Origin of the sequence: Flavobacterium omnivorum, from assembly GCF_900099915.1 — a bacterium.
GTDB classification, from domain to species: Bacteria; Bacteroidota; Bacteroidia; order Flavobacteriales; family Flavobacteriaceae; genus Flavobacterium; species Flavobacterium omnivorum.
Genome location: NZ_FNDB01000004.1, coordinates 57,672 through 173,014, shown reverse-complemented (window position 1 = coordinate 173,014; position 115,343 = coordinate 57,672). Strand labels below are relative to the sequence as shown.

The following is a 115,343-nucleotide window of genomic DNA, read 5'->3' as shown; positions in this document are numbered from 1 at the left end:
AAAACTTTAATGTTTTAAAAAATCTAAAAAATAACAGAAACGATACATGAGTAATACACTAACGGCAAAAAAGGAAAGTATGATTAGCTATTTAAAAGAAACATTTAATGATGTAGGTAATGTTACATTATTTGCTTTGCGTTTTTTTAAAGAAGTAATTAAACCTCCTTATGAGATGAAAGAATTCATCAAACAGTGTTATGTAATAGGCTATAAATCATTGCCATTAGTGACCATCACCGGTTTTATAATGGGATTAGTGCTTACACTACAATCAAGACCTACTCTCGCGAAGTTTGGCGCTGAATCTTGGTTACCAAGTATGGTGGCACTCTCGCTAATTAGAGAAATAGCGCCCGTAATAACCGCTTTGATTTGTGCCGGTAAAGTTTCTTCGGGTATTGGTGCTGAATTAGGATCCATGAAAGTAACAGAACAAATTGACGCCATGGAGGTTTCCGCTATTAACCCTTATAAGTATTTAGTGGTTACCAGAATTTTGGCTACAACATTAATGATTCCCTTACTAGTAATTTATGCAGATGGTATCGGTGTTATAGGCGGATATATTGGAATCAATATTCATAGTGACGTGAATTTTCATCGGTATTTAGCTCAAGTATTAGAATCAATTACCTTTTTAGATATTTTTCCGGCAACGATGAAAACTTTTTTCTTTGGTTTTTTCATAGGAATGATCGGATGCTTTAAAGGTTTTAATGCGGCTAATGGAACAGAGAGCGTTGGTAAAGCTGCTAACTCAGCTGTGGTGACTGCCTCATTGACCATCTTCATTATAGACATGTTGGCCGTTCAAATAACCGATCTATTTTTCTAAAATGATACAAGAAAAAACAAATCTGGAACTTAACACTCCTGTTACAGGGAACGATCCAGTAATAGAAATAAAAGAACTGTATAAATCTTTTGGTACAAATGAGGTTTTAAAAGGAGTTAATCTTACCGTTAATAAAGGAGAAAACCTTGTTGTTTTAGGAAAATCTGGCTCTGGAAAATCAATTACCATAAAATGTATCGTTGGATTGATGGATATTGACAGAGGAGAAATAAAAGTGTTTGGATCTGACATTACAAAGATGGATAATTCAGAGCTAAACAAAATAAGGGTTCGAATTGGATTTTTATTTCAAAATGCTGCCTTATATGATTCTATGAGTGTTCGCGAGAATCTTGGATTTACTTTAAAGCGACATGCTAAAGATTTATCTGCAGAGGAAGTTGAAAATCAAATTAAGGAAATTCTAGAAAGTGTTGGACTGAGTGAGGCCATTGATAAAATGCCCTCAGAATTGTCTGGAGGGATGCGCAAAAGAATTGGTCTGGCAAGAACACTTATTTTAAAACCTGAAATTATATTGTACGACGAGCCTACAACGGGACTCGACACAATCACTTCAAGAGAAATTAGTGAATTGGTGCTCGAAATTCAGAAAAAATATAAAACTTCATCTATCATAATAACCCATGATATGGCCTGTGCAAAACACACCAGCGACCGATTGATGATTTTAAAAGACGGTGTCATCCATGCCGAAGGAACTTATGATGAATTAGAAAAAAGTGACGATGAATGGGTTCGTTCTTTTTTCATATAACCAATAAAAATGTAAAAATGATTAAAGAATCTGGATACCAATGGAAATTGGGAATGTTTGTAGTTATAGGCTTAGTCCTATTTGTAGGGACCATTTATTTTGTTGGAAAACAAAAAAATCTCTTTGGGTCTACCTTTGAATTGTATTCAAAATTTAATTCTGTCAATGGACTAGAGGTTGGAAATAATGTCCGTCTGTCTGGAATTAATATTGGAACAGTAGAAGAAATTGAATTTCTAACCGATACTTCGGTGGTCATTAAATTAATCATAAAAGAGGAGGTCCGTAAATACATCAAAAAAGATGCTGTTGCTAGTATCAGCTCTGATGGTTTGATGGGAGATAAGGTATTGATCATTTCCTCTGGCAAAAAATCGAATATTATTGTTGAGAATAATGATAAAATAGCTTCTAAGCAAGCGATAGAAATGGATGACTTAATGGTTAGCGTTAAAAAAAGTGTTGATAATGCTGGTGTAATCACTGCTGAACTGGCTCAATTCAGTTCGAGTATGAACAATGGAAATGGTGCCTTATCTAGATTGGTTTCTGATGAGCAATTTGGAAACAGCATAAAAAATATGGTCTCTAATCTGGAGAACAGCTCTTGCGAATTTAAGCGATTTACGGTGAACATGAATAACGGAAAAGGCGCATTATCCAAACTGGTTAGTGACGAAAAAATGGGAAAAGTTATTGATTCCTCCCTCACTAATGTTAAAACTGCTACCAAAGGATTAAATGAAGTTATCGAAGCCGCAAAACACAATTTTCTATTAAGAGGCTACTTCAATAAAAAGAAAAAAGAAGAAGAAAAAAAGCAAGATGAGATTTCAGACCTGGAAGAAGCTGAAATGAAAAAAGAATTAAAAATAGGAGTTGAAAATGATACTCTATAATAAATCCTATTCTATATTTTTAAGAATTTAAAAGGTTTACGATAGGGAAAATTCCAAAAACGGGTACCTGATTATACCTTCTAAATATTTATATTGCTTATTCTAACAGTACTCAGACATATCAAAATAATATATTATGAAAACAGAAAAAGAGCTTAACCAAGCAATTCTTGAAATTACCTTAAAAATACAAAATGAAAACCCCGAATTAAATAAATATTTGTCAGAGTTGCCGGTGACCATACCCGACATAAATAATCCACAAATAAATTGTAAAGTACTTCAAGATTATTATGACTCCTTACAAAACATTCTTAAAAAATATAAAGAAGGCCAGCAATAACCTTTCTTTTATATCTAAATATACTCAAATGAGAAGGAAGAGAGCGGCACCTTATTTAGATTGTTTTACTGTTTTTCAAGATGAAAATTACTTGACTATCCGATACTAGCACCGTTCTTGTGTTAGCTGTGGATAGTCATTTTTTTTATAATCTGTGAATAAAACAACTAATCCCTAAAGTTATGTAACTGAATCAGAAATTAAAAATACCAACTTTGTATCGTAAAAATTATTTTACATGTAACACAGGAAAGATGGATTCAATAGAGCAAGAGGGAAATTGGGAAGAACAAAAAGAGAGACTGAAAGAGAAATTTGCCGCTTTAACCAATGATAAATCTCTTTTTTCGGAGGAGAAAAAAGAGGAAATGTTAAACAAATACAAATCTAAATTGGGAAAAACTAGAGAAGAATTACTTAATATATTCGAAAGTCTTTAAGCAAAATCAATCTTGCTGATTAGTATTGCTTCCTTCAATCCAAAATAAAAATTTTGTTAAACAAAAATAATTTTTAGTATCTTTAATTATCATAAACCACTTATTTTAAGCGCTTTATATTTTATAACAAAAAAAATACATATAATTCAAAAATAATCTAAAATCTAAGATCATGAAAAAAACATTTTTAAATCTAGCCCTTACAACATTTATTGCCACAACTGTATTAGTTGGATGTCAGGACTCCACAAAAAAAGAAGCTGCTGCACAAGACAATGTAGAAAATGCAAGAGAAGATCTTGACGATGCCAAAGAAGAATTGTCAGACGCAAGAAAAACAGCAACGGAACAAGAATGGAATGCCTTTAAAGAAAGCACAAACGCTACCATTGCACAAAATGAAATTCGTATTGCTGAAATGAAAGCAGATTTGAAAAAAAGAGGTAAATCGATGGATGAAGCTTATGCAAAAAAAATTGAAGATTTAGAAGAAAAAAACAGAGAGATTAAAACCAAAGTCGAAATGTACAAAAACGATACTAGTAGTGACTGGAAATCATTTAAAGAAGAGTACAACCGCGATATGGATGAACTAGGTCAAGCATTCAAAAACTTGACTGTTGACAATAAATAGAAAATCAAAAAAGGCAAGTGTAGTAACTTGCCTTTTTTATACAATTACTTGATTAATAGCGATTTTAAAAAATTTAAACTAGAATTTATATCCCATAAAGTGTGAATAATGTAAATTTATTTAAAAGTAATGTAACAACTTACTTACACAAGATGTGGATATTTGTAGTATACAAAAACAATAAAAAAATATACAATGAAAAATTCAAAAAATTTAATTTTCGCTTCAACAGTTTTAGGTCTAATGTCTTTCACAGGGATGCAAGCTCAAGAAAAAATAGCCTCTTATGGTTTCAAAGGTGGACTTAACTTTTCCAACCTTTATACAGATACTGTTGACGATAATAATGTACTTACTGGTTTCAATGCAGGTCTGTATGCTAAGTTCCCTATTACAAACAGCATCGCTATTCAGCCAGAGATTAGTTACACTACAAAAGGTGCTGAATTAGTGTATAACAATGCTATTGTTCAAGGAACTGCAAAATTTAATGTCAACTATATTGAAGTCCCTGTATTATTAGTGGCTAATATCACTGAAAATTTTAATGTACATGTTGGCCCTTATGCTGCTTATATGGTTAGCGGAAAAACAACAAATGATTCTAATTTTTCTTCTTCTCAAAGAGAATTAGACACGGATGATTTTAACAAGTTTGATGCTGGTATTTCTGGAGGTGTTGGAATTGATTTGGATGCAGTAAACTTTGGAGTTCGTTACAATTATGGACTAACAAAAATAGGAAAAGATGATTCCTCTAGTAATTTTATTTCATCTGATGCAAAAAACAGCGTATTAAACGTTTATGTAGGATTGAGACTAAACTAATAATTAAATACTAATCACTAAAAACTAGAAATCATGAGTAACCTTCTTTACACCATCGCAGTAATTTTAGTAATATTCTGGGCAATTGGATTCTTTGCTTACAGTGCTGGATCTATTATTCATATTCTTCTTGTTATTGCAGTAATAGCAATATTATTTAGACTAATATCAGGCAGAAAAATCTAAGGCAACGTTGCAAATTATCATCTAATCATTAAAATAAAAAAACATGGGAAATCTTCTTTATACAATAGCAGTAATTTTAGTAATCTTTTGGGCAATTGGCTTTTTCGCATTCAGCCTAGGATCTATTATTCATGTACTACTTGTTATTGCCGTAATCGCAATACTTTTCAGACTGATATCAGGTAGAAGTATTTAATCAAATTAAAATTTAAAATAATAATAAAATAAGTAATTATGAAAGCAGATAAAATAATATTAGGAGTTTTAGGCGGAGTAGCTGTAGGAGCATTGTTAGGAGTATTATTTGCGCCTGAAAAAGGAGACAAAACTAGAAGAAAAATCATGGATAAAAGCAATGATTATGCTGACGAATTAAAAGACAAACTAGATACATTGTTAGGAACAATTACTAATAAATATGAGAAAATCTGGCAAGAAGGGGAAGCTTTAGTATCGGAAGGAAAATCAAAATTGTATGATGCTAAACATGATGGTGAAGCATTACTTGCTGAAGAAAAATCAAGATTTCAAGATGCAAAAAATGATATGAAAAATACAAATATCTAATCAGATATTAAAATTTCGCTATTTAGCACCTTAAAAATTTCATTATGGAAAACAACGCATCAACAATAGAAATGCTTTTTGAAAGAGCGGAAGATTATACCAGAACAACAGTAGAATTAGCTAAACTAAATGCAGTTGACAAAACTGCTGATGTAATGTCATCTTTATTATCTCGATTAACCGTTTCTATTGTTTTTGTACTGTTTGCCTTCCTTGCAAACATTGGTTTATCCTTATGGATTGGTGAATTACTTGGAAAAGTATATTATGGTTTTTTTATAGTATCTAGCGTTTATCTCATAGTTGCAATTGTTCTTTACCTCTTCAAAGATCAATGGCTTAAAATGCCAATCAGTAATTTTATTATTGTTAAAATGCTTAAAAAAAGTTAATATGAAAAAGCCAAACGAGACAGCAACTCTTAAAGAAGCGATTGCATTACTGAAACTAAAACAAGCCGAAGATTTATTACAGCTAAAAGATCAGTATTATCATACTTATGAAAGTTTAAAACCTGTAAATTTGATTAAAAATGCATTTGGTCAAATGGCCACTACGTCTGAATTTAAAGGCAACATACTGAGCAATGTTATCGGAATAACTACAGGTTATTTAACTAAAAAAGTTTTATTAGGATCCACTCAAAATCCAATAAAAAGAATTTTAGGAACACTATTACAATTTGTAATTACCAATGTGGTTACCAAACATTCTGAAAAAGTAAAAGAAAACGATTTACAAAACAGTTAATATCCTTTTACAGGCAATAGATATTAAGGAAATTTAATTTTTGTTTTTACAATTAATCTTTCGCACTCGCATTTCAAATTCAGAACTTTTACACTACCTTTGAAAGTTTCTTCGTTTATAAACTTTAATTTGAAAGTCGGATGGTCAAAAGAATCAATAATAAAGACTCAGAAATTAAAAACGATTTATTTGTTATTGCTAATAACGAAAAAATTAATGTAGCTGTAAAATTAATTCTCGCTATCGAAAAAATTTCTTTTCAAAACCAAGAAAAACAGGAACTTACAGCAAAACTTATTATTGCTGAAAAAGAAATAGCCCATCAAAACAAAGAAAAAGATAAACGGGCCTCAGAACTTCTGATAGCAAACAAAGAACTCGCTTTCCAAAATCTAGAAAAGGAAAAGCGTGCAACCGAATTAATTATCGCTAATAAAAAGCTAATAACTCAAAATTTAGAAAAAGAAAAACGAGCAGCAGAACTAATTTTAGCTAACAAAAATCTTGTATTTCAAAACCAAGAAAAAGAAAAACGAGCAGCAGAATTAATTATTGCTAATAAAGAACTAGCTTTTCAAAATCAAGAAAAAGAAAAACGAGCGGCAGAACTGATTATTGCTAATAAAAATCTTGAATACCAAAATCAAGAAAAGGAAAAGCGTGCCATAGAACTTTTGAATGCTATTTCTGAACTCAATATCGCTGAAGAATATCAAAAAGAATACATAATTGGTTTAGAAAAACTCATGTTCATGACTTCACATAAACTGAGGCAGCCGGTGACTAATATTCTAGGAATATCTTTTCTACTCGACCAGTCGTCCAATTCTAAAGAAGAAATTAAAGACTATCTAGAATACATAAAGCAATCAGCCATAACGCTTGATACTTATACTACAGAACTTACCTTTTTTATTCATGCTTTAAAAGAAAAGGAAAAAAATTGTTTATAACAGTTATTATAAATTTTTGATAATAACTTAAAATCAAGAGCGTACTTAGAGCTACTTTCCATTTTACCTTTGATTATAATCAAAAATTAGTTTCTGTATTGTTGTTTTAAATATACTTCTAATTGAAAGCATTGCGCCCCTTATTATTTTCAAATAAAGTTGAAACAATACACTTTTTAGCATCCCACTTTACCTTCTAAAAACTTTTTATTACTATAGATTTGAAGTTTATAAAATTGGAGCATCTGTAATAAAAATTAATTTTACTCGCCATCCAATTTGTAATGTGCAAAATCAAAATAGTATTGCCTTTGATTTTTAAATGATTTATTTTACAAACGAATTATAAGTACCAGAATTTATTTTCATTTCCTTATTTGTACTAACTTCTCTGTTAAAAATATTGAAAATAACATACTATTAACACGCGTAAGAAGTCAAAATACTGATTATTAATATTTTAATTTTTATTTTAACAAAAAAATAAGTGAATCTTACAACTTATAACTTTAAAAGTATAAGAGATTTAGTCTTTGATAAACGCACCTTTGGAGAATTAAATACTTAATCCCCAAAATTACTCAAAATGAAAACAAAAAATTTACTATTCACATTTGCAATACTATTTATTGCATTAATTTCTGGATGCGCAAGCGATGATTTTCAGGAAACAATTGGTGTATGTCCAGTTGTAGAATCGACAAGCCCTTTAAATGGAGCGTTAGGCGTTCAATTCAGTCCAGCTATTACTGTTACTTTCAATGAAGAAATGAACCCAGCAACACTTAATGAAACTTCTTTTACAGTTACAGGAACTGCAAGAGTAGCAGGAACTATCTCCTACAGCGGAAAAACTGCCTCGTTCACTCCTACAAGTCCATTAGCACCTAATACAACTTATACGGTTAAAGTTTCTACTGCTGCTAAAGATGTTATGGGCAATGCTTTGCAAGAAGATTACGTATGGACATTCAAAACTGGAGTTCCCCCAACCGTTATTTTAACAGATCCACTTAATGCAGCAACGGGAGTTAATCTAAATAAAACGATCACAGCTAATTTTAGCATAGCAATGAATGCTTTGACTATCAATGGAACTACTTTTACTTTAAAACAAGGTAGTACAGTTATTCCAGGAGTAGTTACTTATTCCGGCATTACAGCTTTTTTTAATCCAGCTTTGCCACTTGAATCTGGAACTACTTATACTGCAACAATTACCACTGGTGCACAAAACACGGCAGGTATTGCTCTGGCAAACAACTATGTTTGGACCTTTACTACTGTAAATGCAGCAATCAGAACTCCAGCTCCTGGAGCGGCTAGCGGTTTGTTTTTTGGAGTTTTTGGCGGTAACGCAGGAATCACGAATCAAGGAATTTATACAGTAATCAATACCACTGCTAGCGGAAGAATTGGTACCACTGCCGCTCCTACATTAATAACTGGTTTTAGAGACGGTCAAACGAATATCCCTTACACAGTTACTGGAACGAACGAAGGACTCGTAAAAGGTGGAATATATTCTGCAGGACCTGAGGCTTCTCAAGGATTGCTTGATGCTACTGCTGCTTATTTAAGTATTTCTCCAGCTTCAAAACCAGGAGGAGTTGATCCTGGAGCAGGTGAACTAGGAGGATTAACTTTAGCTCCTGGATTATATAAAGCTGCCGCAGGTACTTTTAAAATAACGAATGGTGATTTAACTTTAGATGCCAAAGGAGATGCTAATGCAGTTTGGATATTTCAAACAGAATCAGCTTTAACAGTCGGAGATTCAGCCCCAAGTAGTGTGAAATTCTTAAATGGTGTAGGAAATCCTAAAAATGTTTACTGGTATGTAGGTAGTACAGCAGTAATCAACTATGCAGGTGGTGGCGTTATGGTGGGAACTATTATCGCTAATTCTGGAGTAACATTATCCTCGCCAGCAAACAACACCAATACTACTGTACAAACGGTATTAAATGGTAGAGCGATTTCTTTGATATCTTCTGTTACTATGGTTAATACAATTGTTAACGTACCTGAATAAATTTTTGGCCCCATTGGGTTTACAGTAAAATAATTTGATCCCGTCTAAGGGCGGGATTTATTTCTAAAATGAAACAAAAAATAAAAAACATGAACAATACAACTAATTTAAAAAAGGGATCTCGCCAAGCTTGGTCACCTAATACCTTACCCATCAAAAGCCTTATAGTAGCTTCATTGACTTGGATAAGTGTTCAAACTCCCGCATTGGCACAACAAACACAAGAGGTAAAGTACGCTAAACCTTCTTGGTTCTTTGGTGTTGCTGGTGGAGCTAATTTCAACTTTTACCGAGGATCAACAAATCAGTTAAATGCAAGCTTTACACCTCCTGCAACATTTCATGATGGCGATGGTGTTGGATTGTTTATTGCGCCACTTTTAGAATATCGCCCTGCTGACTCTAGATGGGGAGTAATGCTACAAGCAGGTTATGATAGCCGTAAAGGTGCTTTTGACCAAGTACAAACTGCTTGTGATTGTCCTGCTGACTTATCTACTGATTTAAGTTACATTACTGTAGAACCAAGCGTGCGTTTTGCTCCATTTAAATCTAATTTCTATCTTTATGGAGGTCCTCGTTTGGCTTTCAACTTAGATAAATCATTTACATACAAATTAGGTATTAATCCAGCATTTCCAAATCAAGCAGCAACTCCTGATGTAACGGGCGAGTTTAGTGAAATTGAAGAAACTATCTTATCAATGCAAATTGGTGCAGGATATGATATTCCATTATCTTCAGACAGCAATAAGACTCAATTTGTATTGTCTCCGTTTGTTTCTTTCCAACCTTATTTTGGTCAAAATCCACGTGCAACCGAAACTTGGAATATTACAACCATAAGAGCTGGTGTAGCACTTAAATTTGGACAAGGACAAAATATCCAACAAGCTACGGATATGGTTCAAGACCGTGAGGTTGATTTTACTGTAAATTCTCCAAGCAATGTTCCTGGAGAAAATAGAATGACTGAAATTTTCCCACTTAGAAACTACGTTTTCTTTAACGAAGATTCGAATGAAATTCCAAACCGTTATGTTTTATTAACGAAAGATCAGGTGAAAGACTTTAAAGAAGATCAGGTGGAAGTATTTACTCCAAAAACCTTATCAGATCGCTCTAAACGTCAAATGACTGTATACTACAATGTATTGAACATCTTAGGGGATCGCATGCAAAAAAATCCTTCAGCTACTATTTCTTTAGTAGGTTCTTCTAAAAAAGGAAATTCAGATGGACTTGCAATGGCTGAATCGGTTAAAACGTATTTAGTTAATGTATTTTCCATTGATGCATCTAGAATTGCAACTAAAGGTCAAGACAAGCCAAATATTCCATCTGAACAACCAGGCGCAACACTAGAATTAGTATTGTTACGTGAAGGAGATCGTAGAGTTTCTATCGAAAGTAACTCTCCTGATTTATTAATGGAATTTCAAAGTGGTACTGATGCACAATTGAAACCAGTACAAATTGTTGCCTTGCAAGAAGCACCTATCGAAAGCTACGTATCTTTTAATAATAAAGGAGCTGGTGAAGCATTGTCTTCTTGGTCATTACAATTGACAGACGAACAAGGAAAAGTACAATCTTTTGGACCCTACATGGAGGATGAAGTTAAGATTCCTGGAAAATCAATTTTAGGTAGTCGCCCAGAAGGAGATTACAACGTAAAAATGATTGGTCAAACCAAAAGTGGTAAAATTGTAGAAAAAGAAACACCAATACATGTGGTGCTTTGGACTCCTGCAAAAACAGAAGAAGGAATGAGATACAGTATTCTTTATGAATTCAACAAAGCAGTAGCTATTAAAATGTATGAAAAATACCTTACTGATATTGTAACTCCTAAAATTCCTGTTGGTGCAAAAGTTATGATTCATGGTCATACTGATATTATTGGTGGTGAAGCATATAACCTAAATTTATCTGCCTCTCGTGCAAATGATGTGAAAACGATTATCGAAAAAGCATTGGCAAAATCAGGAAGAAACGATGTTAAATTTGAAGTTAACGGATTTGGAGAAGATGAAAATAAATCTCCTTTTGAAAATAAAACTCCAGAGGAACGTTTTTATAATCGTACCGTAATTATTGACATTATTCCTGCTACAAGATAATATTGTTATAGGGAGAATAAACTTTTATAAATGCAAAAAAGGGATAGAAACTTAAAAGTCTATCCTTTTTTTTGGTCTCAATTGAAATCATAAAGTCAGTACAATCTTTTAATCATGAACTAATTCCAACCACAGTATTTCATCATATAAAAAATAACGGAACTTGGTTTCTGTCAATTTAGATTTGAAACACTAAAATTGGTCAAAAAAATTTAGTATTTTTACTATTCACTTTATTTAAAAGGATGTCTTCAAACGAGAAAATCATTATCAAGTTCTATACTGCTTTTGCAAATGCTGATGCAGTGACAATGTGTGAATGTTACGATTCAAACATTCAGTTTCGAGATCCTGCGTTTGGTTTATTAAAAGGAAATGACGTATTCCAAATGTGGAAAATGCTTATGGAGAAAAGTAAAGGCACTATAAAAATTGAATACTCAGATGTAAAAGCCAACGAATATATCGGTACGGCCCATTGGATTGCCACTTACAATTTTAGCAAAACCAATAGAAAAGTAATCAATCGCATTCAGTCGCAATTTCAATTTAAAGACGGTTTGATTATAAAACACACGGATGATTTTGACATCTGGAATTGGTCTAAGCAGGCTTTTGGATTTACAGGACAGCTTTTGGGTTGGACCGGATTTTTTCAAAAAAAAATACAACAACAAGCATTGGCATCATTACAAAAGTATAAAGAAACTAAACATGTTAACTGATATTTTAAAAGTTCTTTTCAACAACCATTTCAACAAGCTTAAAATTGAAATTGAATTATACAAAAATGAAAGTACGATTTCGAAAACCCAAAAAGGAATCGCTAATTCCGGTGGTAATCTTTGTTTGCATTTAATAGGAAATCTAAATACTTATATTTCTGCTGCATTAGGGAAAACAAACTATAGTAGAAATCGAGCGCTTGAATTTTCCCTTAAAGATATTCCAAGATCAATATTATTAACAAAAATTGAAGAAACACGTGTTGCAATAGAAAATACGTTGGATAGTTTATCGCAACAGGATTTAAAAATGGAATTTCCGCTTCTGGTATTCGAAGAAAAAACAACTACTGAATCTATGCTAATTCATTTGACCACGCACCTCGCCTATCATTTGGGTCAAATCAATTACCATAGGCGATTAGTAGAAGCTTAAATAATTCTTTAGTACTGGAACGAAGAATATGATTTAACAACTATTACATACTTTGGTTATGATGCAATCTTCTAAAACACCGGTACTATTTCAAACAAGCAGAAACTATTCTGTTTTAGAAATCCTCCAGATTATAGTACTGGCTTCTTTAGTTTTATATTTTGGTAAAACACTTTTCATTCCTTTAAGTTTTTCATTACTCATGAGTTTTATTCTATATCCTATCTGTAAATGGATGCAAGGAAAAGGACTTGATAAAGGAATAGCCATATTTATATCGATTTTAGGAGTAACACTTTTAGTAGGGGCTGTGCTTTATTTATTATTTGCGCAGTTTACAGAATTTCTAAAGGAATGGCAATCTTTAAGAGTTAAATTAGCAGAAACAATAAAGGAATTGAGTCTGTTACTTTTGGAACGATTCAATATTAGTCTAGAAAAACAATCCGACTTCATTGGTAACATGCTCAATAATTCGGGTTCACAGGTATTTTCAATCCTACGAAGTACTGCTTATTCCTTATCTGAATCCGTATTTTTTTTATTGATGATTCCTATTTTTTCCGCGTTACTATTGTACCACAGACACTTGTTGTCAAATGCATTGTACCAACTTTTTCCTGCGGAGCAAAAAAATACCGTTCATGAAATTTTGATCGAAACTATCCATGAATATTATAATTTCATCAAAGGAATGCTATTGGTCTATTTACTAGTAGGATTGTTAAACAGCATTGGCCTATGGATTATTGGAATACCAAATCCATTTCTCTTTGGATTTATTGCTTCAATCCTAACTTTTATACCATACGTAGGAATCATGATATCGGCCCTGTTGCCTATTGCCGTTTCTTGGATAACTTACAATTCGGTTTGGTATCCTCTAGCTGTAATTGTGGTTTTTTCCATTGTACAATTACTGGAAGCCTACATTATATTTCCTTTTGCAGTGGGAAGCCGTTTAAAAATAAACACACTTGTTATTATAATTGTGGTAATAGTAGGCGGTATTTTATGGGGTGCTGCAGGAATGATACTGTTTATTCCATTCACAAGCATCATAAAATTAATTGCAGACCGCACACCTAGCTTAAAGACCTTATCAGTATTACTGGGAGATGGAGAAGTACGGAAACTGTCTGAAGAGCCTATTTCAAAAGATTAAAATCAAACCCCCACTCTACTTCTTTTATATACCATAATTGTCCTTCAGAAACTAATAAAGGACAATCAAAATTATTCGTATAAAGTCCGCCAGTTCCTAACCCTTGTGGCATCAAATTGCCTTGCAAATAGGTCCATTGTGCAATAGCGTTAAGTCCAATATTACTCTCTAAAGCAGAGGTAACCCACCACTCTATTTTGTGCTTTTCGGCCAATGAAATCCATTCTTGCGTGCCTCGAAAACCACCTACAAAACTTGGCTTCAAAATGATATACTGCGGCTTGATTTTTTCTAGTAACTGCTCTTTTTCATCTAAAGTAAACACACCGATTAACTCCTCGTCTAAAGCAATAGGAAAAGGAGTGATATTACATAAATCTGCCATCCTGTCAGTCTGATTTTTTTGTATCGGTTGCTCTATGCTATGTAATTTAAATTCAGATAGTTGAATTAGTTTGTGTAAAGCTAAGTCTGAACTAAAAGCACCATTAGCATCTACCCGAATTTCGACTTGCTCAGGAGTAAAATGTTCTCGTATAAACCGTAATAATTGTAGTTCTTTAGCGAAATCTATCGCTCCAATTTTAAGTTTTATACAGGTAAAGCCCTGCGCTAATTTTTCCTCAATTTGCTGCTTCATAAACGACTCCTCACCCATCCAAACTAAACCGTTTATTACCATCGATTTTGTACCATTTGTAAAGTCCGAAGGAAAGAGCAAAAAAGGAGTCTCACTCACCAAAGATTGGAACGCCATTTCAACTCCAAACTGTATCGAAGGAAACGCTAATAACGCTTCCCAAAGCTGTTCTTTTCCTAGATGAATATTATCGCAAGTCCATTGTAATTTTTCTTCATAATCCGATCGATCATCAATACTCAATCCGCGAAGGATGCCGCATTCCCCTATTCCATTTTTTCCGTCTTTTTCTAAGACAATAAACCAAGTTTCTTTTTCGGTCATAACGCCACGGGAAGTTCCTGACGGGCGTTTGAAATCCAGAAGGTATTTGTGGTAGGTTGCTTTCATATTTTTTTTTAACCGCAGAGAGCGTTAAATGTTTTCAAAAGGCTAAAGACCTTTTTATATACAGTTCTAAACTATTCTCAAACTTATAATTAACTAGTTTCTATTCAATTTATTCTATAATAAATTTTTCATAGTTCTTCCTTATGTATTCAATTTGAAGCTTTTGCATGCCATTTAAATTATAAAAAAAATCATCAAATTTATCAAAATCAGGATTTCGTTTGTTTAAAAAATCTAAGTTCTGATTTTTAAAAACAATTATTGCTTTTTCAATTAACTCTTTATAATCATCTGCTCCGATTCTTTTTAATCCACTCAAAACAAATTCACTATATTCTAAATCGTAGTTTAAAAAAAACTGATCAAATCCACCATTTTCAACTTCAAATTGCAAAACGCAAATAGCTAAAAATTCCTTCATTGCTATATTAGCAATAGTTAAGTTTTCTCCAAATGTTTCAAATTCTAACTCAGTAGCTTTTTGATAAATCAAAGAGACTAAATTCTCATCAGATGCTTTTTGCAAATCAAAAATTGAATATTTTAATTTCTGCTCCATATTTGAATTAATCAATCAACTTCAAAACTTTTTCAAAGTTATTGGAAACTATTCCCACTTTTTTGAAAGATGCAAAATCTTGTTTTATTTTTTGAGTCCAACTCAAACTATCTGTAACATTTTGAGATTGATATTCTTTATAAATGGCTTTTGCCGAAGCATAATTATCATTCAATAAATAGGCGTGCGCCAAATTCATTTGAATCAATAACTCTGTATTATCAATTTTTTCACCTTCTTTCAAGAATTTAATCGCTTGTCCGTACTGCTTCGTTAACACATAACTATTTCCTATAGCGTTGTAATCCATGGCAGTTGCTTTTCCATCATTGATAATAGTTGTTAGTTTCTGAATAGCATCGCCTTGCTTTCCTTGTTTTGCCAGTAAAGTGGCTTGCTTACGCAAATCGTCATACACACTTTTAGAAAGACTGCTTTCACCAAAACAACTGTTTCCAAAATCCTTGAACGCTTTAGCGCGCTCTACCGCCAATAATTTCTGAAATTCCTTGTACTTGTACTTGGATTGGATTTTGTCGAGGATACAAACGCAAAAATCATCTGAATTGGTCATTTTTTGAGCCAGATTAGAAGTTTTGCATTGATCGATGATTGCTTTTCTGTTTTCAACAGTCCAGCCGCGACTGAGTTTGTTATCCACCCACGGCACCACTTCGAGAATGATTTTTTGATTCATGATCCAGTTCTTGCTTTCGAAACCAAACCATAAATTTCCAGTATTCAATTTCATAAAAGCTGATTTATCTGCAGAAAGCAGTTTAGCATCTTTACTAACGGGTGTATCTTGAACCAAACATGCATCGTCTGTTTTTCCGTTTTCTTTGTATTTTGTAGTTAAGTCGGCGCTAGAGAAAACAGCATACTTGCATTTGTCATCTCCTGATATTTTAGACAAAATAAAAACGGCTCCTGCCGAACCTTGACTAATTCCTGTAGGGTCTGGAATGGCTTTTAAAACGGAAACTAAACTGCCCGCCATTTGCTGATTTTTGTCCAAAAGTGTTATTCTGTAAACGACTTCAGTAGTTCCCTCAGGGAAATCTTGGGTTTTTATAATGATTCTGTCTCTGGCAGAAACTGTTATTTCTTCGGTTGTAGCGCGGGTTTTATCCCAATAACCGTCTTTTTGAGAAAAACTTGTCTTAAAAGCGAGTACAGTTACTAGCAGAAAAATTCCTTTTATACTATTCATATTCTTGATTAACGTAATTTCATAACCCTGATAGCAGCGGTATCCTTTCCTTGTCTCCTCTGTTCTCTTGAGACAAGAGGAGACAAGGAAAGATACGAGCGAATAGCAGGAAATAGCTCCAAATACAACTAAGGTCGGGGACTAGCTTGTTTTATAATTCGATTGAACTCCCTATTTCCAGCAACATCAAATCTTTTCCTTTATTGAAAAATTTACGAATGGATTCCTCGTGGTCGATTTCGATATAACCGAAAGTATCATAGTGATACCCCAGGATTTTATCACAATCCAAGAAATCGGAAGCAATAATGGCATCGTCAACATCCATGGTGAAATTATCGCCTATTGGCAAAATCGCCAAGTCCAGTTTAGTGCGCATCGGAATGAGTTTCATGTCCATATTCAGCGCCGTATCGCCAGCAATGTAGATGTTTTTATGCTCGCCTTCGATGACAAAACCACCAGGATTTCCCCCGTAACTGCCATCAGGAAACGAACTAGAATGAATGGCATTAACAAATTTTAATTTTCCAAAATCAAAATTCCAACTCCCACCGTGATTCATCGGATGCGACTGAAATCCTTTAGCAGCATAATAACCTGCAATTTCAGCATTGGAAACAATTACGGCGTTGCTTCTTTTTGCAATAGCCTCAACATCCAGAATATGGTCGCCGTGCGCATGCGTTAAAAGAATATAATCGGCTTTTAATGTTTCTAGGTCAACATGTGCCGCTTTTGGATTAGCAGAAATATAAGGATCTACAAGAAGATGTTTGTCACCCACCGCTATTCCTAAAGATGCATGGCCATAAAATGTTATTTTCATGTTTTTTTATTTAAAATCAAATCCCCAATGCTAGCTGCGATTTGGGATTCGAAACTGGATGTATACTTGTTGTAAAAATTATTATTTTTTAATGATTTTTAAGATTGAAACTAGGCTGCTCGTTATCTTCCGCCCATCAATGTATTAACAATCAAATCCGAAAAAAAGAAAATCATGCACAAAGCGAGCAATACCGAAAGTGCAAAAGTACTCAATGCTAGTTTTTTTAATTCGGGATCTAATTCCCTAGGGGTTTGATTTTTATAAACAGTAATCAAATGTTTAGTTAAAGGGATATAAGCCAATAAAAACAAGTATTGATCAAAGTAAAAATCATCAAGGATAGCAAAAACAATTACTAAAACCATAGCTATTACAATCAGACTGTAATGGTATATTTTAGCTTTAGCACCACCAATTTTTACTACAATGGTATTTTTATTTGATTTTCTATCAGATGCTTCGTCTCGCATATTATTCAAATTCAAAACACCAACACTCAATAACCCAATAGCAACAGCAGGCAAAACCAACAACGCATCCAATTGTTTTGAGTATAAAAAATTCACTCCTAAAGTACTCACCAATCCGAAAAATACAAATACAAAGAGGTCTCCAAATCCTCGATACCCATAGGCTGTATTTCCAACTGTATAACGAATAGCAGATATAATGGAAAGAATTCCCAAAACCAAATAAAATAGCGAAAACCATAAGTTGGTATCGGTAAAAGCATAATAAATCAGTAAAATCGCTGACAGTAACGTCAATGCAGATGTAATTATAATCGCGCGTTTCATCGCTTGTGGAGTAATCACACCGCTTTGAATTGCCCGTTTTGGTCCTACACGATGTTCATTATCTGTTCCTTTAATGCCGTCACCATAATCATTGGCAAAATTAGATAGTATTTGCAATCCTAATGTGGTCAATATAGCAAAGCCAAACAATCGCCAGTTAAAAACTTCTGTTGGTGTTAAAATACTATCTGTTGGGTGTGCCAAAGCATACATACTTCCAACTATTATTCCAGAAACCGATAAAGGTAATGTGCGTAAACGTGCTGCTTCAATCCAATGTTTCATATTTTTTTATTTAAAAATTTAAAGTCTACAACCTAAGATTTGTTGTGCAAACAACTTTAAACCTTAAACTTTAAACCATTTTATTTTACATCCAATTGCTATCAGAGGTTTCAATTTCGTACAACCAGCGGTTTACCTGTTGTTTAATTATTGAATAATTCCCTAGCTGAAAAGCAATCGTGCCTCCTGCAGTATGCAGTGTTATCGAACCTATATTTAGCCTTTTGTGCCAAAAAAGTTGCGAAGTAGTAATCGCTTGAATTTTGCTAGGTTCAATAATAGCATCGCTTACATCCCAAGCGCCACTTTGCTTTATTATAAAATTCTCATTTATGAATAATCGGTTATTTATAAATTTAAAGTACTGAATCAGCCCAATAGAAAGGATAGCAATAGGAACCAAATAACTATATTCAAATACAGATGGGACAAAGCAATACCCAATTATCATAAAAACAAACAAAGGTAATCCAATTGTAAGGAAAACGGAAAAAATAAGTTTACGAAAATTTGGCTTGAGTATCAATCCTTTTTCAGGAATTTTATGAAACAATAGCTTTAAAACAGCGTCACGTTCCGACTCGCTGCAACCAGGGATTTCTATCGCTGATTTTCTTTCTTCATTTTCTCCACTAGTGGCTTGTTTGATTTTTAGTTCAAGAATGCCCATTTTCTTCTGGAAATAATTTCTGGTAACAGTCGTTATCTGAACTTTTTCAGGTTTAATAATGGTACTTTTTGTGTTCAAAAGTCCAAAAGACAATAACAAAGAACCTTTCTGTCTGGCTATGTTATAATCGTAATACTTAAACACAGTCCGCATCACATTTAGAATCAAAACTGCTATAAACAAGACAATTACGCCTAGTAAAATGGTTTGTGATACTAAGTTCTGATCTATAAAAGTCCCTAGTTTCTCTTTATAAATGGTATTCTCGTCTCCAAAATTTTGAAAATTCTCATAAATTGTACTAAAGAAAATAATAAGTAAAGCGATGGTTTTTTGATAATTAGAAGTAATTCCAACTTTTAGCAAACTCAAAAAACTAATTTTTATAAAAGGATGCGCTACTTCAAAGAGTTTTTGTTCCGTTTCCTCCAATGATATAGCTTCATTTTTGCTAATACTCTTTTGCCCTTCATTTTCTAACAAACGAGATTTTAAATCCAAAGCCAATTGATGCGAAATGGCTTTGATAATCCCTTCCTTCTTGTTGGTTCCAGCAGTATCCACGTCCAATTCATATACACCAATCAGCTTTTGAATAAAAGACTGATTAATATTTACTTGCTGAATTTTATGCAGCTGAATTGCAGTTTTGGTTTTATTAAAAACACCTTCTGTAATAACAAATTCTTGGTTTTCTGAATCTAATAAAAAAGTAAAATTTAGATATTTCAAATAAGAAACAACTCCGATACTTGCGAATAGAAGAAGCATTCCCACTACTAAATACACTTTGTTAATTTCATCAAATTTAAAAGCCCAAATTAAGATAATAGGCCATAACGCTCTACCATATTGCTGAAGCGTGTAAAAAAACATAACCCAAATCCCAACTATGGATTGCCTTTGTGGTTGACTAAAATCGGATCCCATTACAATTGCTTTTTAATTTTACCCATCAACAATTGTTTAATATTCTCGGCTTGCTCTTTCTCTATTCCAGGAATTTCAATATCACTGGAACTTCCCCCAGCAGTAAAAATTTCAATTTTGGCAAGACCAAAATAACGTGATACTAATCCTTCATGTAATGCCACATGTTGCACTCTATTATATGGAATTACGATTGTATTGGTTGCAATAATTCCATGTCGGAATAAAACATCATGATTTCTAAAAGCAAATCCTTTTTTCTTAAATCCAATAATAGAAAATACAATAATCAAACTTGAAATAATAGGAAGCAAAACACCTAAAATCATCCAAATTCTTCCCGGAAATAATTCCGGTTTCAAGATAAAGACTAGTGAAGGAAGTAAAATAAGGATGCTAATCACGATCAATAAATTAATCAACACCACTTTAAAATATTTAGGATGTAAATTCGTAAAAGTAACTTCCTCAAATTTTGGAAGATGGCTGGTATCGATTGTGTCGTTTGTAAAATTTTCCATTTATAAAATTTAGTTTTAAGCGCAAAGTCTATAGTTTAAAGTTACTTTTCAAAACAACTTTAAACTTTAAACATCAAACTTTTTATGGCAACCATTTTTTCTCGAAATTCGGTTTTCTTTTCTCCAAAAATGCATTTCTACCCTCTTTAGCTTCTTCGGTCATATAAGCTAGACGAGTGGCTTCACCGGCAAATACTTGCTGTCCCACCATTCCATCGTCAGTAAGATTCATAGCAAATTTCAACATTTTGATAGCCATTGGTGATTTTTGCAAAATTTCCTGCGCCCATTCGTAAGCCGTATCTTCTAATTCAGCATGCGGAATCACAGCATTTACCATTCCCATATCCATAGCATCTTGAGCAGAATAATTGCGTCCCAAGAAGAAAATCTCGCGTGCTTTTTTTTGTCCCACCATTTTAGCCAAATAAGCCGAACCGTATCCACCATCAAAACTAGTTACATCGGCATCCGTTTGTTTGAAAATCGCATGTTCTTTACTCGCTAAAGTCAAATCGCACACCACATGCAAACTGTGTCCACCACCTACAGCCCAACCTGGAACTACAGCGATAACTACTTTTGGCATGAATCGAATTAAACGTTGCACTTCTAAAATGTTCAAACGATGCTGTCCATCATCGCCCACATATCCTTGATGACCGCGTGCGTTTTGATCGCCACCGCTGCAAAAAGAATAGATACCATCTTTAGACGATGGTCCTTCAGCAGACAATAAAACGACACCAATAGAAGTATCCTCTTGTGCATCGTAAAAAGCATTATACAATTCAGCAGTAGTTTTTGGACGAAAGGCATTGCGCACATCTGGTCTGTTGAAAGCTATTCTGGCAACGCCATTGCATTTTTTATAAGTGATATCTTCGTATTCTTTAGCAGTGATCCAATCCATTGTAAATGATTTAAATTATTTCAGTGTAAAAATAAATCATTTTTTACATTCTATCTATTCTATTTGCATAAGGTTATGGTAATCCTTCTCTGATGAAAGGTTACGAAATGTTAAAAAACAGGGAGTAAAAAGTATTTTAACAGGTGCTCATTCAAATTATTTCTATATTTAAGATAAGCTAATCAGACGAATACACAGTATTCAACTTGATTAATTATTAATTCTTCACTGATTTATTAACCTAAAAAAAAGAATGTATTGAATGCAATTAAAAATGTTGTCGCTCCTTTTTCTACGGTAATATCTTATTATACTATTATAAAAGCCCTGTTAAACGAGTTAATGAACAAAACATTTGCCCCAACAGTAAAAAATAAAAAGTAACACCTACGGTTAAATTAAAGATTTATTTTTCTTGTCCTTGCGAAAGTGAGACATTAATAAAAATAATTTAGAAAATCATCTTCCAATATATATAAAACCAAAGGTTTATCGTGAACTTATTTCTTAACTCTTACGCAAGTTTTTGTACATTTAAAAGACAAATAACTCTTTAAAGTACTTTGCGCTTAAGCTAATATTTTAAAAATAGTATCTTGAATACTATCGATTTACAGGCGAATAAAGCGACTTTAAACTTAAATTTATTTTGATGATGTTAGAATTTAATATTCTAAAACAGCATTAAAAAGAGAAAGACTAACCGTTTCCGATTAGTCTTTCTTTTTTTTTATTCGTTAACCAAATATATTCCGTCTTCCTTGATTTCTATTAATTTTTCTCGATACAAAGCACCAATTGCTTTTTTGAAGGTTTTTTTACTCATCTTCAAAACAGTTTTGATATCCTCAGGATGTGAATTATCAGTCAAACGCAAAAATCCTCTACTCGCTCTCAGCTCATCCAGAATTTTATCGGCATTTGGCTCAATACTTTCGTAGCCTTGGATTTGTAACGCTACATCTATTTTGTTATCGGGACGTATTGTTTTTATATAGCCTCGCATGCGATCTCCCGTGCGAATCGCATCATCATAAACTTCATCTTTGTACATCAAACCTTTGTACTTTTCGTTGATGATAACGTTAATTCCTAATTCAGTGATATGAGAAACAATTAAATCTACCTCTTCCCCTTTTTCAACCGTTAGGTGATCATTTTTTAAAAACTGATTCAATTTACTAGAAGCCACCAAGCGATTGGTTTTTTCGTCCATATAAAGATACACCAAGTAACGTTTCCCTTTTTCCATCGGACGTGCCTGCTCTTTGAATGGAACCAAAATATCCTTTTCCATTCCCCAATCCATAAAAGCCCCAATTTGATTGGTATAATTCACACGCAAAAGTGCAAATTCATTCAATAAGATATACGGTTCTAAAGTTGTAGCAACGGGTCTTTCTTCGTGGTCTAAATACACAAAAACAATCAACTCCTCGCCTATTTCAAATTCGTTGGGAACGTATTTGTTAGGCAACAGAATGTCATGAATTCCTTCTGGATCTTGCTGTGGATTTCCCAAAAACAAACCCACTTTGGTATCGCGTAATATGGTAAGCGTATTGTATTTTCCTATTTCAATCATTTTCTTTCAATTTCTAAAGTGCAAAGGTACGAACTTTGAAAATAGTAAATTAAGAAACCGTCCACAAAAAAACAAACCCCAAATTTGATGGCTATTTTCTTTTTTAGGAGCACAACCTGTCGTTGTTTCATCACGAGTTGTCCCGCTATCCGCAGTATCCACGCCCAAAAGCGTGGGATACTTGCTTCTATCGGGGCTAGATTAGAGCGTTTTGTTTTTCAGAATTTCGAACATTATTGGAGTAAACAAATCTAAAAACCCAATTTCACTTACACTTTGTTTTTCTTTTTCACTAACTTTGAGGAAACTAAAAAAACCTATTAATGAAACCATCCTCAATTCTCTGTTTGTTCCTACTAGTATTCATTTCCCATACCAATTTCGCACAAACCACAGTCGATGATCCCGAAATAAAAAAAATGGTTGCCGAAGTAAAATCGGAAAACATGGAAGCTACAGTCCGCAAACTCGTCTCTTTTGGGACCAGACATACCTTAAGCGACACAAAAAGTAACACTCGCGGTATTGGAGCGGCACAACGCTGGGTAAAATCAGAATTTGATAAATATGCTTTGGCATCAAATGGAAGACTAACTTCAGTCATTGATTTTTTCACTATCAAAGCCGACGGAAGACGCATTGCCACAGACAGCCAGTTGGGTAATGTGATGGCAACCTTAAAAGGAACTGATCCTAAAGATGATCGTGTATTGATTATAAGCGGCCATTTAGATTCCCGTGCTTCAGATGTTATGGATGCCAAATCAGATGCACCAGGTGCTAATGACGATGCTTCCGGAGTTGCAGCGATGATGGAACTTGCCCGAATAATGAGTCAAAGAGAATTTCCTTTTACGCTGATTTTTGTGGCGGTTGTTGGTGAAGAGCAAGGATTGTACGGAGCCAAACATTTAGCGGATGTTGCCAAAGATGGAAAATGGAATGTAATTGCGATGATCAATAATGATATGATTGGAAACAGTTTATCCAGCGGAACTTTATTGAGAGACAATACTAAAGTTCGCGTTTTCAGTGAGACAATTCCATTCTTAGAAACCGAAGCAGAATCAAAAATGCGTAAATCAACCAATCGTGATAACGACAGTCCATCGAGACAATTAGCCCGATATATCAAAACAGTTACCAATCAATATGTAGAACAATTAGACATTAATTTAGTGTATCGCAACGACCGTTTTTTACGTGGTGGCGACCATACGCCTTTCAGTCAAAATGGCTTTACAGCGATTCGTTTTTGTGAAATGAATGAAAACTACGATCACCAACATCAAAATGTACGAAAAGAAAACAATATCCAATATGGTGATCTCGCTGAATTTATGGACTTTGAATACATGAAGAAGGTAACCTGTTCTAATTTAGCCACTTTCAGTAACTTAGCTTGGTCTCCAAAAGCTCCAACAAATGTTGGAATTGAAGTAAAAGATCTTACTAATTTCTCCACTTTAGTATGGACCGCTCCTGAAGGAAAATCAGTTTATGGTTATAATATCCTTATTAGAGAGACATCTTCTCAGCATTGGGAAAAAGCAATTTTTGTAAAAGACACTAAAGCTGAAATTCCGTATTCTAAAGACAATTTTTTCTTCGCTGTTCAAGCTGTAGATGCATTAGGACATTCCAGTTTACCGGTTTTCCCACTACCTATTCGTTAAATAGTAGAAGATTTAAAACCATTCAGCCATTTATAAAATTGAGTTTTTCTTGTTGAATCATATTTTCTGAGTGGTTCAATATAACATCAAACAAAAAAGCGTTTGCCGAGGCAAACGCTTTTTTTATGGGTACCATTTACAAATTAACTGTTAATTGTAAACGCTTTCTTTTTTGAAGTGAACAGCCAGTAAATAATAAATTACAACTCTGTATTTATTCCTGTTAGAACGACCGTATTTTTCCATAACGGCATCTATAGCAGCATCTAATTCTGGACCATCTGTAAGTCCTAATTTCTTAATCAGAAAATTGTGTTTTACTGTATCCAATTCGGATTTCTGACTTCCGGCTACGGTTGCTGAATCATCATTATAGATTGACGGACCGCAACCAATAGTTACTTTTATCAACAAATCCATATCTGGATTTAAGCCACATTTGTCTTTCAAATCGGTGGCATATTTTACAATTAATTCATCTCTTGCACTCATAAATAAAAGTTTACTGTTTGATTAATAGAGCTTTACATATCCAAATTTAAACAATAATTCCTCTCCTTTTGCGAATTTAAAAAAATATTAGCCTAATTCTTTAAAATATTGCAGCAAAATGCTGTCATTTTTTAATGTGGGTGTGAAAATTTCCAAAATACTTGGTTTTTCATTTTTAGCATATAAAGAGGTCAAACTTCTGGATAAACTAGCTTCATCGCTGGCAATACTATATTCAAAACCATACATTTTTGCCAAATGTTCCGCCGTTAAACAATGAGAAGTTTCAAAAAATGTATTAAAAACAGGGCTTTCTTCATGCCCTGGTAAAATTCTAAAAATACCACCACCTCCGTTATTAATCAAAATAATTTTGAAATTTTTTGGAATATAATGGTTCCATAATGCGTTACTATCATATAAAAATCCAATATCACCTGTAATGAAAACGGTTTGTTTATCATTGGCTACAGCCGCACCAATTGCAGTAGAAGTACTTCCATCGATTCCGCTGGTTCCGCGATTACAATACACTTCAATTGAAGGATCAATATCTATTAATTGGGCATATCGAATCGCTGAACTATTGCTGATTTGCAATTGACTATTGAGAGGCAAACACTGCATCACTTTATCGAAAACTTTAAAATCCGAAAAAGGAATTTTATCTAAATAAATGTCACTTTTTAGTTTTCGCAATGCTTTTACAGCGTCTAATTGCTCGAAATAATTACTTTGTATTGATTCTGTAAGTGGCATGAAAGTGTCAAAAAATACATTTGGGTCAACTTCAAAATGTTGGGTCAAAGCGCCAAAAGTATCATACGCTCTCCAAGAATCAATATGCCAATGGTGTTTTGGTTTGTATTTCCTTAAAAAAGCTTTGATTCGTTTTGAAACAACCATTCCGCCAAAAGTGACTAAAATTTCCGGACGAAAATTTTCAAAATCTTCATTCGTAAAAGGCGTAATTATCGTGTCAATATTATTGATAAAAGTATCATGATGCAAATTAGAAGTCGTTTCAGTCAACACTACAACCGACTCATCTTTGGCGAAAGCCTCAATTATTTTTTCGCTAATAGCATTCGGATCATTCACGCCAACCAGAATGATCTTTTTGGTGGAATTGTTCCAAATCGTTGCAAATTCCGAAACGTCTTCCATGGAAATCGTCTGAGTCACATTTGCGGAAGCGATAGTATTTACTTTGACTGAAAGTTCCGAAACGGTTTCGTACAAAGGTTCCTCGAAAGGTGCATTAATGTGAACAGGTCCTTTGTGAGTGATAGCTGTATTGATGGCTTCGTTGATTTTTAAATCATTTTCGATTGAAACATCCTCATGCAAATTAGCATTGTATAGTGAATGATTTTCGAAAACATTTTCCTGTCGGATGGTTTGCCCGTCGCCAATATCAATTTTGCTTTGCGGTCTGTCTGCCGAAATCACAATCATAGGAATCTGGCTGTAAAATGCTTCTGCAAAAGCCGGATAATAATTCAATAACGCAGAACCGGAAGTACACACCAAAGCCACTGGTTGCTTGGTTTGTTGCGCTATTCCCAATGCAAAAAAAGCAGCCGAACGCTCGTCAGCAATACTGTAACATTGAAAGGCGGGATTATTTACAAAACCAATTGTAAGCGGGGCATTTCTAGAACCTGGAGAAATAATTATGGTGGTGATTCCTTTATCCAAACAAATTTCAATAATGCTTTGTGCTAAAGGTATTTTGGGGTAAATCATTGTTTTAGTTTCAAATAAACAAAGTTACAAACTTGCAAGGCTTTTTGCTTTATTTTTAGCTCTTTTTTCTTAATTTTGAAGGAAAATAAATGCTTCATGGAAATCAAAATAAGACCGGCTGTTTTTACCGATTTAGATACAATATTGGAAATCATCAATCACCAAATACTGAACAGTACTTCGATTTATGATTATGAGCCACGTGATTTTGAAACCCATAAATTGTGGTTTGAAGACAAGTTAGCCCACGATTTACCTGTAATTGTCGCAGAAACTGAAAACGGAACAATTGGATACGCTACTTATGGTACTTTTCGTCATAAAATAGGTTACCGTTTTACAGTAGAACATTCTGTTTATGTTGCAGAAGAATTTTTAGGAAAAGGAGTTGGTAAATTATTATTGGCTGAATTAATTCAATTGGCAACAAAACAAAAATACCATACAATGATTGGTGTTATTGACTCCGAGAACAAAGGAAGTATAGCTTTTCATCAAAAATTTGGTTTTGAAACCGTTGGTGTTATCAAAGAATCTGGCTATAAATTTGATCGTTGGTTGAGTTCTGTTTTCATGCAATTGATTTTGGATAAAAAATAATTTTCACCACAAATTTTCACAAATTGTTTTTTTGTAATTACAATTGAATGTTTCTATAAGCTAAAGTCTAGTACATTTAAAGTGTATCTTTGCACCTTTATAATTATTATGAGCTTTACTCTTCTTTCATCGCCTTTACAAGGATTTACCGACTTTCGTTTTAGAAACGCACAAAACAAACTTTTTGGCGGAATTGATACTTTTTACTCGCCTTACATTCGCTTAAACGGAAAAATGGTTATCAAACCATCTTACGAACGCGACCTGCTCCCGGAGAATAATCAGGATTTAGAGGTTATTCCACAAGTAATAACAAATGATGCCGATGAATTTTTATTTGTAGCAAAATATGTTCGAGAATTGGGGTATAAAGAGTTAAACTGGAATTTAGGCTGTCCTTATCCTATGGTTACCAAGTCTGGCATGGGTTCCGGCTTAATAAGTAATCCCGAAAAAATTAATAATATCCTCCACAGAGCACATACTGAATCTGACATTATTGTTTCTATGAAAATGCGTTTGGGGTATGAAAACAGTGAAGAAATTCTGGATGTTTTACCTATTTTAGATACGTATCCTATCAAAAATATTGCGATTCATGCTCGTATCGGAAAGCAATTGTATAAAGGTGGCGTAAACTTAGATGCGTTTCAATTATGTGTCGATAACACCAAACACAAACTGTATTATAATGGTGACATAACCTCGGTTGCTAAATTTCATGAAATGCAGCAACGCTTTCCAACTATTGACCATTGGATGATTGGCCGAGGATTAATTTCGGATCCATTTTTACCCAGTATGATAAAAAATAATACTGCAGAGTATCCTGCCAACAAAATTGAATTATTCAGTGCTTTTCATGATACTCTGTATGCTATTTATAGCGAATCACTTTCTGGTTCAACCCATATTTTATTGAAAATGTACCATTTATGGGAATACTTTTCGGCTACATTTTCTAATCCGCATAAAGTTTTAAAGAAAATAAAAAAAGCACAAAGTATTCGAAATTATGAAGCTGCTGTTGCGGAAATTTTCAGAAACGAAAAATTCTAAAGAAAAAAAAATAAACCTTTAAGAAATTAATAAAAATTAAGCTCTGAGTTTCAAAGTAACTTACTTTCTTAATTGTTCAATTTTTAAAAAATATTCGACATTTACTGAAACCATAAAAAAAAGAGATTTTCATTTGACTGAAAATCTCTTTTTTTTTATTTAATAAATAGTCGCAAATTAGTGGTAGAAAATTATGCCTTTAACCAATTTAATACTTCTGGATCTGTTACTAAAGTTTGCGGAGAAATAACTTTTTCTAATTCTCCGTTTTCGTTGATCAGGTATTTTTGGAAATTCCATTCTACTTTCGAATCTTGCAAGCCATTTTTAGCTTTTTGAGTCAAAAACTGATAAATAGCCGCCATATCATCTCCTTTTACAGAAATTTTATCCATCATTGGGAAACTTACTCCATAATTCATTTGGCAGAAAGTAGCGATTTCTTCGTTAGTTCCTGGTTCCTGCGAAGCAAAATTATTAGCTGGAAAACCCACAATTACCAAGCCTTTGTCTTTATATTCTTTATAAGTAGCTTCTAAATCTTTATATTGTGGAGTTAGACCACATTTTGAAGCAGTATTTACTATTATTACTTTTTTGCCTTTTAAAGACGCAAAATCAAAACTCTTTCCTGATAAATCTTCTACTTTGAACTGATAAATGGTTTCTTTTGCTATTGCTGGTGTTTTCATGGTAGTGTCAGATTTTTTAGGTTGCGCCTGATTTTGGCAGCTAAATAATAGTAAAGTGCAGGTTGCTGCAAATACAAGTTTTTTCATAATTGAAATTTTTTGTAAAATTAAAAAAATATTTGTTTTAAAAAAGTGTTTTTTAGTTAAACAGTAGTTAAATAAAAAGAAGCCTGACACTATGAATTGCCAGGCTTCCAAACAAATAAACAACAAATCTTAATGTGGTATTTAAAACGTGTAGCTAATCTTTCCTTTCATGAAGAAAGGCGTTCCTGGAGTAAAATGAATTTCTTCGACACTTTCAGGCTCATTTTGAAGCCTAGATTCAGTGGCAAACTGCGTTTCGTTCCATTCAGTGTCAAATATATTCTCTACTGCTATTCCGAAATTGATATTCTTATATTGATAATTAACATTTAAATCGGAAATAAAATAACCTTTGGCAACTATTGAATTATCTTCATTTGCAGGACGACTTTTCAAGTAACGATACCTGATTCCTCCTGAAAAACCATTCAATTTTTGGAAACTCAATCCACCTGTCGTCGTGAAATCAGGTGCCAATGGAATGTAATCTTGGCCTTTTGGTTCATCAATGCTTCTAGCATACGTATAATTTGCATCAGCATCAAAATACAACCAATCGTTCAACTGATAACGCAATCCTAACTCTGCTCCCATACGTCTTGATTTTCCGCTTGGCTCAATAATTCCCGCATCTCCAACATAAACAAACTCCTGTTCTAAAAATAAATACCATAATGCAGCATTCACAATTAGCTTTGGAAATGGTTTCCAAATGGCACCAATATCCGTTCCTATAGCAGTTGGCACTATCTGTTTTCCATTATTTTGAACAACAACTCGCGCATCGTTAGAGTGAAAACCCATTCCTGATTTTACAAAAAACTGCAAATTGTTATTTTCAGAATAAATTAAATTTAGTTTTGGGGAAAACTTCACTTTTGATTCTGATTGTGTTTTGTAATTCTCCATTAATTTATCTTGATAATTGAATTTGAAATAATCCAATCGAATCGCTGGGTTAATCATCAGTTTTCCAAAATTAAATTCAGAATTCAAATAGGTAAACAAATTAGATTGATCAATATCTCCTAATTTTATATTCTCAAGAACCGTTCTTCTGTTCAAAGTATGTGAAAGCTCCGTATCTGTTGTTGCATCTGCACGAAAACCAGCTCCAAATTGTAGCAAAACGTCAATATCATTTATTTTTGTTTTCTTATTCAATTCCGCATTCATTCCATAGATGTTCCGGTTTTCTTTCTGTTTTATTTGGTCACCATTTATTGGATCATTCAAAAAGAAAGTAAAATTAGAATACAATTCAAATTGATAATTCGAATAAAAAGCATTAGCCTTTAAAAACGTATTTTCATCAATTGGTTTACTCAAACTTGCATTAAAATTGGTTCGAGAAGTACTTCCTCCTTCGGTATCATCAACTGCGCCAAATCTTGAAATCGTCCTATTATCAACCAATCGCTGCGGAATTTGTCCAGAAGCGTCCCATTTGCTGGTAAAGCGAGAAGCCAAGACTGAAAATTTGCTATTATCGTTCAAAATAGCAGAATATTTACCCAATAAATTGACTCTATTAAAATTTTGAGGAGAATCAAATGGACCATCTGTTAGTATATATTCTGTGGCAATGTAGGCACTTTGTGTTTTTTCGTTGCCCAAAAGATTAAAAAGGCCCACCGTTCTCAGCGTATTGAATTGTCCTATTTCGACTCCAATACTACTTTTTTCAATTTTATCTTTAGTTTGGAAGGCAACGTATCCTGCCGTAGCAAAATCCCCTTTGTTGGCATAATACGTGCCCTTTCCAAAATCTATTTTTTCTACCGTTTCTGGAATTACAAAATGCAAATCAGCGTAACCCTGACCATGTGCATGAGATACCACATTTACTGGCATTCCGTCTACCGAAATGGCAATATCTGTTCCGTGATCAATATCAAAACCTCTTAGAAATATTTGCTCTGCTTTTCCGCCACCAGCATGCTGACCAATGAATAATCCTGGTACTTTTCTCAAAATTTCTTGTGAAGAATTTACCGGTGTCGTTTGCAAATCAATTTTAGAAATGACATTCATAGCCGAAAGTTTGGGCTGAATTACAATTTCGTTTAATCTGAAAATATCATCTTCGAGAATAACTGTATCATCCGAAGAAACAATGGTGAAATTTGATTTTTTATATCCTAAAGCCGTTATTTTAATAACATCTCCTAAAAGCGTTTTGTCCAAACTGAACAACCCAAATTCATTCGTGTGAGCATGGCTTTCAGAATTTGTATTCACCAAGTAAGCATTCTCAACAGGATTTCCATCGCGATCCAAGACTTTTCCTTTTTGGATTTGGCCATAGGAAGACAATCCAAAAAGGGTAATCATCACCAAAATAATATTTTTCATACGAAGATAATATTTGCTTTTTATTGGAATATGGAATTCGCATATCTTATTTGGTGTTTGACACCAATTTCAGGTTATGCTCATTTCATACGCTATAATTGGTTTACCTTTTGCTCGAAATTAGGACCTAATTCATACAAACTAGTCAGCAATTCTTCCTTAATAGGTTTCGCTTTAATCGCTAAATTGTTTGATTTATAAATCATTGCCAAGTGGTATTGTACCTTTGGTTCAAATGATTTTCCAACCACATGATTCTGAGCAATTTCTAATGCTTTTTTATTTTCTCCTACATTTAAATAAGACCAAGCCAATAAATCATAGGAATCAGCAGTAGGTCTATGTGCAACTTCAATTTTAGCAATTTCTAATGCTTTTGAAGCCGTTTCTTTATCATCAGCATAAATTAAAGCATTGTATTTGTTGTACATAGCACCATAATTATTTTTCTCCATCATAGAAAAATAAGCATTTCTATTTCTTATTTCATTGGTTTTATCTCCTTTAAATTCGGCAATTTGAGATTTTAACAGATAAAAATCGGGCGTATTATGTGTGGTGGCAATAGCATCAATAATTCTATTTGCTTCGTTAGCATTTCTTTCTTTGGAGAAAACAATCCAAGCAATTCCTTTTAAAGCATAGGAATAATTAGGGTCTAATGCTAATGTTTTTAGAAAACTGTCATACGATTCCTGAATTCTTCCAGCATGACCATAAAAATCTCCTAGGTTAGAATAGGACCAAATTTTAAGTGTTTTATTATCCTCTTTTTCAGCAATATCTCTTGCCTTTTCCATGAAAGTTATTGCTGTATCCAAATCCCCTTTGTGATCATTCCACTTTGCCAGACGAATTAAATAATCAAAACTATTCATGTCTCTTACCGCATTCAAATTTTTAACGGCCTCAGGATAATTACCCAATTCCATTTGAACGTCGAACAATAATTTTTGAGTTTCTTTTTTCCCTTCTCCTATGGCTAATGCTTTACTTGCTAATACCAACGCTTCTTTAAAACGGTGTTGCGAAATATAATTTCTTGCCAAAGATCGAAGTGTTGAAACTCTAGAGTAATCATAAGCTTCATTAGATTTTGTCAATAATTCTTCCGTTTTATATAGGTTTTTAATATTTCCTGTATATTCAAAAAGTGTGTTGTAGTTCGATGCTAGTTGACTTAAATAACTGATTTGATTAGGAGCTACATTGTATTTTTTTTGCCAAAAATCAATTTCTTGATGAGCAAAAGTCAATGATTTATTGTCTTTTAAAATCAAGTATTTGTTATAATCTTCAGCTTTTGTAATTTGTTCTGATTTAGTATCGCAACCGAATAGGAATAGGATTGTGAAAACTAAAAATGATAGTGTTTTTAAAGTTTTCATACTCTAATTGTTTTTTTTCTTTGTTTGTTTGTTTGTTTGTTTAAGAAAAGCAGAACGAATAGTTCTAATGGATGCCCGCTCTGCTTTTTTTTATAAATATTACCAAGCAGAAGCTAGGTACGGGAAAGAAGTCCCAAATGCTTTATCATTTGAATTTACATTATCTTTAGTAAGAGTTGGATTAGATCCACCTGTAGGTCCACCAAAAATCAATAGCAATTCAACATCTATAACGTCATCTGCCAATGCTCTTCCGGTTAATACATTAGTTCCATCAAAGAAAGTGGTTGGTGCAGTTTTAGATACTCCTAATACATCTGTCGCCAAAAGACCTGTTAACTGAGCAGCAGTTTGACCCAAGGCATTTGTAGTATATCCAGAATTCAACGCTAACAATCTAGATTGAAAAATAGATTGGTATTTAGCTCCCATAGCCGAAGGAATAGCAGCATTAAAATCATCTTTAGGCTGTCCTGAAGCAACGAATACCGTATTGATTGCAGGTCGTGCCATTTGATCTTGCTGAACAAAAGTTCCTGAAAAATCAAGACTTACAGTAGCATCGCCGTTAGAATCGTTATTATCACAATTTACTGAAACAACTGCAGCAACTAGCGCGATTGTTATAATTTTGAATTTATTTGTTTTACTCATGATGTTTGTATTTAAGAAATCGTAATTTTCGATTTCATGTTTTTACTTTTTTTAATAAAATTAATTATTGTTTTTTCTTAGTTTCAGCCCAAACATTTATTGTGCTTGATGAACCCAACATTGTTTTTGGAACTTCTACTACAATTGACATTACATTAGTTCCTGCAAATGTGTCTGTACCTGGATTTTTAAATCCTGTAGCTGTTCCTCCTAGAATTGCTTTGAATTGACCTAAATCAAAAAAGAAAGGATCATCTCTTGGTCCTGCAAAAAATTTCATTCCGTTTTGTTCCGCTGTTAAAGCAGTTGCACCATATTGAGAAATAGTAACATTTCCTGAAGCAGCACTCGTTTTAATTGTACTTGTTGTTCCTGTAGTTCCTGGAGCTACTGGTCCAAAGAAATACATCTTGTCATCTCTCTTGATTGCTTGAATCACTAAATCTTCAATATTGTCCCCATTGTTATCGATATTAATTTCTACCATAACATTTTCTTTAAATGTAGCAGCGCCAGTAGCATTAGGACTCAACAAGCCTTGAGTGTTTACTGCAAATACTAAATTACTCGTGTTTTGTCCTTGAAAAGCATATACATCCGTAATATCTCCTGCGTCTCCTGACATTGTTGCGGGAGCATCAATGTGATCCGCTGCTACTAAAATTAAGCCCGAAATCGCCACTAGCGATAGACCTAAAATCATTTTTGTTTTTTTCATTTTGTTTTAAATTAAAAGGTTATTCAGTCATTTACGGGATAGTTTCCGATTTGGTTTTCTAAAACATAAAAAAAAATCAATTTAATTATTAAGTATTTGCAATTCAATACTTTACATACTTAAAAAAAATATAATTATTTTCAATTTATTTTATTTACTGTCTTGAATTCGATAAAATCGAGTATTTTTAAATAAGATTGTATAAGTTTGTACAACAAAAACAATAAGATATGAGTCAAGAAGAGTTATTAGTACTAATTTATAAGAAAGACGAAAGGGCATTTACACATTTATATGATATGTATTCCAAAAGTCTCTTTTCGGTTGTCAATGTTCTTGTAAAGAATAGAGAAGAAGCTGAAGACGTTCTTCAAGAGGTGTTTGTAAAAATCTGGAAAAACATTGATTCCTACCATGAGAGTAAAGGAAGATTCTACACTTGGATTCTCAATATTGCCAGAAACACCTCTATAGATAAACTGCGTTCTAAAAACTTTAATAACAGTCAAAAAAACCTTTCTACTGATAATTTCGTAAATCACTTTGAAGACAGTTCTAAATTGTCTGAAAAAATGGATACTATAGGTTTACAGGAATTTGTAAAAAGGCTGAAACCAAAATGTATTCAAATAATTGATTTACTGTTTTTTAAAGGGTATACCCAACAAGAAGCTTCAGATGAATTGGCAATACCTTTGGGGACAGTAAAAACGCAAAATAGAAACTGTATTAACGATCTACGAAATTATTTGAAAGTATAATGGAAACAAAAGAATATATTGAATCAGGAATTCTGGAACTTTATGTTTACGGTTCACTAAATGAAACCGAAAGCGAGGAGGTTGCCACAATGGCAAAAAACAACCCGGAAATAAATGCTGAAATTATCGCTATTGAGAAATCAATTGTGTCGCTATCATCTAGCTTTTCACCATTTCATTCGGTAGCTACTTTCGAGAAAATTAAAGAGAAATTAGAACTGAAACATGCTGAAGTCATACAATTAGAACCTACTAAAAACAGGTCTCAATACATTGGTTGGGCCGCAGCTGTGTTATTATTGGTAGGTATTGGTTACCAATACAACCAGTTAAATCAGACTTCAACGCAGGTCGCCACTACTGAAATTGAAAAAGCAAAATTAGAGAAAGATTTTAATGTATTAAAATTGAAAAATACGGCAAATGAAACCAGTTTAGCGGTTGTTAGAGATGTTAAAAACACGGTTGTAGCCCTTGGCGGCCAAGCAGTTGCTCCAGAATCTTCGGCTAAAGTGTATTGGAATCAAGACACTAAAGTAGTGTATATTGATGCCGCTGGTTTACCGGACCCACCAGAAGGAATGGTGTATCAAGTTTGGGCATTAAAATTAAGCCCTTTGACTCCAACCAGTATTGGATTGTTAGAAGACTTCAATGTGAACGAACAAAAATTATTTGCGGTGAATAATGCTAATGAAGCTGAAGCATTTGGAATTACACTTGAGCCTAAAGGAGGAAGTCTGACTCCTACAATGGAACAATTATATACTTTAGGAAAAGTATAAAAAAACTCTTTTTCTATAATACTTAAAAAAGGTTCAACTTCACAGTTGAACCTTTTTATATGTAAAATATTTACAACTTATTTCTTGTAATACTTCTTATATTTAGGATAGGAAACGGCTCCAAATAAAGCAATTCCTCCTAATGAATACCAAATCCAGCTCAATGAATGTGCTTCACCGCTAGCATACGAATGCAGTCCTACCAAGTGAAAGTTTACCCCATAATAAGTGAATAAAATGGATATAAAAGCAAACATACTCATCAAATTAAAAATCCATTTACCTCGCAAGGAAGGAACAAATCGAGCATGAATTACAAAAGCATACACCATAATACTGATCAATGCCCAAGTTTCTTTTGGATCCCATCCCCAGTAACGTCCCCAACTTTCATTGGCCCATTGTCCACCAAGGAAGTTTCCTATAGTCAACATAATTAAACCAATTGTTAACGCTAATTCATTGATATAGGTAATTTCCTGAATATTCAAATCCATTTTGGCTTTGTTTTTTTCATTGGTAAATAAAATCAACAATAATGAAACTGCTCCTAAAATAAATCCTAAAGCAAAGGGGCCATAACTAGCCACAATTACTGCAACGTGTATCATTAACCAGTAGGAATTTAGAACAGGTTGCAAATTTGCAATTTCAGGATCAATCCAGTTCATGTAGGCTGCTGCCAAAATCATAGCCGTTACAAATGCGGATGAAGCTACGGTAAGCTTCGATTTTCTATCGAAAGCTAAACCAAAAAACATCGTTGCCCAAGCCACATATATAATCGATTCATACGCATTACTCCAAGGTGCGTGACCGGAAATATACCATCTTGCGATTAATCCAAAGGTGTGTAAGGCAAACAATGCAACAATGACAATGTGCATGAAATTAACCAAGTAATTCAATACTTTTCTTTCCTTGAAGATGTTCATAATGGTAAACAACAACATCAAAATAGACGCGAAAATATACCAATACGGCAATTTTTTAAACACATCATATTTATTATACAAGACTTCCGAAGTGATCTTTTCTTCGCTAGGCATCACTTTGCTACCAAAACGTTTTTGAAAACCATTGATACTTTCCAGTAATTCATCAGCAGTTTTGAAATCATTCGTACTTGAAGCATTCGCTAACGAGCCGAAATACAAAGGCAGTACATTTTTAGTATACGTTGCTTCCATACCTTTGAATCCAGATTCATTGAGTTCTAAGTAGGAAACCCATTTGTTATTTTTATCCTCAGGTATTGGGAAAATCTTTAAGATTCGTCCGCTCAAAGCAGATTCCATCAGATTGACCTTCTTGTCGGTTTCTATAAAATCTTTTTCAAACTGGTTGGGATTAGCAGCTTTGAAGGCTTCTTCTAAATATTTAGTAAGCTTATAATTTCCCTTTTTATCAAAGAAAGAGGCAAAAGGAGCGAATTTTGCCTCTTTATCAATTCCGATAATTTTACGAATACTATCATTCCCACTTTTGATGTAAATAATAGGAATTTCAATCCAGTAACTCGCGTATTGTGTCATGGACAAAAATACCTGGTCGGAATTCATTCCTTTATAAGAATCATCATGACTCACTTTACGCAATAACTCTGATGAAAACGTGTTAATAGGTTTCATTCTTCCACCACCATCTTGGATTACAAGTCTACCAAATTTAGCTGCGTGTCCTTCTGGCACTTTGTATTTTGTTATTAGAGAATTAAGTTCCTCTTGACTTAAAACTTCTTTAATGTGGTTTGAGTGTGTTGCAGGTGCTGCTTCAGCTTCCGTATGCGCATGTCCTTCGTGATCCGCGTGGTCATGTTCCTGTTCTTGTGCGAAACTATTGAAACTGAACATAAAAACTAAAATGGTCAACAATTTAGCTTTCTTAGTTTTAACCACTTCCAGCTTGCGTTTGATATCTGCGAAACGAGAATATTTAGTAAACATAATGGCCATCATGGCAAAATACAACATAAAATAACCGGCATAAGTTAGCGCTGTTCCCCAAAAATCATGATTTACAGATAGAATTGTCCCTTTTTCATCTGGATCAAATCCTGATTGAAAAAAACGATATCCATCATGATCCAAAACGTTATTCATAAATATTCTGGCATCAAAAGGTTCTTTGTCTTGAACGGTAACTTTACTTTCAAACGAGGAATAACTTTTCTCTGTTCCAGGATATTTTTGTGCAATAAAGTCATTTAGTTTTATCTTAAATGGCAAAATATACGCTTTACTTCCATAGAAAAAAGTATAGTCAATGTTTCCAATCTTTACTGTTTTAGAATCCCCTATTTTACCTTTAGAACCTAAAATAGTTACTGTTTTTTCTTGTCCATCGGCTTTGACCTTAAGTACCAATGCATCTTCATGAGTTTTCGCTTTAAAATCATTTTCAGATTCATAATCTACGACGCCCTTAACCGCTGGATCTGGAAATACAAAACGCATTTCGCCAATACTGTATAAAGAGCGCATCATTAGCGGCTGTACATCATCTTTTGTGACTTTGCCTTGCAGTTTATCAGCCATCCTCATAAAGTTCCCTTCAAAAGGGGTTTGGATCGTATAAGCACTTCCTGTGGTAGTAATGTTTATGGCACCATCCGTATATTTATTTAATGAAAATAATACATTATGAATATTTTGCACTTCGCCTTCTTTCAAGAAATGCTCGTGACGACCGCCATCTCCCGCTTCCACTATTTTTAAATATACAATTCCATTTGGATCGGGTTTTATATATTCTTTAGCTCCCATGATGAAGTTTTCATATTCTACTTTAAATGGTGTATCAGCAAATTTTTCGGAAATACTAAAACTATTATTTGTCGCTGGGGAAAGCAATACTTTCTTTTCAAAAACCCTGCGTTTCATTTCGCCCTTATATTCACCATCTACAAAAACAGTTAAAAAGGTTTTATCTGAAAAAATTTGATTTTCAGCTGCGCCTTCGCGAATGGGCATCATTCCTTCATAGCTAATATAACGAGTTACAAACGCACCAGTAATAATAAATATGAAAGATAAATGGAGTAATAAAGTAGCCCATTTTTCTTTTTTTAACAGCTGGTAACGCTTAATATTTCCAATAAAATTGATTAAGAAAAAGACGTGAATGGCTTCAAACCACCATGCATTGTAGATTAAAATTTTTGCGGTATCGGTGTTGTATTTACTTTCGATAAAAGTTCCGGTTGCCATGGCTACTGCGTAAGCAATAAAAAGAAAAGCCATTAATCGAGTTGAAAACAAAAAAGAAAATATTTTTTTATCCATTTTTATGGGATTATGTTTTGTAAAAGTGCCACAAAAGTACTTAAAAATGTTGACTTCTATATTCGGACATTTGTTAATTTAATCCAAAATTAAGTGTGGTAGACAAAGCTAAAAATATTCTCTTTTTTGGGATAATAGCACTGTTTTAGCAACGGAAAATTTGACTAAAACTCTTAATATTTTTTTCCTAATTTTGTCCCATGGTCAAAGTAGTAATTATCGGTTCTGGAAATGTGGCGCAGCACTTGATTGCAGCATTTCAAAACGGTCCAAATTCAGGAACGGAAGTCAAATTGGTGCAGGTCTATTCCAGACAAATCGCAACAGTTTCTCATTTAGTGGAATTGGATAAAATCACAAATGAATGGGAATCCTTAATGGAGGCCGATTTGTATATTATTGCCGTTTCAGATGATGCCATTTCACTGGTTGCCGCTGCGTTTCCCTTCAAAAATAGATTGGTGGTACATACTTCTGGCAGTGTTCCCTTGAACGCATTGAATGATGAAAACCGAAAAGGAGTTTTCTATCCTTTGCAAACATTTACGAAGAACAAACCAGTCGATTTCACTGTTATTCCCATCTGTTTAGAAAGCGAAAATGCAACTGATTTTCAATTACTATCTAAAGTAGCTAAATCAATATCTGATTCTATTTTCGCCATTAACTCCCAGCAACGAAAAGCCTTACATGTTGCAGCCGTATTTGTCAATAATTTCACGAATCATTTGTATCAAATAGGGGAAGAAATTTGTCAGGAGCATCACGTACCGTTTGGTACTTTAAAACCTTTAATTACTGAAACAGCAAATAAAATAATGGTACTTTCGCCGCAGGATGCACAAACAGGCCCTGCAAAACGCAATGATACGGTCACTATTGAAGCCCATCAAGCTTTTTTATCAAATAAAAATCATCTCAATATTTATAAAATACTAACACAATCTATACAGCATAATGGCAAAAAGTTATAAAGAAATAATGAATGACATCACTACTTTTATTTTTGATGTCGATGGCGTTCTTACAGACAGTTCTGTTTTTGTAACTAACGAAGGTGAAATTCTTAGAACTATGAATATTCGTGATGGTTACGCCATGAAAGCGGCGGTAGAAAGTGGGTATAATGTGTGCATTATTTCAGGGGGAAGCAATGAAGGGGTTCGGGTCCGATTGCGGAATCTTGGAATTACAGATATTTATTTGGGTACGCCAGACAAGGTTGAAACGTTTGACGAATATACAGATATTTATCAAATAAATCCAGAACACGTTCTCTACATGGGCGATGATATTCCAGATTATCATGTTATGAAATTAGTGGGTTTATCCACTTGTCCACAAGATGCAAGTCCTGAAATCAAAGCGATTTCAAAATATATTTCGCACAAAAATGGAGGAAAAGGAGCTGCACGCGATGTGATTGAACAAGTGATGAAAGCGCAAGGGAAATGGATGGCTCATTTTGATGGAAAACACGATTAAATTGTAGATTTTTTAATGTTCGATTTAAATAAAACTATTGATTATCCGCGCACAACTCATAAACTTTTTATGAACTTTCTAAAACTTATCCGATACCAAAACTTACTGATGCTGGCTTTTATGCAGCTTATTTTTCGGTATGGATTTTTCAAAATTCAAAACGTTCCTTTGGCATTAACCGATTGGCAGTATTGGCTTTTGGTCTTATCTACGGTTTTGCTTGCTGCCGGTGGCTACATTATCAATAATATTTTTGATCAAGACACTGATAATAATAATAATCCCAATTCCGTAATTGTAGGCAAAAGTATTTCTGAAAATCAAGCATATAATTTATACGGAATTGTTACTGTTGCGGGCGTGCTTATTGGTTTTTACCTTTCGAATATGATACAAAAACCAGGCTTTGCCTCTCTTTTCATTCTGATTGCAGCTGCACTATATTTGTACGCCAGCAGTTTGAAACAAATGATGCTCATTGGTAATATTATTGTCGCCTTATTACTTTCCTTTAGCGTACTTATTATTGGATTTTTTGATTTATATCCTGCTGCAGGAATAGACAAACCGCAACAAATGAGAATCTTTTTTTCTATATTATTGGATTATGCTATATTTGCTTTTATGATTAACTTGCTTAGAGAAATAGTTAAAGACATCGAAGATATACAGGGCGATTACAACCAAGGAATGAACACGTTACCTATTGCAATAGGGAAATCAAAAACTGCAAAAATAGTTTGTGTATTAAGTTTAATTCCGCTCTCCTTTATTCTGTATTATATCAATAAATACCTAATTGAAGTGGTGTTTGTAACGGTTTATTTGTTGGTTTTTGTAGTTGGTCCTCTACTGTTTTTTACCATAAAAATATGGACGGCCACATCTAAAAAAGAATTCCATAACTTGAGTTCACTTTTGAAATTAATCTTGTTTTTTGGAATTTTATCTGTTGTAGTTATTAGTTTAAATATAAAATATAATGCTTAGAAATCAATTAAAAAAATATCGCTTAATTTTAGCATCGGGATCGCCAAGACGCCAACAATTTTTTAAAGATTTAGATTTAGATTTTGAAATCCGACTCAAAGAAATTGAAGAAATTTATCCACCAGAGTTAAACGGACATGAAATCACTACGTATTTGGCCAAATTAAAAGCGAGTGCTTTTGAAGGCGAACTGCAGCCCCACGAAATTCTGATCACTTGTGACACCATAGTTTGGCACAACAATAAAGCTTTGGGTAAACCAAAAAATGAACAAGATGCCTATGAAATCCTAAAATCATTATCGAATGCTACTCATGAAGTCATTACTTCCGTTTGTTTTAAAAACAATCAAAAAGTAGATGTATTGTATGAAATTACAAAAGTCACTTTCAACGAGTTAAGCGATGAATCGATTTGGTTTTACTTAGAAAATTACAAACCGTATGACAAAGCCGGTGCGTATGGCATTCAAGAATGGATTGGGTTTATAGGTGTTGCAAAAATTGAAGGTTCGTATGCTAATGTTATGGGAATGCCAACTGATAAAGTATTTGAATATTTACGTAAATTAGTCTAATTTAAAGAATGGAAATGTCATTTATACACGAATACACAAAGGAATTAATTGCCACTGGAATTTTGGGAATTTTGCTTATTTTTTTAAGAATTGTTGCTACAAAATTAGTTCGTCGTTATGCAAAGACGAACCAAACTTTAGAGCATAGAACGAATTTAGTGATTAAATACCTGCATTTATTGATCAATATTTTAGTGATAATTGCTTTAATAATTATTTGGGGAGTTCAAACTAAAGATCTTATCCTAGCACTATCGTCCATTACCACTGTTGTAGGTGTGGCTTTGTTTGCGCAATGGTCTATTTTAAGCAACATTACAGCGGGTGTAATTTTGTTCTTTTCATTTCCATTTAAAATTGGTGATGTCATCAAAATACACGATAAAGATTTTCCCTTTATGGCTGAAATAGAAGATATTGGTGCTTTTCATGTTTTCTTAAAAACAAGTGATGGAGAATCAATCATATATCCCAACAACCTTCTCTTGCAAAAAGGTATATCTATATTAGAAAAACAATTCAATGATAAAGAATACGTAGATTAATTCATAACTTTATTGCTTACCTAATGATTTAAAGAGTAAACCTATTTAAAATTATTTTTAAAATAAAAACAGATAGAATTTAATTTTGATTATTTACAACAAAAAGCAGATACAAATTGGAAGTCCGATACTATGTTATAGGAGGTTTACTGCTACTTAATAAATCTTTTCTATTGTTTTTCTGAGCAATTTGTAGTCATTATTTACAGCGCTTGTGAAGTCGGAAATGCTATCTCCTTCTTTGTAATCAAGCACGAAAACTAAAGATTAAAAGGTGATAATTATGTAACTATTGACAAAAAATGTATAATACATTGCTTTTGATAAAGCCACATATTTGTCAGTTGAAAGTAGTCCAATATTAGTTCTTTTTAACACAACATCTGGAAGATATGAATGACACCCTAAAAGTTCCCTTTTATGCTAAATTGTCGCTGACTTTGTTGGGATTAATTGCTATTGTATTTATTTTCTATATTGGTCAGAACATCTTGATTCCAGTAATGATGTCCTTTCTATTTGCCATCTTACTGTATCCTATGGTTCAGTTTTTTAAGTTAAAACTTCGATTTCCACATGTGCTGGCAGTAATGATTGCGGTACTATTTTTTGTTTTAATTTTTATTGGTCTTTTTGTATTTCTTTCTTTCCAAGTTAGTGATTTTGCAGATGATTTTGATAAAATTGAAAGAAACATAAACATTCATCTTAGAAATATACAAGGATTTGTAAGAGATAATTTTCACTTAAGTTCCAGAGAACAAAAACAATATATTGATACAGCTACTGAAGACTCCATGGAAAAAGGAAAAGAAATAATTGGTACAACATTAATGTCGTTTACGGACACTTTGGTAAACCTTACTTTGATTCCCATCTATACTTTTTTAATCCTTTTATACAGAACCCATTTTTTGCTGTTTTTATCCAAATTAGTTAAAAAAGAAAACCATGAGCAACTAAAAAACATACTAACCAACATTAGGGTTGCAATCAACAGCTACATTGTAGGATTAATTATTGAAATGATTTTAATTTCAGCAATGACAACTTTTGGTTTTATGCTGATCGGAGTTAAATATGCTATTTTATTGGGAATTGTTACAGGAATTCTAAACCTGATTCCTTATATAGGAATTCTTTTTGCGGGACTATTAAGCATCGTTGCTTCGCTAACTGGTTCACCGGATATATCGATAATTATAGGGGTCATAGTGATTACTATAGTAGTTCAATTAATAGATAATAACATTATTGTGCCAATGATTGTAAGTTCTAAAGTCGAAATAAATGCGTTCGTTTCGATTATAGGAATCATCATTGGTGGAGCAATAGCTGGAATTTCCGGTATGTTCTTAGCACTTCCAATTCTAGCCGTTTTAAAAGTGATTTTTGACCGAGTAGAGTCTCTAGAAGCATGGGGCTATCTAATGGGAGATCATTTACCTAAAACTTACACTTGGCGAAAAATTAAATTACCTCTTTTTGATTCAGAAGCGCCACCTGAAAAAAACACAATTAAGACGGATCTTCCTTTACCCGTGTTTACGGAAACCACCACTGAAAACTCGAGTAATCAAACTGATGGATAATATAAAAAATAGCTTAAAATTTTATTTTATTTTAAATTCTCAATGCAATTGATAATAAATTTTCTTAAGATTGCTGAATCATTTTTTTCAGTTGATGGCCAAACAATGTTAAAAAAAATAAATCTGATTTTGCTTCTTGTATTGTTCAGTTGTTTTCAGACTTCTGTAGCACAAGAAACAGCGACAAAGAAAGATTCATCCGGCGTTTATACAAATATTAAAAATTATTCCAAGAAGAATAAGTTTACACGTTTGATGCATAAGCTAGTATTTAGATCACCAGTGATAAAAAAGGAAGGAATAAAAGAAGTTCAAAAAAAATACGCCCTCTTTGAAGGAAAAATTATTAGAAAAATCTCTATTGTAACTCTTGATCCCTTCGGATATTCTGAAATTGATACTTTAAAAAAACCAAAAAATTGGGCAGAAAGAAACGGGAATAAAATTCACATCAAAACAAACCGGCTCGCCATACTCAATTTATTACTCATCAAAAAAAACACCCCATTTGATTCGTTATTAGTAAGAGAATCCGAGCGTTTAATTAGAACGCAACGTTTTATTAATCGCGTCGATGTTGCACCAAAATTGATTGGCAACAGTTCGGATTCTGTTGACATATCGATTCGGGTTTTAGATTCTTGGAGTCTTGTTCCTAAAGGTTCTCTCTCTGGTTCCAGAGCTAGTTTTGAGCTAAATGACCGCAATTTCTTAGGATCTGGTCATCAGTTTGAAAATAAATTCAGGAATAGATTCAGTGATGGCAAAAGTGCTTACACCGTTTCTTATAGAGTACCCAATATAAAAAATACGTTTATTAATACAAAAGTTAGTTATAACATTGATCTAGAAGGATATTATGGGAAAAGCATCACTATTGATCGCCCATTCTACTCGCCTTTGACAAAATGGGCTGGTGGAATCTATTTAGACCAACAATTTAGAAAAGACACTCTACCCGACTCCAATTTAGTATTTGCTTATCAGAACTTTAAATATAATACCCATGATTTTTGGGCCGGAAGATCTTTTAGAATTTTTAAAGGAAATACGGAAAGGGAGCGAACAACAAATCTGATTACAGCCGGTCGATTTTTGCATCTGCATTATTTGGAAAGCCCAATTTTTGATTATGATCGTAGTGATTTTTATTCTAATGAGAAACTGGCATTAATAGGCATCGGTATTTCATCTCGAAAATTTATCAGAGACCGCTATATTTTCCAAAATGGAATTATTGAAGATGTACCTATCGGAAAAATATATGGCATAACAACGGGTTATCAACATAAAAATAGCGCTGGACGTTATTATTTGGGCGGTCGCGCTGCATTTGGAAATTTCTACAAATGGGGGTTTTTAAGTGCTAATTTTGAATTAGGCACTTTTTTTGAGAAATCAACAACCAAACAAACCGCATTTTCATTTCAGGCCAACTATTTTACGAATTTAATGCAACTTGGAAAATGGAAACTACGTCAGTTCATTAAACCGCAGCTGGTGATTGGTTCCAACCGGGTAGATGCCATTGGAGATCAACTTTCGATTAATGAAAATTACGGCCTAAATGGCTTTAGAATAGCTGAATATGGAACTGAAAAAGCTATACTTACCTTGCAGACGCAATTTTACAGCCCTTGGAATCTTTGGGGTTTCCGACTAAATCCTTATTTTAATTATTCTGTTGCCATGTTAGGAAATGCTAAAAAAGGATTAACGGAAAGTAGGGCCTATTCGAAAATTGGTATTGGACTAATCATAAATAATGATTTTTTAGTGTTTAGCGCCTTTCAAATATCACTCTCCTATTATCCATCCATTCCTGGAAATGGAGAAAACATTTTCAAAACAAATTCTTTTGAGACAACTGATTTTGGTTTTCAAGATTTTGAACTTGCAAAACCTCGGACTGTAATCTATAGATGATCGAAATACAAATCTATTTGTCTCTTATAAAAATTAAAACAGGTAACGCATTACTTTTCAAATCATTAAAAATAGAAATCAAAACTGCAAAGCGTGAATTTTATAATTAAATACCATAATTGTATAAGTTTTTATAAAGTATTATTGTTTACTTTTATACTATAATTATTCATAACTAAAACCAAAAGAAATGAAAAAAGTTACCTTTTATTTAATGATGATGGTATTGTCATTAAGTGTTGTTCCTACTCAAATGTTAGCAGCTGAAAAAAACCCAACAGCAATTGCTAATACTCCAAAAGAAGTGCCAGCAGAAGTTAAAGTATTGCTTAATCGTCTTGACGAAATAAAAGCAATGGACAAATCTTCTTTGAATTCAGCAGAGAAAAAAGAATTACGTAAAGAAGTTCGTGCTATCAAAACTGAATTGAGATCTACAGGAAACGGAGTTTATTTGTCTGTAGGAGCTATCATTATTGTTATTCTTTTGTTGATTCTTTTGTTATAAACAACTTAAAAATAAAAAGTTAAAAAAGGAAACGATTGTTCGTTTCCTTTTTTTTATTACAACGAATCGTATATGTTGTTTTTTATTAATGGCATAGTTGTTGGCTATATTGAATAAGATAGAGATTAAGAAAATAATTATTAAATAAAATTTGAAAAACATGAAAACATTAAAATTAATCGTATTCGCTATAGTTTTTTTAGTAGGTACTAACGCTATACAAGCACAAGTTTCAGTAAACGTAAACATCGGTAGTCCTCCAGCTTGGGGTCCAGTAGGATATTCTGCAGTAGACTACTATTACTTACCTGATGTTGAAGCCTATTATGATATTAGAAATACCCAATTTATTTATTTTGGTAGAGGACAATGGATACGTTCCAGAAACCTTCCCACTCAATATAGAAATTACAATTTATACAATGGATATAAAGTAGTGCTTAATGATTATCATGGCTCAAGACCTTATAGTAACTTTAAAAATCATAAAGTAAAATATTACAAAGGATACAAAGGAAAACCTCAAAAATCAATTGGATCTCATCAAAATCGTAATAGCAAAGTCTACAAAAGCAATGGAAATAAAGGCAATGGAAATAAAGGTGGAAAAGGAAATAATGGTCATGGAAATGGAAAGCATTAATACGGATCGCTATTATTAGTAAAAGAGAGTTTCAATACGGAAACTCTCTTTTTTTTGCAGGACTTAAATCCTTAATTAAATGTTAATTTTTTTGTTTTGGCACAGTTGTTGAAAAAGTTTAGAAAGATATATCAAAAACACATTTCTATACAATTATTTCAGAATTAAATTAAGAAAAGATGAAAGCATTAAAACTAATCGCCTTAGGAATTATCCTATTTGCATCAAGTACAATACACGCACAAGTTTCAGTAAACGTAAATATTGGCAGAGCGCCTTCGTGGGGTCCAGTAGGATATGCCGAAGCAGAATACTATTACCTTCCAGATGTTGAAGCCTACTATGATGTGAGAGCTACACAATTTATTTATTTTGGTAGCGGAAGATGGATACGCTCAAGATACCTTCCTGGTCAATATAGAAACTATGATTTGTACGGTGGTTACAAAGTAGTACTTAATGATTATCATGGTTCTAGACCTTATAACAATTTTAGAAATCATAAAGTAAAATATTATAAAGGATATCATGGTAGAGAACAAAGAAACATAGGATACAACGGTAATCGAAAAGTATATGTTAATGATCGAAGAAATAATTACCGTAGACAATCTGATGACCACAGGGATAATAGACATTACGGAAACGATAGAGAAAAAGGAAATAAGGGACATGGAAAAGGAAATGATCACGGACGCGGGCATGGAAGAGACAGAGACTAATTCCTAATCAACAGTAGTAAAAAATAAAAAGAGAGAAAACTAGAGTTAGTTTTCTCTCTTTTTTTATTAAGCCAAATTTATATTTAAAGAATGTAAAAAACATTTCAGGAAAAAACATTTAATACCTACATTTGAAGCTATTGCAAATTAAATTAAAAAAAATGCAAAAAAAAAACCTTTTAGCTCTTATAGCATTGCTTTTTTGTTATCAAATAACGATTGCACAAAATCCAAAAAAACCTAATGCTGTTGAAATTTATAATCAAATTCAAAAACTAAATTTCTTAGGCTCTGTATTGTACATAGCCGCTCATCCAGATGATGAAAACACCCGTTTAATCTCTTATTTATCAAATGAGCAAAAGGCCAGAACTGGTTACTTATCTTTGACACGCGGTGATGGTGGACAGAACTTGATAGGTACACAATTAAGAGAATTATTAGGCGTCATTAGAACCCAAGAACTTATCGAAGCTCGAAAAATTGATGGTGGAGAACAGTTTTTTTCGCGTGCCAATGATTTTGGTTTTTCCAAAAATCCAACAGAAACATTAAAAATTTGGGATAAAGAAAAAGTACTTGCTGATGTAGTTTGGGCCATACGAAAATTTCAACCCGATGTAATTGTAAATCGATTTGATCATAGATCTCCCGGAACTACGCACGGACATCATACAGCCTCTGCCATGTTAAGTGTAGAGAGTTTTGACTTAGCCAATAATCCAACTATTTTTCCTGAACAATTAAAATTTGTTCAGCCTTGGCAAACCAAACGTCAATTTTTTAATACCTCTTGGTGGTTTTATGGAACTATCGAAAAATTTAATGCTGCTGATAAAAGCAACTTAATTGCAATCCAAACTGGCGTTTATTATTCTGATCTTGGAAAGTCCAATCAGGAAATAGCAGCTTTAAGTCGCAGTCGCCATCAATCGCAAGGCTTTGGAAGCACTGGTGCTAGAGGGGAAGAAACAGAATATCTGGAATTCATAAATGGCGATGCTTTACAAGAAAAAAAATCTCTTTTTGAAGGAATTGATACCACTTGGAACCGTGTAAAAGGAGGAAAAGCAGTCGGCGTACTATTGAGTGCCATTATAGCTGATTTTGACCATAATAATCCATCGGCTAGTATTCCAAATTTGGCGAAAGCCTATTCTATGATCAAAGGTTTGGACGAAAATTTGTGGACACCCATAAAATTATTCGAAGTAAAAGAAATCATAGCGGCCTGTTCCGGTTTATTTCTTGAAGCTGTTGCCCAAAATCAAGAAGCTACTCCAGGAAGCACTGTAAAACTGAAGCTCGAAGCTATTAATAGAAGTGCTGCATCTATTGAATTACTTAGTATCACTACTTTGCCAGAACAGGTAAAAACAACAAAAAATTTAGCTTTAAAAAATAATATTATAAACAACCTATCCCTAGATTTAAAATTGCCCGAGTCGATTAACTACACACAGCCTTACTGGTTAGAAGAAAAGGGAACCGATGGTATGTATGCAGTAAAGCAACAGCAAAGCATAGGAATTCCCGATATTATTCGGGACGTTAAAGTAGTATTTACGATTCAAATCAACGAAATAGAAATTCCATTTGAGCGAACCGTAATTTATAAATACAATGATGATGTAAAAGGTGAAGTCTATAATTACCTGGATATTGTTCCTGAAGTAACGACTTCTATTTTAGATAAAGTATTACTTTTTAAAGACACAAAAATTAAATACGTAGGCGTACAAATCAAAGCTGGAAAAGATGATATAAAAGGAAATCTACAATTGGAACTTCCTCAAAACTGGCATGTAACCCCAAAAACTATTCCTTTTAGTATCGATAAAAAAGGAACAGAGCAAATTGTTTATTTTGAAGTAACAGCACCAAATAAGTCAGAAGAGGCTGTTGCCAAAAGTGTTGCATTTATTGGCAACAAACGATTTGACAAAGAACAAGTGATAATTAATTACGATCACATTACCAAACAACAAGTTTTGAAATCATCGGAAGCTAAACTCATCAAAACGGATTTAAAGACAAATAACGAACGAATTGGTTACATTATGGGTGCAGGAGATGAAGTTCCAGGTAGCCTGACTCAAATAGGCTACACCGTTACGTTAATTAAACCCGAAGAAATTACACCTGAAAAATTAGAGAATTTTGATGTGATCATGACAGGAGTTCGTGCTTACAATACGTTAGCGGCATTAGCAAATAAGCAAACGATACTTTTTGATTTCGTTAAAGCAGGAAAAACGATGCTCGTTCAATACAATACAGCAGGAGATCTTGTAACTGGAAGTATAGCCCCGTATCCCTTGAAACTGTCCAGCGATCGTGTAACTGAAGAAGATGCCGAAGTTCGGTTTTTAGCTCCAAACCATCCCGTTTTGAATGTTCCAAACAAAATAACTTCTACCGATTTTGAGGGATGGAAACAAGAGCAAGGGTTGTATTACCCAAGTGAGTACGATAAAGCCTTTACTCCTATTTTATCTTCAAATGATAAGGGTGAAACTCCAAAAAATGGAGCTTTGCTAATTGCTCCTTATGGAAAAGGGTACTATATTTATACTGGTTTAAGTTTTTTTAGAGAATTACCGGAAGGAGTTACCGGAGCTTACAAATTAATTTCAAATATTATTTCCCTGAAAAGTACACCAACCATTGCTACTCAAAAAATCAAGCCCTAATCCGAAATAAAATGGAAACAAAAAAAATAAAGACCTGGAAGAAAAACTATACCTGGGTACTCGTGGCCAATGCCATTTATATTTTGATCTTTTGTCTTATTATGAAATTATACTCCTAGATTATGCAATTATTTGATTGGGTTATACTCATTGTTACTCTATTATTTATCGTAATTTATGGTGCTTGGAAGACCAAAGGAAGTAAAAATGTAGAAGATTTTATTTTGGGTAATAATGAAACCCCTTGGCATGTTGTGGGTCTTTCTGTAATGGCTACACAAGCCAGTGCCATTACGTTTCTTTCAACTCCCGGACAAGCTTACCACGACGGAATGGGTTTTGTACAATTCTACTTTGGACTGCCTATTGCAATGGTCGTTATTTGCGTTACGTTTATTCCTTTGTACCACAAATACAAAGTCTATACGGCTTATGAATACTTAGAAAAAAGATTTGATTTAAAAACACGCTCCCTAGCGGCCATCCTTTTCTTGTTCCAAAGAGGGCTTGGAACGGGATTGACCATTTATGCACCCGCGATTATTTTATCTGCAATCTTGGGCTGGAATCTTACCTACATGAATATTGTTATTGGTGTATTGGTTATCATTTATACCTTTTCTGGAGGAACAAAAGCGGTTAACGTGACTCAAAAACAGCAAATGTTTGTTATTATGTCTGGAATGTTCATCACCTTTTTTCTGATATTGCATTATTTGCCTAATGATATGACTTTTACCAGTGCGTTGCATATTGCTGGTGCAAATGATAAAATGAATATTGTCAATTTTTCGTTTGATCCAGAAGAAAAATATACTTTTTGGAGCGGAATAACAGGAGGTTTCTTCTTGGCATTAGCTTATTTTGGAACTGACCAATCACAAGTTGGACGTTATTTATCAGGAAGATCTGTTAGAGAAAGTCAAATGGGACTCATTATGAATGGTTTTTTAAAAGTACCAATGCAATTCTTCATTTTATTAACCGGAGTTATGGTTTTTGTTTTTTTTCAATTCAATCCTGTCCCGTTGAATTTTAATCCAAACAACAAAGCCATGATTGAAAAATCAGCATACAAAGGCGAGTATAATGCGTTGGAGCAAAAATTAGACGATTTATCCGAAGATAAGAAAGTGATTAACCTGTTATATATTGATCAACTGAATCAAGATTATGACAATCCAATTCTTCGAAAGGAATTAGTGGCTTTGTCCAATAAAGAAAAAGATTTACGAGATCGAGCTAAAGAAATAATACTGAAAGCTGATAGCAACAGTGAAACGAACGATAAAGATTATGTTTTTTTTCACTTTATCCTTAATTATTTACCCAAAGGACTTATTGGTTTATTGTTAGCAGTAATTATTTCAGCAGCCATGTCCTCTACTGCTTCAGGGTTAAATGCATTAGCATCGACTACCGCAATTGATATTTACAAACGCAATATAAAAGGAGAAAAATCAGAAAGGCATTACCTCTATGCTACTAAATTTTTTACTTTATTATGGGGTATTATTGCGATCCTTTTTGCTTGTATAGGAACGCTGTTTGAAAATTTAATTCAGTTGGTCAACATTATTGGATCCATATTTTACGGAACAGTATTGGGAATTTTCTTGGTTGGTTTTTACATAAAGCAAGTGCAGTCTAAAGCTATATTTTACAGTGCCGTACTAAGTCAAATTACTATTTTTATCATTTATTATTATGCTATTTATATCTTCCCGAGCGGTGAAGAAAAACTAGGATATTTATGGCTTAATTTCATTGGAGCAATGCTGACGATTGTAATTTCGTTGCTGTTGCAGTGGACCATTTTTAGAAATCAAAAAGTAGTTGTAGCCTAAGGTAAAATCGTTTATTTTTCAAATAAATAAGTGAAAAATAGTTGTTATGATTAATTGACCGCAGATTCGCAGATTATTAAAATTGCGAATTTTTGGCTATTTTTTACTTCATCAACCTAATACATACAAAACAACAAATTTGCTAAATTGCGGTTGTTTATTATCCGTTTACAATTCTTTGTAATCCAAATATAAGCAGCGAATCTGCGGTTGTTTCTTCAATATCAAAAAATAAACAGAAAACAACAAATCTGCGAATCTGCGGTTGTTTCCTCTCGCTTTAAATGTAACTATAATCCAAATATAATCTGCGAATAGATATTAAAAACCTAAATGAAATGCAAAAAAAAATCCCATCTCGATAATTACCGAGACGGGATTTTACATTAAAATGGAGTGAATTAGTTTTTACTCCACTCTGCGATACTATCTTTATTCATCTTTACGTAATCCTGATTTTTAGCAATTTCAGCTGCTGCAAGTGATGCTTTAGCTGTTTCAATTGCTCCTTTTTTATCTCCTAATTTGGCTTGAATCAAAGATTTTAATCTGTTGAACCAAAAAGGTTTGTCTTTAGACATATCTAGTGCTTTGTTTACATAAACCAATGCTTTTGCATTATCACCATTGGATTGAAACAAGAACTGAGCAGCAGAAAAATAATCTCCAGCAGCTGGTCCAGCTAATACTTTTTCGATGTTAGCAATTGCTTTTTGTTGCGTAGGTACTTCAAATTTCACCGCTGCATACGAGTTTTCCCAGTACATTTCTAAAAAGGCAAAATTATTATCTAAACCACTAATTCCAATTGAGAATGTTTCGATACTTTTGTTTAAAGTTTCCGGTTTTACTGTGGCTCTAAGGGCTACATTTTCTTCTTTCCACTCTTCTGGATTACCCCAGTTATCCGTAGTTTTATAGAAAATTATTTCCCAACTTTCAATTTTCGGAATAGTATACAACGAATATTTTCCTTTTTTCAATGTTTTACCGCTAATCACTACATCATCACTAAAGGATATTGTTGTATTTTCATTGGCTCCCGTTCTCCATATTTTATCAAATGGAATCAAATTACCAAATACCGCTCTTCCTCTTGCGCTTGGTCTTGAATAAACAATTTCGACATCAGTCAAACCAACAGCTTGCATAATTGTCGCTTTTGGACTGGATTGAGGTGTTTTCACTTGTGCCTCAATGGTGAAATTTGCTATTATAATAGCAAACACAATAAGTATTTTTTTCATAGATTTCTGTTTTATATGATTTTCAAATTTACAAATTCAGTTACTCCTAATTGTTAATTATTTCTTAATTTAGCCTGTATATTCTGTACCTTATTGAAGTCTAATTCATTGAAATGATTAATTACAACATCGGCTTCGGATAAATTTTGTGCTTCTGAATGAATACTGTTGTATCCAATACAAAAAATTCCTGCTGCTTTCGCTGCTTTTATTCCATTAGTGCTATCTTCAATAACGATACAGTTCTCTTTTGAAGCGATAGATAAACTGGCAGCATGCACAAAAATTGCAGGATGTGGCTTTGATTTAGGAAAATCCTCTCCGCTAACTAAATGTGTAAAATAATTATGCAACTTAAACCGACGAAAAACGCGTTCGATAGTAACTTTGGATGCCGAAGACGCCAAGATCAATTGCATTCCGTTTTGATGTAAATCTTTAATTAGATTTTCAACACCTTCTAATAATTCCAAATCGGCTTTACTATCAAAAGCATCATTGAAAATAGTTCGTTTTCTTTGGATCAAATCTTCAACGTCTTGATCAATTACAAAAACTTCCTTCAATTTCTGAAACGTATTTCGAGTAGAAAAACCGGTAAATGAAGTGTACATTTCCTCAGTAACTGCGATATTCAATTCGTCGAATTGTTTGAAATAAGCATAACGGTGTACGGGTTCAGTATCAACTATTACACCATCCATGTCAAAAATTACGGTTTGTATCATTTGTAATTATAAATTATGAGTTTTAAATTCTAATATAGAGACTGAAAAACCAACACTATTTTTTTAATAAATAGCGAATCACGGTTTCGGCAGCATATAAGCCAAATAACCCAGGCATATAACTGTTTGTTCCGTAAAATGATTTTTTGAAATTGGAACCATCGGTCATTTTTAAACTCGATTCGTCTTGAATTTCTGAAGAAAAAACGACTTTTAATTTGTCAATTTTAAATTCTTTCAATCGGCGACGAATAGTTTTAGCAAAGAAGCAATTTACGGTATTCGTAATATCGGTCACTTTCACCTTAGAAGCTTCCATTTTCCCGCCAGCACCCATGCTACTTATGATTTTGACTCTTTTTCGTTTGGCGGCAATAATCAAATTCAACTTTGGAGTCACACTGTCGATGCAGTCTAAAACATAATCAAATTCTTCTGAAACAATCTCAAAAGCACGCTCTGGCGAAAGAAATTCTTGTACACGAGTCAATTTCAATTCGGGATTGATATCCATCAATCGATCCCCAACAACTGTGATTTTTGGTTGCCCCACAGTCGAATGTAAAGCGGGTAATTGTCGGTTTATATTGGTAATATCAACTACGTCACCATCAACAATAGTCATGGCACCCACTCCTGCTCTTGCCAAAAATTCAGCCGCAAAAGAGCCAACACCACCCAATCCTACAACCAATACATTTGCATTTTTTAAATTATCTAAACCTTCTTTCTTGAATAAAAGTTCGGCTCTTTCTGTCCATTCTGCCATTGTTTTTTTGTTTAAAGTTAAAAGTTCTTAAGAAATCTCAAATTGTTAATCTACAATCTGAAATCAAAAACTTTATTAAAATTACTATTCACTATTTCCTGTATTTCATTAACAGAAATTCCTTTGTATTTAGCTGCCAATTCATATACAGCTTCAATTCCTTCATCAGTAATATCTGTTTCTAGAAAAAATCGATTATTGGGGACGCTTTTAAAAACAGTTTCTAGTTCCTTATTGAGCAATAAATATTTACCAAATGAGATATAAAATCCATTGTCCACTAATTGTTTGGCAATTTGTGCATTTTTGGAAAAGCCATGAATCAGCATTGGAACTGAAATATTCAATTTTTTCTTAATGGCTATCAATTCCTGAAAAGCAGCAACACAATGTATCACAACGGGTTTATTATATTGTTGTGCCAAAAGTAATTGCCTTTCAAAAACCATTTCTTGAAATTCCATAGAAATTTCGATGCGTTTGTCCAATCCACATTCGCCCACAGCCAGACAAGTTGCCTCTTGTAATTTACTTTCGATTATCACCAAATCAGCTTCTATTCGCTCTTCCACAATAAACCACGGATGAATCCCGATGGAATAATTCGGAATCGTTGCATCAAATTCTTGTGGATATTGATTGACTAATTCCAAAATATTGGGTTGATTCGTATATTTATGTGTGTGCAGATTAAAGAATTCCATTAGTCGTGAAATTTTTTGACCCCAGCTTGTATCTCAATATCCAAATCGTTTTCTAAAGGAACTTTTGGACAAGAATATTTCGAATTATACGCGCAATAAGGATTGTAAGACGTATTAAAATCAATCACAATGGTATCTCCTTTTGGAATTCTTAAATCAATATATTTCCCGCCAATGTAACTATCCTTGCCAGAACTCAAATCAGAAAACGGCAGAAATAAATAGTCTTTGTACTCCTTCTTTTTTGAAAGTTCAATATTTTTATAGACATTCAGTTTCAAATCCTGACCATCAATTGTGAAAAAAAGTTCACCATATTTCACATAAAATGGTTTTCTGTCTGTTGATGTTTTCATTTCAAACGGCTTTTCTTTTGGCATCCTGATCAACTTAGCCACCACATAAAAAGTTTCGTTTGCAGGATAAAAATCCAGCGTTTTAAAAACTGCCAAATCTCCTGCAGTCAGTGGACTTGTCTTTGCATCGGCATATTCTGCATTCAATTCTGTTTGGAATTTTTCCACCGCCGAAACATCAAATTTATTTTGGCCAAAGCCAAAATTTAGTTGAACTAAAAACGCAAAAAGTAGCAGAGTTTTCATTTGTATGATTTTATGCAAAAATAGTTTAAAAGTTATAAAGTGGCAACGTTTATATATTGGAATAAATAAGTTTATAATACCAATTCCTAGCCCAGATAGCAGTGAAAATCCTTTTATTTTTTTTCTTCAAAAAAATAAAAGATTGTAACGAATAGCTGGAAATAGCTCCTAAAAAACATTGTAAATTTGTAGCTTAGAAATGAACCTTATGCTCAAAACTGCTTTTCAACGTTACATCAATAATTTCAGAGGCTTTACCAGAGAAATTTGGATTCTGACACTCATCACTTTTATCAATCGTGCTGGTACGATGGTACTGCCTTTTTTATCCAAGTATTTAAAGGAGGATTTGAATTTTTCCTATGCACAAGTGGGATGGATCATGGTTGCGTTTGGTTTTGGTTCCATGTTAGGTTCGTGGCTTGGCGGTAAATTATCAGACAAAATAGGTTTTTATAAAATCATGGTTTTTAGTTTATTCACCAGCGGAATATTACTGTTTTTGGTACAATACATTCGGACTTTCTGGGGATTATGCATTGGAATGTTCGTTATAATGACCGTTGCTGACATGTTTCGTCCCGCCATGTTTGTGTCCTTGGCGACTTATGCTAAACCTGAAAATCGCACTAGAGCCTTAACTTTAGTTCGACTGGCAGTTAATTTAGGTTTTACTGCAGGACCTGCTTTGGGAGGATTAATTATTATGAATTTAGGGTATAGTGGCTTATTTTGGGTAGACGGAAGCTCCTGCATTGTATCCATTTTAATTTTCACTATCCTGGTAAAAGAACGCAAAAGACCAGCCGATTTAAACGCTGCAAATAGCGAAACCGAAATTCCAGCATCTGTATTTAAAGATAAGATATTCTGGATTTTTCTTTTTATCTGTTTTATTACGGCCATGCTTTTCTTTCAACTTTTCACTACTTTACCGCTATATCACAATGAAAAATTTGGGTTAACAGAGTTTCAAAGCGGACTTTTACTGTCTTTAAATGGACTTTTAATTTTCTTTCTGGAAATGCCAATTGTTAGTTTTAGCCAAAGAAAAGGCATCGATACACTTAAAATTATTCTTTGGGGTTCCTTCCTGATGTCCGTCAGTTTTTATGTCTTAATGATCAATATGTGGGCAGGAATACTGATTGTGAGTATTATTTTTATCACTTTTGGCGAAATGTTCATCTTTCCTTTCTCCAACTCTTTCGCTTTAAGTCGGGCGCCGAAAGGCCATGAAGGCCGCTATATGGCTTTGTTTACAATGAGTTTCAGCTTAGCGCACATTGCCAGTTCAAAGACGGGACTGGAAATCATTGCTGCTTTTGGTTATCAAGCCAACTGGTTTGTCATGGGAACATTAGGAATACTTTCCGTAGCAGGTTGCATCTGGCTTCGAAAACTCGTTCAAAAAGAACAAAATTAATACCACTATCATTCTTTGGGCGTGACCCTATAAAAAAAAGGGGCTAAGCAACAACATCGTTACTGGCCCCTTTTTTTTATAGCGTCGGGCTATACGCGCTACTGCGGTAGCCAGCTTTTATCCCTCACGCAAATTCATTTTCATAATAACTTCTCTGATAAAAAGATTCTCCAATTTATAAAAAGTACTGCTAGAAGTTAAAAAACTAAAAAAATAGTTAAATAACTATAAAAGTAGTTTGTAAACTGCAAATATAGTTGTATGTTTGATTTAAATATAAAAATCATGCAAAAACTGACCAACAAAGAAGAGGAAATTATGCACATTTTATGGAAGCTCAAAAAAGCATTCGTAAAAGAAGTTTTATCAGAAATCACTGAAGAACAGCCTCATTACAACACCCTTTCTACTATTGTTCGAAACCTCGAAGAAAAAGGTTTTGTATCGCATAATGCCTTTGGGAACACGCACCAATACTTTCCAATCGTGAGTTTAGAAGACTATAGAAAACGCTTCATGAATACGGCGATCGATAATTATTTCAATAGTTCGTATAAAAATATGGTTTCGCATTTTGCAAAAGAAGAAAAAATTTCAGCTGCGGAATTACGAGAAATTTTAGCCATGATTGAAAATCAAAAAGAGGAAATATAAACGCTATAGTAACAACATTATTTATGGAAGCATTCTATCTTTATCTTATCAAATCCAGTGGATTAATTGCGCTATTTTATTTGGCTTATCATTTAATGTTGCGAAAAGAAACCTTTTTTACAAGCAATCGTTGGTTTTTGTTATTGGGATTATTCACTTCCGTTCTATTGCCGTTAGTGGTTTATACCAAAATAATATGGGTAGAACCTACTCCTGTAAATTATGATTGGTCCTCATTACCCATAAGTACAATTGTTGATGAAGACCACACGCAAGAGTATATTTATCTAGGATTAGCAGTGCTGTACTGCATTGGCACATTGTATCTTTTGACCAAATTTAGTTTTGATTTTTACAGTTTGCAAAAAATAGTGAAAGGAAAAACCATAAAACGTCAAGCGGATTTTAAATTTATAGACTTACAAGACAATCTCGCTCCCTTTTCTTTTTTTAATACCATCGTTTACAATTCATCCTTGTACAGCAGTTCCGAACTAGAAAATATTTTGGAACATGAAAAAGTACACAGCGAACAAAATCATACTGTTGATGTTTTAATTTCAAGACTGTTTTGTATCTTTTTTTGGTTTAATCCGTTCATTTGGCTGTACAAAAAAGCCATCTTACAAAACTTGGAATTCATTGCTGACAGCGAAGCCACAAAAAAAATATCCGACAAAAAAGCGTATCAGTTAACGCTTTTAAAAATAACAACACACGAAAATTGTGTTGCCATTACCAACCATTTTTATCAATCATTAATCAAAAAACGAATCGTTATGTTAAACAAAAATCAATCAAAAAAATTGAATTCCTGGAAGTATGCTACAGTACTTCCTGCTTTAATAGCATTTGTGATGTTATTTCAAGTAAATGTAATAGCTCAAGAAAAAGTAGATCTTCAAGCAACGCCAAAAAACATAAAAACAAATGAAAAAGCAATAGATGTTTACGAAATAGACAAAAACACCACTGATGAAGAACTAAAAGAAAAATCTAGGAATTTAAAAGAAAACTATGCCATAATAGCTGACTTTTCTGGAATCAAAAGAAATTCTAAAAACGAACTAACCGCTATAAAAGTTAATTTAAAAAAAGGAAAAGAAATTGCACAGAAAATGGAAACAAAAGGAAATGAAGCAATAAATAAATTTGGAATTATAGTATCTAAAAATAATGATGGAATGCTTACTGTAAATTTTGGTTCAGATGAAAATAGTAGCAATCAACAAAGTATGCTTGTTGTTCCTAATGCTCCGTCCGTGATCGACAAGGAAATTTTTATCGACGGTAAAAAAGTTAGTAACGAAGAATTAGACAGAACTAATCCGGATGATATAGCCACAATGAATGTTTCTAAGGAGAATAATAAATCCATAATCAATATTGTGACAAAAGGAAAAACATCTCAAAACGCAAATATATTTAATTCTAAAGTACAAGCAACCACTTTGGGATTAGAAAATGTAGATCCTATTAGTTTAAATATTCTTCAAAAACCAAAAAATCCATATACGATTACTAAGAAAACGACCGAAATAATTGGTATTCCGGGTGATGCAGAGTATTTTATTGACGGAAAAAAAGTAAGCCCACTGGAAGCCGAAAATATGAATCCAAATCACATTAGCTCAGTAAATGTAGAAAAAGATGGAGCTTCAGCCAAGAACTCAATCCGCATTATTAAAAAAAGCTATTTGGATACGAAAGAAATGATCCCAGAGCTACCAACTCCTCCTACTGCCCCAACTTTTAAATCTAAAGCTCCTAGAGAAGACCATGTTAAAAAAGATAATAAAGGTTGGGAGATAAATTTTGGAACATTTTCGCCAGAGGACAATATTAAAAAAATACAAATCAACAAGAATGTAGATTACAAAAAAGCAGTTATCGTTATTAACGGAAAAATTAGTGACTTTGAGACTTTGGATAAATTAAAACCCGATGAAATTGACAACATGAGTGTTGAAAAAATTTCAACTAATCTAGAAGCTAGAAAAATGGCGATGATTAAGAAATATGGAGAAAAAGCTCTAAATGGAATCATTGAAGTTCAAACAAAAGAATTTCAAAAAAAATAAACTGATCCAAAAACACGAAAAGACGGTCCCCATCAAGACCGTCTTTTTTTATATCTTTGTCCAAACTAAAACCCTATGTATAAAATCCTAGCACAAATCAACAAAATCATTTTACCTAGTTTTACTAAACAACGCTTGGATTTGGCTAAAGCCAAGAAATGGCAAATGGCGATTATTGGTTTCAGGTATTACGTAACCACACGTGCGCTGGATTAATACGTAATTGCGGCAAAAATGTCATTCCCTTTGATTTTTGCCCTTCCATTCAAAAAAGCTAATTCCATCAGGAAATTGCATTGCACGATTTCTCCACCCAATCGTTCTACTAATTCACAAACTGCTTTCGCTGTTCCCCCTGTTGCCAAAACATCATCGTGAATCAGAATTCGGTCCCCTTTTTGAATCGCATCGGTGTGAATTTCTAAAGTATCGGTTCCGTATTCTAAATCATAAGTTGCAGAAATGGTATCGTAAGGCAACTTATTCGGTTTTCGAACCGGAATAAAACCAACATTTAATTCTTGTGCGATTAACATTCCAAAGAAAAAACCCCGACTTTCTACTCCTATTACCTTGTCAATTTTTTTATTGACAAGTGATGAAACCAATATATCAAGGCATTTTTTCCTTGCTTTTGGGTCAATTAACAACGGAGTTATATCTTTAAACAAAATTCCTTCTTTAGGAAATCCCTGAATATCACGGATATACTTTTCTAACGACATCTTTTTTTATTTTTTTACAATTTTACAGTTGCAAATTACACATTTATCCCTATATTTGCACCCGCATTGAAGTTATTATAACGGTTTGCAAATGGCCTTGTGGCGCAACTGAATAGCGCACTTGATTACGGCTCAAGAGGTTACTGGTTTGAATCCAGTCAAGGTCACAGATTAAATCCCTAATAGTACTAAAAACAGTATTTTAGGGATTTTTTATTTGATATTTAGTCCATTTTTAGGATCAATACGAAGATGGATCAAGTTCAACGCTTCTCATACGCGCCGCTACTCGAGGTGAAGTCTATCAAGAACCATTTTTAATGAAATTTTTCTCTGTCTTGCGTTTTTATCGAAGGGCTCGATACATTTCTCTTCCCGAAGTTTGGGGATAAAAATACTCGAACTGACAAAAAATTTCCATCAAAAACTAATCACAAATGGGTTATCCTTAATTATATTGAGGACAATATGGAAGTTCAAAACCCATATTCCTCATTTTTTTATACCAATGCGCTAATTTTAGCATCGCAATATTTTAATTCAAAGTAATTTCGCCATTCCTCAACTACTCTTATTCATGCTTCTTCTTTGGTTTCAAATTCTTCTTTCTTTGAATCATTAGCATTAAAGCAGAAAATTATGTTTTAGCATTATACGTTCGTGTTTAAATTACTTTAGCTCCAACCATTTTTATAAAATTAAATGAGCGTAACCTATTGTTTCTTTCAATTTAGTATCCACTTTAGCTATTGCTGCATATTCATGCCAGTTTGTAACGGTATCACTAATTTTTTGAATTATCGCTTCAGCCTTTTTTATATTCATGCTCTTTGCAATTTGCAAAAGATCCGCTTTAGTAATGTCTTTTCTTTTTCCATTGATGCTTAGGTTGTGTTGACTTACCCAATCACTTCCTGGACGGAACGCAAAACAAATATCATAAGCTGGTGCCAATTCCCAATTCCCGTCTTTTTTTAGTCTGAAAGCAAAGTTTTTGGTATGATCATCACAATTTCTAGCGATTACATTAAACACCATTCTTCTAAACATTTGCTCTGCCTCAGGATAGGGTAATCGCAGCAAACGCATGGTTTGAAATAGTTGTTCGTAGCTAAAACCGGTAATTTGGCTAAAATCATAATGCTGCATGGCACACAACGTTTGTATGTGGTGTTTTTGTTCGCCACCCTCACGGTCAAAACGCTTCGTCATGAAATGTGCTCTGCCCTTTTCTTCCAATAGTCTGCACTCCATCATATCAATTTCACAAGCTTTTGCCATTAGGTAATACGCCATTTCAATTCTGCCAAAGCCTGTGCTTTCGCCAAATTGTACATCGCTTACCGTATCTAACTTTAGTAACCAATGTTCAAAACCTTTTGGAGCGCTAGTCTGTCCCGATTTTACTTGACCTGTTTTTTCGTTAAAGGCAATAATAGCTTTTGGTCGAGCACCACCAGCCGAAGTTCCTATTTTTAGAATATCTAACATGGCTTGTTGCTCATCTTCACTCAGGTTGGTTTCAAAACGATCTCTCTTGGATAGCATTTTTTGAGAAATACGAATCAAATTATCAACTTCAATATCAAACGCTCTTTTGGTGGTTTTAAGCTGTGAAGGTTCAAATTCTAAAGCGCCCATTCCGCGTGTTCCTATAAAACACAAGAGTTCAACCGGGTTCATGCTGTTTTCTGGACGACCGTTTTGTGCTAGCCAGCTATTGATTAATTGATTACCATAATCATCCGGTAATACATCCGCTAATAATCCCGGTAACCCTTTAAATGTTTTTATGTCCCGTAACTCTGGAAACGAAAAAATACGTTTCATACTATTGATTATCGGCATTTTTAGCGGTGCCAAATCGGTTTTATTATTTATAAATTTTGGATCATACTCAAAACTTGCCAAACCTGTTTCCGCATTCCACGCAACAGCTCCTACTGTTTCTCCCCATATTTTCACAAAAGCAGTTGTAATCATTACCAGTCGGATTTTTTGGCGTTATCGCTATCACTATTTCTAGCACGTTGCCTAATTTGTTTGTCTTGTTTGGCCAGTTCTAGTGGACTCACTTCGTGTTTTATAGCAAACCCTTCTAAGAGCTGTAAAATATTTAAAGCCCTCATAATTTGAATAAGTGATAGCATTGTGATGGCCTCACCATTTTCAATTTGGCTTAATGTCGAACGATTGATACCCGCTGCGTCCGCCAATTGCGCTTGTGTTTTATTACTCTTTAATCGCTCTTGTTTTATGAATTCGCCTATTTTACTCACGATCGCGGTATCACTCATTGCAACCCAGTCTATGTTGGTATTTCCCATTATTATCTGTTTAAAATAATATTACTGTTGGTATTTACCAACAAATATAAGTAAAATTTAATAATTAACGGATAGCTAGCACTTTTTGTTGGTAAATACCATCGCAATTGATTAAAAAACCTATTAATGTTGGTTTTTACCAACAAAATATAAAAAAAACTATATTAAACTCACATCTACTATTGTAACTAATTTGATTGCTAAATTCTTCAATAGTTGCTTTAATCTACTTAAAAAATCAATTGTAAATTATTCCAAAAATATTTATTTATTCTTAAAAGAAAATTCCTACTTTTAAATGTTTATAAAACAATAATGCCCCTGTATCAAAAAGCTGTTATTGCTAATTATTTAAAAAACAATCAAAACTAGTACAAAATAAACTACTGATATTGAGCGACTAAAAAAGTACATTCACTTTATAAGCAGAACTTACACACCCCATCTTAAAATCACCTTCGATCTGTTTTCACTTTTCAAGTTTATGTCTCTATAAAATCATACATTTGTTGGTATTATGCACCTCATTAACTAATAACAATGGATCAGGATAAATTTATTTTCTGCCTTGAAGCCGTACCCGATGCAGAAAGTACCACTACAACAGAAGTGGTTAAAAGCTTAGAACTACTGGCTTTTGAGCAAGGAATTTCAAGTATTTACAAAACATGCGATACAATTGAAGGTTTGGACGATAGTTTAAGTGCTTTACTTTATGACGATCATAATTTTAAGGATTATGAAATCATCTATTTAGTGATGCAAGGAGAGGAAAATAGCATTTGTATTAATGAATATTACTACAGTTTAGAAGAAATAGCCGAACTATTTGAAGGAAAAATGAAAGGTAAAATTGTACATTTCGCAAATGAAAAGGTAGTGGACTTAAGCGCGGAAGAAGCACAGTACTTTTTAGATATTACTGGAGCAAGAGCCATTTCGGGTTATGGAGCAAAATTCGATTCTATAAGTAGCATTCATTTAGATAAAGTATTTTTCAGTTTGTGCCAAGACGGAGATGATTTGATACAAATCGTTGAAGAATTACATGAAAAGCACTTTGCTCTTTGTAAGCTCCTTGATTTTAGATTGTATTATTAAAAAGCGAATCTCGAAACCTTTTTAACCAATTAAAAAAGTCAAGACTTACACCGTTGCTCTTCTTTTTAATTTTTTAGCAAAATAGGCATCAAAAAAAGCACGAATAGTTAAAGCTATTTATTACCATTTTTTTTGTAAAAAACGTCTCGTTTTAATTCCAACTTTCGCTTATCACACTTCCTTTTTCCTCCTGCTTAACGACATTAATTGAGCGGGGAATGCGTTCTTGTAGTTCGGCTACGTGGGAAATAATTCCAACAATTCGGTTCTCTTTATCCAGCGATTGCAACGTTTCAAAAACCACAGCGACACTTTCGGGATCTTGTGTTCCAAAACCTTCATCAATAAAAAAGAAATTCTTATCGTTTTTATTTAAAGACTGAACACTTTCTGCTAAAGCTAAAGCCAAGCATAAAGAAGCTTGAAATCCTTGACCTCCGGAAAGCGTTTTCACACTCCTCGAAGCTCCATTGTTGAGATAATCAATTACCTCAAACTCATTGGAACTATTAATCGTGAGACTCAATTGGTTTTTGGTCATGCGATGAAAACGAACATTGGCCACATCGGCTAAATTTTGCAAATAAATACTCGAAACATAGTTTACAAAACCACTTGCATTAAACATATTTGCCAGCGTAACTAAATTAGTCGCACGGGTATTTAATAGTTCAAATTGGGCTAGCAAATCTGCTTTTTCAACAAATTGTGCCTGAACGCGTTTCAAATTTTCTAGTAAAGCAGAAACAATTCCTAATTGAGTTTCAAATTTTAATTTGAAAGTAGAAAATTGTAAAGTTTTTTCTTCTAAAATTTTATTTTCGAAAGTTTTACCAAGGATCAGTTTCTCTGCTTCGAAAACAGAATTATTAACAATTAGTAAATTCCCGGTAAAAACTTTGACTTTCTCTTTTTCTGCTGCTATATTCCAGTTTTTTAAAAGTATTGTTCTCACTTCTTCGACTGATGAAAAAGAATATTCTTGCAGTAATTCGGCAATGATTTTTTGTGTTTGTGCTAGAGTTTTTTCATTCTCAGTTACTTGCAATTGTAATGTAATTAAACTTCCTGTGAGCGTTGCCATTTCTTGATTTTGAAGTGCAATTTGCTCCTTTATCACTTGATAATCTGTTGCTGTTTTTATATTTTTATTATACAGGACGATTTTTTCAGCTTGAATTGAAGCAGCTGAAATTGATTCATAATCGGCAAATGAAAGTACTTTCAATTGCGACAATTCATTATCAACAGCGCCTCTTTTAGCAGCTTTTATTGCTTCGAATTCGCCCTTCGAAGTATTGTTGTTTTTTAGTACCAACGAAATACTTTCCCGCTCCTTGCGAAGCTCGTTTTCGTCATTTTCTAAAGCTACTATTTCTTTTTCTAAAAGGTGTTGTTGTATTTTTGTAGCTTCAAAAGACTGCGAATCTTTTGCGTCAAAATCTTTCCAAATGAAATTTGACTGATGCATTTTCTGTTCCTTTTCAATGGTTTCGCATTCCGCAATAATTCCTTTCAGTTGCGCTTGAACATGATATATTTCGAATTCTAATTTCTCAGCTTGTGCCTGTTTTAGACTGATTTTCGCTTCTTTATTGGCTAAATCAGCAATTGTATGGGTAATAAGTACTAATTTATTCGAGACATCTTCCCCTTGCATCACATTTGGATGCTCTTGCGATCCGCAAAGCGGGCAATTTTCGTCATCGTGCAAATTGGCAGCATAGTGTACCAACTCTTTAGACACTAATAGTTTAGTTCTTATATCAATTGCTTTTTCCTTTTCGAAAAAAATTGATTCTACTTTTGTTTTTAACACGTTTTTCCAACTATCAAAAGGCAGTTCCAAAAGTAGAAAAGCTGCTGTTTTTAACTTTAATTCTTGCTTCGAAGAATCAAGTTTAATGTTATGTACATCAAAATTATTCTGGAGGTTTCGCTGCTGCTGATACCAAGTTCCTAAATCAACTAAGAAAGAAGCCTGCAATCGCTTTTTTTTGGCGTCGACCAATTGCCCCTGAATTTTGTCTAATTTTGCAACTACCTCCTTTTCTTTTTTTTCACTAGCTAAAAACAAAGCCTCCTCCACTATTATTTTTTCATCTAAAACGACCAAAGCACTCTTTGCGATTATAATTTTTTCAATGGATTCTAAATCGGACACTTTACTCTTAGAAATTTCAAGGGTTTCAAAATCAGGCTGCACTATTTCTAAAGCATTTTGACTTTTCAAATTGCTATCCACTACTATTTTCTTGAGATTTTCAGTAGTAATCAGATTTTCTTTCGCTTTTTCTAAAGCCGTCTTCTCTGTTTTTAAAGTGATTAAATTAGATTTAAAATTCCGTTCCGTTTTTTCGAACAAATCTATTTCCAACTCCAAAGCATTCATCGTCACTTTTTCAGCGTTCAATTTAGAAAGCTGCTGTTGCTTTTTTTCTAAATCTTCAAAGTTTGCCTTTAATGTATTGAGTTCACTTAGTTCTTTTTCAACTAAACTTAACCCTGTTTTGTCGTTTTGCAATTCGTTATTCGCTGCTATAACTTCCTTCTCCAAGGCCAAAATAGCATCAGCAGAAATAGCTTCAAATCCGGATAAAGCTCCTTTTAATTGATCTAGTTTTGTTCTGGTGTTACTCTGTAATAATCCCACTTTGGATGCTAAATCAAAACGTTGAAGGTGAAAAATCTCTTTCATCATATCCGAACGATCTTTGCCCTTCAAATCTAAAAATTCCTTAAATTTTCCTTGTGGTATGATAATGGTCCGACGAAAATTTTCATAGGTTAAACCAATGATGATTGTGGCATCAGCAGAATTCATTGGAACCCATTCCTCCCCTATCCATTCATAGGCTAGGCGTTCAATAGAAGTGGTTTCTTCAAAGCGTTTTTTCCGCTTCCAATCGGCTACAAATTTGAATTTCCGTTCTTCAAAATTTAAGAATTCAAATTCGATATTGGCTTTGTCAGATTTTAGATTCAACATATTATAGGAACGCTTGTCTGTCTTGTTTAAACGCTCCGTATCCCCATATAAAACAAAACCAATCGCTTCCAAAATAGAAGATTTCCCGGAACCTACTGCGCCAAAAATACCGAATAAACCCGCATTAGTCAATTCTTCGAAATCTATCGTTTGCTTTTTCTGATAAGAATACAATCCGCTTATACTCAACTTTAGTGGTAACATAAAAGGTTTTTTTTAGTCGTTTTTAGCTTGACTTCCAATGATCTCATTAAACAAATCCAATAGTTCCTCGTTTGGTTCCTGTTTGTGTTTCGATACAAAGTAATCTTTGAACAATCCCTGAATATTCTGATCTAAATTTACTTTTGGAGTGTGTTGTTCCGCATTCCCATCCTTTGTCACAATTGGAATGATAAAGATGATTCCGTCGTGACTTTCATGGATTCTTTTTAAATCTTGACTGGCGAAAAAAGAATCGCTAACCAAAGTCAGCTCAACCAAACAGTATGGGTTTTCTAATAACCATAGTACTGCTTCGTCTGTATTTTCAAATCGTTTTCGATGTAAAACCCTACCCGATTGCAGTGGAATAGCTGTATATTTTACAAGCTCGTTTGGTTGTGCTTCAATAAGAACTACTTTTTTATCCTGACCCGCTTCTGCAAAACTGTAGCACAACGGACTACTGGAATATACGACTGGATTAGGATGGCCACCCACGTTTTGAAAACGATGTAAATGTCCCAAAGCGGTATATTGAATTTGGTGTGGAATGCAATCCGTGTAAACCATATCCGCATTACCAATTCGCAACGGTTTTTCACCCTCTGGTTCTTCTAAGATTTCGCCTCCGCGTTTCAGCATATACAAGTGGGTAGTTAGGATATTAACTCCTTTATTATCGCAGTATTTATCTGCTAGCGCCGCCCAAGAATTCTGTAATAATTGATTCAATTGTTCCTCCTTGTTTTCGGCTCCTAAGTAGGTTTTCAAGCGCATCTCATTCGCATAAGGTGTTGTGATAAAGCGAATAGGAAATTCATATTGCGGCAGTTGAATTTCTAAAAATCCATTTTCCGATTGCGTAATTTCAAAACCGTTTTCTATGGTGATAGTGGGAATGGTCACATCAGGATTCCCTACAAAAAGAATCCCACATTCTCTAGCCAAAGGATTGGGAGCATCAATTCGATCTGGACTATCGTGATTACCCGCAATAGCAATTACAGGACGTTTGCCATTATTAGTCAATTTTTTCAACGTCTTATATAACAAATCTACAGCTTCGACTGGAGGATTGAACGTATCAAATAAATCCCCTGCTACTATAACTACATCCGCATTTTGGACATTCGCTATAGTGCATATTTCATTCATTACTTTCTTTTGTTCTTCCAAACGAGAAAAGTGATCTAGTTTCTTTCCTAAATGCCAGTCGGCAGTGTGTAGTATTTTCATGCTGTATTTCTATTAAATAGGACTTTCAAAAATAGCAGTTTTAAAAGCTAATTTTCTACAACAATATGGTAGTAAAAAAATTATAAAATGCAGTTTTTATCAAATTAGATCTTGCCATTTTTTGACGTTTTAAATCGTTTTCTCAACTTTACGCGATTAAAGATTATCTGCACTTGTCCAAACAATACTATTTGTAGATGATCTCTACTATCTGACTTTTTACATTTTCTTTTTTTTTTGCTGTCGCGCTTTTAAATTAGATTTACCTCTAGTATTAGAACTTCCTTCTGAAAAAAATTTCAAGATGCTAGTAGTTAAAATGAAAAAACCGTCTCCTATTAAAAAGACGGTCCTAAAAATTTTAAAATATTTTTAGATATTCAATTTGCTATTCTTTCGACCAAAACTGAAATAGACCACCAAACCGATCAACAACCAAATTCCAAAATAAATCCAGTTCCAAACACTCAATTCTGCCATCATATACAAACAAGATATAAGGCCTAATAATGGTATCAATGATAAGTTTGATCTGTAGGACCATACGACTAATCCTACCATAACAATAAGGAAAATCCACATTGGGATTTTATGCTTGAACAAACTAAATCCACTTTCATATTTAACTGAATCTGCTAAGGGCAAACCTGCAATAACACTAGAATATTTGGTATCATCTTTCTGATACTGATTTAATAAAAGTTCTAAATCCGGCGTTTTATCCGTACTATTTTTTGCATCTATACCTACTAAGTAAGCATATACTTTTTTAGTTTCCTCTTTGTTTAATGAAGTAATAATTGCTTCTGAGCTATTGATTTGAGTTTCATTAGTAATGAAATCCATAGTCGCTTTTTTGTTGTAACCAAAAGCAAATACCAATCCAATTACAATCAGAACGGGCAATAAAAATTTAGAATTTACATAAGGTGTTTTGAATTTTCCACGAGGAATATCGGTTCTATTTTGCAATACTAAAACTCCTGCACAAACCAGTACAAAGGCAAATAAAGTTCCAATACTACATAAATCAGTAACCAAAGTCAAGTTTAAAAATAACGCTGGAACTGCCACCACAAAACCGGTAACAATAGTCGCGTAAGAAGGTGTTTTATATTTTGGATGTACTTTTGAGAAACGCTTTGGTAACAAACCATCACGACTCATACTCATCCAGATACGCGGTTGTCCCATTTGAAAAACCAATAAAACACTAGCCATAGCCACCACGGCACTTACCGCAATAATTCCCGACATCCATTTCAAGTCTAATTTTTCAAATACAAAAGCCAGTGGATCACCAACATTTAATTGGTCATAAGAAACCATTCCGGTTAAAACCAGTGCAATTGCAATGTATAAAATAGTACAGATAATAATCGCCCACATCATCCCTTTTGGCAAATCACGCTGTGGATCTTTACATTCTTCGGCAGTTGTTGAAATGGCATCAAAACCGATATAAGCAAAAAATACAGCAGATACTCCTTTTAAAACCCCCGTAACTCCATTAGGAGCAAAAGGATCCCAATTTGCCGTATCTACGTAAAACACCCCAACCGCAATCACCAGTAAAACGATACATAATTTTACTACTACCATGATATTACTCGCATTTCGAGATTCTTTCATTCCACGGTAAATCAAGGCGGTAATTAAAACAATAATCAATAAAGCTGGGAGATCCGCTACAAAATGAAACGAACCTATCACTGGTGAAGTAGTCCATGCCATATAAGCATCTTGCAAAGCCGGACTCAATTTAGCATATTCTTTTCCCCCTTGCATTAACGCAGTAGCGTCATCGAAACCTCGGGAGGCAGACAAGAAATCCATCTGAACCCATTGTGGCAGATGAATGCCTCCACTATCTAGTAAACTCGTAAAATAATCACTCCATGAAATAGCAACAGTTATATTACCCACAGAATATTCCATAATTAACGCCCAACCAATAATCCAAGCTATAATTTCGCCAAAAGCAACATAAGAATACGTGTAAGCACTTCCGGAAACCGGAACCATAGAAGCGAATTCCGCATAAGCGAAAGCGGCAAAACTACAGGCAATAGCAGTAAACAAGAATAGAAAAATAACAGCTGGTCCTCCATCAGAACTGGCTTTTCCAATAGTACTAAAAATTCCTGCTCCTACAATAGCAGCAATTCCAAATGCTGTCAAATCACGCGCTGTCAAATGCTTACCTAGCGCATTATGTCCATCGGCATTATTCTTCTCCACCTGTTTTAAAATATCCTGTACTGTTTTTTTTCTAAATAAACCCTTTAATGCCATATTGTGAATTTTATCATTAAAAATTAATATACTGTGAATTATATATTTTTATCCTCTAAATCGTGCAAATAATGTTCGAATTTCAAAAGTATAAAACAAATTGAACTAATACAGTTTCTCCCACTATTTTTTATATTATTTTAAAAAAAAAGTTAAAATAATTTATTTTATTTATTTAAAAAGTCAAATTAAACTAAATAAAACTTTTAAAAGGAAAATAATTTTAAAAAAGTAAGAATTCGTTTTCGTACTATAATCGGTTTAAGGTCGTCCTTCCTTCAAACAGCTTTTTAAAATGGAAACTGGATGCAAGGCTTTTCTGCTGGTTCCATCAAAGATCTGGTGGCGGCAACTCGTTCCTGCAGCGGCAATAGCAGTCGCAGCATCAGTGGCTCTAATTTTTGGAAACAAGGTATCTTCTCCCATTTGCATACTAATTTCATAATGTTCTTTTTCATATCCAAAAGAACCTGCCATGCCACAACAACCCGAGTTATAAATAGTAACTGAACTGTTCTTAGGAACATTTAACATCGCAAAAGTCGCTTCCATTGTACTTAAAGACTTTTGGTGACAATGGCCATGAATTTTTATTGTTTTCTGCTCATCAGAAAATTGTTCTGAATGTATTTTTCCAGCAGCAATTTCGTTTTTGAAAAACTCTTCAATTGTAAATACGTTTTTTGCTAATTTTTCGGCATTTTCCTTATCATCAGCCAATCGGATGTATTCGTCTCTAAAGGTTAATATTGCTGAAGGTTCGATTCCTATTAAAGGAAATTCAGCAGTAATATAATCCGAAAAAACAGCCACATTAGTATTGGCAATGGCTTTGGCTTCTTCAAGAAATCCTTTGGAAATAAAAGCCCTTCCACTTTCCTCATGATCTACCAAAATGACCTCATAGCCTAGGGTTGACAGTAGTTCATATGCATCGATTCCCACCGAAACATCATAATAATTAGTAAATTCATCACAAAACAAGCAGACTTTTCCATTTACAAATGAAGCACTTGGCGCTTGGTTCCAATTTTTTTCATACCATTTTCTAAAGGTATTTTGAGCTAATAATGGTACTTCTCTTTGGGACGCGATACCCATAGTTTTTTTCACCATCGGCAAATTCACCATAAAATTAGTAAACCGAGGAACAATGCTGCCTAAACCATTTAGTTTAGCGTTAAAAGCAAATACTTTATTGCGCCATAAAAAACCATTTGCTTTTTGATAGTGGTACAAAAACTCTGATTTCATAGCGGCCACATCTACATTACTAGGACATTCGCTGGCACAAGCTTTACAACTCACACACAATTCAAATACCTTGTACAATTCTTCATGGTCGAATTTATTCTCTTTATCTGAATGAGTCAAATATTCTCTTAGCGCATTGGCTCTGGCCCGAGTGGTATCTTTTTCATTTCGTGTAGCACGGTAACTGGGACACAAGGTTCCACCTGCCGAAGGTAATTTTCGGCAATCACCGGAGCCATTACATTTTTCTGCAGCACGCAAAATCCCCATGCTGTCCGAGAAATCCTGAATGGTTTGTATCTCGGGTTCGGCTCTGCCCGCTTCTACCCGAAGGTTTTCATCCATTTTGAAAGCATTTACAATTTTCCCTACATTTAAGATGGTATGAGGATCAAAAGCAAGCTTGATTCGCTTTAGGAGCTCGTAATTTTGATCTCCAATCATAAAAGGTAAAAACTCACCTCTAACAATTCCGTCACCGTGTTCTCCACTCAAGGAGCCTCTATATTTTTTGACTAGAATAGCCACCTCGGTTGCGATGTTTCTAAATTGATGCAGTCCTTCTGTTGTTTTCAAATTTAAAATCGGTCGCAAATGCAATTCTCCAGCTCCAGCGTGTGCATAATAAATTGCACTTTGACCGTGGCGTTCCATCATAGCAGAGAATTCAGCAATATACTGGGGCAAATCGCTCAACTCAACGGCAGTATCTTCAATAGAATCCGCGGCTTTATTGTCACCCACAATACTTCCTAAAAGTCCAAGACCTGCTTTTCGCAACTCATTTATTTTATCAATATCAGCTCCGTAAATTTTAGGCAAAGCATATCCAAAATTATTTCTTTCTAAATCAGCAATCAACGCATTTGCCTGTATTTCGGCATCTTCCATGCTAAGATGCGAAGCCACTTCGAGCATAATAACGGCTTTGGGTTCCCCTTGAATAAAAAATCTGTTTTTGGCTTGCTCTCTGTTAGTTTTAGTACAATCCAATATCGTATCATCCATCATTTCACAGGTGTACAAATGATGTTTCATAGCCGTAACCACAGCTTCTAAACTTTCCTGGATGGTATAAAAATGAGCCACAACCATAATATTATTCGTAGGAGGTACATCATCCACTTTCAACGTGATTTCTGTAGTAAAAGCCAGCGTTCCCTCGCTTCCGCAAAGGAGTTTTCCTAGATTTATTGTATTTTCAGTTCCTCCAAAAAGTTCTGATTTTAATAATAAATCAATCGCATATCCGGTATTTCGTCTGTGAATTTCAGGCTTCGGAAATTCTTTTATAATTTCTTCTTGATTTTTTGTGTTCGAAAGTTCTTCAAAAATGGTTTTGTAAATGGAACATTCGAGCGTGTTCCCTTTAGTTTTTTCAATGAATTCCGCCGACGGTATTTCGTTAAATACTGCCAAAGTACCATCACTCAAAACCGCTTTGATTTCCACAATTTTATCTCGGGTAACTCCGTACCGAATAGATGTGGTTCCCGAAGAATTATTGCCTACCATTCCTCCTATCATGCATCGATTTGAGGTTGAAGTATTAGGTCCAAAAAACAATCCGTGTTCTTTTAAATACAAATTCAGTTCGTCCCGAATTACTCCTGGCTGAACGGTAACCGTTTTTTTTATAGAATCAAAAGCAACAATTTTGGTAAAATGTTTCGAAACATCTACAATTATTCCATTACCTACTGTTTGACCTGCCAACGAAGTTCCTGCCGTTCTGGGCGTAATTGAAATCTTATTTTTTGCTGCAAAGCGAATAATTTTGACAATATCTTCCTCTGATTTTGGAATCGCTATAGCAATTGGTATTATTCGGTACGCAGAAGCATCTGTAGCATACAAGGTTTTATGAAGGTCATCATGTAAAAGGGTTCCTTCTAATGATTGAGATAATTTCTGTAATTGAGATGAGATTGACATTGAGTAGAGTAAATTGCTTTTATTTTCACAAATATAAATATATAGCAGTGGATTCGATTAAAACAATTAGGAAATATTCAAATCCTTTTATTATTTAGGGTAAAGTACTTTTTGAACTTCTTTTGAAAAAATTGGCAAAGAAATTGCGCTACTAAAATAGATGAAATTTTAAAAGCATTTTAGCTGGTCCATTTCACTAAAAAAACTATTTTTGAATACTTTAAATATAGGACTCTAATGAAAAATCACAAGCACATCCTTTTGCTTATTGCCATTCTACTGCTTTCCATTTGTAATAGCAGCGCACAAGCATCGGCAACCAATCCAAAAAATGAATTTAGGGCCGTTTGGATTGCTACCGTTGTAAATATTGATTGGCCAAAGACCAGTACTGACAACGTTGCTAAACAAAAAGCAGACTATATTGAGATTTTAGATACCTATAAAAAATTAAATTACAATGCAGTTATTGTTCAGATAAGAAGTGTGGGAGATGCTTTTTACCCAACAAAATTAGCACCTTGGTCTCGTTTTTTAACTGGAAAAGAAGGACAAGCACCAAAACCTTATTTTGATACATTAGCTTGGATGATTGCTGAAACACATGCCCGTGGCTTTGAATTTCATGCATGGTTAAATCCATATCGCGCTACAATGGACTACAACACATCGCTTTTGAGTCCCGAGCACGATTATTTCAAACATTCAGAATGGATGATTAAATACGGTGGAAAATATTATTACAATCCGGCATTACCGGAAGTTCAAAACCATTTATTGAAAGTGGTTGAAGAAGTAGTTCAAAATTATGACATTGATGCCATTCATTTTGATGACTATTTTTATCCGTATAGAATAAAAGGAGAATTATTTGATGATACCGCCTCTTTTGCTCAGTATGGTAATGGAATGAGTATAGCGGATTGGAGACGCTCTAATGTGAATACTTTTGTAAAAGAAGTATCGGTTTCTATAAAAAATATAAAACCATGGGTACAATTTGGCATCAGTCCTTTTGGGGTTTGGAGAAATAAATCAGTAGATCCAAGAGGTTCAGAAACAGAAGCAGGGCAAACAAATTACGATGATTTATTTGCTGACCCTTTGGCTTGGATGGAAAACAAATGGATTGATTATCTTGTTCCACAATTGTATTGGAGCATGGATCATCCCAAAGCTTCGTATTCAAAATTATTGCGTTGGTGGTCTGAAAACTCAACGAATACCGCAATCTATATCGGAAATGGAACCTATAAAATAAACACCGATTCGGATAAAAGATGGAATAATCCAAATGAAATACCCAATCAGATTGACATCACAAGATCTTATAAAAATGTTCAGGGAAATGCTTTTTTTAGTGCCAAATCATTTTTGAATAGAAATCAAAGTGTAACTAAGTTGCTGCTTGAAAATCAGTATAAATATCCCGCTCTTCCCAATGTAGTTCCAAATTTAATTCGGAAAGTAGCAGAAGTTCCCACTGTAAACTCGATTGCAAAAAATGCAATTTCTTCCCGTTTTAATGTAACCTATCCGTTGAATAGCTCCGTACGGTATGTTATGATTTATGGTCCTACAACCCAAACCGTACTTGACATCAATGACCCAAGTCAGATTATTGATAAAATTGCTTTTAATGATAAAAAAGAAGCTTTAGAAGTAGTGATTCCATCCTATAAATTAGATAAAAGCAATACCTGTGCCGTTACATTCATCGATTTTTATGGCAATGAAAGTGAAGCTACTTTAGTAAACTTTACGCTTTAATTTCAATTGAATATAATTTGCCCTAAATGAAAAAAGACAATAGCCCTTGGAATTGGATTCCTACTTTAAACTTTGCTTCAGGATTGCCCTATGCCATAATTATTTCAGTTTCGGTAATCATGTATAAAAACCTTGGAATCAATAATGAAGACATAGGTATTTACACTAGTTTACTTTATTTACCTTGGGTAATAAAACCGTTATGGAGTCCATTTATTGATCTTTATTCTACTAAAAGAAAATGGTTCATAGGCATGCAATTGCTCATTTCATTAGCTTTTTTAATTGTAGGTTTAACCATTCCGTTGAGTAATTTTTTTGTCATTAGCTTGGCCATTTTTTGGGTTGCCGCATTTGCCTCAGCATCAAATGATGTTGCCAGCGACGGCTTTTATATGTTGGCTTTGGAAAAAGACCAACAATCCTTTTTCTTGGGAATTCGCAGTACTTTTTATAGACTTTCTATGCTTACTGGAAACGGATTAATTGTATTTGTTGCCGGCTATCTGGAACAAGAATATGGCGACAAGCAAAAAGCATGGTCTTACACCATGGTAGTGGTAGGATTAATTATGACCGTGATTACCGTCTATAATTATTTTTCAACTCCAAAAATTGAAACAAAAATGGCAGTTATGAAAACAGTTTCGGTTCCGCATAAAAGTTTTGGGGAAGTTTTTGCCACTTTTTTTCAAAAGAAACAAATTGGCTTAGTTTTGGCGTTTATTCTTCTCTTTCGATTGGGTGAATCTCAATTATTAAAAATGTTAACTCCGTTTTTAATTGATCCAATCAGTGCTGGTGGTATGGGTTTAACCACGCAAGATGTTGGCGTTATTTACGGAACTTTCGGCGTACTTTCACTTACAATTGGTGGCATTATAGGAGGAATTGTTATTTCTAGAGATGGATTAGGAAAATGGATGTTACCCATGATTTTGGCCATGCATCTGCCTATTATAGGATTCATACTTCTTTCGCACTTTCATCCGGGATCCGTTTTCTACATTTATGCAACCGTTATTGCGGAACAATTTGGTTATGGTTTTGGTTTTGCCGCTTTCATGATGTATTTGATTTATGTAGCTGATGGCGAATCAAAAACATCTCATTATTCTATCGCTACAGGATTTATGGCGCTGGGAATGATGCTTCCAGGAATGTTAAGTGGATTTATTCAAGAATATTTAGGCTATGGAAATTTCTTTATTTGGGTATTTTTGGCAACCATTCCAGGATTAATACTATCGAGATTTTTAATATTTCCAAAGGATTTTGGAAAGAAGACAACCTAAAATAAATATCAAGGATTAATGCAAAAATTTATCCGCAGATTCGCAAATTATTTTAAAAAATTTATAAGCTGCGAATCTGCTGTTAAAAGTATCCCAAGCTTTATTTGATATTAGTAAACTAACAAAATGACATTAGAACAAAAAATAGGACAATTTTTCTTTCCCGCAGTTTTCATTAATGATACAGAAGAAAATATTCAAGCTACGGAATTGCTAATTAAAAAACACAACATAGGTGGCTTAACTTTTTTCCACAGCCGTGCAAGTGCTGCTACTAATTATGAAACAAAGAAAAAGGTAATCTTAAATGACGCTAGTTGTCAGCGATTAAAAGAACTTATTACTCGGTATCAAAAGTGTGCTACTACTCCTTTATTGATGAGCATTGATGCCGAATGGGGTCTAGCCATGCGCGTCGAAAAAACACCACAATATCCTTATGCCATCACGCTTGGGGCTTTACCAGAAAGTGAAAAAAATTTGGTTTACGAAGTAGGAAAACAAATCGGCTTAGACTTAAAATCGGTTGGGATACAGTATAATTTGGCACCATTAGCAGACATCAATAATAATCCCAATAATCCAGTTATTGGGTATCGTTCCTTTGGAGAGCATAAAGAAAAAGTAAGTGCTTTTGCTTTAGAATATCTTAAAGGGATGAACGATGTAGGTGTTTTAGGATGTCTCAAACATTTTCCTGGACACGGAAATACAAATGTCGATTCGCATTTAGGATTACCCATTTTAAAAGAAACTCTCGAAGAATTATTAGCCAATGAATTAGTCCCTTTTATAGCAGGAATCGCCCATAATGTCGATTCTATTATGATTGGTCATTTAGCCGTTCCTGCTTTAAACGATGGAAAAGATACTTCAGCAACGCTATCAAAATCGGTTATAGAAACACTTTTGCGAAAGCAATTAGGATACGATGGTTTAATCATTTCGGATGCGTTGAACATGCGCAGTGTTTCGAGTTTGTATGAAATAAAGGGACAGCTGGAATGGGAAGCTTTTAATGCTGGAAATGATGTATTGTGTTTTGCTGAAAATGTTCCCGAAGGAATACAGGAAATCTTAAAAAAGGCAACAACCGAACGTATCGAAGCTAGTTTTCAACGCCTGTGGAAATGCAAACAAAAAGCAGGTATTGTGGATGGCAAACTGAGTTTGCGAGAAACTTTGACAAACCGTTTTGATTTTGAAACTACTTTGGAACTAAACCTAAGAATTGCTCAAAACTGCATTACCAAAATAAAAGACAATCACAATACCGTGACTGTTTTTGATGCAAAAAATAGAGAAGATCTTGGTAAAATTAGCCTTTACAAAAATACTAATAACGTATTTTTTAAAAGCTTAACTCATGCTTTGCCTTCACCAGAATTTAGTTACGAAACAGGCGGTGAGTCCGTTTTGAACGAGCTAGAAAAGAACTTGCGTAAATTTGACACTGTACTCATTTCTTTGTTTGTTCCAAAGGCTAAACCATTAAATAATTTTGGCATTGAAGAAGATGTACTCCAGTTTTTAGGTACTTTATTTACTACCAAAAAATGTATTTTATATGTTTTTGGAAATCCATATGCGCTCCAAGTCATCCCAAATCTTCAACATACTTTGGGAATTGTAGAATTATATCAAGATTTTGATGAATTTCAAGAAGTTGCTGCGGAACAACTTTTAAATAATACTTTTTGCAAAGGAACTCTTCCTGTGATGATTAACAACTTGTAATTTACGTGTGAATAGCTTAATTGCAGAATCATAGTAATTACCTATTTTAAAATAAATATTTATAATTAAAAATTATTTCAATTTCCCTTTTGTCTGTCTACTTTTGCACCATCAAAAAATTAACTTAAAAAGTAAATAAAATGTCATTAGTAGGTAAAAAATTTCCAAGTATTGCAGTAGATGCTATTTCTGAAATGGGTGATAATTTAAAAATTAACATATTTGAAGAAGCGACAAATAATAACAAAAAAGTACTTTTGTTTTGGTACCCAAAAGACTTCACTTTTGTTTGCCCAACTGAATTACATGCTTTTCAAGCGGTTTTACCAGAATTCGAAAAAAGAAATACCATCGTTATAGGTGCATCTTGTGATACAAACGAAGTACATTTTGCTTGGTTAAATACCGCAAAAAATAATGGTGGAATTGAAGGGGTTACCTACCCTATTCTTGCTGATACAAATAGAAATTTATCTAATATTTTAGGAATCCTTGATATTGAATCAACGGGTTATAGCGAAGAAACAGATTCTATTATAATTGAAGGATCTAATGTAACTTATAGAGCGACTTACCTAATTGATGAAACTGGAAAAATTTTCCACGAAAGTGTAAACGACATGCCGTTAGGTCGTAATGTAAATGAGTATTTACGTATGGTTGATGCGTACACGCACATTCAAGAAAAAGGGGAAGTTTGTCCTGCAAACTGGGAAGCTGGAAAAGAAGCCATGAGCGCCGACAGAGAAAGCACTGCTGAATATTTAAGCTTAAACTAATATAAAAAGATACAAAGGTTCAAAGATCACTAGCAACAAAGGTTTTTGTTGTGCAAATTCACAAAGTTCTAAAAACTTTGTCTCCTTGAACCTTTGCCTCTTTCAACCTTAAAAAACAAACTTATGTTAATCGAATTAACGGAAGACACGCTGCAGGATTTAATTACCAAAAATGAAAAAGTAGTCGTTCAATTTTCGGCCTCATGGTGCGGAAATTGCCGAATTATGAAACCAAAATTCAAAAAATTAGCTATAGAAAACGAAGCGATCACATTTGCTCTTGTAGATGCTGAGAATTTTCCTGAATCCAGAAAACTTGCTAACGTGAGCAACTTGCCTACTTTTGCAACTTTTGTGAATGGTAAACTGGTGAACGAAACACAAACAAACAAGCAAGAAGTGCTAATTGAATTAGTGAACGAAATCGTTTAATGATTTCTTAGTTTAAAGTTTAATACATCTGCAGTTCAAAACCTTAAACTTTTAAAACCTTAAACTTTTAAAACCTTAAACTTTTAAAACCTTAAACTTTAAACTTAAAAAATAAAATGAAATTACCTGTAATTAAGCATTTGACACAATTTATAGAAGAAAATGATGAAGATTACATCATCGAAACTATTGAAGTTTTGGAAGCAATGAGTGAAATTCCATCTTTGAAAGAGGAAGAATTAGATGTAATTGGGGAATTAATTTCGAATATGTATGGTGCTTTAGAAGTAAATAAACTGGTAAAAACTGGAACAGATAAAAAGGAGGCTTTGAACTCTTTTATGAAACGTGTTTTGGGTTCTATCGACAAATAATATAAAGTTGCAATGCCTAATTTCAGAACGCACTCCTAAACGAGTGCGTTTTTTTATGCCATTTCCACAACACTTTATACTCTAAAGGTTTACACATCCATCCAGAAAGCAAACTTTAAACCACTATTTGAGAACTTATTCTTAAATAATTTTCATACTTTTGAACCTCACAAAAAAACAAACATTATGGCTTCAATAACATTAGGCGGAAATCCAATCCACACTTCAGGAGAATTACCAAAAGTAGGCACTAAAATGGCTGATTTCAAATTAGTTAAAACAGATTTATCAGTCGTTTCATTAAGTGATTTTGCGGGTAAAAAACTAGTCTTAAATATTTTTCCTAGTGTTGATACAGGAACTTGCGCAGCATCCGTTAGAAAATTTAATGAAAGTGCCAGTGCCTCAGAAAATACCACTGTTTTATGTGTTTCAAGAGACTTACCATTTGCACAAAAACGTTTTTGTGGTGCTGAAGGACTAGATAATGTAGTTAATTTATCTGATTTTCAAGACGGTGAATTTGGCAAAACTAATGGTTTGGAAATTTTGGACGGACCTTTGGCTGGATTGCATTCAAGAGTTGTTATCGTTCTTGATGAAAACGGAACAATTATCCATACAGAACAAGTACCTGAAATTGCTGATGAACCAAATTATGAAGCTGCATTAGCCGTACTTTAATCATAACTTGATGGAATTCCAAAAAGACAATACTTTTTTTTCAGGAAGATTAAAAAGTGTTTCGTATGCCCTTAAAGGCGCTTTAAAACTAATCACCACTGAACACAGCGTTATGGTCCAATTTTCTTTAGGGATTTTGGTTACCACAGCAGGTTTTTATTTTGGTATTACCAAAACGGAATGGCTTTTTCAAACCTTAGCTATCGGACTGGTTTTAAGTGTTGAAGGTTTGAATACAGCCGTTGAAAAAATAGCCGATTTTATTCATCCTAATTATCATGAAAGAATTGGCTTCATTAAAGATATTGCTGCGGGAGCGGTGTTTTTTGCCGCTATGACAGCGATAATAATTGGATTAATCATATATATACCACTTATTTTTTAGGTAGTAGCACAAAAAAAGAATGGCAAAAACAACAAAAACAGTCCCTTTGAACAAAAAAACCGATACTAAATCAGAGGCGAAAATTCCATTGCATTTAACCAAACAACATAAAATTGTATTTGGTGCTTTACTGGTTTTATTCTCCGTTGCTTTACTATTTGCCTTTGTGTCGTTTTTTATTTACGGACAACAAGATCAAAGTGCCGTTCAAGAATTAACTAATAGATCTGAGATCGTCCAAAACTGGCTCGGGAAATTTGGCGCCTTCTTGGCTGATTTACTTATTTACAAAGGATTTGGGATTGCAGCATTTATATTTGTGCGTTTGTTTTTCCTCTCTGGAATTTATATGGTGCTGGGTATAAGTGTACGAAAATTAAAGACCATCTGGTTTTGGGATTTATTTGTAATTATTATTTTATCCATACTATTTGGTTTTTTCGCAACGTCAGCGCCTGAATTAGGTGGGACAATTGGGTACGAATTGAATTTATTTCTCCAAGATTACATTGGAAAACCAGGAACTTTATTGATTTTATTGTTTGGATTAATCATCTACGTGATTTTTAAAATCAAACTTTCGCCTGAAAGTATTCAATCCTTTTTTGAAAATACCAAAAAAGAAATTAAAGCCGTTGCTATCCCTACTCCTTTTAATACTAAAAAAGGAGATTATAATTTAGAGGAATTTGCAGTTGTCGAAGAAGAATTAGATACCATTCACATCAAAACGAATGGTTCACAATTCGAAATCAATAAAGAAGCTTTAAAGCCAACCATCAGCCATTCCTCTGATATCAACAGGGATCCTATCGCGAAGCCGCTTGCCATGGAAGTTACACCCATCGCAACTCCCGAAATAATTTCCAATCCCTTAGATACTTTTGTTATAGAAACAGCACCTGAAGAGGACATTATTGAGGAAAACTTGGCATCAAGATTAGTAGCTGACTTTGGATTATTCGATCCAACTTTGGATTTATCCAATTACAAATTCCCCACAATCGATTTATTAAAGGAATATTCAACTGGAGGAATTACCATCAACCAAGAAGAATTAGAAGAAAATAAAAACCGAATCGTAGATACGCTTCGCAATTACAAAATAGAGATTGCTCAAATAAAAGCAACTGTTGGACCATCAGTAACTTTATATGAAATTGTACCGGAAGCGGGAATTCGAATTTCTAAAATTAAGAGTTTAGAAGATGATATTGCCTTATCGCTGTCGGCATTGGGTATTCGGATTATTGCGCCGATCCCAGGAAAAGGAACGATAGGAATTGAGGTTCCTAACAAAAATCCAACAATGGTGTCGATGAAGAGTGTTATTGGCTCAGCCAAATTTCAAGAAGCCGAAATGGAATTACCAATCGCGCTTGGAAAAACAATTTCGAACGAAACTTTTGTGGTGGATTTAGCCAAAATGCCTCACTTATTGATGGCAGGAGCTACTGGACAAGGAAAATCGGTTGGATTGAATGCTGTGCTGACTTCGCTTTTATACAAAAAACATCCAGCCGAAGTTAAATTTGTTTTGGTAGATCCTAAAAAAGTAGAGTTGACACTTTTTAATAAAATTGAAAGACATTATTTAGCGAAACTTCCGGATATGGATGACGCTATTATTACTGACAATGCAAAAGTGGTAAATACGTTAAATTCCCTTTGTGTTGAAATGGATAACCGTTATTCTTTATTGAAAGATGCTATGGTGCGTAACATCAAAGAATACAATGATAAATTTAAGGCTCGAAAACTGAATCCTGAAAACGGTCACCGATTTTTACCATACATCGTCCTTGTTGTTGATGAGTTTGCCGATTTGATAATGACTGCCGGTAAAGAAGTCGAAGTTCCTATAGCCCGTTTAGCACAACTGGCGCGAGCCATCGGAATTCACCTGATCATTGCCACGCAAAGACCATCAGTAAATGTAATTACAGGTTTGATAAAAGCCAATTTCCCGGCTAGAATTGCTTTTAGAGTTACCTCAAAAATTGATTCCAGAACTATTCTGGATACTCAGGGTGCTGATCAATTGATAGGACGTGGTGATATGCTTTACACGAATGGAAATGATGTGGTACGGGTACAATGCGCTTTTATAGATACACCAGAAGTAGAAAAGATAACAGAATTCATTGGCTCTCAAAAAGCATATGCGACCGCTTATTTACTTCCAGAGTTCGTTGGAGAGGAAAGTGGCATTAATCTTGATATGAACATATCCGATAGAGATACTTTGTTTAGAGAAGCCGCAGAAATAATTGTAAATGCACAACAAGGATCGGCTTCCTTGCTACAAAGAAAACTAAAATTAGGCTACAACAGAGCCGGCCGATTAATCGATCAATTAGAAGCTGCTGGAATTGTTGGCCCGTTTGAAGGAAGTAAAGCACGAAGTGTAAACATTCTAGATATGAGTTCTCTTGATCAATTTTTCAACAATGAACAAAACAATTAATACAATGAAATCAAACATTCAAGATTCTAAACAAAATTATACACAAACTATGGGCAAAAGACTCCTTTTTATAATGGCCTTATTCCTTTTTGGTTTTTCGATTCAAGCACAAGACAAGAAAGCAAAAGATCTTTTAGATCAAGTTACAGCTAAAGTTAAAAGCTATAACAACATAACAATTGATTTTAAATATTCTCTGAATAATGCAAAAGAGAACATTAATCAAGATAGTAAAGGAAATGTTACCATGAAAGGAAATCAATATGTTTTGAACTTTATGGGAGTTACAAAAATATTTGACGGACAAAAAACTTACACTATAGTTCCAGAGGATGAAGAAATCACCATTTCTACTGTTAATGAAAAAGATGATGATTCTATAACACCTTCTAAAATGCTTACTTTTTTCAATTCTGGTTACAAATACAGCATGGATATTTTGCAAAATGTAAAAGGAAGAAAAATTCAATACATCAAACTGGTTCCTGTAAGTGCAAAAGACCAAAGAAAAGAAGTATTACTGGGAATCGATGTGCAAACAAAACACATTTATAATTTGATTGAAGTAGGTAAAAAAGGAACAAAGACAACATTAACGGTTAATTCTTTTAAAACCAACCAACCTTTGTCAAAAAATCAATTTACATTTGCGGGGAGTAAATATCCAAATTACTACATCAACAAATTAGATTAATGTACTAGGTGAAAATTCTTGACAAATACTTATTAAAAACCTTTTTGACTACATTTACTACTGTATTTGTAATCCTATTTTTTATATTCATACTTCAAACCGTTTGGTTATTTATATCGGAATTAGCCGGGAAAGATTTAGATCTATTAATGATTATTAAATTCCTGGCTTTTTCTATGCCTAGAATCGTACCCCTAGTTTTACCCCTTTCGATACTCTTATCTTCAATAATGACTTTTGGAAATTTAGCGGAGAATTATGAATTTGCAGCAATGAAATCTTCTGGAATTTCGCTACAACGGGCCATGAGAAGTTTAACCGTATTTATTGTTTTATTAAGTATCGTTGCTTTCTTCTTTTCAAATAATGTAATTCCTTATGCCGAATATAAGTTTATCAATTTCAGAAAAAATATTGCGCAAGTAAAACCCGCTTTGGCTATAACCGAAGGGCAATTTAATGACGTTGGCTTTTATAATATCAAAGTCAATAAAAAAAGTGGTGCTGAAGGCAATACGCTTACTGGCATTACAATTCATAAAAAGTCAAAAATTGGTGACGGTAGTAAAACCGTTATAAAAGCAAAAGACGGAGAATTAATAAGTAGTGAAGAATCTAGTATTCTCCAATTAGTACTTAATAATGGCTATTATTATGAGGATATTGTTCCAAAAAAATACGAGGACCGCAGTAAAATGCCTTTTGCAAAAAGCTCTTTTAAAAAGCAAATCATTAATATCGATTTATCAGAATTGAATAACGTGGATGTAAATGATGAATCCGTAGCTAATACAAATACAATGCTTACCGTTAACGAACTTAATTACACGTTAGATTCATTAAATAAAAACATGAAAACCGATATCATTTCGTTTACAGAGAACAGCAATAGCAGAATTGCTTTCCCTGCGAAAAAACAGCTTATCGCGTCTGCAAAAAGCAAACCACTTCCCAATAACATCTTGTCGTTATTTACCAATCAACAAAAATCGGATATTTTAAAAATAGCGAGTAGCAATGTGGCTAGTACAACCTACTCGATTGATACTTCTAAAACTGATTTTTTTAATAAACAAAAAAATATAAACAGACATTTACTTGCTTATTATGACAAATTTGTAATTGTATTTGCTTGTTTTTTAATGTTTTTTATCGGTGCACCTTTAGGAGCTATTATTAGAAAAGGAGGTCTCGGTCTTCCTATTGTTTTTGCCGTTTTAATATTCATCACCTTTCATTTTATAAATACTTTTGGAAAAAGGATTGCTCAAGAAAACGGAATGACCCCCTTTATGGGCGCTTGGTTATCTTCAATTATTTTGACACCATTAGCAGTATTATTGACCTATAGAGCTACAAACGATATTGGATTAATAAACATGGATGTCATTTTGGCTCCCTTTCAAAAAGTACTTAAAAAAATATTCCCATCACGAAACTAATACCCACAATGGACTTAAATAAAATAGAACTCAATACAATTGAAGAAGCAATAGAAGCTATTCGTCAGGGAAAAATCATAATCGTTGTAGATGATGAAGATCGAGAAAACGAAGGTGATTTTTTGGCTGCAGCCGAAAAAGTGACTCCAGAAATGATTAATTTCATGGCCACACACGGCCGAGGATTAATATGTGCTCCGTTGACAGAAAGCCGTTGCAAAGAATTAGGATTACATGTTATGGTTACTAATAATACGGATCCAATGGAAACTGCGTTCACGGTTTCAGTAGATTTAAGAGGAAACGGCGTAACAACAGGGATCTCTGCAGCAGATAGAGCAAAAACAGTTTTAGCACTGGTCAATCCAGAAACTAAACCGCATGATTTGGCAAGACCAGGTCATATTTTCCCTCTTATCGCTAAACAAGGTGGTGTTTTAAGAAGAACGGGGCATACAGAGGCAGCAATTGATTTTGCTCGTTTAGCTGGGTTTAAATCAGCTGGTGTGATTGTAGAAATAATGAATGAAGATGGAACCATGGCGCGACTTCCGCAGTTAGTAGCGGTAGCAAAAAAATTCGATTTAAAATTAGTTTCAATTGAAGCATTAGTTGCCTACCGAATGCAACATGACAGCTTAATTATTAAAAAGGAAGATTTTGATATTGAGACTCGCTTTGGTAATTTCAGGTTGCGAGCGTACCAACAAACCACCAATAAACAAATACACATCGCTTTAACTAAAGGGACATGGAATTTAGGAGAACCAATATTAACTAGAATCCATTCCACACAAGTTAATAATGACTTATTGGGTACTCTAACTAATAACGTTGATCAGCAACTAGACGATATGTTCAAGGTTATTAATGAACACGGCAAAGGCGCTTTCATTTTTATCAATCAAGACATGCAATCAGTGAATTTACTTAGTCGCCTTACTGAACTTAAATCATTGCAAGAATCTGGACAAATGAAAGCACCAAAAATCATTATAGATAGTAAGGATTTTGGAATTGGCGCGCAAATTTTACATGATATTGATATCTCAAAAATAAGATTAGTTTCCAATACAGAGGGTACTAAACGAGTTGGTATGATAGGATATGGCCTCGAAATAACCGAATATGTAAAGTATTAAAACTTTTAATTACTTTTTTTTTAAAAATATTTTAGCCTAAAGCATACAAAATGAAACGGTTAAAAAATAGTCGAAAAAATAGATGCTTTTTTTCTAAAAATAGATTTGCATAACCAAAAAAGGTTCTTATATTTGCACTCGCAATCAGGTAATGGTTGTCGCTCACTGGAGAAATGGCAGAGCGGTCGAATGCGGCAGTCTTGAAAACTGTTGACTGTAACAGGTCCGGGGGTTCGAATCCCTCTTTCTCCGCCAGTAGAAATACTAAACGAAGCAAACCCTTCTAAATCTTATGATTTAGGAGGGTTTTTTCATTTACGGCAAATCAAATTATTCATTAAATCTCAAAACTTAGGTGTCTTTTGAGGTGTCACTGAAATTATATTTTTTAAGTGACACCTATCTCAAAAGTTACCAGTTCAACATTTGTTCAAATACCTTTTCACTATTTGAACATCTTGTTTGGAAGTAGTACAAAGTTTAAATTTAATAATAACTAAAAGGTCACCAACCATGAACACAGCCGTATCCGTTCTCTTTTATATAAAGAGATCAAAAGTCAATAATGATGGCATCTGCCCTATTTATGTACGTGTCACAGTACAATCTAAACGATTTGAATTTAGTAGCAACAAATTTGTTAATCCTGAGAAGTGGTCTAATGAAGGATCTAAAGTTAAGGGTAACAATGAAGAGACTCGTTCAATAAATAGCCACCTTGAATATTTAAAATCCAAAATTTTAGAAGCTGAAAAAAAATTATACAAAAAGGATATTATTATAACTTCTGAAAATCTAAAGAATGAAATTTTTGATCTCCACGACAACCAACGAATGCTTATTCCCATTTTCAAGGATCACAACAACAAAATCAAAGAATTGGTTGGTAAAGAATATGCACCAGGAACATTAGAGCGCTATACCACCTCCCTAAAGCATACTATCGAATTTCTGGAATGGAAATACAAGGCTTCAGATATAGACATTAACAAAATAGATCATGCTTTCATTACAGATTATGAATTCTATCTAAGAAGCGTTCGCAATTGCGCCAATAACACTGCCGTAAAATACATCAAGAACTTCAATAAAATAATCAAGATTTGCATAGCTAACCATTGGATAGAAAGAAATCCATTTGCAAACTATAAAGCAAAAGTCAAAGAAGTAGAAAGAGTCTATCTATCTGAAGACGAAATAGAGACCGTAATCAACAAAGATTTCAAAACAGAACGATTATCGCTAGTGCGTGATATATTTATTTTCAGCTGTTTTACAGGCTTAGCCTACATTGATGTCAAAAACCTAACAAAGTCGCATATAAGCCTTGGAATCGACGGAGAGAGATGGATATTCACTCACCGTCAGAAAACCGAATCGGCTTCAAAAATTCCAATCCTTCCAATAACACAAATGATTATTGATAAATATGAGGACCATCCGGAATGCAACAACCAAAACAAACTACTTCCTATTTTGAGCAATCAAAAAATGAATGCCTATTTGAAAGAAATAGCGGGTGTTTGTGAAATCGAAAAAGAATTAACTTTCCATATTGCTCGTCATACTTTTGCGACGACTGTAACACTCACAAATGGTGTTCCAATAGAAAGCGTGAGCAAAATGTTAGGACATAAAAATATCAGAACTACACAGCACTATGCTAAGATATTGGATAAAAAAGTGAGCGAGGACATGATGGTTTTACGAAACAAAATGTCAAACTGCAACAATGATAAAATTATCAAAAATGCCAATTAGAATTTCTACTTTCCTAATATAGCACATAATGAGTTTAGAATCGATAGTTCAAGTCAGGTAATTTGTAGTACATTTATCTTAGTCTGGAAATTTTTTCAAAAGAACATTTTAAATCTTATAACATGCTAACAAAAATAATTGAATCACTAAAATTTCTTTTATTGGAATATCGTTTTTATTTCTGCAGTATTGCATTCTTATTGGCTCTCTTGATTTATAGTTATAATAAAACTTTGTCTTTGGAAAAAGAGCTCCGATTGAATCAAACCACGTTCGAAAGAAGGCAAAAGGCATATGATGAAAAAGCAAAACAACAGCGAGAAAAACTCGAGCGTATGATAAAAGAGATCAAATCAGAAAAATAAAACTTATAATCGATTCCGTTCGACACAGATTTCATTGTTCATTCTGCGCACGCAACGAAATCCTTACTGTTTTAGGGAGTTTTTATTCTTCTACTTTTTTTAATATCTCCTCATTCCATTTAAGAGCTATAATTTTTCCTGATATATTTCTAACGAAGTTAAAATCTGAATTATTTTCAATCATACAAAAATTATTAGTATTTATAAAATGAATTTTCCAAGTAAGGTTGCCCCTGTCATCATTAAAATTAAAGTAAACTCCATTATTTTTTTTGGTAATAAAGAAGTTTTTATCTCCGCTTGTATATTTCCCTAAATAAGATTTTAAATCTTCATCTTTAATATAGCGCTCTTTTTTTATCTCAGGTGTGTAAGCATTTTTCCATTCATAAGTTAGGGCTACACTTCTTATAATTTCATCAAATAGAGCTGTATTATATGTGTTTGTCATAACGACAACTCCATTACCTTCTTCAAAAGTGCCTATGTATTGGCTAACAAAACCTTCGTCTACACCACCATGCTCGAAATTTTTAATTCCATTTTTATTAATTATGAATACTCCTAAAGCTGATTTATCATCAATGTAAGGTGTAAGTCTTACTGTTGTCATATCTCTTGAAAGTACCTTTTGAGATTTCCCTTTTAAAGATAATTGAGTTTCAATCACATATTTCGCTAAATCTGTTGGATTTGTCCAAAGTCCAGCTGCTGCTTGTTCTGGATAAATATGGTAATTACCTTTTACGGCTTTTCCATCATTGTAATATCCAGTAGCTAATAAATTCAGTTTGGATGATACTGGAGGTTGAGTATAAGAACTGTTAGTCATTCCCATTGGCTTCAGTACATGTTCCCACATAAATTCATCATAAGGTTTTCCTGTTACATCCTGAATAATTAGTTGTGAAATGGTGGTTCCACCGCCAGAATATTCATATTTGATAGATGGCTCATACATTGAACGTATAGCTTCTGAATTAGCAGGCTTTTGACCATTTAATATTTGTTTGATGGTTGGTATCTCTTCTCCTTTTTTGTATCCATAAAACCCATGTACACTGATTCCACCAGTATGACTTAATAAATTGGCAATTGTGATTTTTTTACCTTTTGATAAGGAATCGTAGGGAAATTTCCATAATTTTAAGTAGGTATTTATATCCGCATTAAGATTCAATTTTCCATCTTGAACCAATTTTAATACTCCAACTGCATTTAGAGATTTACTATTTGAACCTGCTTGAAATAAAGTTTTAGTTGTTACAGGTTTTTGCTCTAAACTGTCAGCCCATCCATAACCTTTTGCCCACTCAATTTTATAGTCTTTAATAACTGCAATGCTAACACCATTGGCATGATAAAATTTCATTCTTTCCTCTAATGTCCACATTTGAGGATTATTTTCAATTTGTACCCAACCAGAAAGATTGTTTTCAACTTGTTTAATTTTTGACTGAATTTCTGTAGAATAATTTTTTGAAGATTGTCCATATAAGAAACTTACTGATGTACAGAAGAATAAAAGAGTAAATACTGATTTATAAATTATATTATTGATAATCATTTTATTGTTGTTAAATCGTTTTGAATTTGTCTCGCTCAGTAAAATTGCCTACAACGTTAGTTCGTCTAAAAACCCTCAAACGAACTTTATTTGGTTAATTAGTTAGTAAATATATAGGATTTAAACTATAATTAAACTGCTTTTTAAAACTACCTCCGGTTCCGTTCAACCGGAGTTTCATTGTTCGTGCTAAGCACGCAACGAATCCCTAGCTGTTACCTGCTGGCAATTTTAGTATTTCAATATCCAATTTTCTTTAGAATATGAATTTTTAAGTTTTATTTTCACTAAGAAGTGAGCTAAACTACCAATAATTAAATCTTTCAATGATATCGAATTGTAGTCAGTAATATTTTTCAACTCTACGGCATAAAATTTAATATTGTCTGCCCAAATACCATTAGTTAAGATCGCATTTGATTTTGGAATATATTCTAACTCATAGATTCTTTTATAATGTAGGTTTGAATAGAGTGATTTGTATGATAATAATACGAAAAAGCTATCATTTTTAGTTTGGTCAAAAAACTGTTCGGAGTAAGTATAAGGAGGTAATTTATACTGAAAAACGCCATTTTTATTTAAAGTTTCAATTTTCATTATTCTAGTTTTACAACAAATATTATTGCTTTCTTTATTATGAAACATTGAAATTTTAATATCAGTTGCGGGTAAATTTCCAATTTGTTTTAAATTAAACCAATGTTCATCGTTACAATTATTTGTACAAACTTGACCTGCTATACAACAACATCCTGGCGAACTTTCTTTTTTTAATAAATTTTCATCATCACCAAATCTATAGAATTCAAATTCAGGTTGATTAATATATTCATTTGCAAATAGACTTTCATTTCTTTGTGATTGTAACTGTAAAACCGCATAAAAAATTGCGATAACAGTTAAAACACTTGAATATAAAGCAACTCTTGCTTCGCCTTCAGTTTGAGTTACCCAATTAATAGAAATTAAATAGATTTCTAAGTAGTGAGTCAAAAATATTGAAAGAGCAATTACAATTATTGCATAAAAAAGTGAAGGGATCTTATGTAAAAATTTATTCATATTTGGTTTTTTATTACGATTTTTGGTTTGCTAGCAGGTAACGTCAGTCTGTGAAAAAACCTCCATTACATTACCAGCAAATATAACAAAATACTTGTATCGAAAGAAGATTATTCTTATTGCAAGAATGCAACTCTTCACAGGAATTTCCCCTAATTCGATGATCTCGGTGATAGACAAATACAATTACCTCTACAAATTAATCTTATAGGTAAAGAGAATTATACCCCGAAAGTGATGGAAAACACATTAAAACCACCTGATAAACCACTACAAAAAAAGAGGACACTAAATCCTCTTATAATTCTCTCAAAAATCTTTACGACAACTCCATAGTGTTTACGGACGTACAAGTGGTTCCGTTCAACCCGGGTTTCATTGTTCGCGCTACGCACGCAACGAATCCTAGCTGTTAGCAGTAGACCTTAAAATATACAGTTCTTAAATTCAGTATAAAAAGAGGGTTTCTTATTTTTGAGATCGACAAATACGGAATATGCGTCTTTACTTCGATAGCTTTTTAATCCTCTATTTTTAAAATACTCACTAATAATAATTCCTGAAGGAATTCCTATTGCGGGAACAATTATTTTAGTTGGATCTAAAAGCGCTCCTATTGTACTTACGCTAGCAATTGTTGTTATATTAAACTTCTTTGCATCATCAATTATTTTCATCCACTCAACTTCCGATCGTTTCACCTCTTCTTTTATTTTGTCATTAAAATGCAGAATTTTATCATCTGATAATTTGTCAAGTTCTGTCTGCTCTATGAAAGAGCTGACTTCTCTAAATGCTTTTCTCATTCCTGAAATTCTGTTTTCTTCTCGAATATGTAAGGCAAAAGAAGTATCAACATTATCTAAATAAGTTAGGTCAAGCCCCGAGTACAACGAGCCAAACTTAGTCCAAAATGGATTTGTTCCCCTAAATTCAAGTTGACGTTTTATACTAACTTGGCTCGTATAGGAAATTGCTCCTGTTAATTTGCAAATGGCGTCAATCATTTCAATGCTTCCGCCACTGTCATTTAAAGAAACGGATTCCATTTGATCGTCGCCAAAGTCTACGTACATCGGATGTTCCTTTTCTCTCCTTTTAAATGATAAGGCTAAGTTTGTAACTTCGTTAGTTGAGTAGCTGGGAAATGCTTTGGAAATTGTTACCTCTATCGCTTTTAGAGGTAATCCAAAAAATGACCGGCGCAATTTTTCATCGTTCATTTTATTTATATCCATTTTAAACTCAGGATCCGTCATAATTCCTGGATTTAATTCAACACGTTTGCGAGCCTCTTCTTTTAAAATCGAGTGAGCTTCAGAATCAAAATTGAAGGGATTTTCAATTAGATGAACAATACCTGAACGAACCCATTTTTGGAGAACGATATAAAAATATAAAGCATCTACGAACTCAAGCCTCCACAAGTGTGGTTTAGCGATTGGATTATAATCAGGTGAAGTAATATTTGGATTTTGAAGCGGATGAAATATCAAAATTTCATCTGAATACAATGAATACCGTGCAACATTATTAATAATCGAATTGCCGTCTGAATAGCCATGAAAAATTGAAGTAAGCTTTTGAGAAGGATTGTTCTTTGGCAACAATTCGTATCTATTTAAATTTGTAGAAAAGATTTGCCCAAATACATTATAAGTTTCGGCTATTTTTTCAATTGTTACTTCTTTTGCTAATTCTTGCCATGTCTTATATTTCTTAATTTTAAAAATACGATTTAGCTCGTCGTAAAATTTTATATTTAATTGCCTGTTCGACTCGCTCATAAGTTAATTTTTTGTAGTAAATTTAATAACATTAGCCATAGAAAAAATATTTATCCTGTAAATTAGATGTCATTAAAATAAGTAGGCGATCGGTTTACTGCCAACGTCAGTTCGTCTAAAAACCTCTAAACGAACTGTATTTTGTTACTCATGGAGTAAATATATGTTATTTAAACTACAATTAAAATTCGTTCTGACAAAAGTCGCTTATGATTATTAAAATAAAACAGTCTGTATAAATCTTTGTGAATCTGCTCTCTATTGGCAGGATTTAACTCATTGGAAACTTCAAAAAATTCCGATAAATCGTTCTCTTTGAGTTCAAGGAGTTCCTTTAAGCAAATCCCAGAAGTTTCAATCACACCAAGATATTTGACGATGGTTGTTCTTGATTTTCCAATGCTTTTGGAAATTTGACTATTAGAAAGACCATTGGCTTTCATTCTGATGATTTCTCGTATCATAATTGATCCTATTGAATTATTGGCCATACTGATGTGATTAGATCACAAAGTAGGATAAAAAATCATCATCAAAACTGTCCAGTTTGAAACGGAATGAGGTGTTCACTTTGCTCCGGAATCACCTGTACAGTTTGAACCGGAATGGGGTGTTCACTTTGCTCCGGAATCACCTGTACAGTTTAAACCGGAATAGGGTGTTCAGTTTGCCCCGGAATATCCAACTTTTGAGTACAAGGATTATCGCATGGCGGGTGTGAAAAAGCAAATGATACTGACGCATCAGGAATTCATCAGGCGTTTTGCGTTGCATATTTTGTCCAAACGTTTTGTAAAAATAAGACATTATGGTTTTTTGAGCAGCACTTGGAAGCGTCAAAAGCTCACGCTTTTGCAGGAAAAACTTAAGGTAAAAGTTTTAGAAAAAGTAGAAAAGAAGCCTTTTTTACCCCAAGTGTCCGTGTTGTAAAACAGGGAATTTACACCGAATAGCGGTTTTTGACCAGCGTGGTCCACCGGCGTGGTTTCTTGGCGGTAGCCAAAGTTCAAGTTCCTATGAAAATTAATTTTATGGGTAAGGGAACTTATGTTCACAAATGAAGGAACACACGAAAAAAACCAAGCAGAAAACACTCCAAAAAAAAAGAAGCTCGCTTGCCTCTTGTAATTCTCTCTAAAATTTTTACGATAAGTGCATAGGTTGACGGACGTGGAATCGGTTCCGTTCAACCCGGGTTTCATTGTTCGCGCTACGCATGCAACAAACCCTAGCTGTTGGCAGTAGTGTTTTTACATTCCATCACATAATTTATCTCTTACAAGCATATGAAAATTGTCTAAATAGGTTGAAATTTCTTTTAAATTTTTCTTTATTTCGACTAAAATATTTTTTTCTTGTTTAAAACCTTCTACTATATTATCTTTATTATCAAGCAATAACATTATTGTTCCTTTGCTTTCTTTTATTTTGTCGATTATGCTTTCTGATTTTTTGATTTTTTGCATTGACATTTTCTTTTCGTCAAGCATTGAATTTTTTGAAATTGGATATCTAAAATATGAACTATCACGGTCGTACTCTGAAACAATACTTAATTGTTCAAGAAATTCAATATTATTATGCCAATTGTAATCAGGTGTAATTTTATTTAATTCTTCAATATTTGGTAAAAATAAATGGTTTAGCCAATACTCATATAAAATTTGAATGTTGTGGCAATTAAATAGATTCTCCCATTTTTGTTTTATTAAAATTTCTGGTTCTTCACTTTCAAATGAAGCATTTCCATAATTGATATTAAGTTTACGATGAAAAATTATTATTAGTGATTTTAAATACAATTCTATTGAATGTCTGTAAAGGTAGTTTTGGGGCATTTCTGCTTGTTGAGTTATAATAAAGTGTTCAAAATTGTTTGTTTGTAAAAAATCAGCACTTTTTTTATATGCAACAGCAGTTACTCCAAATCCTTTATCAATGTGAGTATCGATTCCTGTAAATAAATATGTCAAATTAATTTATCTTAAATTTAAATTTTTCATTGAAAGTGATTATTAAAGTTAATATAATTGTTAGAGCAAAAATATAAAGTATGTCTTCAATAGTTGCCTGAAAATAATATGGGAACTTTTCGGAATAAGTTTCAAAATAACCATTTACTGGATATTTAATATCACTTAAAAGCAAGTTGTCGGAATAAACATCATTTGATGTAAGTGTATTATATACTACATATTTACCCCAAAAATATTCTTTGTAATTAAATTCTCCGAAATGCTCCAAAATAAAAAAAATCAAAAGGGAAATAATAAATGATTTTAAAATTTTGATGATAAGTGTTTTTTTTATTGATATTTCTTTTTTCATTTTTCTTTGTTTTTTTGCGGTAACATTACTGCCAACGTTATGCCACATTGAGATGGCTGGAAATTCGTAACCGCTCAATTTTAGGCTTAACGAAAACTTGATGTGAAACGATAATTCCACTAAATTCCAGCTAGCTCAAAATGGCTGTTGTTCGATCGCTTTTTTATTCTTTGTTTCTTTCGATTACTTGATAATAATAACTAAAAGGTTTGTTATAATTAACAACTTGTCTTGAATTACTTTTAATATTTTGGTCGTCGTCTTCTTTCTCATCTTTGTACTTTTCAAGATTTTTTATTAAGTCGAAATATAATTTATTTCTATTTCTATCTAAATGTTTCAATTGTCTTATCGAATATTTGTTGCTCTTCAATTCTTTAAATCCATTTTTCCAACACATATCATTTGATATTTTATCAAAATTATTAAGATTTACTCTTCCAACTGACATACCAACAAGTCTATTTATCGCTGATTCCTTTACTGAATTTACACTTTTTCTTAACCCATTCTGAATAGCATTCTGTATTTCTAAAATAACATCTTCTTGTTTGTTTAATTCTTTTTCCAGTGATTTCTTTCTTACTCTAATAAATCCATTATGGTGAATTTCATAACCAACAAAACCAATCCAAGGAAAACCATCATTTTCAATGGAATCCCATTTATATGGACCTTTTGATTTTCCTTTCCAAAAAGGTTTTAATGTTATATCTGTTTTGTATTTAGATTTTTTTTCTCTATCTTTTTTTAGATGAACGTTTTCTTTAAAAAGATGTGGTACTAACTTTAATTCTCTTAATGAATTAATATATAAATCCTTTGCAATATTACACTGCTCATAATTATTATGGATTATAAGCATATCATCACAGAACCTTATATAAAATACTTTTGTTTCTAGCATTTTTTTATCAGCTTCATTCAAAGCTATATTAGCTATTAATCCTGATAATGCTCCACCTTGTGGAACACCAATTCTTTCATTATCAATTTTTTCATAATAATTATTTTCATTTAAACCTTTCTCAACCCATTCAAATTCTCCAAATGGAATTTTATAACTATTCCAATAATCAATATCAGTTGGTTTAGGAACATTTTTATTAAAGGCATAACAATCTAAAAATTGATAAAAAATATTTTCTGCATTTTTAAAGTTTAATTTAGGATATTTATTGATAGCATTAACAATTAGGTTGTTAAATAGATTTTTAATGATTTTATGATTGACAGAATCATAAAATTTTTCCATATCACACTCTACAACCCATAAAGGTTGATTCTCAAATTGTTTTTGCAATTCAATAATATCTTTTATACAATCGTGATGTGTTAATATAGCTGTGTTAGTTTTATTTTTTTTGGAACGAAAAGCATAAGAGGAATTCTGAAAATCATCATCAAATAATTTGGTTAAATAATTATTTGTAATACTCAAAATAATCCTGTCTTTAAGAGCAAATAATGATATTGGTCTGCAGATGTTTTTTTCATTTAACTTTAACTCATCTTTAAGTTTAGGATAAATTACTGGCGGTTTTATTTGAAAATTTATGTCTTTAACAGATTGCATAATATCTTCAACAAAAACATCTAATTTGATTAGCCAATCAACTTTCTGTTCCTTTTTTCTATAGAGTTGAATAGTTTTTAGTAATGAGTAAAGATTTTTATCAGTTGAATTTAGCGGTTCATTAGTTCTTTTATTTCTTCTTGAATCAAACCCTAATTTCACCCATTTGTTTCTACTTGGTAAAATTTCATTTAAACTTTCAAGTAATTTTTTTTGATAATCTTGAAAATCATTTTGAACATTATTAAACTTGTTTGATTCTAACTTATGATAATTGAATTTTTCTGAATTTGTAAGTAAATGAATTAGGTGCTTTTTGTTTCTATTTTTGGCAATTTTCACTCTCATTTTGCATAAATGATTTATTATTGCAGCTTCTGTAAAAAATGTTTCAAATTGTTTCATAATAAAATAAGGGTTCCTGTAAAAGGCTAAAGCCTATATTGCAAAGATACTGACATAGATGCGTATCACTTTTTTAAGTCCTCTGGCAAGTGAATAACCGTGTTTGAGGATGATATTTGCGGAAGATTTTCATCTCCCACCTTCAGAACCCCTATTTTTTTTGATTTTGAGTTAAATAGCCTTTGTTATTAGCCAAATAAATTATGCTGGTAAATTTAACAACACCATTTCTTGATTCAAAACAATTAAGTAGAAAGTTTTTACAATTTGTTTCATTATATTTATGAAGATCCATTGAACTTAATTTCAAAAAATATTTTTCTCCAATTTCATATGTAAAGGTGTTAGATATTACCATAGCAACTTTGTACCAATCTTGATATGAATTTGTTATTGATAAATTTTTTCTTGAAAGATAACTTATTATTGATGAGATTGTTTTTCTGTCGTTAGCTTTATTTTTATCTTTTGGATTATATAATGCGTCTTTATTACTTGCAAATTTTATTTTTAGTTCTTTTTGTGTAACACTTTTTATTGGACTATTTTCAACATCCAATTTTAAAATTTCAAAATATTCATATTTCGCTTTAATTTCTAAATTAGCATCAAATGAAAAAAAACATAATCGAGTTGTATCGCTTCCACTTTGGTCAAGTTCAATGTCATATGTATCTTTAAAATATTTCGACAATTTTATAAAAGCACTTTTGTGAATTTTATCGATTTCATTGTATTCAATTTCAAAATCAAATTTTAAACAAACAAGACCTTTTATTCCTTCATTTGATGGTGACTTCCAAAATGAAAATACATACGAATCATTTTTTAATAAATTAATATTATGTTCTAATTCTTTGGATTCTAATTTGTCAATATCAATAACTATTATTGAATTGTATGTTTTTATATTTTCTCTTCTTCGTTTCTTTTCAAACGTTGCGCAAAAAGTTACAGCTGGAAGATTTTTTTTGTGTGTATTATATTCTTCTTTTTTATCATCTAATAATAAATTTCGAAGTTTTGCTATTTTATTTTCATATTTACTTGATTTTATTTCTTCTAAAACTTCTTTTATAGTCAATTCTTCAGATAAACTTGTCCAAGTATTACCTTGATAGGAAACTTTGCTTTGTAAAATATTAAGATTATTTTCTTTCAAGGTTAATTTAATTTAAATGTTCTTTTTTATGCGATTCTCACACTGTGTCGCACAACTTGTATATAACATCAACAGGTAACGCTTTTTTTTTAAAGTTTTACCGTATTTCACGCTATATATTCTAGTTCGTAAATAAAATCATTTTTAACTATTGTTACAATACCCACATTTAGTGATATTTTGACTTTAATTAAAGAGTATAATAGTAAGCTAATTCTAATGCGGTATATTTTTCATTTCTTTCTTCTAATTCTCCAACTATCATTTTTATCATAATCCCTTCTAAACTCATAAAACTTCCCTCTCAGGTAAAGACTTAAAAACCAAACCACAATAAATCCTATTATTTCATACCATTCCATAACTCAAATATAGAAAGTATAGGAATTCGTCTTTTAGCTTGAAATCAAGTAATCCTTTTTTGATAAGAAATAATCCCGAATTGACAAGTGTTAAGTACCAGGAATGATATGTTGTCGTATTTAACAATGTCAAACCCTCAGTAAAGACTAGGGTTGTTATAAAAACAAATGCAACATTATTTAATCACATTACTTACTATTGCTATATAAAAAAAAGATGCCTCGTGGCATCTTTTTATTTTACAAACCTACAAGTTTAAAAAACTCCGAAAGCTTTATATTTCGAGCCTCGCAAATTTTATTTAAAGTATATAAGGTTATCGTATAATTTTCATCATTATAAATTCTACGGACAGTTTTTTCATCAATATTATGGTTTAGTGCAAATTCAGTTTTTGCCTGAGTTTCACCAATCCATTCGTTAGCAATGAAGTCGCATATTTTTCTATTTAAATCACCCATATAAACAAAATAAGTTGTTAATAATTAATTTTAATCGGACAACTGTCCGATTGTGAAAAATTTATACTATATTTGTTTTAGAATTAATACATTTGCGTTTCTTCATTTAAAAATATTTGAAGCATTCGCTTTGAATCTCGTATCAGAAAATTGGCGTTTTAAAACCACGAGATGATAAGTTAAGATGCTCACGACCATGGCGTGGGCTCACTTATTTGTGGTTAAGGTATGCCAATGCCTCTGATGCAATAAGCTGAGTTCCATGCCATTTTTTTATTCTTTGGCCAGATTATTCAGCTTTTATTCTTAGCACCGCTTTATCATTTTTCATAGTCTCGCAGCAGTTTAACCCTCTAAAACACGCATGCCTATGAGTAAAGTGCAACTACACATCTAAAACAGTCAACGCAAGGCGTTAAACTCGGTTTCAATCATTAAACCACAAATTCCCCGTTAATAAAACGCTCTTTTCTTAATCGGCAGTAGAGACCTATACCCAGCTTTAAACAAAAACCGCCTATGGCTAAATAAAATGTAATCCATGATTTGATGAATTCTGAACTTTGATTACCTAAAAAGCACCTGCACCGCAAGCTTCTTTGAACAAAAGATCTCATTAATTTAATTTGAATTTATTAATGGTGCAGGATGTTTTATTGTAAGTACGAACAGATAACCAACAACAGATAACAATAAAATGAAATATTACAAACAAATACTAGCAGCATTAATACTGGCATTTATAACACTTATATTCCTTTGGCTTTATGGCTGCAACAAGTATACTGAAAAGGATTATCTAAAATCACAACTAATTAAAACACCATTATGCTTATGATATAGTAAAACACCATTCCTAAAGACTTAAAGACATTCCATTGGATGACTTTAAGACTAAACAAAAGGCCCTCTAACTCTTCTTGGCGGACGAATAGAGGACCATAGCAAAACAAAACTCACATTCCATCTAACCAATAACCAATAATATGAAAAAAAAATCAGTTTATAGGTCTAGGAAGCCATTTATATATCCGTTAATTTTCGGAATATTCCTAAACTCCATTTCCCCAACACTAGCGCACAATCCTTTTCCAAGTAATAATAAAGAAAAGGAACGACCAAAAATAAAATTTTGCATTGTTGTGCCTTTATGGCAATACAAACAACAAAATCAAATCAGCGGCACTATTACTGATGGTACAAGCCCTTTACCCGGTGTAACAATTTCCATAAAAGGAAAAAGAAATAATACCGTAAGCTCCGACTTCAAAGGACAATACACACTTACAGCTACTGCTACAGATACTTTGATGGTCTCTTTTATAGGATTCAAAACAGCAATAGTTCCCATAAACAGTCGTAAAACTGTCAATGTACAATTACAGCAAGACTTGACCACACTAAAAGAAGTCCGTGTCAACGCAGGCTATTATTCCGTCAAAGAAAGCGAACGCACCGGAAACATTGCCCGTATTACCGCCAAAGACATAGAAACACAACCCGTAACCAATGTGCTGGCCACCATGCAAGGACGCATGGCTGGTGTCAATATAACACAAACAACCGGTGTGCCAGGTGGGGGATTTGATATCAAAATTCGCGGCCAAAATAGCCTTCGCGCTGAGGCTAACGCCCCTTTATACCTCATCGATGGGGTTCCCTATGCTGCGGATCCCATCGGACACAATCAAACAGCCACCAGCTTTCCCACCGTCACTAGCCCCTTAAATAGTATCAATCCCAGCTCTATTGAAAGTATCGAGATCCTAAAAGACGCCGATGCAACAGCGATTTATGGATCAAGAGGTGCCAATGGCGTAGTATTGATCACCACAAAAAAAGGGAAGCCGGGCAAAACATCCTTTAGAGTACAAGCCTCTTCTGGAGCGGGTACGGTGACCCAGTTCATGAAATTGATGAACACATCCCAATATCTGGAAATGCGCAAGCAAGCATTCCTTAATGATGGTCTGACCGATTATAATCCATGGGACTACGACATTAACGGCACTTGGGATCAAAATAGGAATACGGATTGGCAAAAGGAACTTCTAGGCAATACCGCCCAGTTCAACGACATTCAGGGAACACTATCAGGAGGCTCAGAACAGACACAATTTCTATTAAGTGCCAACTATCACAACGAATCCTCTGTTTTTAAAGGTCCCTTTGCTTACAAAAAAGGAGGTGCAAACATCAACATGAACCACCAGTCTGAAAACAACAAATTTAAAGTCAGCTTTTCCGGGGCTTATACCCTTCAGCATAATGACCAGCCCGCTTTTGATTTTAGCTACGAAGCCCGTTCATTACCCCCAAATGCTCCCGCATTATATAAGCCCGATGGCAGTCTCAATTGGGAAAATGGAACTTGGGAGAATCCCCTAAGAAATCTCAATGCTAAATTTGAATCTAAAACAAAGGACCTAATTGCCAATACGCTGCTATCGTACGAACTTTTGCCTGGATTGGTTTTAAAAAGTAGCATGGGTTATACGGATTTATCAACTATAGAAACACGAATTGCCCCCTCTACTATTTATAACCCGGCTTACAATGTGACTAGCGACAGATCTGCGCTATTCAATAATACCACCAGCCGTTCCTCGTGGATCATTGAACCACAAATCAATTGGGAAAAGGAATCCGCTATAGGAAAAATTAGAGTGCTTGTTGGATCAACTTTTCAACAGCAAACCACCAACATGCTTGTACAAGGCGCCAACGGATTTAGCTCCAATAGTCTGATTTATAATCTAGCCGCCGCCAAATATATAAATGTCTTGGTTCATGAGGAAACCCTATACAAATACCAAGCAATCTTTGGGCGCTTTAATTATGATTGGCAAGGGCGCTATATCGTTAATCTTACCGCCAGAAGGGATGGTTCCAGTCGTTTTGGTCCCGGCAATCAGTTTGCCAATTTTGGGGCTATAGGTGCCGCTTGGCTGTTTTCAAAGGAAAACTTTTTAGAAGACAATTCATGGTGGAGTTTCGGCAAAATAAGAGCTAGTATAGGTACTACAGGGAACGACCAAATTGGGGACTATCAATTTTTCAACACTTATACCACTACAGGCATCAGTTATAACGGCACAATCGGCTTACAACCTTCGCGCCTTTTCAACCCCAACTTTGGCTGGGAAACCAATAACAAATTGGAAGCGGCAGTAGAACTCGGTTTTTTACAAGACCGTATTTTTGCCACTGCATCTTGGTATCAAAATCGTTCGTCCAACCAATTAGTAGGCATGCCATTAACCGGTACGACAGGATTTACGGTATTGCAATCCAATTTGGATGCCACAGTAGAGAATACAGGCTTAGAAATGACCATCCAAACTGCTAATTTTAATAATCATAATTTTAGTTGGACCACAAGCCTAAATCTAACGCTATCCAAAAACAAGCTGTTGCGCTTTCCAGGACTCGAAAGTTCCCCATACAACCAACAGTACCGTATTGGTGAGCCGCTGAACATTGCACTACTTTACAAATACAAAGGTATCAATCCGCAAACTGGAGTTTACGAATTTGAAGATACCAATAATGATGGCGTTATTTCCTTTCCAGAAGACCGGCAAACGGCAGCCGACCTTAACCCCAAGTTCTTTGGTGGCCTACAAAACCAGCTCCGCTATAAAAACTGGAAACTTGACTTTTTATTTCAGTTTGTAAAACAAAAGAACCGCTCCTATCCTATGGGTGCCGCGGGAATGATGTCTAATCAACGAACGACTGCAATCAACAGCTGGCTGCAGCCTGGCGATCAAACGAACTATCAAATCTATACCGCAGGAAACAATTATGATGCCCTTATTGCAGATTACTATTATTCCGAGAGCGATGCCTCAGTTATTGACGCTTCTTTTATTCGTTTAAAAAATATCGCACTGTCTTTTGATGTTCCCTTAAAGCTTCGTGAAACACAATTCAAAATAATAGCACAGGCACAAAATCTATTGACGTTCACAAAATTCAATGAAGGAGACCCCGAGTTTACCAGCTATGGCTTCTTACCACCGCTTAAAGTAATTACTGCGGGAGTACAATTAACTTTTTAATCCAATAAACATGAAAGCAATACACACAAAAACAAATGTCTATTTATGGCTAAGCTTGCTTCTTATCCTAAATGCTTGCGACTCCTTTGTCGCTGTAGATTTACCCGAATCACAATTGACAAATGTGGCGGTATTTGAAGACAATGCCACAGCAAATGCAGCCCTGACGAACATATATTCTAAAATTAGGGACAACGGAATACTAACAGGAACTAACTCGGGAATCTCCAATCAATTGGCTAACTATACGGACGATATGGTAGCGTATGGGAATCCTACCAATCCTAGTTTCCCTTTTTATAATGATAATGTTTTACCATCAAACACGTCGATTCCGGACTATTGGAATGCCTCATACAATCAAATATATAGTGCTAATGCCATACTGGAGGGGGTTGATTTGAGTACTGAGCTGTCAGAGGAAAATAAAAAACTATTGCAAGGAGAAGCCTTTTTTATAAGGGCTCTAGTACACTTCTATTTGGTTAACCTTTTTGGTGATGTTCCCTACATAAAAGAAACGGACTATCGAAAAAATGCCACTGCCAACAGGATGCCTACTCAACAAGTATACGAAAATATTATCCTCGACCTAGAAAAGGCTATCACACTATTGCCCGAAAATTATAGCAGTACATCAAGAGTTCGTCCTACTAAATATGTGGCTAAAGCACTTTTATCAAGAACCTACTTATATACAAAAGCTTATACTCAAGCAGCCAACGAAGCAACTACAGTTTTAAATCAAACTGCTATTTATTCATTGGAAGAAAACCTGAAAGATGTATTCTTACTCAGTTCAAAAGAAACAATCTGGCAACTGCAAGCAGGTATTAGCGGACAAAATACCCAAGAAGCAGCCGTATTTGTTTTCTTATCGGGTCCTCCCTCCTTAGTGGCGCTTTCTGATAATCTGGTAGCTTCATTTGCGCCGGCAGACATGCGAAAAACCAATTGGACCAAAGCAATTACTGACGGTACCACCACCTGGTATCATGCTAATAAATACAAAGAAAGAGACTTTACAGGAGTATCAAAAGAGTACTCGATTGTTTTTCGTCTCGCCGAATTATACCTAATAAGAGCCGAAGCTAGAGCTCATCAAGGCGATCTCATTGGAGCCAAAGAAGACCTCAACATCATTATGCAGCGTGCTGGCTTAGCCCCGGCCATGGCCATAAGCCAAGCGGAAATCATAACGGCTATCGTTCAAGAGAGAAGATGGGAGTTTTTTACCGAGCATGGTCATCGATTCTTCGACCTGAAACGATTGAACCTATTAGATAACACATTGTCTGCTGTCAAACCAGGCTGGAATACAACTGATCAATTGTTCCCGATTCCACAAAGTGAACTAAGTACAAACCCTAATCTTCGCCCACAAAATCCGGGCTATTAATCCAATGAATTATGGTACACGATCAGCAAAGCCATTCGGGTCAAAGCAGCATTAGAAAAAGAATATACTCCCCCTTATTTTTAGTTTTTTTATTTATTTTGCCAGTACTAGGCTGCCCCTTATGGGGGCAGTCGGGGCAAAAAAAACAGTTAACAGCCGAAGACTATCCTTTATGGGGTCAGCTCTCTATGGATAAAATAGCACCCAATGAAGAATGGGTCAGCTACACAATGAGCTATACAGAGGATCGGGATACTTTATTTGTGCGCAATGTGGCAAACCATACAAGCTATTCTTTCCCAGCTGGAGACAAGTCTGCTTTTACAAAAGATATTTTTTTTGTTTGTCAAAGTAAAGATACAGTCCAAATTGTGAATTTAGAAACAGGAAAAAAAGAAATTCTCGCTGGAGTGAGCGCCTACTGTTATTCATTTCAAAATAACTTGGTACTCTTGTTGCTTGCAAGCGCTGAAAATAAAAGAAGCTTAATTATCAGATCTCCCTCGGGAAAGACTCTAGCAGAAATATCTGATGTGATCCAATATTCGCTAAGTCCCAATGGTAATCATTTAGTTTATACAACTTCTCGTAAAAATGGCAATGCAGTATCAATAATTAATTTGGCTACTTTAAAAATGGCAACTCTAATAACTAAGGCCACCGCTGCTAATGATTATAACCATTTCACTTGGCATAAAGATTCCAAAGCAGTCACATTCTACAGCCAATCGAAAATGAACCTTATTGACGGTCTGTGGCTCTATACAATTGCCAATACTAAATTATGGCAGCTGGACCCTAGCAATGAATCCAGTTTCCCTACTACTGCAACAATCGTGGATAATCCCCGTTATAAAATGATCATTTCCGATGATCTCGAAAAAGTGTTTTTTAGCATAAAAGAAAAAACAATACCCATCGCGGAAAAGACTAATTCCAAGGTAGAAATCTGGAATGCAAATGATAAATGGATTTATCCTGAGGAACAGCAATATGGGAAATTTGAAGAACAACCCAAGATAACCCTGTGGCAACCCAAAAATGGGCATGTGACGCGAATCACTTCTACTGAATTACCTTCGATCATGCTGTCCGGGAATCAGCAATATGCATTTTTGTCGAATCCCAAAAGCTATGAGCCACAATTCGATTTTCAAGGCCCGAGAGATTATTACATACAGAATTTAAACACCTTTGAAAATAAACTTTTCTTAAGCAAACAATCCAGCTTTTACCAAGATATAATCCCTTCTCCAAATGGCAAATATATAGCTTACTTTAGAGACCAAGATTGGTGGGTTTACGATATTAAGCACAATACGCACACCAACCTCACAATAAAAACTGGCGTCTCTTTTTCAGGTAAAGTACATGCCTTAGAATCGGATTCGGTCTTTGGATGTCCGGCATGGAGTAAGGAGGACAAAGAAATTATACTGTATGATGAATTTGATATATGGGCGATCAAAGCTGATGGTAGTAATTGTACACGATTGACACAAGGTCGAGAATCAAAAATTAGTTTCCGATTAGCTGATAATCCTAAAAAAGGAAAATGGAATTTGCTATTGGATGGCATTCAACTTGATGCTTTGAATTTAGAAAATGATCTCCTTTTAAGAGCGGAGGGTGATGATGGAAAAACCGGTTATTTTAAATGGACAAAAGGGATTGGAGTACAACCGCTCAGGTATACCGATTCCTTTATAAATGGGCTTAATTATGAAGCTGAAAAACAAAAATTATTTTGCGTCGAACAGCGCTTTGACCTTCCACCAAGAATTCTATCGATAGACAACTCATCCGAGGCAGCGAAGATCGTTTTTCAAAGCAATGCACAACAGCAAAACTACTACTGGGGAAAATCAGAGTTAATTCTTTTTCAGAATTCAAAAAAAGAAAACTTAAAAGGAATTTTATACTATCCGGCACATTACGATCCTCAAAAAAAATATCCCCTGATTGTAAGTATTTATGAAATGCAATCCAAAGAATTGCATTGGTACACTAAGCCAACACTCTTTAATGAATCGGGTTTTAATCAAACTGTTTTTACCACGCATGATTACTTTGTATTCTTACCCGATATTATGCATGAAGATGAAAACGTCGGCCCTTCAACTCTTGATTGTGTTACTTCAGCCACGCTAAAAGTGATAGATAGCGGACTGATAAATCCCGATAAAATCGCGCTTATGGGGCACTCCTTTGGTGGCTATGAAACTGCTTTTATTGCTAACCTCAGTCCTTTATTTGCAACTGCTATCGCAAGTGGTGCAATACTAGATCTCACAAGTTATTATTTAACCGTCGGATGGAACACAACGAAACCTGATATGTGGCGATTTGCCTCCGAAGAACTGCGAATGGGACATAAAACACCTTTCGCAAACCGCTCCGATTTTGACCGTAATGCTCCTCTGACCTCCATAGAAAAACTAAAGATCCCTCTGTTATTATGGAGCGGAAAACAAGATACACAGGTAGATTGGCGCCAAAGCGTGGAATATTATCTGGCGTTAAGAAGGTTGGGTAAAAAAAACAGCATGCTTTTGTATCCAAAAGAAAACCACATTCTTAGCAATCCAATCAATCAAAAAGACCTCTCTGAACGTGTATTACAGTGGTTGGATTATTATTTAAAAGACGATACAACCGCTGCTTGGATTACCAATGGAATAGAAAAATAAATCACTAAAAAAACTAAAAAACAATGCAGTTCCCATTAGGAACTGCATTGCTATCGATCCTTTTTTAATTTTAAGGACGATACAAAATTTGCACACAATTGCCTTGTGCATCTTTACCATAAGCTTGTGGTCCAGAAGTAACTCCCATACGACAAACAAATGGTTTTGGTGTAGTGTCACAGTTCACTGCAACATCACTACAACTTCCTTGTGCATTCAGGGTATACCCTATTTGAGGAACATTGACTTTAGATGCACTTTGCATGGAAGTAGTAACAAAAGCTCCCGAAATTCCCAATGCTGCTACAGCAAATGGCATCACGTTTTTTAAAAATTGCGTTTTCATAATAATAAATATTAAATTAAACTTTGATCTACTTTTTTCTACAGGTATTCGATCTTTTTCCTGATACCGGCCAGTATATTTTGAGTGTCATCTTTCTTTAAGTCTGACATTATTTATTTCTTTTTTAAGTATGCTTTTAAGTTCATAAACCATCAGCTCATTGCCCAATATAGCGTATAGATGCGTTGCCGTAACCCAGAACGAATCGATTTTTTTTTCTCCACTGTTATAAATTGGAAAGCTCAATAAATAGATATTCCTATTCAAATCGTACACATCAATTATTGCGGCCTGTTTCCAAAGCAAATCGTTTTCATAACGTCCTTTTATTTTAGAATGAACAAAAAGTAAATTTTGACAAATAGAGGCATTGGCATTGACTACTAAAGGCGGAGCCATCATCGTTCTTTCAGTCTGGTTTTTAAGATAAGCTACTTTAATTTTCGCTTTGGTTGTTGTATCAATTGTATGCCCGCGATATATTAATTTTGAGTTGATATCAGCTACAATAAATTCATTGCGATAAAAATATAAATACACTATTTTCTTTGTTTTTTCACTGTACAGCAATATACCGTCCGTATCAAAAACACCGTCAATTTGCCGCTGTAAAAGATGCGGATTGTAGCTTACTTTTGGAACCTGACTCGACCGGAATAAACCCAAAACATTGGCGTACTCTTTGCCATTGTTAGCTCTAAATACAAGATTAGCAGTATCTATAGCTTCAGCTAAGGTAAAAAAAGGAATTCCTTTTAATTCTTTACTCAACTTCCAGTTGCTTGTACTCCCCATAAAAACAGTAGGCACCGTTCCATCTTTTAAGTAAAAGAAAGAATCTCTAATACCAATGGTAACCCTTTGAAAAAACCTGTTTTTTACATCAAAAGAGATTTTGTCAAACTGCCTATTATTTAGGCTGGAATCCATAGATAATAATTGTAAGGGATTAGTATAATTTCCTAGATATATTTTCCCCTTTCTGTAACCCGCAAAATAATACGAATTGAACTTTAAGTCCATCTGATGCATAAGCAGTATGGGATGCTGGGGATAACGTCTAATAAATGGATTCTCATGATGTATGATTCCTTCTGAATTCAAAAATAAAGCAATCATAAAACCGATACTAGACAACACTGAAATACTAATGATTCCAGCAATAGGGGCACCTTTAATTATCCTATTTTTTGATTGATGTAAACCGGAATAAAAGGCTAAAGCTAAGAGGGCTAGTAACACAAAGAAAAGATTAAACACAAGGTGTTGATTCCAGCTCATTTTCTCAAGAATACCGCCACAAGAACAGGGAACAAAAGAAGTATAATGCAAGACAATAAAAATATAACTACTAAACATCAACATTAACATCAATGAGGCCAACAGTCCCACAAAGCGCCAACGATTAACTGCCAGAAACAACGCCACTACTAATTCTATCAGTGGCACAAAATAAGATACCTCGCTGGCATAAGCACTAAGTAAGGGTGATTGCCCCAGCTGAACCTGAAAATTCTCGAAATCCAATAATTTACTAACTGCTGCATAAACAAACAATAATATATACAGCAGGCAAATACTGTTGAGAAAAATACTTTTGGTGGTGACACTTAGTTTCATATCGGCGAACTTTAAATTTAATCCGATATAAAATTCCGAAAAACGAATAAATAAAGAGAAGCAAATCGGGAGTATAACTTGTCAGAAAAGGAGTTTTTTTAGTGCATTGCATTAATCGCTACTTTCAACTATATGACTTCAACGTATAACTGTATGATTTTAGACATCTAGACCTTAATACTTTAGGACTTTAGGAACTTATGACTTCATGACTTTCAACTCAAGATCTTCTTTTAATATCCATCGGTTTATACCCAAAATGTTTTTTAAAACCCTTCGAAAAATTAGGATACGTTTTAAAACCTGTCATAGTAGCAATACTCTTTAAGGGAATCATGGTCTGTTGAATTAAAAGATGCGCTTTTTTCAAACGCTCATTAATATAAAACTGATAAATAGTCGTCCGAAAGAGTTGCTTAAATCCGTATTTCAACTTATTATCATTGGTTCCGAAAATATAAGAAAGTTCTTTTACAGAAGGTAATGGGCTATCCAAATGATCTAAAATATAATCATAAACATTTTGAACCATCAGTATATCTGAAGGTCTGCTTAATACAATTGGCAGGTCATTACTATTTGCGGTAATCAAAACAGATTTCGAAATAGTTTCTTCAATTACAGTCGTAACGAAACTAATCAAAATTTTAGAGCAATTCATAAGCCTTGAAATCGTACAATAGACAGGAACTAATAACTTATTTTGTGCAATATAAATTAATTGCACTGAAGCATAATAGTCAGGATCTAACAATATTTCTTCCTCTAAACGATTCCAAAAACACAAGGACTCTTCCGATAACAAATTCTTAAACAACATATTACATAAAAACTCAGGAGTTAAATTTAATAAAATAGAGGCTTCAGAATTATAACTTACAATTACAAAATCCTCATCTAAGATAAAAGTGCTTTGTACTAGATTTCTATAGGAATGATGAGGGTTTATAAAACCCGCGTGAAAAACAGACTCTTTCATCTCCTCAGCTACCATATTCATAAGTACTACTAATCCTTCCAGTTCATCATCCTCTTCTGTTCTTTGAATCCGATTGGTAAAATTACCACCTGCCATTTCAAGAAGCATTTGTGACATACTGCGCATACGCTGCAGATTAATTTCTTGATCCATAGTGTATAATATTAGTCCTAAATAAATACCCTTCCACTAAATATATTCTTCCAAAAAAGCTAAAGCGGCTGACTCATCAGTAAAAAGCTTGGTTGGAACACTTGGCTTACATATTTTAAGATAAAAAGAGGTTATAGTTAGGGAAACACTTTGATGCCCAACTAGACTTACTGCCTTAGTCAGAATAGAACCAGATTGAGCTAAATAGTCCCTTGCAGCTTTGTCAGAATCCACAATTCCTCTGATATCACAAAATATTGGATAGGCTATTTCATTTTGTAACTGTATCCGATCCGCTACAATCCGTTGTGCAGCTTTCAAGTTAATAACACTTTTGGGTTTGTATTTAAAAAAAAGAATGTCATTTCGAATCCAAAATTGAGAAAATTCATTCTCATAGTAATTATGCATCATTTTTATAAAAAATTTAAATAAATCGTCACAATTTAGCAAAAAAAATATTTAAAATTATATTAAATTAAACAAAAGTAAAACAATTTGATATAATTAAACACAAAAGTTATCAAATCGGGAGTATAAGTTGTCATAAAAGGATTTTCTCACAAATAATAAGATTCGATAAATTTTTTATTCAGAATTTTACCAAATAAATATCAAAAAATAAGTAGATATTTTAGTGAATTTTATTTTTTAACAACTAAAACCTAAATAATATGGCAAAAATCAAACACAACAACTTCATTGACACGGTAGATGAAGTAATAGCCGGAGCAAAAAAAGAAGGAGTATTGCATTTATATGCGGAAGATCAAATCTTGAATGGTCGAACCCTACAAATAAAAGGTAAAAAAATGTTTCACTTTGGCACTACCGGGTATTTAGGACTGGAACAAGACAACCGATTAAAAGAAGCAGCAATAACAGCTATTCAAAAGTATGGCACACAATTTCCACTCTCCAAAACCTATATTTCAAATCCGCTATACAGCGAACTGGAATCTAAGATTGAAGCAATGTATGGAATACCTCCGATAATAACAAAAAACAGTACACTTGGTCATCTGGCAGTAATTCCAACAGTGGTAAGGGATGAAGATGGAGTAATTCTTGACCATCAAGTACATTGGAGTGTTCAAAATGCCTGTCAATTATTAAAAATAAGAGGCATTCCGGTAGAAATGATTCGACACAACAATTTGAATATGCTGGAGGATAAAATTAAATACCTGGCGACACGATGCAAGAAAATATGGTATATGGCAGACGGCGTATATTCTATGTTTGGCGATTTTGCTCCCATACCAGATTTGATGGAATTGTGCAAAAAATACCCGCAGTTACAACTCTATTTTGATGATGTACACGGAATGAGTTGGAGAGGAAAAAATGGTACTGGATATGTATTGGACGTTTTAAAAAGTTTGCCAGACAATGTTTTACTGTTTGGTACATTGAGTAAAACATTTGGTGCCAGTGGAGCAACATTACTTTGTACCGATAACCGACTACGAGAAAAAATTAAAAATTTTGGTGGACCACTTACTTTTTCGGCACAATTGGAACCGGCTTCTGTAGCAGCTGCAATTGCATCGGCAAACATTCATCTTTCACCTGAAATCATAAGCTTACAATGCGATTTATCAGAAAAAATAGAATATTTCAAATCATTACTAGAAAAAACTACCCTCCCGATGATTGCCCTTAATAACTCCCCAGTATTTTTCTTGGGCACCGCAATGCCTTTGACCGCCTATAAAATGGTACAACGGCTATTCAAAGAAGGTTTTTATGTAAATCCCGCAATATATCCGGCAGTCCCAATCAAAAACACGGGGATCCGTATCACACTTTCTCGACACAACCAAAAAGAAGAAATAAAAGCATTAGTGGAAGCGATGGAATACCATTTCCCTATAGCCTTGGAAGAATCGGGAAATTCACAACACAAAGTGAATAAAGCTTTTGGCATTGTAGAAACGATTTCGACTGTTGGAAATTTAGAGCCAAAAAAAAACTTAGTATTACAATACGAAGTATCCATAGAAAAAATAAACAAACAGAACTGGAACGAACTCTTGGGCAAGCAAAGCACGTTTGATTGGGATGGGCTATGCTTCTTGGAAAATGCTTTTATAAATCCGAACTATCCTGAAAACAATTGGGACTTTCATTATTATATAATCAAAGACAAAAAGGGAATTCCTGTACTGGCAACTTTTTTCACTTACGGACTTTGGAAAGACGATATGTTAGCTTCAGAATCCATTTCGAAACAACTGGAAGAAAAAAGAAAACAAAATCCATTATACCTGACTTCAAAAGTATTAGGAATGGGCTCTCTATTTACGGAAGGGAATCATTGCTATATCAATAAAACACATCCATTAGCTGAAGAAGCCATAATGCTTTTATTGGAACAAGTGGAGACATTGTATCATCAACTAAATGCTGATATGTTGGTGTTAAGGGATTTTGAGGAAGATGAACAATTGAATCATATATTCCACAATCAAGGGTTCTTAAAAATAAACATGCCTGAAACCTGCATCATACAAAATGCAATATGGAATACTATCGAAGAATATTCCACTTCGCTTTCTCACCGCTCAAGAAAACATTTCTTGAAAGAGGTACTGCCTTTAGAACAGGCTTTTGATATTGTAATAAAAAATCAATTAACAAACGAAGAATTAGAACAGGCATATAAATTGTATCTGAATGTGAAAAATATCAATCATGCTATAAATACATTTACCTACCCGATAGAAGTTTTCCAAAAAATGGAGAGCAATCCGCAATGGGAATTCATATTGTTATATCTCAAAAATAAAGAAAAAGAACAAAGTGTAAACCCATTAATCGGAATTCTATTTTGTTATAAAAATACAGCGCATACCTATGTTCCAGCGCTGATAGGAATGGATTATTCCTATGCAAAAGAATTTCAACT

100 protein-coding genes, 2 tRNA genes and 1 pseudogene (1 of these 103 only partly in view) are annotated in these 115,343 nt (G+C 33.7%); 61 read left to right on the top strand and 42 right to left on the bottom strand.

Translation table 11 applies throughout. From position 1 onward, the window contains the following. Positions 1 to 79 precede the first annotated feature (79 nt). The 18 genes from BLS90_RS06055 (at position 80) to BLS90_RS05980 (ending at position 13,700) form a co-directional block, all read left to right on the top strand. Complete coding sequence (locus tag BLS90_RS06055) at positions 80 to 838, top strand: MlaE family ABC transporter permease (protein ID WP_091256803.1); 759 nt, start codon at positions 80 to 82, stop codon at positions 836 to 838. Between the two features lies 1 nt (position 839). Then, entirely contained in the window at positions 840 to 1,616 is a 777-nt protein-coding gene (locus BLS90_RS06050) for an ABC transporter ATP-binding protein (protein WP_091256439.1), read from the top strand. Positions 1,617 to 1,633: 17 nt separating this feature from the next. Beyond that, complete coding sequence (locus BLS90_RS06045) at positions 1,634 to 2,515, top strand: MlaD family protein (protein ID WP_091256801.1); 882 nt, start codon at positions 1,634 to 1,636, stop codon at positions 2,513 to 2,515. A 136-nt stretch (positions 2,516 to 2,651) separates the two neighbouring features. Further along, positions 2,652 to 2,858: a hypothetical protein gene (locus BLS90_RS06040; RefSeq protein ID WP_091256437.1), complete on the top strand. Its 207-nt coding sequence runs from the start codon at positions 2,652 to 2,654 to the stop codon at positions 2,856 to 2,858. 254 nt (positions 2,859 to 3,112) lie between these two features. Beyond that, the gene (locus BLS90_RS06035) at positions 3,113 to 3,298 is read left to right on the top strand and encodes a CsbD family protein (protein ID WP_091256434.1); all 186 of its coding nucleotides are present in this window, start codon (positions 3,113 to 3,115) and stop codon (positions 3,296 to 3,298) included. Positions 3,299 to 3,470: 172 nt separating this feature from the next. After that, on the top strand, positions 3,471 to 3,932 hold the full coding sequence (locus BLS90_RS06030; protein ID WP_091256432.1) for a sll1863 family stress response protein: 462 nt from the start codon (positions 3,471 to 3,473) through the stop codon (positions 3,930 to 3,932). Positions 3,933 to 4,127: 195 nt separating this feature from the next. After that, positions 4,128 to 4,760 (top strand): porin family protein, encoded by a 633-nt coding sequence (locus BLS90_RS06025; RefSeq protein ID WP_245705051.1) that lies wholly within the window; start codon positions 4,128 to 4,130, stop codon positions 4,758 to 4,760. Between the two features lie 33 nt (positions 4,761 to 4,793). Beyond that, positions 4,794 to 4,946, top strand: coding sequence for a lmo0937 family membrane protein (locus tag BLS90_RS16640; RefSeq protein WP_121365230.1), 153 nt, complete (start codon positions 4,794 to 4,796; stop codon positions 4,944 to 4,946). Positions 4,947 to 4,989: 43 nt separating this feature from the next. After that, the gene (locus tag BLS90_RS16635; RefSeq protein ID WP_139171392.1) at positions 4,990 to 5,142 is read left to right on the top strand and encodes a lmo0937 family membrane protein; all 153 of its coding nucleotides are present in this window, start codon (positions 4,990 to 4,992) and stop codon (positions 5,140 to 5,142) included. 38 nt (positions 5,143 to 5,180) lie between these two features. Continuing rightward, the gene (locus BLS90_RS06020) at positions 5,181 to 5,513 is read left to right on the top strand and encodes a YtxH domain-containing protein (RefSeq protein ID WP_091256430.1); all 333 of its coding nucleotides are present in this window, start codon (positions 5,181 to 5,183) and stop codon (positions 5,511 to 5,513) included. Between the two features lie 44 nt (positions 5,514 to 5,557). Then, positions 5,558 to 5,905: a hypothetical protein gene (locus BLS90_RS06015; RefSeq protein WP_091256428.1), complete on the top strand. Its 348-nt coding sequence runs from the start codon at positions 5,558 to 5,560 to the stop codon at positions 5,903 to 5,905. 1 nt (position 5,906) lies between these two features. Further along, positions 5,907 to 6,263, top strand: coding sequence for a hypothetical protein (locus BLS90_RS06010; RefSeq protein WP_091256425.1), 357 nt, complete (start codon positions 5,907 to 5,909; stop codon positions 6,261 to 6,263). Between the two features lie 140 nt (positions 6,264 to 6,403). Beyond that, positions 6,404 to 7,216, top strand: a complete 813-nt coding sequence (locus BLS90_RS16805) for a diguanylate cyclase (protein WP_175455437.1) — start codon at positions 6,404 to 6,406, stop codon at positions 7,214 to 7,216. A gap of 586 nt (positions 7,217 to 7,802) precedes the next feature. Further along, positions 7,803 to 9,251 (top strand): Ig-like domain-containing protein, encoded by a 1,449-nt coding sequence (locus tag BLS90_RS06000; RefSeq protein WP_091256423.1) that lies wholly within the window; start codon positions 7,803 to 7,805, stop codon positions 9,249 to 9,251. 68 nt (positions 9,252 to 9,319) lie between these two features. Beyond that, complete coding sequence (locus BLS90_RS05995) at positions 9,320 to 11,374, top strand: OmpA family protein (protein ID WP_245705050.1); 2,055 nt, start codon at positions 9,320 to 9,322, stop codon at positions 11,372 to 11,374. 245 nt (positions 11,375 to 11,619) lie between these two features. Beyond that, positions 11,620 to 12,099: a nuclear transport factor 2 family protein gene (locus tag BLS90_RS05990; protein ID WP_091256421.1), complete on the top strand. Its 480-nt coding sequence runs from the start codon at positions 11,620 to 11,622 to the stop codon at positions 12,097 to 12,099. After that, positions 12,089 to 12,535: a DUF1572 family protein gene (locus tag BLS90_RS05985; protein WP_091256418.1), complete on the top strand. Its 447-nt coding sequence runs from the start codon at positions 12,089 to 12,091 to the stop codon at positions 12,533 to 12,535. The genes BLS90_RS05990 and BLS90_RS05985 overlap by 11 nt, the downstream gene beginning before the upstream one ends. Positions 12,536 to 12,593: 58 nt before the next feature. Next, positions 12,594 to 13,700, top strand: coding sequence for an AI-2E family transporter (locus BLS90_RS05980; RefSeq protein WP_091256415.1), 1,107 nt, complete (start codon positions 12,594 to 12,596; stop codon positions 13,698 to 13,700). On the opposite strand, the gene BLS90_RS05975 is transcribed toward BLS90_RS05980, so the two are convergent. From BLS90_RS05975 to BLS90_RS05935, 9 genes are all read right to left on the bottom strand, one after another. Then, positions 13,684 to 14,730: an o-succinylbenzoate synthase gene (locus BLS90_RS05975; RefSeq protein WP_091256413.1), complete on the bottom strand. Its 1,047-nt coding sequence runs from the start codon at positions 14,728 to 14,730 to the stop codon at positions 13,684 to 13,686. The genes BLS90_RS05980 and BLS90_RS05975 overlap by 17 nt on opposite strands. 109 nt (positions 14,731 to 14,839) lie before the next feature. Continuing rightward, entirely contained in the window at positions 14,840 to 15,304 is a 465-nt protein-coding gene (locus BLS90_RS05970) for a DMP19 family protein (RefSeq protein ID WP_139171391.1), read from the bottom strand. Next, on the bottom strand, positions 15,297 to 16,502 hold the full coding sequence (locus tag BLS90_RS05965; protein ID WP_091256408.1) for a tetratricopeptide repeat protein: 1,206 nt from the start codon (positions 16,500 to 16,502) through the stop codon (positions 15,297 to 15,299). Before BLS90_RS05965 ends, BLS90_RS05970 begins: the two co-directional genes overlap by 8 nt. 151 nt (positions 16,503 to 16,653) lie before the next feature. Next, a complete protein-coding gene (locus BLS90_RS05960) occupies positions 16,654 to 17,331 on the bottom strand; it encodes a metal-dependent hydrolase (RefSeq protein ID WP_091256406.1) in 678 nt (225 codons plus the stop codon). Between the two features lie 122 nt (positions 17,332 to 17,453). After that, positions 17,454 to 18,416 carry a 1,4-dihydroxy-2-naphthoate octaprenyltransferase gene (menA, locus tag BLS90_RS05955; RefSeq protein ID WP_091256404.1) on the bottom strand — a complete coding sequence of 321 codons (963 nt, stop codon included), beginning with the start codon at positions 18,414 to 18,416 and terminating at the stop codon, positions 17,454 to 17,456. An 85-nt stretch (positions 18,417 to 18,501) separates the two neighbouring features. Further along, on the bottom strand, positions 18,502 to 20,016 hold the full coding sequence (locus tag BLS90_RS05950) for a PH domain-containing protein (RefSeq protein WP_091256401.1): 1,515 nt from the start codon (positions 20,014 to 20,016) through the stop codon (positions 18,502 to 18,504). Further along, positions 20,016 to 20,537, bottom strand: a complete 522-nt coding sequence (locus tag BLS90_RS05945) for a PH domain-containing protein (protein ID WP_091256399.1) — start codon at positions 20,535 to 20,537, stop codon at positions 20,016 to 20,018. Before BLS90_RS05945 ends, BLS90_RS05950 begins: the two co-directional genes overlap by 1 nt. An 82-nt stretch (positions 20,538 to 20,619) precedes the next feature. After that, complete coding sequence (locus tag BLS90_RS05940; RefSeq protein ID WP_073354068.1) at positions 20,620 to 21,450, bottom strand: 1,4-dihydroxy-2-naphthoyl-CoA synthase; 831 nt, start codon at positions 21,448 to 21,450, stop codon at positions 20,620 to 20,622. Positions 21,451 to 22,180: 730 nt separating this feature from the next. After that, positions 22,181 to 23,035 (bottom strand): CvfB family protein, encoded by an 855-nt coding sequence (locus BLS90_RS05935; protein WP_091256397.1) that lies wholly within the window; start codon positions 23,033 to 23,035, stop codon positions 22,181 to 22,183. A 323-nt stretch (positions 23,036 to 23,358) separates the two neighbouring features. On the opposite strand from BLS90_RS05935, the gene BLS90_RS05930 reads away from it, so the two are divergent. Beyond that, positions 23,359 to 24,711, top strand: coding sequence for a M28 family metallopeptidase (locus BLS90_RS05930; protein ID WP_091256394.1), 1,353 nt, complete (start codon positions 23,359 to 23,361; stop codon positions 24,709 to 24,711). 150 nt (positions 24,712 to 24,861) lie between these two features. Here the strand turns inward: BLS90_RS05930 and BLS90_RS05925 are convergent, their stop codons facing one another. Next, the gene (locus tag BLS90_RS05925) at positions 24,862 to 25,203 is read right to left on the bottom strand and encodes a DUF2853 family protein (protein WP_091256392.1); all 342 of its coding nucleotides are present in this window, start codon (positions 25,201 to 25,203) and stop codon (positions 24,862 to 24,864) included. 87 nt (positions 25,204 to 25,290) lie between these two features. After that, positions 25,291 to 26,952, bottom strand: coding sequence for a 2-succinyl-5-enolpyruvyl-6-hydroxy-3-cyclohexene-1-carboxylic-acid synthase (gene menD, locus BLS90_RS05920; RefSeq protein WP_091256390.1), 1,662 nt, complete (start codon positions 26,950 to 26,952; stop codon positions 25,291 to 25,293). Positions 26,953 to 27,048: 96 nt separating this feature from the next. Here menD and BLS90_RS05915 point away from each other — a divergent pair, with 96 nt between their 5' ends. Together BLS90_RS05915 and BLS90_RS05910 are read left to right on the top strand one after the other, a co-directional pair. Then, positions 27,049 to 27,552: a GNAT family N-acetyltransferase gene (locus BLS90_RS05915; RefSeq protein WP_091256388.1), complete on the top strand. Its 504-nt coding sequence runs from the start codon at positions 27,049 to 27,051 to the stop codon at positions 27,550 to 27,552. 108 nt (positions 27,553 to 27,660) lie between these two features. Then, entirely contained in the window at positions 27,661 to 28,611 is a 951-nt protein-coding gene (locus BLS90_RS05910) for a tRNA dihydrouridine synthase (protein ID WP_091256385.1), read from the top strand. Positions 28,612 to 28,802: 191 nt separating this feature from the next. Here the strand turns inward: BLS90_RS05910 and BLS90_RS05905 are convergent, their stop codons facing one another. From BLS90_RS05905 to BLS90_RS05885, 5 genes are all read right to left on the bottom strand, one after another. After that, a complete protein-coding gene (locus BLS90_RS05905) occupies positions 28,803 to 29,390 on the bottom strand; it encodes a glutathione peroxidase (protein ID WP_091256794.1) in 588 nt (195 codons plus the stop codon). A 141-nt stretch (positions 29,391 to 29,531) separates the two neighbouring features. After that, positions 29,532 to 31,745: a TonB-dependent receptor gene (locus tag BLS90_RS05900; protein WP_091256382.1), complete on the bottom strand. Its 2,214-nt coding sequence runs from the start codon at positions 31,743 to 31,745 to the stop codon at positions 29,532 to 29,534. Positions 31,746 to 31,837: 92 nt separating this feature from the next. Then, the gene (locus BLS90_RS05895; RefSeq protein ID WP_091256379.1) at positions 31,838 to 33,133 is read right to left on the bottom strand and encodes a tetratricopeptide repeat protein; all 1,296 of its coding nucleotides are present in this window, start codon (positions 33,131 to 33,133) and stop codon (positions 31,838 to 31,840) included. A 99-nt stretch (positions 33,134 to 33,232) separates the two neighbouring features. Next, positions 33,233 to 33,787 carry a DUF4331 family protein gene (locus BLS90_RS05890; RefSeq protein ID WP_091256376.1) on the bottom strand — a complete coding sequence of 185 codons (555 nt, stop codon included), beginning with the start codon at positions 33,785 to 33,787 and terminating at the stop codon, positions 33,233 to 33,235. A 64-nt stretch (positions 33,788 to 33,851) separates the two neighbouring features. Continuing rightward, entirely contained in the window at positions 33,852 to 34,505 is a 654-nt protein-coding gene (locus BLS90_RS05885; protein WP_091256374.1) for a DUF4331 family protein, read from the bottom strand. 230 nt (positions 34,506 to 34,735) lie between these two features. Here BLS90_RS05885 and BLS90_RS05880 point away from each other — a divergent pair, with 230 nt between their 5' ends. Continuing rightward, positions 34,736 to 35,266 carry an RNA polymerase sigma factor gene (locus BLS90_RS05880; RefSeq protein WP_073354043.1) on the top strand — a complete coding sequence of 177 codons (531 nt, stop codon included), beginning with the start codon at positions 34,736 to 34,738 and terminating at the stop codon, positions 35,264 to 35,266. Next, on the top strand, positions 35,266 to 36,051 hold the full coding sequence (locus tag BLS90_RS05875) for an anti-sigma factor (RefSeq protein WP_091256371.1): 786 nt from the start codon (positions 35,266 to 35,268) through the stop codon (positions 36,049 to 36,051). Before BLS90_RS05880 ends, BLS90_RS05875 begins: the two co-directional genes overlap by 1 nt. Before the next feature lie 77 nt (positions 36,052 to 36,128). On the opposite strand, the gene ccsA is transcribed toward BLS90_RS05875, so the two are convergent. Then, on the bottom strand, positions 36,129 to 39,335 hold the full coding sequence (gene ccsA / locus BLS90_RS05870) for a cytochrome c biogenesis protein CcsA (protein WP_091256368.1): 3,207 nt from the start codon (positions 39,333 to 39,335) through the stop codon (positions 36,129 to 36,131). A 200-nt stretch (positions 39,336 to 39,535) separates the two neighbouring features. Between ccsA and BLS90_RS05865 the strand changes: the two genes are divergently transcribed. The 12 genes from BLS90_RS05865 to BLS90_RS05810 all read left to right on the top strand — a co-directional run bounded on the left by BLS90_RS05865 (position 39,536) and on the right by BLS90_RS05810 (position 52,863). Further along, positions 39,536 to 40,309, top strand: coding sequence for a Rossmann-like and DUF2520 domain-containing protein (locus BLS90_RS05865; RefSeq protein ID WP_091256367.1), 774 nt, complete (start codon positions 39,536 to 39,538; stop codon positions 40,307 to 40,309). Next, positions 40,293 to 40,820, top strand: coding sequence for a KdsC family phosphatase (locus BLS90_RS05860; RefSeq protein WP_091256365.1), 528 nt, complete (start codon positions 40,293 to 40,295; stop codon positions 40,818 to 40,820). The genes BLS90_RS05865 and BLS90_RS05860 overlap by 17 nt, the downstream gene beginning before the upstream one ends. Before the next feature lie 69 nt (positions 40,821 to 40,889). Continuing rightward, positions 40,890 to 41,810, top strand: a complete 921-nt coding sequence (locus tag BLS90_RS05855; protein WP_091256792.1) for a geranylgeranylglycerol-phosphate geranylgeranyltransferase — start codon at positions 40,890 to 40,892, stop codon at positions 41,808 to 41,810. Continuing rightward, positions 41,803 to 42,387 carry a Maf-like protein gene (locus BLS90_RS05850; RefSeq protein WP_091256362.1) on the top strand — a complete coding sequence of 195 codons (585 nt, stop codon included), beginning with the start codon at positions 41,803 to 41,805 and terminating at the stop codon, positions 42,385 to 42,387. Before BLS90_RS05855 ends, BLS90_RS05850 begins: the two co-directional genes overlap by 8 nt. A 14-nt stretch (positions 42,388 to 42,401) precedes the next feature. Further along, complete coding sequence (locus BLS90_RS05845; protein WP_091256790.1) at positions 42,402 to 42,932, top strand: mechanosensitive ion channel domain-containing protein; 531 nt, start codon at positions 42,402 to 42,404, stop codon at positions 42,930 to 42,932. Positions 42,933 to 43,324: 392 nt separating this feature from the next. Further along, positions 43,325 to 44,524: an AI-2E family transporter gene (locus BLS90_RS05840; RefSeq protein WP_091256360.1), complete on the top strand. Its 1,200-nt coding sequence runs from the start codon at positions 43,325 to 43,327 to the stop codon at positions 44,522 to 44,524. Positions 44,525 to 44,629: 105 nt separating this feature from the next. Beyond that, the gene (locus tag BLS90_RS05835; RefSeq protein ID WP_091256788.1) at positions 44,630 to 46,450 is read left to right on the top strand and encodes a BamA/TamA family outer membrane protein; all 1,821 of its coding nucleotides are present in this window, start codon (positions 44,630 to 44,632) and stop codon (positions 46,448 to 46,450) included. 190 nt (positions 46,451 to 46,640) lie between these two features. Then, complete coding sequence (locus tag BLS90_RS05830) at positions 46,641 to 46,958, top strand: hypothetical protein (RefSeq protein ID WP_073354026.1); 318 nt, start codon at positions 46,641 to 46,643, stop codon at positions 46,956 to 46,958. A 160-nt stretch (positions 46,959 to 47,118) separates the two neighbouring features. Then, the gene (locus BLS90_RS05825; protein ID WP_091256358.1) at positions 47,119 to 47,601 is read left to right on the top strand and encodes a hypothetical protein; all 483 of its coding nucleotides are present in this window, start codon (positions 47,119 to 47,121) and stop codon (positions 47,599 to 47,601) included. Positions 47,602 to 47,780: 179 nt separating this feature from the next. Then, positions 47,781 to 48,323 (top strand): hypothetical protein, encoded by a 543-nt coding sequence (locus tag BLS90_RS05820; RefSeq protein WP_091256356.1) that lies wholly within the window; start codon positions 47,781 to 47,783, stop codon positions 48,321 to 48,323. A gap of 161 nt (positions 48,324 to 48,484) precedes the next feature. Further along, positions 48,485 to 51,016, top strand: coding sequence for a PIG-L family deacetylase (locus BLS90_RS05815; protein WP_091256354.1), 2,532 nt, complete (start codon positions 48,485 to 48,487; stop codon positions 51,014 to 51,016). A 122-nt stretch (positions 51,017 to 51,138) separates the two neighbouring features. Then, positions 51,139 to 52,863 (top strand): sodium:solute symporter, encoded by a 1,725-nt coding sequence (locus tag BLS90_RS05810; protein WP_091256351.1) that lies wholly within the window; start codon positions 51,139 to 51,141, stop codon positions 52,861 to 52,863. A gap of 401 nt (positions 52,864 to 53,264) precedes the next feature. Here the strand turns inward: BLS90_RS05810 and BLS90_RS05805 are convergent, their stop codons facing one another. The 5 genes from BLS90_RS05805 to BLS90_RS05785 are packed head-to-tail and all read right to left on the bottom strand — an operon-like array spanning position 53,265 to position 56,913. After that, the gene (locus BLS90_RS05805; protein WP_091256349.1) at positions 53,265 to 54,110 is read right to left on the bottom strand and encodes a DUF2911 domain-containing protein; all 846 of its coding nucleotides are present in this window, start codon (positions 54,108 to 54,110) and stop codon (positions 53,265 to 53,267) included. A 53-nt stretch (positions 54,111 to 54,163) separates the two neighbouring features. Then, on the bottom strand, positions 54,164 to 54,838 hold the full coding sequence (locus BLS90_RS05800; RefSeq protein WP_091256347.1) for an HAD family hydrolase: 675 nt from the start codon (positions 54,836 to 54,838) through the stop codon (positions 54,164 to 54,166). Between the two features lie 55 nt (positions 54,839 to 54,893). Further along, entirely contained in the window at positions 54,894 to 55,607 is a 714-nt protein-coding gene (locus BLS90_RS05795) for a tRNA threonylcarbamoyladenosine dehydratase (RefSeq protein ID WP_091256345.1), read from the bottom strand. A 50-nt stretch (positions 55,608 to 55,657) separates the two neighbouring features. Continuing rightward, positions 55,658 to 56,311, bottom strand: a complete 654-nt coding sequence (locus tag BLS90_RS05790; RefSeq protein ID WP_091256343.1) for a TatD family hydrolase — start codon at positions 56,309 to 56,311, stop codon at positions 55,658 to 55,660. After that, entirely contained in the window at positions 56,311 to 56,913 is a 603-nt protein-coding gene (locus tag BLS90_RS05785) for a DUF1684 domain-containing protein (RefSeq protein ID WP_091256341.1), read from the bottom strand. The genes BLS90_RS05790 and BLS90_RS05785 overlap by 1 nt, the downstream gene beginning before the upstream one ends. 208 nt (positions 56,914 to 57,121) lie before the next feature. On the opposite strand from BLS90_RS05785, the gene BLS90_RS05780 reads away from it, so the two are divergent. The 4 genes from BLS90_RS05780 (at position 57,122) to BLS90_RS05765 (ending at position 61,290) form a co-directional block, all read left to right on the top strand. Next, positions 57,122 to 58,339, top strand: coding sequence for an MDR family MFS transporter (locus BLS90_RS05780; protein WP_091256339.1), 1,218 nt, complete (start codon positions 57,122 to 57,124; stop codon positions 58,337 to 58,339). A gap of 285 nt (positions 58,340 to 58,624) precedes the next feature. Next, a complete protein-coding gene (locus BLS90_RS05775; RefSeq protein WP_091256785.1) occupies positions 58,625 to 58,993 on the top strand; it encodes a BlaI/MecI/CopY family transcriptional regulator in 369 nt (122 codons plus the stop codon). 23 nt (positions 58,994 to 59,016) lie between these two features. Beyond that, on the top strand, positions 59,017 to 61,074 hold the full coding sequence (locus tag BLS90_RS05770) for a M56 family metallopeptidase (RefSeq protein ID WP_091256337.1): 2,058 nt from the start codon (positions 59,017 to 59,019) through the stop codon (positions 61,072 to 61,074). Positions 61,075 to 61,149: 75 nt separating this feature from the next. Next, positions 61,150 to 61,290 (top strand): SsrA-binding protein, encoded by a 141-nt coding sequence (locus tag BLS90_RS05765; protein WP_091256335.1) that lies wholly within the window; start codon positions 61,150 to 61,152, stop codon positions 61,288 to 61,290. On the opposite strand, the gene BLS90_RS05760 is transcribed toward BLS90_RS05765, so the two are convergent. Beyond that, positions 61,287 to 61,799, bottom strand: coding sequence for an adenine phosphoribosyltransferase (locus BLS90_RS05760; protein WP_091256332.1), 513 nt, complete (start codon positions 61,797 to 61,799; stop codon positions 61,287 to 61,289). The genes BLS90_RS05765 and BLS90_RS05760 overlap by 4 nt on opposite strands. 93 nt (positions 61,800 to 61,892) lie before the next feature. Between BLS90_RS05760 and BLS90_RS05755 the strand changes: the two genes are divergently transcribed. Further along, positions 61,893 to 61,966: transfer RNA gene (locus BLS90_RS05755), tRNA-Arg, on the top strand. A gap of 523 nt (positions 61,967 to 62,489) precedes the next feature. Here the strand turns inward: BLS90_RS05755 and BLS90_RS05750 are convergent. Together BLS90_RS05750 and BLS90_RS05745 are read right to left on the bottom strand one after the other, a co-directional pair. Further along, positions 62,490 to 63,782, bottom strand: a complete 1,293-nt coding sequence (locus BLS90_RS05750) for a type II toxin-antitoxin system HipA family toxin (RefSeq protein ID WP_091256330.1) — start codon at positions 63,780 to 63,782, stop codon at positions 62,490 to 62,492. Next, the gene (locus BLS90_RS05745; RefSeq protein ID WP_245705049.1) at positions 63,782 to 64,096 is read right to left on the bottom strand and encodes a helix-turn-helix domain-containing protein; all 315 of its coding nucleotides are present in this window, start codon (positions 64,094 to 64,096) and stop codon (positions 63,782 to 63,784) included. The genes BLS90_RS05750 and BLS90_RS05745 overlap by 1 nt, the downstream gene beginning before the upstream one ends. A gap of 570 nt (positions 64,097 to 64,666) precedes the next feature. On the opposite strand from BLS90_RS05745, the gene BLS90_RS05740 reads away from it, so the two are divergent. Further along, on the top strand, positions 64,667 to 65,227 hold the full coding sequence (locus tag BLS90_RS05740; RefSeq protein ID WP_091256326.1) for a DUF6642 family protein: 561 nt from the start codon (positions 64,667 to 64,669) through the stop codon (positions 65,225 to 65,227). Between the two features lie 151 nt (positions 65,228 to 65,378). Here BLS90_RS05740 and BLS90_RS05735 read toward each other — a convergent pair whose 3' ends face one another. The 4 genes from BLS90_RS05735 to BLS90_RS05720 all read right to left on the bottom strand — a co-directional run bounded on the left by BLS90_RS05735 (position 65,379) and on the right by BLS90_RS05720 (position 75,140). Next, on the bottom strand, positions 65,379 to 68,420 hold the full coding sequence (locus tag BLS90_RS05735) for an AAA family ATPase (protein WP_091256323.1): 3,042 nt from the start codon (positions 68,418 to 68,420) through the stop codon (positions 65,379 to 65,381). 12 nt (positions 68,421 to 68,432) lie between these two features. Continuing rightward, complete coding sequence (locus tag BLS90_RS05730; protein WP_091256320.1) at positions 68,433 to 69,656, bottom strand: metallophosphoesterase family protein; 1,224 nt, start codon at positions 69,654 to 69,656, stop codon at positions 68,433 to 68,435. Between the two features lie 372 nt (positions 69,657 to 70,028). Continuing rightward, the gene (locus BLS90_RS05725; protein WP_091256317.1) at positions 70,029 to 71,951 is read right to left on the bottom strand and encodes an amino acid permease; all 1,923 of its coding nucleotides are present in this window, start codon (positions 71,949 to 71,951) and stop codon (positions 70,029 to 70,031) included. Positions 71,952 to 72,212: 261 nt separating this feature from the next. Further along, positions 72,213 to 75,140 carry an FAD-binding and (Fe-S)-binding domain-containing protein gene (locus BLS90_RS05720; RefSeq protein WP_091256314.1) on the bottom strand — a complete coding sequence of 976 codons (2,928 nt, stop codon included), beginning with the start codon at positions 75,138 to 75,140 and terminating at the stop codon, positions 72,213 to 72,215. A gap of 237 nt (positions 75,141 to 75,377) precedes the next feature. Between BLS90_RS05720 and BLS90_RS05715 the strand changes: the two genes are divergently transcribed. From BLS90_RS05715 to BLS90_RS05645, 15 genes are all read left to right on the top strand, one after another. Continuing rightward, the gene (locus tag BLS90_RS05715; protein ID WP_091256312.1) at positions 75,378 to 76,910 is read left to right on the top strand and encodes a glycoside hydrolase family 10 protein; all 1,533 of its coding nucleotides are present in this window, start codon (positions 75,378 to 75,380) and stop codon (positions 76,908 to 76,910) included. Between the two features lie 26 nt (positions 76,911 to 76,936). Further along, entirely contained in the window at positions 76,937 to 78,205 is a 1,269-nt protein-coding gene (locus BLS90_RS05710; protein WP_091256309.1) for an MFS transporter, read from the top strand. A gap of 126 nt (positions 78,206 to 78,331) precedes the next feature. Continuing rightward, positions 78,332 to 79,942, top strand: coding sequence for a glycoside hydrolase family 3 protein (locus tag BLS90_RS05705; protein ID WP_091256307.1), 1,611 nt, complete (start codon positions 78,332 to 78,334; stop codon positions 79,940 to 79,942). A 140-nt stretch (positions 79,943 to 80,082) separates the two neighbouring features. Next, a complete protein-coding gene (locus tag BLS90_RS05700) occupies positions 80,083 to 80,721 on the top strand; it encodes a peroxiredoxin (RefSeq protein WP_091256305.1) in 639 nt (212 codons plus the stop codon). 123 nt (positions 80,722 to 80,844) lie between these two features. Beyond that, positions 80,845 to 81,153 carry a thioredoxin family protein gene (locus BLS90_RS05695; RefSeq protein WP_091256303.1) on the top strand — a complete coding sequence of 103 codons (309 nt, stop codon included), beginning with the start codon at positions 80,845 to 80,847 and terminating at the stop codon, positions 81,151 to 81,153. 116 nt (positions 81,154 to 81,269) lie between these two features. Next, positions 81,270 to 81,527 carry a DUF6952 family protein gene (locus BLS90_RS05690; protein WP_091256301.1) on the top strand — a complete coding sequence of 86 codons (258 nt, stop codon included), beginning with the start codon at positions 81,270 to 81,272 and terminating at the stop codon, positions 81,525 to 81,527. Positions 81,528 to 81,713: 186 nt separating this feature from the next. Next, positions 81,714 to 82,211, top strand: a complete 498-nt coding sequence (tpx, locus tag BLS90_RS05685) for a thiol peroxidase (protein ID WP_091256298.1) — start codon at positions 81,714 to 81,716, stop codon at positions 82,209 to 82,211. Positions 82,212 to 82,221: 10 nt separating this feature from the next. Beyond that, positions 82,222 to 82,596 (top strand): diacylglycerol kinase family protein, encoded by a 375-nt coding sequence (locus BLS90_RS05680; RefSeq protein WP_091256296.1) that lies wholly within the window; start codon positions 82,222 to 82,224, stop codon positions 82,594 to 82,596. A 19-nt stretch (positions 82,597 to 82,615) separates the two neighbouring features. Further along, complete coding sequence (locus BLS90_RS05675; protein ID WP_091256294.1) at positions 82,616 to 85,063, top strand: DNA translocase FtsK; 2,448 nt, start codon at positions 82,616 to 82,618, stop codon at positions 85,061 to 85,063. A gap of 49 nt (positions 85,064 to 85,112) precedes the next feature. Continuing rightward, positions 85,113 to 85,757: a LolA family protein gene (locus BLS90_RS05670; RefSeq protein ID WP_245705057.1), complete on the top strand. Its 645-nt coding sequence runs from the start codon at positions 85,113 to 85,115 to the stop codon at positions 85,755 to 85,757. 8 nt (positions 85,758 to 85,765) lie between these two features. Further along, complete coding sequence (locus BLS90_RS05665; protein ID WP_091256291.1) at positions 85,766 to 87,199, top strand: LptF/LptG family permease; 1,434 nt, start codon at positions 85,766 to 85,768, stop codon at positions 87,197 to 87,199. Between the two features lie 8 nt (positions 87,200 to 87,207). Continuing rightward, positions 87,208 to 88,341 (top strand): 3,4-dihydroxy-2-butanone-4-phosphate synthase, encoded by a 1,134-nt coding sequence (ribB, locus tag BLS90_RS05660; RefSeq protein ID WP_073354596.1) that lies wholly within the window; start codon positions 87,208 to 87,210, stop codon positions 88,339 to 88,341. Between the two features lie 167 nt (positions 88,342 to 88,508). Next, positions 88,509 to 88,596, top strand: a tRNA-Ser gene (locus BLS90_RS05655). 258 nt (positions 88,597 to 88,854) lie between these two features. Then, positions 88,855 to 90,102, top strand: coding sequence for a site-specific integrase (locus BLS90_RS05650; protein WP_091256288.1), 1,248 nt, complete (start codon positions 88,855 to 88,857; stop codon positions 90,100 to 90,102). Between the two features lie 122 nt (positions 90,103 to 90,224). Further along, positions 90,225 to 90,467, top strand: a complete 243-nt coding sequence (locus BLS90_RS05645; protein ID WP_091256208.1) for a hypothetical protein — start codon at positions 90,225 to 90,227, stop codon at positions 90,465 to 90,467. Positions 90,468 to 90,549: 82 nt separating this feature from the next. Here BLS90_RS05645 and BLS90_RS05640 read toward each other — a convergent pair whose 3' ends face one another. The 4 genes from BLS90_RS05640 to BLS90_RS05625 form a co-directional block, all read right to left on the bottom strand. Next, positions 90,550 to 92,034 (bottom strand): serine hydrolase domain-containing protein, encoded by a 1,485-nt coding sequence (locus tag BLS90_RS05640; protein WP_091256206.1) that lies wholly within the window; start codon positions 92,032 to 92,034, stop codon positions 90,550 to 90,552. A 231-nt stretch (positions 92,035 to 92,265) separates the two neighbouring features. After that, complete coding sequence (locus tag BLS90_RS05635; protein ID WP_091256205.1) at positions 92,266 to 93,099, bottom strand: hypothetical protein; 834 nt, start codon at positions 93,097 to 93,099, stop codon at positions 92,266 to 92,268. A gap of 425 nt (positions 93,100 to 93,524) precedes the next feature. Next, positions 93,525 to 94,886 (bottom strand): hypothetical protein, encoded by a 1,362-nt coding sequence (locus BLS90_RS05630; RefSeq protein WP_091256202.1) that lies wholly within the window; start codon positions 94,884 to 94,886, stop codon positions 93,525 to 93,527. Between the two features lie 170 nt (positions 94,887 to 95,056). Next, on the bottom strand, positions 95,057 to 95,377 hold the full coding sequence (locus BLS90_RS05625) for a hypothetical protein (RefSeq protein WP_091256199.1): 321 nt from the start codon (positions 95,375 to 95,377) through the stop codon (positions 95,057 to 95,059). 193 nt (positions 95,378 to 95,570) lie between these two features. Here BLS90_RS05625 and BLS90_RS05620 point away from each other — a divergent pair. Beyond that, positions 95,571 to 95,913 (top strand): annotated as a pseudogene (locus BLS90_RS05620) (transposase); the annotation flags it as partial. Positions 95,914 to 96,136: 223 nt separating this feature from the next. Here BLS90_RS05620 and BLS90_RS05615 read toward each other — a convergent pair. The 5 genes from BLS90_RS05615 to BLS90_RS05595 all read right to left on the bottom strand — a co-directional run bounded on the left by BLS90_RS05615 (position 96,137) and on the right by BLS90_RS05595 (position 101,181). Beyond that, positions 96,137 to 96,859, bottom strand: a complete 723-nt coding sequence (locus tag BLS90_RS05615) for a hypothetical protein (protein WP_091256197.1) — start codon at positions 96,857 to 96,859, stop codon at positions 96,137 to 96,139. Between the two features lies 1 nt (position 96,860). Beyond that, positions 96,861 to 97,214 carry a hypothetical protein gene (locus tag BLS90_RS05610; RefSeq protein ID WP_220083870.1) on the bottom strand — a complete coding sequence of 118 codons (354 nt, stop codon included), beginning with the start codon at positions 97,212 to 97,214 and terminating at the stop codon, positions 96,861 to 96,863. 163 nt (positions 97,215 to 97,377) lie between these two features. After that, complete coding sequence (locus BLS90_RS05605; protein ID WP_091256192.1) at positions 97,378 to 99,195, bottom strand: reverse transcriptase/maturase family protein; 1,818 nt, start codon at positions 99,193 to 99,195, stop codon at positions 97,378 to 97,380. Positions 99,196 to 99,346: 151 nt separating this feature from the next. Continuing rightward, positions 99,347 to 100,357 (bottom strand): BT4734/BF3469 family protein, encoded by a 1,011-nt coding sequence (locus tag BLS90_RS05600; protein WP_139171390.1) that lies wholly within the window; start codon positions 100,355 to 100,357, stop codon positions 99,347 to 99,349. A 602-nt stretch (positions 100,358 to 100,959) separates the two neighbouring features. Further along, positions 100,960 to 101,181, bottom strand: coding sequence for a helix-turn-helix domain-containing protein (locus BLS90_RS05595; RefSeq protein WP_091256188.1), 222 nt, complete (start codon positions 101,179 to 101,181; stop codon positions 100,960 to 100,962). Between the two features lie 986 nt (positions 101,182 to 102,167). Here BLS90_RS05595 and BLS90_RS05590 point away from each other — a divergent pair. From BLS90_RS05590 to BLS90_RS05580, 3 genes are read left to right on the top strand one after another with little or no spacing between them, the layout of a single operon-like run. Further along, positions 102,168 to 105,245: a SusC/RagA family TonB-linked outer membrane protein gene (locus tag BLS90_RS05590; RefSeq protein ID WP_091256186.1), complete on the top strand. Its 3,078-nt coding sequence runs from the start codon at positions 102,168 to 102,170 to the stop codon at positions 105,243 to 105,245. A gap of 10 nt (positions 105,246 to 105,255) precedes the next feature. Beyond that, positions 105,256 to 106,644: a RagB/SusD family nutrient uptake outer membrane protein gene (locus tag BLS90_RS05585; protein WP_091256185.1), complete on the top strand. Its 1,389-nt coding sequence runs from the start codon at positions 105,256 to 105,258 to the stop codon at positions 106,642 to 106,644. Between the two features lie 11 nt (positions 106,645 to 106,655). Continuing rightward, on the top strand, positions 106,656 to 109,334 hold the full coding sequence (locus tag BLS90_RS05580; protein WP_091256183.1) for a prolyl oligopeptidase family serine peptidase: 2,679 nt from the start codon (positions 106,656 to 106,658) through the stop codon (positions 109,332 to 109,334). A gap of 70 nt (positions 109,335 to 109,404) precedes the next feature. Here the strand turns inward: BLS90_RS05580 and BLS90_RS05575 are convergent, their stop codons facing one another. From BLS90_RS05575 to BLS90_RS05560, 4 genes are all read right to left on the bottom strand, one after another. Further along, complete coding sequence (locus BLS90_RS05575) at positions 109,405 to 109,680, bottom strand: hypothetical protein (protein WP_091256181.1); 276 nt, start codon at positions 109,678 to 109,680, stop codon at positions 109,405 to 109,407. An 87-nt stretch (positions 109,681 to 109,767) separates the two neighbouring features. Next, complete coding sequence (locus tag BLS90_RS05570) at positions 109,768 to 111,300, bottom strand: MauE/DoxX family redox-associated membrane protein (protein WP_091256179.1); 1,533 nt, start codon at positions 111,298 to 111,300, stop codon at positions 109,768 to 109,770. A 220-nt stretch (positions 111,301 to 111,520) separates the two neighbouring features. Continuing rightward, positions 111,521 to 112,432, bottom strand: a complete 912-nt coding sequence (locus tag BLS90_RS05565) for an AraC family transcriptional regulator (RefSeq protein ID WP_091256177.1) — start codon at positions 112,430 to 112,432, stop codon at positions 111,521 to 111,523. A gap of 36 nt (positions 112,433 to 112,468) precedes the next feature. Next, positions 112,469 to 112,846 carry a DUF7793 family protein gene (locus BLS90_RS05560; RefSeq protein WP_091256176.1) on the bottom strand — a complete coding sequence of 126 codons (378 nt, stop codon included), beginning with the start codon at positions 112,844 to 112,846 and terminating at the stop codon, positions 112,469 to 112,471. Between the two features lie 260 nt (positions 112,847 to 113,106). Between BLS90_RS05560 and BLS90_RS05555 the strand changes: the two genes are divergently transcribed. Then, positions 113,107 to 115,343 carry the 5' portion of an aminotransferase class I/II-fold pyridoxal phosphate-dependent enzyme gene (locus BLS90_RS05555; RefSeq protein WP_091256174.1) on the top strand. The gene runs 199 nt beyond the window's last position, so 2,237 of the gene's 2,436 nt are visible here — the first part of the coding sequence; its start codon is at positions 113,107 to 113,109; its stop codon lies off the right edge, out of view.

Excerpts from the sequence above, each read along its gene's own strand:
- BLS90_RS05635 (WP_091256205.1), bottom strand. The coding sequence starts at position 93,099 with ATGAATAAATTTTTACATAAGATCCCTTCACTTTTTTATGCAATAATT.
- BLS90_RS05700 (WP_091256305.1), top strand. The coding sequence starts at position 80,083 with ATGTCATTAGTAGGTAAAAAATTTCCAAGTATTGCAGTAGATGCTATT.
- BLS90_RS05605 (WP_091256192.1), bottom strand. The coding sequence starts at position 99,195 with ATGAAACAATTTGAAACATTTTTTACAGAAGCTGCAATAATAAATCAT.
- ccsA (WP_091256368.1), bottom strand. The coding sequence starts at position 39,335 with ATGGATAAAAAAATATTTTCTTTTTTGTTTTCAACTCGATTAATGGCT.
- BLS90_RS05575 (WP_091256181.1), bottom strand. The coding sequence starts at position 109,680 with ATGAAAACGCAATTTTTAAAAAACGTGATGCCATTTGCTGTAGCAGCA.
- BLS90_RS05820 (WP_091256356.1), top strand. The coding sequence starts at position 47,781 with ATGAAAGCATTAAAACTAATCGCCTTAGGAATTATCCTATTTGCATCA.
- BLS90_RS05825 (WP_091256358.1), top strand. The coding sequence starts at position 47,119 with ATGAAAACATTAAAATTAATCGTATTCGCTATAGTTTTTTTAGTAGGT.
- tpx (WP_091256298.1), top strand. The coding sequence starts at position 81,714 with ATGGCTTCAATAACATTAGGCGGAAATCCAATCCACACTTCAGGAGAA.
- BLS90_RS05585 (WP_091256185.1), top strand. The coding sequence starts at position 105,256 with ATGAAAGCAATACACACAAAAACAAATGTCTATTTATGGCTAAGCTTG.
- BLS90_RS16805 (WP_175455437.1), top strand. The coding sequence starts at position 6,404 with ATGGTCAAAAGAATCAATAATAAAGACTCAGAAATTAAAAACGATTTA.
- BLS90_RS05785 (WP_091256341.1), bottom strand. The coding sequence starts at position 56,913 with ATGAAAACTCTGCTACTTTTTGCGTTTTTAGTTCAACTAAATTTTGGC.
- BLS90_RS05965 (WP_091256408.1), bottom strand. The coding sequence starts at position 16,502 with ATGAATAGTATAAAAGGAATTTTTCTGCTAGTAACTGTACTCGCTTTT.
- BLS90_RS05980 (WP_091256415.1), top strand. The coding sequence starts at position 12,594 with ATGATGCAATCTTCTAAAACACCGGTACTATTTCAAACAAGCAGAAAC.
- BLS90_RS05830 (WP_073354026.1), top strand. The coding sequence starts at position 46,641 with ATGAAAAAAGTTACCTTTTATTTAATGATGATGGTATTGTCATTAAGT.
- BLS90_RS06040 (WP_091256437.1), top strand. The coding sequence starts at position 2,652 with ATGAAAACAGAAAAAGAGCTTAACCAAGCAATTCTTGAAATTACCTTA.
- BLS90_RS05740 (WP_091256326.1), top strand. The coding sequence starts at position 64,667 with ATGGATCAGGATAAATTTATTTTCTGCCTTGAAGCCGTACCCGATGCA.
- BLS90_RS05630 (WP_091256202.1), bottom strand. The coding sequence starts at position 94,886 with ATGAGCGAGTCGAACAGGCAATTAAATATAAAATTTTACGACGAGCTA.
- menD (WP_091256390.1), bottom strand. The coding sequence starts at position 26,952 with ATGATTTACCCCAAAATACCTTTAGCACAAAGCATTATTGAAATTTGT.
- BLS90_RS05800 (WP_091256347.1), bottom strand. The coding sequence starts at position 54,838 with ATGATACAAACCGTAATTTTTGACATGGATGGTGTAATAGTTGATACT.
- BLS90_RS05845 (WP_091256790.1), top strand. The coding sequence starts at position 42,402 with ATGTCATTTATACACGAATACACAAAGGAATTAATTGCCACTGGAATT.
- BLS90_RS05770 (WP_091256337.1), top strand. The coding sequence starts at position 59,017 with ATGGAAGCATTCTATCTTTATCTTATCAAATCCAGTGGATTAATTGCG.
- BLS90_RS16635 (WP_139171392.1), top strand. The coding sequence starts at position 4,990 with ATGGGAAATCTTCTTTATACAATAGCAGTAATTTTAGTAATCTTTTGG.
- BLS90_RS05790 (WP_091256343.1), bottom strand. The coding sequence starts at position 56,311 with ATGGAATTCTTTAATCTGCACACACATAAATATACGAATCAACCCAAT.
- BLS90_RS06030 (WP_091256432.1), top strand. The coding sequence starts at position 3,471 with ATGAAAAAAACATTTTTAAATCTAGCCCTTACAACATTTATTGCCACA.
- BLS90_RS05645 (WP_091256208.1), top strand. The coding sequence starts at position 90,225 with ATGCTAACAAAAATAATTGAATCACTAAAATTTCTTTTATTGGAATAT.
- BLS90_RS05560 (WP_091256176.1), bottom strand. The coding sequence starts at position 112,846 with ATGATGCATAATTACTATGAGAATGAATTTTCTCAATTTTGGATTCGA.
- BLS90_RS05710 (WP_091256309.1), top strand. The coding sequence starts at position 76,937 with ATGAAAAAAGACAATAGCCCTTGGAATTGGATTCCTACTTTAAACTTT.
- BLS90_RS05950 (WP_091256401.1), bottom strand. The coding sequence starts at position 20,016 with ATGGGATCCGATTTTAGTCAACCACAAAGGCAATCCATAGTTGGGATT.
- BLS90_RS05780 (WP_091256339.1), top strand. The coding sequence starts at position 57,122 with ATGCTCAAAACTGCTTTTCAACGTTACATCAATAATTTCAGAGGCTTT.
- BLS90_RS05590 (WP_091256186.1), top strand. The coding sequence starts at position 102,168 with ATGAAAAAAAAATCAGTTTATAGGTCTAGGAAGCCATTTATATATCCG.
- BLS90_RS05795 (WP_091256345.1), bottom strand. The coding sequence starts at position 55,607 with ATGGCAGAATGGACAGAAAGAGCCGAACTTTTATTCAAGAAAGAAGGT.
- BLS90_RS05810 (WP_091256351.1), top strand. The coding sequence starts at position 51,139 with ATGCAATTATTTGATTGGGTTATACTCATTGTTACTCTATTATTTATC.
- BLS90_RS05840 (WP_091256360.1), top strand. The coding sequence starts at position 43,325 with ATGAATGACACCCTAAAAGTTCCCTTTTATGCTAAATTGTCGCTGACT.
- BLS90_RS05995 (WP_245705050.1), top strand. The coding sequence starts at position 9,320 with ATGAAACAAAAAATAAAAAACATGAACAATACAACTAATTTAAAAAAG.
- BLS90_RS05720 (WP_091256314.1), bottom strand. The coding sequence starts at position 75,140 with ATGTCAATCTCATCTCAATTACAGAAATTATCTCAATCATTAGAAGGA.
- BLS90_RS06000 (WP_091256423.1), top strand. The coding sequence starts at position 7,803 with ATGAAAACAAAAAATTTACTATTCACATTTGCAATACTATTTATTGCA.
- BLS90_RS05745 (WP_245705049.1), bottom strand. The coding sequence starts at position 64,096 with ATGAGTGATACCGCGATCGTGAGTAAAATAGGCGAATTCATAAAACAA.
- BLS90_RS05695 (WP_091256303.1), top strand. The coding sequence starts at position 80,845 with ATGTTAATCGAATTAACGGAAGACACGCTGCAGGATTTAATTACCAAA.
- BLS90_RS05580 (WP_091256183.1), top strand. The coding sequence starts at position 106,656 with ATGGTACACGATCAGCAAAGCCATTCGGGTCAAAGCAGCATTAGAAAA.
- BLS90_RS06020 (WP_091256430.1), top strand. The coding sequence starts at position 5,181 with ATGAAAGCAGATAAAATAATATTAGGAGTTTTAGGCGGAGTAGCTGTA.
- BLS90_RS06010 (WP_091256425.1), top strand. The coding sequence starts at position 5,907 with ATGAAAAAGCCAAACGAGACAGCAACTCTTAAAGAAGCGATTGCATTA.
- BLS90_RS06035 (WP_091256434.1), top strand. The coding sequence starts at position 3,113 with ATGGATTCAATAGAGCAAGAGGGAAATTGGGAAGAACAAAAAGAGAGA.
- BLS90_RS05855 (WP_091256792.1), top strand. The coding sequence starts at position 40,890 with ATGAACTTTCTAAAACTTATCCGATACCAAAACTTACTGATGCTGGCT.
- BLS90_RS05570 (WP_091256179.1), bottom strand. The coding sequence starts at position 111,300 with ATGAAACTAAGTGTCACCACCAAAAGTATTTTTCTCAACAGTATTTGC.
- BLS90_RS05805 (WP_091256349.1), bottom strand. The coding sequence starts at position 54,110 with ATGAAAAAAATACTTATTGTGTTTGCTATTATAATAGCAAATTTCACC.
- BLS90_RS05565 (WP_091256177.1), bottom strand. The coding sequence starts at position 112,432 with ATGGATCAAGAAATTAATCTGCAGCGTATGCGCAGTATGTCACAAATG.
- BLS90_RS05900 (WP_091256382.1), bottom strand. The coding sequence starts at position 31,745 with ATGAAAAATATTATTTTGGTGATGATTACCCTTTTTGGATTGTCTTCC.
- BLS90_RS05815 (WP_091256354.1), top strand. The coding sequence starts at position 48,485 with ATGCAAAAAAAAAACCTTTTAGCTCTTATAGCATTGCTTTTTTGTTAT.
- BLS90_RS05730 (WP_091256320.1), bottom strand. The coding sequence starts at position 69,656 with ATGAAAATACTACACACTGCCGACTGGCATTTAGGAAAGAAACTAGAT.
- BLS90_RS05915 (WP_091256388.1), top strand. The coding sequence starts at position 27,049 with ATGGAAATCAAAATAAGACCGGCTGTTTTTACCGATTTAGATACAATA.
- BLS90_RS05650 (WP_091256288.1), top strand. The coding sequence starts at position 88,855 with ATGAACACAGCCGTATCCGTTCTCTTTTATATAAAGAGATCAAAAGTC.
- BLS90_RS05935 (WP_091256397.1), bottom strand. The coding sequence starts at position 23,035 with ATGATTGAAATAGGAAAATACAATACGCTTACCATATTACGCGATACC.
- BLS90_RS16640 (WP_121365230.1), top strand. The coding sequence starts at position 4,794 with ATGAGTAACCTTCTTTACACCATCGCAGTAATTTTAGTAATATTCTGG.
- BLS90_RS05725 (WP_091256317.1), bottom strand. The coding sequence starts at position 71,951 with ATGGCATTAAAGGGTTTATTTAGAAAAAAAACAGTACAGGATATTTTA.
- BLS90_RS05880 (WP_073354043.1), top strand. The coding sequence starts at position 34,736 with ATGAGTCAAGAAGAGTTATTAGTACTAATTTATAAGAAAGACGAAAGG.
- BLS90_RS05975 (WP_091256413.1), bottom strand. The coding sequence starts at position 14,730 with ATGAAAGCAACCTACCACAAATACCTTCTGGATTTCAAACGCCCGTCA.
- BLS90_RS06045 (WP_091256801.1), top strand. The coding sequence starts at position 1,634 with ATGATTAAAGAATCTGGATACCAATGGAAATTGGGAATGTTTGTAGTT.
- BLS90_RS05680 (WP_091256296.1), top strand. The coding sequence starts at position 82,222 with ATGGAATTCCAAAAAGACAATACTTTTTTTTCAGGAAGATTAAAAAGT.
- BLS90_RS05835 (WP_091256788.1), top strand. The coding sequence starts at position 44,630 with ATGTTAAAAAAAATAAATCTGATTTTGCTTCTTGTATTGTTCAGTTGT.
- BLS90_RS05775 (WP_091256785.1), top strand. The coding sequence starts at position 58,625 with ATGCAAAAACTGACCAACAAAGAAGAGGAAATTATGCACATTTTATGG.
- BLS90_RS06055 (WP_091256803.1), top strand. The coding sequence starts at position 80 with ATGATTAGCTATTTAAAAGAAACATTTAATGATGTAGGTAATGTTACA.
- BLS90_RS06025 (WP_245705051.1), top strand. The coding sequence starts at position 4,128 with ATGAAAAATTCAAAAAATTTAATTTTCGCTTCAACAGTTTTAGGTCTA.
- BLS90_RS05860 (WP_091256365.1), top strand. The coding sequence starts at position 40,293 with ATGGCAAAAAGTTATAAAGAAATAATGAATGACATCACTACTTTTATT.
- BLS90_RS05960 (WP_091256406.1), bottom strand. The coding sequence starts at position 17,331 with ATGAAAATAACATTTTATGGCCATGCATCTTTAGGAATAGCGGTGGGT.
- BLS90_RS06050 (WP_091256439.1), top strand. The coding sequence starts at position 840 with ATGATACAAGAAAAAACAAATCTGGAACTTAACACTCCTGTTACAGGG.
- BLS90_RS05675 (WP_091256294.1), top strand. The coding sequence starts at position 82,616 with ATGGCAAAAACAACAAAAACAGTCCCTTTGAACAAAAAAACCGATACT.
- BLS90_RS05610 (WP_220083870.1), bottom strand. The coding sequence starts at position 97,214 with ATGAAAAAAGAAATATCAATAAAAAAAACACTTATCATCAAAATTTTA.
- BLS90_RS05670 (WP_245705057.1), top strand. The coding sequence starts at position 85,113 with ATGGGCAAAAGACTCCTTTTTATAATGGCCTTATTCCTTTTTGGTTTT.
- BLS90_RS05715 (WP_091256312.1), top strand. The coding sequence starts at position 75,378 with ATGAAAAATCACAAGCACATCCTTTTGCTTATTGCCATTCTACTGCTT.
- BLS90_RS05850 (WP_091256362.1), top strand. The coding sequence starts at position 41,803 with ATGCTTAGAAATCAATTAAAAAAATATCGCTTAATTTTAGCATCGGGA.
- BLS90_RS05940 (WP_073354068.1), bottom strand. The coding sequence starts at position 21,450 with ATGGATTGGATCACTGCTAAAGAATACGAAGATATCACTTATAAAAAA.
- BLS90_RS05595 (WP_091256188.1), bottom strand. The coding sequence starts at position 101,181 with ATGGGTGATTTAAATAGAAAAATATGCGACTTCATTGCTAACGAATGG.
- ribB (WP_073354596.1), top strand. The coding sequence starts at position 87,208 with ATGGACTTAAATAAAATAGAACTCAATACAATTGAAGAAGCAATAGAA.
- BLS90_RS05640 (WP_091256206.1), bottom strand. The coding sequence starts at position 92,034 with ATGATTATCAATAATATAATTTATAAATCAGTATTTACTCTTTTATTC.
- BLS90_RS05625 (WP_091256199.1), bottom strand. The coding sequence starts at position 95,377 with ATGGCCAATAATTCAATAGGATCAATTATGATACGAGAAATCATCAGA.
- BLS90_RS05925 (WP_091256392.1), bottom strand. The coding sequence starts at position 25,203 with ATGAGTGCAAGAGATGAATTAATTGTAAAATATGCCACCGATTTGAAA.
- BLS90_RS05690 (WP_091256301.1), top strand. The coding sequence starts at position 81,270 with ATGAAATTACCTGTAATTAAGCATTTGACACAATTTATAGAAGAAAAT.
- BLS90_RS05735 (WP_091256323.1), bottom strand. The coding sequence starts at position 68,420 with ATGTTACCACTAAAGTTGAGTATAAGCGGATTGTATTCTTATCAGAAA.
- BLS90_RS05890 (WP_091256376.1), bottom strand. The coding sequence starts at position 33,787 with ATGAGTAAAACAAATAAATTCAAAATTATAACAATCGCGCTAGTTGCT.
- BLS90_RS05760 (WP_091256332.1), bottom strand. The coding sequence starts at position 61,799 with ATGTCGTTAGAAAAGTATATCCGTGATATTCAGGGATTTCCTAAAGAA.
- BLS90_RS05985 (WP_091256418.1), top strand. The coding sequence starts at position 12,089 with ATGTTAACTGATATTTTAAAAGTTCTTTTCAACAACCATTTCAACAAG.
- BLS90_RS05885 (WP_091256374.1), bottom strand. The coding sequence starts at position 34,505 with ATGAAAAAAACAAAAATGATTTTAGGTCTATCGCTAGTGGCGATTTCG.
- BLS90_RS05930 (WP_091256394.1), top strand. The coding sequence starts at position 23,359 with ATGAAACCATCCTCAATTCTCTGTTTGTTCCTACTAGTATTCATTTCC.
- BLS90_RS05905 (WP_091256794.1), bottom strand. The coding sequence starts at position 29,390 with ATGAAAAAACTTGTATTTGCAGCAACCTGCACTTTACTATTATTTAGC.
- menA (WP_091256404.1), bottom strand. The coding sequence starts at position 18,416 with ATGAAACATTGGATTGAAGCAGCACGTTTACGCACATTACCTTTATCG.
- BLS90_RS05945 (WP_091256399.1), bottom strand. The coding sequence starts at position 20,537 with ATGGAAAATTTTACAAACGACACAATCGATACCAGCCATCTTCCAAAA.
- BLS90_RS05990 (WP_091256421.1), top strand. The coding sequence starts at position 11,620 with ATGTCTTCAAACGAGAAAATCATTATCAAGTTCTATACTGCTTTTGCA.
- BLS90_RS05865 (WP_091256367.1), top strand. The coding sequence starts at position 39,536 with ATGGTCAAAGTAGTAATTATCGGTTCTGGAAATGTGGCGCAGCACTTG.
- BLS90_RS05875 (WP_091256371.1), top strand. The coding sequence starts at position 35,266 with ATGGAAACAAAAGAATATATTGAATCAGGAATTCTGGAACTTTATGTT.
- BLS90_RS05910 (WP_091256385.1), top strand. The coding sequence starts at position 27,661 with ATGAGCTTTACTCTTCTTTCATCGCCTTTACAAGGATTTACCGACTTT.
- BLS90_RS05750 (WP_091256330.1), bottom strand. The coding sequence starts at position 63,782 with ATGATTACAACTGCTTTTGTGAAAATATGGGGAGAAACAGTAGGAGCT.
- BLS90_RS05895 (WP_091256379.1), bottom strand. The coding sequence starts at position 33,133 with ATGAAAACTTTAAAAACACTATCATTTTTAGTTTTCACAATCCTATTC.
- BLS90_RS06015 (WP_091256428.1), top strand. The coding sequence starts at position 5,558 with ATGGAAAACAACGCATCAACAATAGAAATGCTTTTTGAAAGAGCGGAA.
- BLS90_RS05765 (WP_091256335.1), top strand. The coding sequence starts at position 61,150 with ATGTATAAAATCCTAGCACAAATCAACAAAATCATTTTACCTAGTTTT.
- BLS90_RS05705 (WP_091256307.1), top strand. The coding sequence starts at position 78,332 with ATGACATTAGAACAAAAAATAGGACAATTTTTCTTTCCCGCAGTTTTC.